The 106,686-nt window shown below is 38.0% G+C and carries 93 protein-coding genes, 1 tRNA gene, 1 riboswitch and 2 other annotated features (1 of these 97 running past the window's edge); of the genes, 61 read left to right on the forward strand and 33 right to left on the reverse strand.

Annotated elements, in window-relative coordinates; all coding sequences use genetic code 11:
- The 6 genes from D1839_RS00695 to D1839_RS00720 form a co-directional block, all read left to right on the forward strand.
- On the forward strand, positions 1-207 hold the end of the coding sequence (locus tag D1839_RS00695; protein WP_120377968.1) for a BCCT family transporter. Its footprint begins 1,341 nt before the window's first position; only the last 207 of its 1,548 coding nucleotides appear in the window; the start codon falls outside the window, past its left edge; the stop codon is at positions 205-207.
- A 345-nt stretch (positions 208-552) separates the two neighbouring features.
- Complete coding sequence (locus D1839_RS00700) at positions 553-2,130, forward strand: L-lactate permease (protein ID WP_120377969.1); 1,578 nt, start codon at positions 553-555, stop codon at positions 2,128-2,130.
- Between the two features lie 194 nt (positions 2,131-2,324).
- Positions 2,325-3,035, forward strand: a complete 711-nt coding sequence (locus tag D1839_RS00705; RefSeq protein WP_120377970.1) for a FadR/GntR family transcriptional regulator — start codon at positions 2,325-2,327, stop codon at positions 3,033-3,035.
- Positions 3,036-3,079: 44 nt separating this feature from the next.
- Complete coding sequence (locus D1839_RS00710) at positions 3,080-3,817, forward strand: (Fe-S)-binding protein (protein ID WP_120377971.1); 738 nt, start codon at positions 3,080-3,082, stop codon at positions 3,815-3,817.
- Positions 3,814-5,250 carry a LutB/LldF family L-lactate oxidation iron-sulfur protein gene (locus D1839_RS00715; RefSeq protein ID WP_120377972.1) on the forward strand — a complete coding sequence of 479 codons (1,437 nt, stop codon included), beginning with the start codon at positions 3,814-3,816 and terminating at the stop codon, positions 5,248-5,250. The genes D1839_RS00710 and D1839_RS00715 overlap by 4 nt, the downstream gene beginning before the upstream one ends.
- Positions 5,237-5,944, forward strand: a complete 708-nt coding sequence (locus D1839_RS00720) for a LutC/YkgG family protein (protein WP_120377973.1) — start codon at positions 5,237-5,239, stop codon at positions 5,942-5,944. The genes D1839_RS00715 and D1839_RS00720 overlap by 14 nt, the downstream gene beginning before the upstream one ends.
- 773 nt (positions 5,945-6,717) lie before the next feature.
- On the opposite strand, the gene D1839_RS20255 is transcribed toward D1839_RS00720, so the two are convergent.
- Entirely contained in the window at positions 6,718-7,269 is a 552-nt protein-coding gene (locus tag D1839_RS20255; RefSeq protein ID WP_199689872.1) for a hypothetical protein, read from the reverse strand.
- A gap of 532 nt (positions 7,270-7,801) precedes the next feature.
- On the opposite strand from D1839_RS20255, the gene D1839_RS00730 reads away from it, so the two are divergent.
- Together D1839_RS00730 and D1839_RS00735 are read left to right on the forward strand one after the other, a co-directional pair.
- Positions 7,802-9,271: an MDR family MFS transporter gene (locus tag D1839_RS00730; protein ID WP_120377974.1), complete on the forward strand. Its 1,470-nt coding sequence runs from the start codon at positions 7,802-7,804 to the stop codon at positions 9,269-9,271.
- 682 nt (positions 9,272-9,953) lie between these two features.
- A complete protein-coding gene (locus D1839_RS00735; RefSeq protein WP_120377975.1) occupies positions 9,954-10,682 on the forward strand; it encodes a MerR family transcriptional regulator in 729 nt (242 codons plus the stop codon).
- Positions 10,683-11,044: 362 nt separating this feature from the next.
- On the opposite strand, the gene thiE is transcribed toward D1839_RS00735, so the two are convergent.
- The 4 genes from thiE to thiW all read right to left on the reverse strand — a co-directional run bounded on the left by thiE (position 11,045) and on the right by thiW (position 13,997).
- Entirely contained in the window at positions 11,045-11,662 is a 618-nt protein-coding gene (gene thiE / locus D1839_RS00740) for a thiamine phosphate synthase (RefSeq protein WP_286164673.1), read from the reverse strand.
- Positions 11,663-11,839: 177 nt separating this feature from the next.
- Complete coding sequence (gene thiM, locus D1839_RS00745) at positions 11,840-12,610, reverse strand: hydroxyethylthiazole kinase (RefSeq protein ID WP_120377976.1); 771 nt, start codon at positions 12,608-12,610, stop codon at positions 11,840-11,842.
- Positions 12,607-13,413, reverse strand: a complete 807-nt coding sequence (gene thiD, locus D1839_RS00750) for a bifunctional hydroxymethylpyrimidine kinase/phosphomethylpyrimidine kinase (RefSeq protein ID WP_120377977.1) — start codon at positions 13,411-13,413, stop codon at positions 12,607-12,609. The genes thiM and thiD overlap by 4 nt, the downstream gene beginning before the upstream one ends.
- 89 nt (positions 13,414-13,502) lie before the next feature.
- Positions 13,503-13,997, reverse strand: a complete 495-nt coding sequence (gene thiW / locus D1839_RS00755; RefSeq protein ID WP_120377978.1) for an energy coupling factor transporter S component ThiW — start codon at positions 13,995-13,997, stop codon at positions 13,503-13,505.
- Positions 13,998-14,664: 667 nt separating this feature from the next.
- Positions 14,665-14,773, reverse strand: a riboswitch (TPP riboswitch).
- Positions 14,774-15,135: 362 nt separating this feature from the next.
- On the opposite strand from thiW, the gene D1839_RS00760 reads away from it, so the two are divergent.
- The 9 genes from D1839_RS00760 to D1839_RS00800 all read left to right on the forward strand — a co-directional run bounded on the left by D1839_RS00760 (position 15,136) and on the right by D1839_RS00800 (position 29,006).
- A complete protein-coding gene (locus D1839_RS00760) occupies positions 15,136-16,152 on the forward strand; it encodes an ABC transporter ATP-binding protein (protein ID WP_120377979.1) in 1,017 nt (338 codons plus the stop codon).
- A complete protein-coding gene (locus D1839_RS00765) occupies positions 16,127-17,098 on the forward strand; it encodes an ABC transporter ATP-binding protein (RefSeq protein WP_120377980.1) in 972 nt (323 codons plus the stop codon). The genes D1839_RS00760 and D1839_RS00765 overlap by 26 nt, the downstream gene beginning before the upstream one ends.
- A gap of 278 nt (positions 17,099-17,376) precedes the next feature.
- Positions 17,377-19,047, forward strand: coding sequence for an ABC transporter substrate-binding protein (locus tag D1839_RS00770; RefSeq protein ID WP_183030181.1), 1,671 nt, complete (start codon positions 17,377-17,379; stop codon positions 19,045-19,047).
- Between the two features lie 290 nt (positions 19,048-19,337).
- On the forward strand, positions 19,338-20,339 hold the full coding sequence (locus D1839_RS00775) for an ABC transporter permease (RefSeq protein WP_120377982.1): 1,002 nt from the start codon (positions 19,338-19,340) through the stop codon (positions 20,337-20,339).
- A gap of 11 nt (positions 20,340-20,350) precedes the next feature.
- Entirely contained in the window at positions 20,351-21,286 is a 936-nt protein-coding gene (gene nikC, locus D1839_RS00780; protein WP_120377983.1) for a nickel transporter permease, read from the forward strand.
- Positions 21,287-21,872: 586 nt separating this feature from the next.
- On the forward strand, positions 21,873-22,568 hold the full coding sequence (locus D1839_RS00785) for a response regulator transcription factor (RefSeq protein WP_120377984.1): 696 nt from the start codon (positions 21,873-21,875) through the stop codon (positions 22,566-22,568).
- A complete protein-coding gene (locus D1839_RS00790; RefSeq protein WP_120377985.1) occupies positions 22,561-23,652 on the forward strand; it encodes a sensor histidine kinase in 1,092 nt (363 codons plus the stop codon). The genes D1839_RS00785 and D1839_RS00790 overlap by 8 nt, the downstream gene beginning before the upstream one ends.
- A 222-nt stretch (positions 23,653-23,874) precedes the next feature.
- On the forward strand, positions 23,875-24,717 hold the full coding sequence (locus D1839_RS00795) for a M15 family metallopeptidase (RefSeq protein WP_120377986.1): 843 nt from the start codon (positions 23,875-23,877) through the stop codon (positions 24,715-24,717).
- Between the two features lie 446 nt (positions 24,718-25,163).
- Positions 25,164-29,006 (forward strand): 5'-nucleotidase C-terminal domain-containing protein, encoded by a 3,843-nt coding sequence (locus tag D1839_RS00800; RefSeq protein WP_120377987.1) that lies wholly within the window; start codon positions 25,164-25,166, stop codon positions 29,004-29,006.
- Positions 29,007-29,081: 75 nt separating this feature from the next.
- Here the strand turns inward: D1839_RS00800 and nadA are convergent, their stop codons facing one another.
- The gene (gene nadA, locus D1839_RS00805; RefSeq protein WP_120377988.1) at positions 29,082-30,188 is read right to left on the reverse strand and encodes a quinolinate synthase NadA; all 1,107 of its coding nucleotides are present in this window, start codon (positions 30,186-30,188) and stop codon (positions 29,082-29,084) included.
- A gap of 316 nt (positions 30,189-30,504) precedes the next feature.
- On the opposite strand from nadA, the gene D1839_RS00810 reads away from it, so the two are divergent.
- On the forward strand, positions 30,505-31,689 hold the full coding sequence (locus D1839_RS00810; protein WP_120377989.1) for an IS110 family transposase: 1,185 nt from the start codon (positions 30,505-30,507) through the stop codon (positions 31,687-31,689).
- A gap of 610 nt (positions 31,690-32,299) precedes the next feature.
- On the opposite strand, the gene nadC is transcribed toward D1839_RS00810, so the two are convergent.
- Together nadC and nadB are read right to left on the reverse strand one after the other, a co-directional pair.
- On the reverse strand, positions 32,300-33,136 hold the full coding sequence (gene nadC / locus D1839_RS00815; RefSeq protein ID WP_199689873.1) for a carboxylating nicotinate-nucleotide diphosphorylase: 837 nt from the start codon (positions 33,134-33,136) through the stop codon (positions 32,300-32,302).
- Positions 33,102-34,688, reverse strand: coding sequence for an L-aspartate oxidase (gene nadB / locus D1839_RS00820; protein WP_199689874.1), 1,587 nt, complete (start codon positions 34,686-34,688; stop codon positions 33,102-33,104). The genes nadC and nadB overlap by 35 nt, the downstream gene beginning before the upstream one ends.
- Positions 34,689-35,012: 324 nt before the next feature.
- Here nadB and D1839_RS00825 point away from each other — a divergent pair, with 324 nt between their 5' ends.
- From D1839_RS00825 to D1839_RS20660, 3 genes are read left to right on the forward strand one after another with little or no spacing between them, the layout of a single operon-like run.
- Positions 35,013-36,194, forward strand: a complete 1,182-nt coding sequence (locus D1839_RS00825) for a cysteine desulfurase family protein (protein WP_120377990.1) — start codon at positions 35,013-35,015, stop codon at positions 36,192-36,194.
- Positions 36,149-36,700, forward strand: a complete 552-nt coding sequence (locus D1839_RS00830; protein ID WP_120377991.1) for a transcription repressor NadR — start codon at positions 36,149-36,151, stop codon at positions 36,698-36,700. Before D1839_RS00825 ends, D1839_RS00830 begins: the two co-directional genes overlap by 46 nt.
- Before the next feature lie 8 nt (positions 36,701-36,708).
- Positions 36,709-36,834, forward strand: coding sequence for a hypothetical protein (locus D1839_RS20660; RefSeq protein ID WP_286164674.1), 126 nt, complete (start codon positions 36,709-36,711; stop codon positions 36,832-36,834).
- A 287-nt stretch (positions 36,835-37,121) separates the two neighbouring features.
- Here the strand turns inward: D1839_RS20660 and D1839_RS00835 are convergent, their stop codons facing one another.
- Entirely contained in the window at positions 37,122-37,934 is an 813-nt protein-coding gene (locus tag D1839_RS00835; protein ID WP_120377992.1) for a glycerophosphodiester phosphodiesterase, read from the reverse strand.
- 652 nt (positions 37,935-38,586) lie between these two features.
- Positions 38,587-38,659 (reverse strand) — tRNA-Ala (locus D1839_RS00840).
- A gap of 334 nt (positions 38,660-38,993) precedes the next feature.
- Between D1839_RS00840 and D1839_RS00845 the strand changes: the two genes are divergently transcribed.
- On the forward strand, positions 38,994-40,487 hold the full coding sequence (locus D1839_RS00845) for a peptide MFS transporter (RefSeq protein ID WP_120377993.1): 1,494 nt from the start codon (positions 38,994-38,996) through the stop codon (positions 40,485-40,487).
- Positions 40,488-40,785: 298 nt separating this feature from the next.
- Here D1839_RS00845 and D1839_RS00850 read toward each other — a convergent pair whose 3' ends face one another.
- Entirely contained in the window at positions 40,786-41,340 is a 555-nt protein-coding gene (locus tag D1839_RS00850; RefSeq protein ID WP_120377994.1) for a delta-aminolevulinic acid dehydratase, read from the reverse strand.
- A gap of 621 nt (positions 41,341-41,961) precedes the next feature.
- Between D1839_RS00850 and D1839_RS00855 the strand changes: the two genes are divergently transcribed.
- Together D1839_RS00855 and panF are read left to right on the forward strand one after the other, a co-directional pair.
- Positions 41,962-42,225, forward strand: coding sequence for a YhdT family protein (locus tag D1839_RS00855; RefSeq protein WP_120377995.1), 264 nt, complete (start codon positions 41,962-41,964; stop codon positions 42,223-42,225).
- The gene (panF, locus tag D1839_RS00860) at positions 42,222-43,661 is read left to right on the forward strand and encodes a sodium/pantothenate symporter (RefSeq protein ID WP_120377996.1); all 1,440 of its coding nucleotides are present in this window, start codon (positions 42,222-42,224) and stop codon (positions 43,659-43,661) included. The genes D1839_RS00855 and panF overlap by 4 nt, the downstream gene beginning before the upstream one ends.
- Positions 43,662-44,385: 724 nt before the next feature.
- On the opposite strand, the gene D1839_RS00865 is transcribed toward panF, so the two are convergent.
- Together D1839_RS00865 and D1839_RS00870 are read right to left on the reverse strand one after the other, a co-directional pair.
- Positions 44,386-46,371: an acetoacetate--CoA ligase gene (locus tag D1839_RS00865; protein ID WP_120377997.1), complete on the reverse strand. Its 1,986-nt coding sequence runs from the start codon at positions 46,369-46,371 to the stop codon at positions 44,386-44,388.
- 259 nt (positions 46,372-46,630) lie between these two features.
- Positions 46,631-47,155 carry a type 1 glutamine amidotransferase domain-containing protein gene (locus D1839_RS00870; RefSeq protein ID WP_120377998.1) on the reverse strand — a complete coding sequence of 175 codons (525 nt, stop codon included), beginning with the start codon at positions 47,153-47,155 and terminating at the stop codon, positions 46,631-46,633.
- Between the two features lie 382 nt (positions 47,156-47,537).
- On the opposite strand from D1839_RS00870, the gene D1839_RS00875 reads away from it, so the two are divergent.
- Positions 47,538-49,025 carry a BCCT family transporter gene (locus tag D1839_RS00875; protein WP_120377999.1) on the forward strand — a complete coding sequence of 496 codons (1,488 nt, stop codon included), beginning with the start codon at positions 47,538-47,540 and terminating at the stop codon, positions 49,023-49,025.
- A 497-nt stretch (positions 49,026-49,522) separates the two neighbouring features.
- Here the strand turns inward: D1839_RS00875 and D1839_RS00880 are convergent, their stop codons facing one another.
- Together D1839_RS00880 and D1839_RS00885 are read right to left on the reverse strand one after the other, a co-directional pair.
- Positions 49,523-49,975 (reverse strand): YueI family protein, encoded by a 453-nt coding sequence (locus D1839_RS00880; RefSeq protein ID WP_120378000.1) that lies wholly within the window; start codon positions 49,973-49,975, stop codon positions 49,523-49,525.
- Between the two features lie 558 nt (positions 49,976-50,533).
- A complete protein-coding gene (locus D1839_RS00885; RefSeq protein WP_120378001.1) occupies positions 50,534-50,704 on the reverse strand; it encodes a YfhD family protein in 171 nt (56 codons plus the stop codon).
- A 408-nt stretch (positions 50,705-51,112) separates the two neighbouring features.
- Between D1839_RS00885 and D1839_RS00890 the strand changes: the two genes are divergently transcribed.
- Positions 51,113-51,367 (forward strand): hypothetical protein, encoded by a 255-nt coding sequence (locus D1839_RS00890; protein WP_120378002.1) that lies wholly within the window; start codon positions 51,113-51,115, stop codon positions 51,365-51,367.
- Positions 51,368-51,370: 3 nt separating this feature from the next.
- Positions 51,371-52,723 (forward strand): tripartite tricarboxylate transporter permease, encoded by a 1,353-nt coding sequence (locus tag D1839_RS00895; protein WP_120378003.1) that lies wholly within the window; start codon positions 51,371-51,373, stop codon positions 52,721-52,723.
- Between the two features lie 421 nt (positions 52,724-53,144).
- Here D1839_RS00895 and D1839_RS00900 read toward each other — a convergent pair whose 3' ends face one another.
- Complete coding sequence (locus D1839_RS00900) at positions 53,145-53,429, reverse strand: DUF4183 domain-containing protein (protein WP_120378004.1); 285 nt, start codon at positions 53,427-53,429, stop codon at positions 53,145-53,147.
- A 371-nt stretch (positions 53,430-53,800) separates the two neighbouring features.
- Positions 53,801-54,232, reverse strand: a complete 432-nt coding sequence (locus D1839_RS00905) for a DUF4183 domain-containing protein (RefSeq protein WP_120378005.1) — start codon at positions 54,230-54,232, stop codon at positions 53,801-53,803.
- A 495-nt stretch (positions 54,233-54,727) separates the two neighbouring features.
- Here D1839_RS00905 and D1839_RS00910 point away from each other — a divergent pair, with 495 nt between their 5' ends.
- Entirely contained in the window at positions 54,728-55,678 is a 951-nt protein-coding gene (locus D1839_RS00910; protein ID WP_120378007.1) for an MBL fold metallo-hydrolase, read from the forward strand.
- An 88-nt stretch (positions 55,679-55,766) separates the two neighbouring features.
- Here D1839_RS00910 and D1839_RS00915 read toward each other — a convergent pair whose 3' ends face one another.
- The 3 genes from D1839_RS00915 to D1839_RS00925 all read right to left on the reverse strand — a co-directional run bounded on the left by D1839_RS00915 (position 55,767) and on the right by D1839_RS00925 (position 58,181).
- On the reverse strand, positions 55,767-56,057 hold the full coding sequence (locus tag D1839_RS00915; RefSeq protein WP_199689875.1) for a hypothetical protein: 291 nt from the start codon (positions 56,055-56,057) through the stop codon (positions 55,767-55,769).
- Positions 56,058-56,196: 139 nt separating this feature from the next.
- On the reverse strand, positions 56,197-56,946 hold the full coding sequence (locus D1839_RS00920; RefSeq protein ID WP_120378008.1) for a response regulator transcription factor: 750 nt from the start codon (positions 56,944-56,946) through the stop codon (positions 56,197-56,199).
- Entirely contained in the window at positions 56,943-58,181 is a 1,239-nt protein-coding gene (locus tag D1839_RS00925; RefSeq protein ID WP_158589574.1) for a sensor histidine kinase, read from the reverse strand. The genes D1839_RS00920 and D1839_RS00925 overlap by 4 nt, the downstream gene beginning before the upstream one ends.
- 284 nt (positions 58,182-58,465) lie before the next feature.
- Between D1839_RS00925 and eutM the strand changes: the two genes are divergently transcribed.
- The 15 genes from eutM to metK all read left to right on the forward strand — a co-directional run bounded on the left by eutM (position 58,466) and on the right by metK (position 75,710).
- On the forward strand, positions 58,466-58,759 hold the full coding sequence (gene eutM / locus D1839_RS00930; protein WP_050351411.1) for an ethanolamine utilization microcompartment protein EutM: 294 nt from the start codon (positions 58,466-58,468) through the stop codon (positions 58,757-58,759).
- 2 nt (positions 58,760-58,761) lie between these two features.
- Entirely contained in the window at positions 58,762-59,535 is a 774-nt protein-coding gene (gene pduB, locus D1839_RS00935; RefSeq protein WP_120378010.1) for a propanediol utilization microcompartment protein PduB, read from the forward strand.
- A 52-nt stretch (positions 59,536-59,587) separates the two neighbouring features.
- Positions 59,588-60,268, forward strand: coding sequence for a phosphate propanoyltransferase (pduL, locus tag D1839_RS00940; RefSeq protein ID WP_120378011.1), 681 nt, complete (start codon positions 59,588-59,590; stop codon positions 60,266-60,268).
- A gap of 10 nt (positions 60,269-60,278) precedes the next feature.
- A complete protein-coding gene (locus D1839_RS00945) occupies positions 60,279-61,013 on the forward strand; it encodes a flavoprotein (protein WP_158589575.1) in 735 nt (244 codons plus the stop codon).
- A gap of 2 nt (positions 61,014-61,015) precedes the next feature.
- A complete protein-coding gene (locus D1839_RS00950; protein ID WP_120378013.1) occupies positions 61,016-62,521 on the forward strand; it encodes an acetaldehyde dehydrogenase (acetylating) in 1,506 nt (501 codons plus the stop codon).
- Positions 62,522-62,558: 37 nt separating this feature from the next.
- Entirely contained in the window at positions 62,559-63,680 is a 1,122-nt protein-coding gene (locus tag D1839_RS00955; protein ID WP_050351407.1) for a 1-propanol dehydrogenase PduQ, read from the forward strand.
- A 21-nt stretch (positions 63,681-63,701) separates the two neighbouring features.
- Positions 63,702-64,523, forward strand: a complete 822-nt coding sequence (locus D1839_RS00960; RefSeq protein ID WP_120378014.1) for an MIP/aquaporin family protein — start codon at positions 63,702-63,704, stop codon at positions 64,521-64,523.
- A gap of 406 nt (positions 64,524-64,929) precedes the next feature.
- The gene (locus D1839_RS00965) at positions 64,930-67,458 is read left to right on the forward strand and encodes a glycyl radical protein (RefSeq protein ID WP_120378015.1); all 2,529 of its coding nucleotides are present in this window, start codon (positions 64,930-64,932) and stop codon (positions 67,456-67,458) included.
- Between the two features lie 508 nt (positions 67,459-67,966).
- The gene (locus D1839_RS00970; protein WP_120378016.1) at positions 67,967-68,881 is read left to right on the forward strand and encodes a glycyl-radical enzyme activating protein; all 915 of its coding nucleotides are present in this window, start codon (positions 67,967-67,969) and stop codon (positions 68,879-68,881) included.
- Between the two features lie 35 nt (positions 68,882-68,916).
- On the forward strand, positions 68,917-72,447 hold the full coding sequence (gene nifJ, locus D1839_RS00975; RefSeq protein ID WP_158589576.1) for a pyruvate:ferredoxin (flavodoxin) oxidoreductase: 3,531 nt from the start codon (positions 68,917-68,919) through the stop codon (positions 72,445-72,447).
- Between the two features lie 17 nt (positions 72,448-72,464).
- Complete coding sequence (locus D1839_RS00980; protein ID WP_120378018.1) at positions 72,465-73,067, forward strand: BMC domain-containing protein; 603 nt, start codon at positions 72,465-72,467, stop codon at positions 73,065-73,067.
- Positions 73,060-73,335 (forward strand): BMC domain-containing protein, encoded by a 276-nt coding sequence (locus D1839_RS00985; RefSeq protein ID WP_050351402.1) that lies wholly within the window; start codon positions 73,060-73,062, stop codon positions 73,333-73,335. Before D1839_RS00980 ends, D1839_RS00985 begins: the two co-directional genes overlap by 8 nt.
- Before the next feature lie 55 nt (positions 73,336-73,390).
- Positions 73,391-74,233, forward strand: a complete 843-nt coding sequence (eutJ, locus tag D1839_RS00990) for an ethanolamine utilization protein EutJ (protein ID WP_158589577.1) — start codon at positions 73,391-73,393, stop codon at positions 74,231-74,233.
- An 11-nt stretch (positions 74,234-74,244) separates the two neighbouring features.
- Positions 74,245-74,508 carry a EutN/CcmL family microcompartment protein gene (locus D1839_RS00995; RefSeq protein WP_120378020.1) on the forward strand — a complete coding sequence of 88 codons (264 nt, stop codon included), beginning with the start codon at positions 74,245-74,247 and terminating at the stop codon, positions 74,506-74,508.
- Positions 74,509-74,522: 14 nt separating this feature from the next.
- Positions 74,523-75,710 carry a methionine adenosyltransferase gene (metK, locus tag D1839_RS01000; RefSeq protein WP_120378021.1) on the forward strand — a complete coding sequence of 396 codons (1,188 nt, stop codon included), beginning with the start codon at positions 74,523-74,525 and terminating at the stop codon, positions 75,708-75,710.
- 305 nt (positions 75,711-76,015) lie between these two features.
- Here metK and D1839_RS01005 read toward each other — a convergent pair whose 3' ends face one another.
- The gene (locus D1839_RS01005; RefSeq protein ID WP_120378022.1) at positions 76,016-76,768 is read right to left on the reverse strand and encodes an exodeoxyribonuclease III; all 753 of its coding nucleotides are present in this window, start codon (positions 76,766-76,768) and stop codon (positions 76,016-76,018) included.
- A 545-nt stretch (positions 76,769-77,313) separates the two neighbouring features.
- Between D1839_RS01005 and D1839_RS01010 the strand changes: the two genes are divergently transcribed.
- From D1839_RS01010 to D1839_RS01025, 4 genes are read left to right on the forward strand one after another with little or no spacing between them, the layout of a single operon-like run.
- Positions 77,314-77,703, forward strand: coding sequence for a GntR family transcriptional regulator (locus tag D1839_RS01010; protein ID WP_120378023.1), 390 nt, complete (start codon positions 77,314-77,316; stop codon positions 77,701-77,703).
- Complete coding sequence (locus tag D1839_RS01015) at positions 77,700-78,389, forward strand: ATP-binding cassette domain-containing protein (RefSeq protein ID WP_120378024.1); 690 nt, start codon at positions 77,700-77,702, stop codon at positions 78,387-78,389. Before D1839_RS01010 ends, D1839_RS01015 begins: the two co-directional genes overlap by 4 nt.
- The gene (locus D1839_RS01020) at positions 78,386-79,219 is read left to right on the forward strand and encodes a hypothetical protein (protein WP_120378025.1); all 834 of its coding nucleotides are present in this window, start codon (positions 78,386-78,388) and stop codon (positions 79,217-79,219) included. The genes D1839_RS01015 and D1839_RS01020 overlap by 4 nt, the downstream gene beginning before the upstream one ends.
- Before the next feature lie 12 nt (positions 79,220-79,231).
- Complete coding sequence (locus D1839_RS01025) at positions 79,232-80,446, forward strand: hypothetical protein (RefSeq protein WP_120378026.1); 1,215 nt, start codon at positions 79,232-79,234, stop codon at positions 80,444-80,446.
- A gap of 104 nt (positions 80,447-80,550) precedes the next feature.
- Here D1839_RS01025 and D1839_RS01030 read toward each other — a convergent pair whose 3' ends face one another.
- Positions 80,551-80,898, reverse strand: a complete 348-nt coding sequence (locus D1839_RS01030; protein WP_120378027.1) for a thioredoxin family protein — start codon at positions 80,896-80,898, stop codon at positions 80,551-80,553.
- A gap of 156 nt (positions 80,899-81,054) precedes the next feature.
- Between D1839_RS01030 and D1839_RS01035 the strand changes: the two genes are divergently transcribed.
- Positions 81,055-81,225 (forward strand): hypothetical protein, encoded by a 171-nt coding sequence (locus D1839_RS01035; protein WP_166554428.1) that lies wholly within the window; start codon positions 81,055-81,057, stop codon positions 81,223-81,225.
- A gap of 159 nt (positions 81,226-81,384) precedes the next feature.
- On the opposite strand, the gene D1839_RS01040 is transcribed toward D1839_RS01035, so the two are convergent.
- On the reverse strand, positions 81,385-81,942 hold the full coding sequence (locus D1839_RS01040) for a CotY/CotZ family spore coat protein (RefSeq protein WP_120378028.1): 558 nt from the start codon (positions 81,940-81,942) through the stop codon (positions 81,385-81,387).
- 1,216 nt (positions 81,943-83,158) lie between these two features.
- On the opposite strand from D1839_RS01040, the gene D1839_RS01045 reads away from it, so the two are divergent.
- The gene (locus tag D1839_RS01045) at positions 83,159-83,482 is read left to right on the forward strand and encodes a hypothetical protein (protein WP_147358267.1); all 324 of its coding nucleotides are present in this window, start codon (positions 83,159-83,161) and stop codon (positions 83,480-83,482) included.
- A gap of 557 nt (positions 83,483-84,039) precedes the next feature.
- On the opposite strand, the gene trpA is transcribed toward D1839_RS01045, so the two are convergent.
- The 7 genes from trpA to trpE are packed head-to-tail and all read right to left on the reverse strand — an operon-like array spanning position 84,040 to position 90,509.
- Entirely contained in the window at positions 84,040-84,813 is a 774-nt protein-coding gene (trpA, locus tag D1839_RS01050; RefSeq protein ID WP_120378030.1) for a tryptophan synthase subunit alpha, read from the reverse strand.
- Positions 84,791-86,011, reverse strand: a complete 1,221-nt coding sequence (gene trpB, locus D1839_RS01055) for a tryptophan synthase subunit beta (RefSeq protein WP_120378031.1) — start codon at positions 86,009-86,011, stop codon at positions 84,791-84,793. Before trpB ends, trpA begins: the two co-directional genes overlap by 23 nt.
- Positions 85,989-86,630 (reverse strand): phosphoribosylanthranilate isomerase, encoded by a 642-nt coding sequence (locus D1839_RS01060; RefSeq protein ID WP_120378032.1) that lies wholly within the window; start codon positions 86,628-86,630, stop codon positions 85,989-85,991. The genes trpB and D1839_RS01060 overlap by 23 nt, the downstream gene beginning before the upstream one ends.
- The gene (gene trpC, locus D1839_RS01065; RefSeq protein ID WP_120378033.1) at positions 86,620-87,414 is read right to left on the reverse strand and encodes an indole-3-glycerol phosphate synthase TrpC; all 795 of its coding nucleotides are present in this window, start codon (positions 87,412-87,414) and stop codon (positions 86,620-86,622) included. Before trpC ends, D1839_RS01060 begins: the two co-directional genes overlap by 11 nt.
- On the reverse strand, positions 87,415-88,440 hold the full coding sequence (gene trpD, locus D1839_RS01070) for an anthranilate phosphoribosyltransferase (RefSeq protein WP_120378034.1): 1,026 nt from the start codon (positions 88,438-88,440) through the stop codon (positions 87,415-87,417).
- A gap of 34 nt (positions 88,441-88,474) precedes the next feature.
- A complete protein-coding gene (locus tag D1839_RS01075; protein WP_120378035.1) occupies positions 88,475-89,122 on the reverse strand; it encodes an anthranilate synthase component II in 648 nt (215 codons plus the stop codon).
- Complete coding sequence (gene trpE, locus D1839_RS01080; protein ID WP_120378036.1) at positions 89,106-90,509, reverse strand: anthranilate synthase component I; 1,404 nt, start codon at positions 90,507-90,509, stop codon at positions 89,106-89,108. Before trpE ends, D1839_RS01075 begins: the two co-directional genes overlap by 17 nt.
- A gap of 136 nt (positions 90,510-90,645) precedes the next feature.
- Positions 90,646-90,923: a binding site (T-box leader), on the reverse strand.
- Between the two features lie 254 nt (positions 90,924-91,177).
- Positions 91,178-91,426 (reverse strand) — a binding site (T-box leader).
- Positions 91,427-92,689: 1,263 nt separating this feature from the next.
- Here trpE and D1839_RS01085 point away from each other — a divergent pair.
- From D1839_RS01085 to pseI, 12 genes are all read left to right on the forward strand, one after another.
- Positions 92,690-93,694 (forward strand): SDR family NAD(P)-dependent oxidoreductase, encoded by a 1,005-nt coding sequence (locus tag D1839_RS01085; protein ID WP_120378037.1) that lies wholly within the window; start codon positions 92,690-92,692, stop codon positions 93,692-93,694.
- A 27-nt stretch (positions 93,695-93,721) separates the two neighbouring features.
- Positions 93,722-95,257 (forward strand): hypothetical protein, encoded by a 1,536-nt coding sequence (locus D1839_RS01090; RefSeq protein WP_120378038.1) that lies wholly within the window; start codon positions 93,722-93,724, stop codon positions 95,255-95,257.
- Positions 95,258-95,309: 52 nt separating this feature from the next.
- Complete coding sequence (locus D1839_RS01095) at positions 95,310-96,197, forward strand: aldo/keto reductase (protein ID WP_158589578.1); 888 nt, start codon at positions 95,310-95,312, stop codon at positions 96,195-96,197.
- 4 nt (positions 96,198-96,201) lie between these two features.
- Entirely contained in the window at positions 96,202-97,098 is an 897-nt protein-coding gene (locus D1839_RS01100) for a Gfo/Idh/MocA family oxidoreductase (protein WP_120378040.1), read from the forward strand.
- Positions 97,099-97,112: 14 nt separating this feature from the next.
- A complete protein-coding gene (locus D1839_RS01105; protein ID WP_120378041.1) occupies positions 97,113-97,820 on the forward strand; it encodes an acylneuraminate cytidylyltransferase family protein in 708 nt (235 codons plus the stop codon).
- A gap of 651 nt (positions 97,821-98,471) precedes the next feature.
- Positions 98,472-99,407, forward strand: coding sequence for a Gfo/Idh/MocA family protein (locus D1839_RS01110; RefSeq protein ID WP_120378042.1), 936 nt, complete (start codon positions 98,472-98,474; stop codon positions 99,405-99,407).
- Positions 99,408-99,695: 288 nt separating this feature from the next.
- Positions 99,696-100,640, forward strand: coding sequence for a dTDP-glucose 4,6-dehydratase (locus tag D1839_RS01115; RefSeq protein ID WP_120378043.1), 945 nt, complete (start codon positions 99,696-99,698; stop codon positions 100,638-100,640).
- Between the two features lie 16 nt (positions 100,641-100,656).
- Positions 100,657-101,859, forward strand: coding sequence for a UDP-4-amino-4,6-dideoxy-N-acetyl-beta-L-altrosamine transaminase (pseC, locus tag D1839_RS01120; RefSeq protein ID WP_120378044.1), 1,203 nt, complete (start codon positions 100,657-100,659; stop codon positions 101,857-101,859).
- Between the two features lie 9 nt (positions 101,860-101,868).
- Positions 101,869-102,600, forward strand: a complete 732-nt coding sequence (locus D1839_RS01125) for a cytidylyltransferase domain-containing protein (RefSeq protein WP_120378045.1) — start codon at positions 101,869-101,871, stop codon at positions 102,598-102,600.
- A gap of 14 nt (positions 102,601-102,614) precedes the next feature.
- Entirely contained in the window at positions 102,615-103,703 is a 1,089-nt protein-coding gene (pseG, locus tag D1839_RS01130) for a UDP-2,4-diacetamido-2,4,6-trideoxy-beta-L-altropyranose hydrolase (RefSeq protein WP_158589579.1), read from the forward strand.
- 1 nt (position 103,704) lies between these two features.
- Positions 103,705-104,277 carry a UDP-4-amino-4,6-dideoxy-N-acetyl-beta-L-altrosamine N-acetyltransferase gene (gene pseH / locus D1839_RS01135; RefSeq protein ID WP_120378047.1) on the forward strand — a complete coding sequence of 191 codons (573 nt, stop codon included), beginning with the start codon at positions 103,705-103,707 and terminating at the stop codon, positions 104,275-104,277.
- On the forward strand, positions 104,252-105,301 hold the full coding sequence (gene pseI / locus D1839_RS01140) for a pseudaminic acid synthase (protein ID WP_120378048.1): 1,050 nt from the start codon (positions 104,252-104,254) through the stop codon (positions 105,299-105,301). Before pseH ends, pseI begins: the two co-directional genes overlap by 26 nt.
- Before the next feature lie 360 nt (positions 105,302-105,661).
- Here pseI and D1839_RS20665 read toward each other — a convergent pair whose 3' ends face one another.
- The 3 genes from D1839_RS20665 to D1839_RS01150 all read right to left on the reverse strand — a co-directional run.
- The gene (locus tag D1839_RS20665) at positions 105,662-105,793 is read right to left on the reverse strand and encodes a hypothetical protein (RefSeq protein ID WP_286164679.1); all 132 of its coding nucleotides are present in this window, start codon (positions 105,791-105,793) and stop codon (positions 105,662-105,664) included.
- Between the two features lie 61 nt (positions 105,794-105,854).
- On the reverse strand, positions 105,855-106,268 hold the full coding sequence (locus D1839_RS01145; RefSeq protein WP_120378049.1) for a M67 family metallopeptidase: 414 nt from the start codon (positions 106,266-106,268) through the stop codon (positions 105,855-105,857).
- Between the two features lies 1 nt (position 106,269).
- Positions 106,270-106,686: hypothetical protein (locus tag D1839_RS01150; RefSeq protein ID WP_166554429.1), on the reverse strand; the 417-nt coding region annotated here is incomplete at its 5' end.

Here is a 106,686-nt window from a genome sequence, read left to right on the forward strand (position 1 = left end):
TTAATCTTTGGTGGAACTTCGGCAGCAATTTTAACAATAGGTGAGGATAGTGTGGCTTCGATCCAAAATTCTATCGTTATAACAGCCGTACCCGTTTCTATTTTGCTACTCCCTACGCTTTGGTGTGCGCCTAGAATTGCTAGGACAATGGCATTGGAGCAAGGACTGATTTGGCAAAGAGAATTGCTAAAGAAAGTAGATAAGTAAAAAACCTCTATCTGTTAGAAAGATTTTTTCTATCAGATAGAGGTTTTTAGTATTTGGGAGGTCTGTTTGGGAATAGAGAAAGGTAAGGGAAAGATCTTCCCATTTCGAAGGAAATAACTTAAGAAGCTATGGCAAAAGGATTTACAGGCCTGTGCATAAAGGGACGTTTTCCTCCCCCAAGGCAATGCAACAAAAGCAAGCGAAAGCTTACGCTCAATTGTACACAATTCAAAATCTTGAATTCAAATTGGAAAGTCAGTAAACTGATAGATAAGGTCATCAGATGACCTTATTAGGGGATGAGTGAAAACGCTTTAATTAAAAAGAGAGAAAAGAGGGGTTTCTATGTATCTAATTGTTGCGTTAAGTGCAATTATTGCACCATTTATTTTTTTAGTAGTTTTTCGACTGCCAGCTACAAAAGGGATGACGTGGAGTGCATTCATTGTTATCGGACTTGCAATGGCAATTTGGGGGGTGGAGGGAAAGTTAATAGTCTCTTCTGTATTGCAGGGAATACATAAAACACTAACCATACTTTGGATTTTATTCGGAGCCCTTTTGTTGTTAAACACACTTCGCAAAACAGGAGCAGTAGATCGAATTAACCAGGGGTTTCAAAACATTTCAACGGATATGCGCGTGCAAGTAATTATTGTTGCTTTTTTATTCGGATCGTTAATAGAAGGAGCTGCTGGCTTTGGGACTCCGGCAATGGTAACAGGTCCATTAATGATCGCGCTTGGGTTTCGTCCATTAGCTGCTGCAACGCTTGCTTTAATTGCAGATAGTACAGCAGTTGCTTTTGGAGCAGTGGGTACCCCGGTAGCAGTCGGTTTAAGTACGCTTCCGGAATCAGGTCCAGCATTTTTTCGAGAAATAGGGAAAGCGATTACAACCATTGATATATTTGCGGGAACATTTATACCCTTTACTTTAATCGTTATTATGACAGTATTCTTTGGAAAGGATAAAGGATTAAAGGATGCATGGCCAATGTTACCCTGGTCGCTATTAATTGGTATCGTTTACACTTCATCTGCATTCCTATATGCAGTGGTTTTTGGGCAAGAGTTTATTGCGATTTTAGCATCATTAACAGCGTTAATTGTTGCAACTATAACAGCAAAGAAAGGTTGGCTGCTACCGAAAAAAACATGGCAAGGTGCCTTGCAAGAAGATTTTCATCCAGAAAAGAAAAAATCCGATATGGGACTGTTTGCAGCGTGGTCGCCATATGTGATTGTTGTTGCGTTGTTATTAATGACGCGGATTATCCCTTGGCTGGCTCAATTTACAAAAACAGCAATTGATTTTTCATGGACAAATATTCTTGGCGTTGAAGGAATTACCTCTAATTGGGAGTTTCTATATTCACCAGGAACGATCCTGGCAGTTGCTGCAATGGTTTCGGTCTTTCTTCATCGAAAGAATTTTTCTGTATTTATCTCAGCAGTTAACCAGTCTTTTTCAACCATGAAAACGACTGCAATATCATTAATTGCTACATTAGCGATGGTGCATGTATTTACGAATTCAGGTATCAATGTTCATGACTTGGTGAGCATGCCTCAATATATTGCTGAATCACTGGCTAATTCTTTAGGTTCAGTTTGGTTTTTGGCAGCGCCCTTTTTAGGTGAGTTAGGTGCATTTATTACTGGCAGCGCTACTGTCTCTACATTAACATTTGCACCAATTCAATATAGTGTTGCAAACCAAGTTGGTATGGATGTAAATGCTGTTTTAGCAGCGCAAATTGTCGGAGCTGGTGCAGGTAATATGATTTGTGTCCATAATGTGGTAGCAGCCAGTGCTGTAGTAGGCTTGTCCGGGAAAGAAGGCGATATTATCCGAAAAACATTGTCACCAGCCATTTTATATGGTTTGGTTGTCGGTTTAGCTACTTATTTTATTTTTTAGTTTAGAGTGTTTAAACAATTTCTACGGTAAGTCACCATCGATGTACTTTAAACGAGCTACCGTCATTTAGTGCAGTGTTTGAAATAATATTTTTTTGCTCATCATCTATGATTTAAAGGCAATTCACTCCTCGATAGCTTTTCAAATATAGACGTATCAAGTAAAATGGGTTCAAATAAGGGGGAGTGGGAAGCATGAAATATAAGCGTATTCAACCTAAAAAAATATATGAACAAGTAGCTGATTCATTAATTGACATGATTAAATCCGGGCAGTTACAGCCTGGAGATAAATTAGATTCTGTTGAAAAATTAGCAGTTAATTTTGAAGTGGGGAGATCGGCAATTCGCGAGGCATTAAGTGGATTGCGCTCCATGGGGTTAGTGGAGACGCGTCAAGGGGAAGGAACGTACGTGAAAAGATTCGACCCGAAAAGATTCACTCTTCCTGTTAGTACCGCTTTTCTAATGAAACGAAATGACGTACAAGAACTCTATCAAGTTCGGAAAATATTAGAAGTCGGAACCGCGGGGTTAGCAGCGGAAAATTATCAGGCAGCTGATTTATTGGAAATGGAAAAAGCTTTAGTTGTGATGGAACATGCTAAAGGAAATGAGGCTTTAGCAGAACAAGCTGATACTGATTTCCATGTAGCCATTGCCCGAGCAACACATATAAACTTATTAAATCATTTAATGGAAAGTGTCGCTGCGCTGATGTCAGAAACAATAAGGGAAGCTAGGCAGATTTTATTGTATACGGAGGACCGTGCAGATACGTTGTTAAAAGAACATCAACTAATTTTTGAAGCGATCAAAAGCAGACGGGCGGACCAATCAAGAGAAGCAATGTACAATCACTTAGAGCAAGTAGAAAAATTAGTGTTTAAGCATCTTGATGTATAGCTTTTCTTCCTGTCCGCTTGAGTTAGGAAAATGGGGTGAGATTAATGAAAGTTTCATTATTTATTACATGTGTTAGTGACATGATTTTTGCCGATGTTGGTAAACATACAGTGGGAATTTTGGAGCGGGTTGGTTGTGAGGTTGATTTTCCTGTGGCGCAAACATGTTGCGGTCAGCCAGCTTATAATAGTGGGTATTTACAAGAAGCGAAGCAATCTATGAAACAAATAATGCTTTCGTTTAAAGATTCGGAGTATGTAGTTGGTCCCTCGGGTTCTTGTGTCGGCATGTTAAGAGAGTATCCAGCTATTTTCAAAGGGGACTCAGAATGGGAAGAAGCAGCGATAGACCTTGCTAATAAGAGCTATGAAATTACGCAATTCTTAGTTGATGTCTTAGGGGTAACGGACTTAGGCTCTACCTTTAAAGGCAAGGTTACCTATCACCCATCTTGTCATATGACGCGTATTCTTGGAGTGAAGGATGCTCCACAAACACTTTTACGTCATGTGAAAGGCATCGAGTTGATAGAATTGCCCATAAAAGAAGATTGCTGTGGATTTGGTGGGACGTTTGCTGTGAAAAATTCAGAAATATCACGGGAAATGGTAAAAGAAAAGTCACAGCATGTAGCAGAAACGAATGCAGAATATTTAGTAGGTGGAGATATGGGTTGCTTAATGAATATTGGCGGTAGAATGCGTCGAGAGGGGAAAAATATAAAAATCGTCCACATCACGGAAATTTTGAATACACATGAACAAGGTGGGGGAATTGCATGAGTATCAAACTGGGAGATCTGTCATACCAACAGCGAATTGAAAAAGGGATTGAGAATGACTTCATGAGAGAAGCTGTTTCCTCTGCGCAAGGGCGATTTAGAAATGGTCGCCTCACTCAAGCGGAGGAGCTTGGTGATTGGGAGGACTGGCGTCAGCTTGGATCCGAAATCCGTACGCATACATTAGAAAATATTGATTATTACTTGCAACAATTAAGTGAACAAGTATCCAAACGTGGCGGAAATGTATTTTTCGCCACTACAGCAGAGGAAGCTAATGCTTATATTGAAAAGGTCATTAAACAGAAAAACGGTAAGAAGATCGTTAAATCTAAATCGATGGTAACAGAAGAGATTGGCTTGAATCAACATTTGGAGAAACTGGGTGCAGAAGTTGTTGAGTCCGATTTAGGTGAATGGATTTTACAGCTTGATGAAGATCCTCCTTCCCATATCGTAACGCCTGCTCTACATAAAAATAAAGAGCAAATTCGCAAAACTTTTGCAGAAAAACGTGGCTATGATCAGTCCGATTCTCCTGAGGAGCTAGCGGCATTTGCCCGTGAACAGCTACGTAAAGACTTTCTTTCTGCTGATGTTGGGATTACCGGTTGTAATTTTGCAATTGCTGAATCAGGTGCGATTACATTAGTTACCAATGAAGGCAACGCTCGCATGGTAACAGCTCTACCAGAAACGCAAATAACGGTTATGGGAATGGAGCGTATTGCCCCAACGTGGGAAGATATGGAAGTATTAGTAAGTCTGCTAACACGAGCAGCTGTCGGCCAGAAGTTAACAAGCTATGTTACGTCTTATACAGGAGCTAGATTAGAAGGAGAAATTGATGGACCAGATGATTATCATTTAGTGATCGTGGATAATGGTCGTTCGAAAATATTAGGAACAGAATTTCAATCGGCTTTGCATTGTATCCGCTGTGCAGCTTGTATTAATGTATGTCCAGTATATCGACATGTCGGAGGTCATGCGTATAATTCTATTTATCCCGGTCCGATCGGCGCAGTTTTAACACCACTATTGGATGGCTATGACGATCATAAGGAGTTACCATATGCGTCTTCCCTTTGCGCAGCTTGTACAGAAGCATGCCCGGTCAAAATTCCATTACATGAGCAGCTGATCCGTCATCGTCAAATAATTGTAGAACAGGAGAAGAAATCCCCGATAATGGAGAAGATAATGATGAAGGGATTTGCACAATGGGCCTCTACTCCTGCTGCATACAAGCTAAGTACGAAGTTGGCAAGAACAGCCTTAAAGCCATGGACGAAAGATGAAACGATTAAAAATGGTCCTGGCCCCTTAAAAGGTTGGACAGACGTAAGAGATTTTCCGGCACCAGCGAAACAATCTTTTCGTGCGTGGTGGAAGGAACGGCAAAAAGGAGAGGTCCGTAATGGCAATTCATAATCAAGATGCATTTTTAAGTAATGTAGCAGCTCATTTAGGACGACCGCGTCGTATTTCTGGAGTAAAGCGTCCATCTTGGAGCGTTCGTCCGCAAGATCGTGTTTTTGCAGGCTATTCTAAAGAAGAACTGCTAGCGGTATTAAAAAAGCAGTGTCAAGCGATCCATACCGATGTTGTTGAAGTGCAGCAATCTGAATTGGCGGAAGCGTTAACAGATACAATTAAGCGATATAGAGGAAAAACAGTAGTTGTAGCCAATGATAAACGGAATGCACTATATGGGCTGGATCAATTCTATGAGCAACTTAACAAAGAGGTAGATGTGCATATTTGGGATGCGCAACTTGGAAAGGAAAATCAAACCATCGCTGAACGTGCCGATATTGGTATCTCTTTTAGCGATATCACTTTAGCTGAATCAGCTACTGTAACATTGTTTAATGATAAGCATCATGGACGTTCAATTAGCTTATTGCCCAAAAGCTTTATTGCTATTATCCCTAAGAGTACGATTGTCCCACGCTTAACACAAGCAGCACAGCAATTGCATGCGTCTGTGGAAAAAGGAGAGCGCGTTCCTTCTTGTGTCAGTTTTGTTTCTGGTCCGAGTAACAGCGCAGATATTGAAATGAATTTAATTGTGGGCGTACATGGACCTATTCAAGCAACGTATATTGTCGTGGGGGATAAGTAAAAATTGAAAAATAGAAAAAGCAGTGTACGCCATTGTTTTATTTAGATAGAATAACGTGAATTAAATTTACTTTTGAATATTCCATTTAAATAGAGCGGGAGATTATTTGAATCAAACCAATAATCCCCCATTTTTTATTCCTTTTCTCTCTCGTGGATAGCGTGCTGTAACTCGATTTAGGAGCTGATAACCCATTGACCAATTGTAATAAGACTAAGCGAGAGATCACAACACCTAAATACCCTTCGTAAAAAACTTTAGGTCGTACCATTACGTTACTAACCATTCAGTAGGAGAGCCCCACTGATTGCAGATTCACTATATCCTGCGCACAATAGTTCATTTTGTTTTTTAGGTAACGATTAGTGCAGAGTGAATAATCTTTTGGATGGTTAGGGTTTTTTCTAAGAGATAAGAAAGTATAAAAATTTTGGCATTGGGATAACGATATAACGGAATAGTCACGTCCGGCTTAGCGCCCAGCAACTAGACGACTTCACGAATCGCCCTCCGATAAGTCATCATTGGTTCGTGGTTAAGAGGAAGGCCGACTAAAAACGGGCTTGCCGCCCGACGTCGGCATACTCCTGTTGCAGGAGCATGGTTCCTAAAACTTTAGTTGCTTCGCTCCAGTCGCTACGTTGCTAACCGGGTGCTTGCGCCTTTGTTCCACTATAGGAAAGTATAAGATTTTTTTGGTTTATAGTATAAGAAAAACAAAGGCTTCCGCCATAAGACTTGGCGACAAGCCAAGTTTCTCTAATAGGAACGAACTAGAAACATTGGAAAGACTGAATGCGGTTAAGGTCAATACCAAAGTATACCCAGTTAAAACCAGTCCAACGGAAGCCAGCAATGGAATTTCTCCCTACAAACGTTGGATAAAACCAGAAGGCGTCTCTTCTTAACCATATATACGTATATCGAAATAAACAAGCTCGGATGCCACCTGGATCAATCGTGAAGGCCTGTACTTGCGATTTTTGTGGTGTAAAAGCAGGGGGTGGGGCACTTGGAGGCTGCCCCCCACCCCCAGATCCAGGAGCAGCTGGAAACCCTGGACTTACACCCCCAGATCCAGGAGCAGCTGGAAACCCTGGACTTACACCCCCAGATCCAGGAGCAGTTGGGAACCCTGGACTTACGCCCCCAGAACCAGGAAAGTTAGGTAGACCGCCGCTTCCTGGAACCGCTGGCGGTGGTCCTGGGAATCCAAATCCTTCGCCAGCTTGCCCTGGCCCAAAAGCGACATTTTCTAATGTAGAGAAAGGAAATACACGATGGTCATCCAAGCTTGGGTCATAATGATTGTTATAAGAATACATACATTCTCCTCCTGTAAAAATTCGTCTAGTTTACTATATGGGTTATCTGTCTCGCTTGTTATTAATTTCATCATAATGGGCGGATGTTTCTATGTTAAAAAAACGTAAAGTAGGATTTGTATCTTTATAGCTATTTCTAATCATATAAGGTTATATTTGTGAAAATAAAGGGCGACGTTATAGAACTAGTTCATATAGTAAATTTAATACGAAATTTACAATTTAAAATCTTGCTTGATAATAAAAATTATCGGTGATAGTATTATCTTACTACTTGAGGAGCGCTGTTTAGAAGCTGCTAAGTAAACGGCTTGAAACTGGCAACCATAAGGTAGCATCGAACATAGCTATCAGAAAAATGTGTAGCATCGGCGAGAGAATATGTATAGTTGTCAGAGTAGGTATGTACCATCGAGAAGCGCATTAAATCTGCATAATTATGCAATTTGCTATAATTTCTGGAAATCAACAGAATAGGCTACCCGACTATGGCACTTATTTACGGATACTACAAAGAGAAAGGAATTTCATAATGAGTAACTACCACACAAAGTATGAGTACTTAGCGGATGATCCACAATTTAAAGTGATGCCAATTATGCTGTCATTAATAATCGGGGCCTTCTTTGCGATTCTTAATGAAACATTACTTAATATTGCTTTAACTACGTTAATGAAGGAATTTAATGTATCACTGACGACCGTGCAGTGGATGGCAACCGGCTTTCTTCTTGTAATGGGAATAGTTATCCCTGCCTCTGCTATTATGTTGCAGTGGTTTACAACGAGGCAGTTATTTTTAGGAACGATGATTGTTTTTACCATTGGAGCAACGATTGCAGCGTCAGCACCTACCTTTCCGATATTGCTTCTGGGAAGGCTAATTCAAGCTGCTGGTACAGGTCTATTAATGCCAGTTATTTTCAATGTCTTTCTGCTTGTTTTTCCACCGCATCGGAGAGGGAAAGTAATGGGATTAGTAGGACTTGTAATTATGTTCGCACCCGCAATCGGACCAACTCTGTCAGGTGTGATTGTTGAATATTTAGGTTGGCGTTTTCTGTTTATTGTCGTTATTCCGTTTGCTTTGTTTTCCATCGCATTTGCTTATAAGTATTTAGTGAACGTTTCTGAAGTTACGAAACCAAAAATAGATATACTTTCACTTGTTTTTTCGACAATTGGATTTGGAACATTAATTTATGGGTTTAGCTCAGCTGGGGAAAAAGGATTCCTAAATCCAAATGTATATCTGTTTATTATTGTTGGTCTCATAGGGATCACTATTTTTTCAATGAGACAATTTAAGTTAAAGGTCCCTGTTTTGGATCTTCGGGTATTTAAATATCCTATGTTCACACATGGTATGCTGATGTTTTTAATTATTATTATGATGATGTTCTCATCAGAAATAATATTACCTATTTTTATGCAGGGAGCTTTAGCATTTTCCGCTGCTAAAGCGGGAATGATGTTACTTCCAGGGAGCATCATCAATGGATTAATGTCTCCAGTTATGGGGCATTTATTTGATAAATTTGGACCAAGAGTAATGATGATTCCTGCAACATTAATTTTAAGTACTATTATGTTTATGTTGAGTAGATTAAACGAAAACACAGAGGCTTGGATGATCATTATCGCATATATCATATTAATGCTGACTGTCTCTGCCATTATGATGCCAGCAGAAACAAATGGATTGAATCAATTGCCAAAACGACTCTATCCACATGGAACATCGGTTATGTCCACGTTACAGCCAGTAGCAGGAGCTGTCGGCGTGTCTGTCTTTATTAGTATTTTAAATGCGAGGCAAAACCATTACCTAAGTCAATCTCCTACTCCGAATGACCCTGCTACCATTAACGATGCGATGATCGTAGGGGTTGAATTCGTTTATTTTATCGCATTCGCTATGTCTATCATTGCTGTTATTTTAGCATTTTTAGTATACCGAGCTGTTCCTAGAGAGCATAATCAAGAAGATAGCCCGCAATAAAATGAATCTTCAGGGTAGAGGATCTATCCTCTACCCTAATTTATTCACTCCTCGATCCGAGAAAAAATTAACTACTAAAATGAATATAAGCAAAAATAGAAACATGCGATTTTTCTTACGTGCAATGGTTGCAGTTAGATTTTTATAAAGTCAATATTCCTTTGAAAACTTTGTGTGAATTGAGGTCAAGTAACCAGCAAAAAAATCCTTTTTTGTAGTTATTTCGTGGCTTAACAGAAATGGATTCTTTTTTACAAGATAAGAAAGTATAAAAATTTTGGCTTTGGGATACCGCTATAACGGGATACTCACGTCCGGCTTAAGCGCCCAGCAACTAGGCGACTTCACGAAATCGCCTTCCGATAAGTCATCATCGGTTCGTGGTTAAGAGGAAGGCCGACTAAATACGGGCTTGTCGCTCAGACGTCAGCAGACCCCTGGTTTTAGTGGCATGATTCCTAAAACTTTAGTTGTTTCGTTCCAGTTGCTACGTTGCTAAACGGGCGATCTGCGCCTTGGTTCTATCTATATCCACTTTGAAGTAAGTTATACAGCTTCTGACAATCGGGAGAAACGAATGCGTTTAAATGTTAGATAGAAGAATAACAGTAAAATTAAATATTCGTTCTTGACCCTAACGTAACGTTATCGTTTATGCTTGAAAAGCAGGGAGGGAAGCACGGTGCAAGTGAAAGAAGTAGCTGATTTAGTTGGTATTAGTATCCGTACGCTTCACCATTATGACGCTATTGGTTTGCTCAAACCGCAGCATACAACAAGAGCGGGTTACCGGATTTATACAGCTAGTGAGCTGGAACGGCTACAGCAAATCCTGTTTTTTAAAGAACTTGGATTTCCTCTGAAGAATATAAAGGAAATCTTAGATAATCCTTCCTTTGATCAAGTAGAAGCGTTAGAAAAGCATTACGAACGACTGCTTGCTAAACGAAGACAAATCGATACGATGCTGGAAACAATTCAAAAAACGATGAGACATACGAAAGGGGAAATTACAATGAGTAATCAAGAACGCTTTGCGGGATTTGATTTTAGCAGCAACCCATATGAACAAGAAGCTCGTGAACGTTGGGGAGATGAAGCTGTTGATAAAGCAAATGCCAACATAAACGATTTAAACAAAAGAGAGAATCTGGAACAAACCATCAACGAGTTGTACCACAGGCTTGCAGACATTCGTAAAGAGGACCCAGCTTCAGAAGTAGCGCAAAAGCGAATTGCTGAGTGGTTCCATTTATTGAATGAAATAGGGACTTATTCATTAGACGCTTTTAAAGGGCTAGGGCAAATATACGTAGATGACGAATGTTTCAGGAAAAACATTGACCAATTTGGTGAAGGACTAGCGATCTTTATGCGAGACGCAATGGCGATTTACGCAGATAGTAAATAAGGGGAACAGGAAAAGCATTTTTTCTACGTGCAGCCTAAGCGGCTTTTTTAGTGAAGCAACTTTCTATAGAGTTTGAATGACATTATCTAGTAATATGAACAACCTTTTAGGCAATAATGCAAGCAACTCCCTTTAGCTTAGAAAAACGAGACTTGAATAAACTATTTTTTTATGTAGATAATGCATTATTTTACCCCGAATATAAAGGTGCTGATCCAACTCCCGTTTCAGGAGTTGGATCAACTATATCAAGTCTAAGTGGAGGTAACAGCACCTAAATCCGCCCTTCCTTTAAGTTATACAATTACGGTACTAACAATCAGTGGGATTTTCATTTATCCCCCACTGAATGAAAATTCACTTTATAATTTTGCAACTGCTTCGTTAATATTTTTTGCCTTGGTAATGGCGGATATAATAGCCACCCCCTCAGTTCCTGCCTCCAAAACTGATGCTGCATTTTCGGTAGAGATTCCACCAATCCCAACAATTGGCATGTTTGGATAAAGCTGTTTTACTTGTTTAATCCAACCTGTACCAACTGCAGGTTTTGCATCCTCTTTAGTGGATGTGGAAAAAATTGGGCCGACACCAAGGTAATCAACAAGATCAAGTGGGCTTGATTGTAATTCTTGCATGTTGGATATAGAAAGACCGATCCATTTATTTGGGAAACGTTGTCGCAATTCTGAAGCATCTACATCATCCTGCCCGACATGGATTCCGTCCGCATCTAAAACTTGTGTTAACTCCACATCATCATTAACAAAAAATGGGATGTCATATTGCTTGCACATATTTCGTAATTCTTTTCCTAATATATACTTTTGAAATCCCGATAGAGATCCTTGTCCTTTTTCGCGATATTGAAAAGCAGTAATACCTGCTTGAATTGCTTCTTCCAAAATTTGTTTTGGACCTCGATCGCAATTTTGACTACCCATAATGAAGTATTTTCGTAAAGCTTGCTGTAAATTCAAGATGAACAAGCACTCCTTTCTTAAGTTATTGTTATCTCTTCTTTACCAAACCTATACCACACCTAAGTTTTTTTGAAACTTATTCATATAAGTTAAAAATGGAAGATAGAAAGGCTCCATCATCCATACTGATGAAGCCGGGAAAATGAAATCCTCGTGGTACTACATACATGAGGTCTAAGCGCCATTTAACTGATCCACACTGCGTGATAATGCATCAATAAACGCTGGTAGAAAGCTGCCCGATCCATGGACATGTCCTTGGGCCGCAGCATACTCTGCTGCTAATCCATAAAAATAGACAGCTGCAAATGCTTGATCCTCTATAGGTTCTTCTGTGGTTAAACAAGCGGTTAAAATAGAGCCTAACAAGCATCCTGCCCCAGTGATTTTTTCCAGATAGCGATGTCCAGTTGTATTCTCTATGACGTTACCTTCGCTGCAAATAAAGTCTGTTTCTCCTGTTACAACTGCTGTCGTTCGGTACATTTCGGATACTTTCGCTGCAATTTGTTTTCCATCTCCATCTCCAACAGATTCGACGCCTTTAACTTCCCAAGGAATATCAACAAGCTTCGCCATTTCCCCTGCATTCCCTTTAATGGCAGTGAATTGTACTTCTTGCGACAATCGTTTTACGACATCTTTACGGAAAGACGTTGCTCCAATCCCAACAGGATCCAGGACAACAGGGATGCCTTTTTGGTTGGCTGCTTTACCTGCAAGCTTCATTGCAGGAAGCTCCTTTAGTGTTGATGTTCCAATATTAATAAGTACTCCATCGGCGATGGATGCCATTTCGCTTGCTTCTTCTTCCGCTTTTGCCATGATTGGTGAACCACCAAAAGCTAATAGACCATTAGCGGTAAAGTTCATTACTACTTCATTCGTTAAATTATGAATAAGTGGATTCCTTGTTCTTACTTGTTGAATAACAGATTCGTTCATTGTTCCACCCTTTCTTCACGAATTCCCCAATGATTTGTAGGTCCATTTCCAGCCCCTAGGGGGAACGAGTGTTTTATAGCTGCTGTTACAAATTGCTTCGCTTTATTAACGGCTTCGTATAAAGGATACCCTTTGCTTAAATAGGCTGTAATGGCTGCTGAGTATGTGCAACCAGTGCCATGTGTACTTGTCGTATCAAAGCGTTTGGAATGAAAGGTGTGGATCGTATTTCCATCATACAAGTAATCAACCGCATCGCCTTCTAGATGTCCGCCTTTCACTAGTGCAGCTTGAGCACCGTGTTTTTCCACAATTTCGCTGGCAGCCGCTTTTAAATCGTTTATATCACGTATTTTTTGTCCGGTAATAAATTCTGCTTCCGGGATATTCGGCGTGACAACAGTAGCTAAAGGTAGCAGCTGTTGTTTTAAAAAGTCCCGTGCTTCTTCAACAATTAAAGGGTCACCGCTTGTAGCAACCATTACCGGATCCATTACATAATGGGCGTCTGTCTTAGACAATTGTTCTGCAATTACGCGCATCATGGATTCATTGGCGATCATCCCTGTCTTCAAACTGTGTACTGGCATATCAGAAAAGACGGAATGCAGTTGCTCTTTAATCATTTCAATTGACATATGGGAAATATTTTGTACACCAGTTGTATTTTGAGCAAGAACAGAAGTAATTACCGACATGCCATAAACGGTTAGCTCCTGAAAAGTTTTAAGATCAGCTTGAATACCTGCACCTCCCGTTGGGTCCGTTCCTGCAATCGTTAATGCACATGGAATTTGTTTCATCCTATTCGCTTCCCTTCCAATTTTATTCGTGTTCCTTTTTAAACTTTAAATATAGAAAAGATATTCCCTACTGCGTAGTGTTCGATGCCTTAGCTTTCTTGTAAACGAACGATTTGATCCGTTTTAACACGTAAAACGACGAACCAACCAAGAAACGCACCAGAAATACTACTTATTAAAAACGATGGCATAAAGAATAAAGCCCCTGCACTACTATCCATAAATAGCTTTGCAACCGGTACTGCAAGCAGGGAGCCAATAATTCCAGTGCCAATGCTCTCCCCAATTACCGCCCATACCTTTTTCTTAAACGTGCGATAAAGCACACCGGCTAACCATGCACCAACCATCGCTCCGGGAAATGCTAATATCGTTCCAAGCCCTAGCATATTTCGTAATAGCCCTATCATGAAAGCTACTACTACTGCAGGACTAGGGCCTAATGTAATTGCTGCCATCACATTAACGGCATGTTGGACAGGGTATGCTTTGGCAAACCCGGCTGGGAACCAAAGAAATTGTGCTCCCAGTGTTCCGATGGCAACAAAGACAGCCATTAGTGTTAATACATATGTTTTTTTCATTGCATCACCTTACTATTCATATTCTTCTGTGTAAGACGTTATCTTCGCAGAGGGAAAATTGCTTTGAAAGATAGGCAGAGAAGAAGTGTTTTCCAGTTAAATTTTTTGGAGGTTAGTAATTAATCGTCATCACAAAAAGAGAAATCAAATAGATAATAGATACGAAGTGAAAGGGAAGATAGATGGGTATACTTCGGAAACTATCATTTCATGCTTCACATGTTTCGTGCCGAAAACGATTGTTGGTCCTAACCATATATTAGAAAAACTTGGCTTGTCGCCAAATCTTATGGCGAAAGCCTTTGTTTTTCTTAAACTATAAGAAAGTATAAAATGAGCGGCTTGGAGATAACGAAATATCCGAATAGCCACGTCTGGCGTATGAGCCCAGCAACGATGCGACATTAGAAATGCGCCCTCTGATAAGGCCTCATCGGTTCGTCGCTAAGAGGAGGGCCGACTAAAAACGGGCTTGCCGTCAGTCGTCGACAGCCCCCTGTTTTTAGTGGCATGTTTCCTAAAAATTTAGTTGATTCGTTCATTCGCTACGTTGCTAACGGGTGCCCCGTGCCTTTGCTCTACTATAAGCTAAAAAACCCTTATACTTTCCTATAGTGTAAAAAAAGTCAGATCCATATTGGACCTGACTTGGAAGTTTTTAGGTAGAAAAATCTCTCTACTACTTCCCTCCGCTGGTCTTAACCAGATCAGGTCAATAAGAGTCAGAAGCTATTTGCTTCTTCTCAGCCCCTAATAGGGCCCCCCTAGTAGTTCTTAAATATATATGTAATTCTATCTAGCAATGCTAGTAATTTAAGGATAACAAATCAACGCGTGTTTGTCATGGAAAATGATAGTGTTTCAACTTATTCAAAATAACGAAGGATAGGGTGAAGATGAAATAATGAGTAATCAGCTAAAGTAATAGTTTTCTCGAATTGTAGCAGGAAATCTGTATAAAGAAAGATTAATAATTTTAAGCGGACATGAATAATAATAATAACATTACAAGATGGCTCTAAAATCCTATACATTTTAAAGCCAAAATAAAGATTCATATCTTGGATTTAAAACTATAGGACGTATGTCTTCATCTTATGATAAAAATATGCTTAATGAAAAAGAGGTGATAATAACGATGCTCGAAGTCATACTGGAATTACAGGATTTGCATACGCACTTTTATACAGATAAGGGGGAAATCCCCGCGGTAGATGGGGTTAGCTTATCCGTTCATAAAGGCGAGGTGGTTGGAATTGTTGGTGAATCGGGATGTGGAAAAAGCGTAACCTCCTTATCAGTAATGCAATTAATCCCCAGTCCGCCTGGAAAAATAGTAAGTGGCAATATTAAATTTAAAGGTGAAGAAATTGTATCCGCTTCCAATAAAAGGATGAAACAAATACGTGGTAATGAGATTTCCATGATCTTTCAGGAGCCAATGACTTCGTTAGACCCTTTGTTTACTATAGGCAATCAGATTATGGAAGGGATACAATTGCACGAAAAAATAAGCAAACAAGACGCTCGAAACAGAACTATGGCATTATTACGACTGGTAGGTATCCCAAGAGCAAATGAGATTGTGGATAGTTACCCTCATCAATTGTCAGGCGGAATGAGGCAACGTGTAATGATTGCCATGTCCATGGCTTGTAACCCAGATTTGTTAATTGCAGATGAACCTACAACAGCACTTGATGTTACTATTCAAGCACAAATATTAGATCTTATGCGCCAGTTAAATAAAGAAAAACAGACAGCGATCTTATTAATCACTCATGATTTAGGCATCGTGGCAGAAATATGCGATCGAGTTGTTGTCATGTATGCGGGGCAAGTAATTGAAGAAGGGACGACGAGAGAGATATTAAAATATCCAAATCATCCTTATACGAAAGGTCTAATTCGATCACTGCCAACTATGAATAAAAAAGAGCAACGTCTTTACTCCATTCCAGGAATTGTACCAAAGCCAAAAATGGGAAGAGTAGGCTGTCGTTTTGCACCACGCTGTGACCTTGCGTTTGAACGTTGTTTTCAAGAGACTCCTCCATTGTTTGAGTTAGGGAGAATTCGTAAAAGCAGGTGCTTTTTAAATGAACAAACGGAAGGAGGAAGAGCAGAAAATGACAAAACCACTGCTGGAAGTTAAGGGACTGAAAAAATATTTTGAGATAAGAGGAGGGGTGTTTGGTCGAAAAACTGGGGAAATAAAAGCCGTCGATGACGTCTCTTTTACAGTAAGAGAAGGAGAAATACTAGGCATTGTCGGAGAATCAGGCTGTGGGAAGTCCACGACTGGAAAATCGATTTTGCGCTTAATTGAACCTTCGGCTGGGGAAGTGACATTTGCGGGTAGAAAGATTACTCATTTGGATTCAGAAGAGCTGCGCAAACTACGTAAGAATATGCAGATTATTTTTCAGGATCCGTACGCTTCTTTAAATCCGCGGCACACGGTTGAAAAAATAATTGGTGAACCTCTGCTTGTCCATAAGACGATATCTGCGGAAGAACGAAAAAAGCGAGTGAAAGAATTATTAGAAGTAGTCGGACTTAGCAGCTATCATGCTTCAAGATACCCGCACCAGTTTAGTGGCGGACAACGACAGCGAATCGGAATTGCCCGAGCACTAGCGAACCATCCCAAATTAATTATCTGCGATGAACCAGTATCAGCATTAGATGTTTCCGTTCAGTCACAAATTCTAAATTTGATGCAAAAGCTGCGCGAAGAATTTCAGTTAACTTATGTGTTTATCGCTCACGATCTAAGCGTTGTAAAACATATAAGTGATCGGGTAGGCGTTATGTACTTGGGAGGCTTGATGGAATTAGCGGACAAGGACAAGTTGTATACAGGTCCCAAACATCCATATACACAAGCGTTATTGTCAGCAGTACCAACACCGGACCCTGACGATGTCAGAGAACGAATTATTTTAAAAGGCGATGTACCAAGTCCAGCTAACCCTCCGACAGGGTGTGTGTTTCACACAAGGTGTCCACAAGCAATGGACATTTGTAAAACAGTAAAACCAGTGTTTGAAGAGGTGGAAGATAACCATTTTGTCGCATGTCATTTGTTCGTTATGTAAGGTGCTGTAGGTTACCACTTACAAAGTTGAGTTGAATGCAAACAAATCTAAGGCAACCTATTAGTTCGGAGACTTTTAGGTCATACCCACGCGGTACTAACAATAAGGTGGAATATAATATCAATTAATTGAATATTAGATTTATTCATCTCTATTTGCATATTCTTGCGGTATAAACAATCAGTGGGATGAAAGATACCCCCCGCTGATGGAAGATTTACTTTATAGGTTTGATGAAACAGTATCAAATATATTCAAGTTTTAAAGGGGGAAGAATGATGAAGGGGAAATACGCATTTTGGTCCATCCTAATGCTTTTATTTATTTTATTATTAACAGCCTGCAGTGGGGATGGGGGAGCAGATCCCGGTGCTTCAGAAGAAGGGAACGAAGAGGGTACAAGTGAGCAAAAAGGTTCAAATGCTGCTGGAGACCAGGTGTTAGTTTATGCACGCGGTGGTGATTCTGTCAGCTTGGACTTTGCTAGTATTTCCGACGGAGAATCTTCTCGGGTTACGAAAAACATTTTTGAAAGCTTACTGGACTATGATAAAGAATCTTTTGAAGTAGTCCCCGGTTTAGCACACGACTGGGAAGTTTCAGATGATGGTTTAAGTTATACTTTTTTCTTAGAAGAAGATGTCACTTTTCATGATGGAACACCCTTTAACGCCGAAGCTGTAAAAATCAATTTCGAACGCTGGGCAGATCCGAAACATAAATACGCCTTTACCGACAAGGGGTATGCATATCCGCTGTATGGAACGATGTTCGGCGGCTATAAAGGTGACGACACACATAATATTAAAGAAATAAATGTGGTGAATGATTATGAAATTGAATTTGTATTACAAGCGCCCCAAGGACCATTCCTGCAAAATATGGCTATGCATTATTTTGCGATGACCTCTCCTGCGGCTTTAGAAAAATATGGTCCGGATATTGGAGAAAACCCTGTAGGGACAGGACCATTTAAATTTGTCAGCTGGAGTAAAAATGATCAAATTATTTTAGAAAAATTTGCAGATTACCGCAAAGAAGGGCTACCAAAGTTAGATCAAGTTATCTTTGAAGTTATTCCGGAGAATTCAGCGCGATTAATCGCTTTACGTTCTGGGGAAGTGGATATTATTGATGGGATTAACCCAGATGATGCTGCCGGGATTGAGTCAGAAGAAGGGCTTGAGTTATACGTTCGAGGAGAAAATAATGTAGGTTTTCTAGGCATGAATGTGGAAAAGGAGCCATTAAATGACAAATTAGTTCGTCAGGCCATCAATTATGCTGTTGATACAGAAGCTATTGTAGAAGCGTTGTATGCTGATTATGCAACAACGGCAATTAATTTAATTCCACCGAACTACCTTGGTTACAATGAAGAGATAAAAGCCTACGGGTATGATGTGGAGCGCGCACAAGAATTATTAGCAGAAGCAGGATATGATAACGGGTTTGAGTTGGATCTTTGGGTCATGCCTGTGTCCAGACCATACATGCCAGACCCTGAAACGGTAGCCGAAATCGTTCAAAGCAATTTGGAAGAAGTAGGTATCACAACCAACATTGTACGAGAAGAATGGGCGCCTTATCTAGAAAAAACCGGTAAAGGGGAACATGAGCTATACTTGCTCGGTTGGTCTGGATCTAATGGAGACCCAGATTACTTCTTTGATAGCTTATTGCATGGAGATAGTATTGGCGGGGAAAACCGTTCGTTTTATAAAAACAACGAGGTGGATGAATTAATTGATCAAGCTGGAGCTGAAATTGATCAAGACCAACGTGCAGAATTGTATAAGCAAGTGCAAGCGATCCTTCATGAAGAAGCTCCAGGAGTAAACATTGTACATTCAACACCTCTTGCTGCAGCTAAAAGTGAAGTGAAAAACTTCATTCCACATCCGTCTACAAGTGATCCATTGGAAGAAGTTGAGATTGCAACGGAATAAAGCTTAAATGGATATCTTCTAGAACCACAATAGAGTATCGCTTCGCTATCTTTGGGTGGTAATTGGAAATAGCCGATCGTTTGAAAACGCTTGTGTTTGCTGCTGAATTTTTCCTTATCCGATGAAATTTTTATATATCCGAATTTTGTTGAAAGTTAGGGTGGAGAGGTTTGGCAGCGAACTGTATCGAACAAAATAGGGGGAACTATTATAAAATATTATTTTAATATACATTTTGCTTACCTTCCCTATTTTGTTGAGCTAAATTGAAATAAGATTGGGGTGAAAAGGTGACTGCATATATCATACGCCGTTTGTTGCATCTGATTCCGGTATTAATCGGAATGACATTAATTACTTTTTCGATTGTGCATTTAATACCAGGTAATCCCGCGCAAACTATCCTAGGAGAAGCAGCTACACAAGAAGCTGTTAAAAATCTCGAAGAAAGTATGGGATTAAATGAACCATATATAAAGCAATATGGAATTTATGTAACGGATTTATTAAAAGGTGATTTAGGAACATCGTTACGAACAAAAGCTGCTATTACAAAAGAAATTTGGCCGCATATTGCAGCTACATTTGAATTAACTTTTTTTGCCATGCTATTTGCTATATTTATTGGTGTTAATGCAGGCATCATTAGTGCTTGGAAACAAAATTCCTGGTTTGATTTCTTAGCTATGCTATTCGCGCTTGTAGGAGTATCCATACCTGTCTTCTGGTTAGCTTTAATGGAACAATGGGTATTTGCTCAAGAGCTTGGGTGGTTTCCTGCTTATGGAAGGGAAAATAGCCGCGATCCAATTGCAGCCATTACACAATTTTATGTCCTTGATGCATTCATTCATTTGGATTTTCCAAGAATCTTCACTATTTTAAAGCATCTTCTATTACCTAGTATTGCACTCGGAACAATTCCGATGGCCATTATTGCAAGAATGACTCGTTCTAGTATGTTGGAGGTAATGCAGTCTGATTATATTCGAACTGTTCGAGCTAAAGGTGCAGGACAATTTCTGGTTATTTATAAACATGCTTTAAAAAATGCGACCATACCTATTCTAACTGTAATCGGTTTACAAACAGGTGTACTGTTAGGTGGGGCGATACTAACAGAGACGATTTTCAGTTGGCCAGGAATTGGCAGGTATGTATTTGAAGCAATTAATTATCGAGATTATCCAGTGATTCAATCAGGTGTTTTAGTGATTGCTTTTCTCTTTGTCATAATTAATTTAATTATCGACATTTTATATACGTATATTGATCCAAGGATTAAATATTAGGGGGTGATGGAATGAGTGCAGAAAAAAATAATAAGCAAGGACAGAAACTGCCGCTAACCAACCCTGCAACTCTGGATTCGCATAGCGATGAGGATGACATCGAAGAAACATCTCCGTGGAAAGATACATGTAAATACTTGCAGAAAAATCGCTTTGCTATTACTGGATGTTTAATTATCTTATTTTTTGTTTTATTCGGTTTTTTAGCGCCTTTATTGACATCTTATTCTTATCAAGGACAAGACTTAGCCAATCGCTTACAACCGCCCTCATCAGAGCATTGGTTTGGCACAGATGATGTAGGGAGAGATATTTTTACTCGTATCGCCTATGGTGCAAGAGTTTCTATGCAAGTTGGTTTTTTTGCCGTCACAGGGGCACTTGTATTTGGTACGTTACTAGGAATGATTGCCGGTTATTTTGGTCGTTGGATAGATACCATTATATCGAGAATTTTTGATATCGTATTAGCATTTCCGAGTATTTTGTTGGCAATTGCAATTGTTGCCATTTTAGGCGCTTCCTTGCAAAATGCATTAATAGCGATTGCCATTATTAATATACCAATCTTTGGGAGGATCGTTCGGTCGAAGGTTATTAGTTTACGGGAGGAAGAATTTATCATGGCCGCCAGAGCGCAAGGAATGAAAAACGGGCGCATCATCTTCCATCATATTCTGCCTAATAGTGCCGCACCAATTATTGTACAAGCTACACTAGGGTTTGGGACAGCTATATTAGACGCGGCCGCACTTGGGTTTTTAGGGTTGGGTGCACAACCCCCAACACCTGAATGGGGGGCCATGCTGGCAGCTTCGCGTGATTTTATCCAACTAGCCCCATGGACGCTGATTTTTCCTGGCATTTCGATCATGCTCGTTGTTTTAGGCTTTAACCTTATTGGTGATGGATTGCGAGATGCTTTAGATCCTAAAATGAAAAATTAAAGGATAGTTTGAATGAGGCAGACTCAAAATAGGATTTATCCGCGTATTTTGAGTCTGTCTTATTAAAAGATAAGAAAGTAAATTTTGTCGCTTTGGGATAAAGAAATGAACTAAATAAGCCACGTCCGGCGGCATTAGCCCAGCAACGATGTGACTTCACGAATCGCCCTACGATAAGTCATCATCGGTTTCGTGGTTAAGAGGAAGGCCGACTAACAACGGGCTTGCCGCTCAGGCGTCGGCATACTCCTGTTGCAGGAGCATGATTCCTAAAGCTTTAGTTGATTCGTTCCATTCGCTACGTTGCTAAACGGGCATCTTGCGCCTTTGTTCGTGTTTGCTTAAAAAAGCTGATAATCTAAAGCGAATGAATTAACTTCTATTAATTAATTGGCTATAGTTCGAGGATCAGCTGTCGAAAAAGTCACTCGTAACAGAGCGCACTCGTTTTAAATCAGAAAAGTGACTCGTATCATTACAAATTTACCTCTTAGCTTCTTTACTATAAATGATGACATCAAGTGTTTGCTTATTGTATGATCATACGTAGGATGATTATCCTGATAAGCCTATTGGAGTGAAAAAGATGTCACAAATAACGATACTAGTAGCTGATGATGAAAAGGAAATCGCTGATCTTATTTCTATTCATTTGAAAAAAGAAGGATATAATGTAATTACGGCAACAGATGGGGCGGAAGCCTTGCAGCTTGTTCAAGAGCAAGTTGTCCACTTAGTGATTTTAGATATTATGATGCCAAAAATGGATGGATATGAAGTGACTCAAAGGATACGGGAAAAATACCAAATGCCAATTATTTTTGTAAGTGCAAAAACATCTGACTTTGATAAAGTAAAAGGGCTAGTTATTGGTGCTGATGATTATATGACGAAACCGTTTACGCCAATGGAATTAGTAGCTCGTGTTAATGCACAATTAAGACGGTTTACGGTGTTAAATGGGAAGAAAGATGTCACAAATAATACCCTTGAATATGGTGAGCTATGCATAGATAAGGACCAACGGAGCGTAATCTTATATGAAGAAGAAATTGAGCTGACTCCGAAAGAGTTCGATATTTTATTCCTGCTGGCAAGTCACCCGAAGAAAGTGTTTGATGTCGAGACTATTTTTCAGCAGGTGTGGGGTGAGCTGTACTATGAAGGAGCGAATACTGTCATGGTACATATACGAACATTAAGGAAGAAGCTCAAGGAAGACCAGCGTAAGGATAAATGGATTAAAACGGTCTGGGGAGTGGGGTACAGCTTCCATGGGTAATAGGGTAAAAAATTTTCGTACCAAAATGGTTATGCTGTTTGGATTAAGTATGCTGTTTGCTGGTGTGGTGACATTTTTCATTTTTTTAGGGCTCCGTTTTTATTATCACAACTATGTGCAAGCAGAGGATCCTTTAGCTAATATTCGTAGCGTGATAGCAAGAGTAGGTGATTTCAACTTTTTTATCCTTCTATTTATTCCACTTTCCATCATGTTTTTCTATTTGTTAACGAAACGGTACTCCCTTTATTTTAAAGAAATTTCACAAGGAATTCACCAACTCGCGAATGGTAATTTTACACATCATGTGCAAATTGACACGAAGGATGAATTCCATGATATAGCTGAAGATATTAATACAGCGGCGAATAAGTTGCAGCAAGCTATTGAACGTGGTGATTTTGCTGAAAGTAGCAAAGATCAATTAATTGTCAATTTAGCTCATGACTTACGAACTCCCCTAACATCTGTCCTTGGTTATCTGGATGTAGTACTTAAAGATGAGCACTTAACGGATGAACAAAAGCGGCATTACTTATCCATTTCATATAAAAAGTCACAACGCTTAGAAGCTCTGATTAATGAGTTATTTGATATAACAAAAATGAACTATGGCATGCTGCAATTGGATAAAACGGAAATTAATCTTGGGGAGTTGCTCCAGCAATTGAATGAAGAGTTTTATCCGGTGCTTGAAAAAAATCATATCCGGACCCGGTTAGATATTCAATCTCGTTTAATGATTATTGCTGACGGTGAAAAGCTTGCTAGGGTATTTGAGAATTTGCTTACAAATGCTATTCGTTACGGATCTGACGGGAAATTTATTGATGTAAAAGCTTTTCAAGACGCAAATGACATCGTTGTACAAGTTATTAATTATGGTGATAGCATTCCGGAGGAGGTATTACCAAATGTTTTTGAGATGTTTTTTAAACAGGATCATTCGAGAACATATAAAGCGGGTAGCACAGGATTAGGATTATTTATTGCGAAAAATATTGTTGAACAGCATGGTGGGAGTATTAAAGCAGATAGCACAGTGATTCGAACTATATTTGAAGTTCGATTGCCAAAACTGTGATATTGGAAAATGAAGGGGGCTATTTTAGATTTGTTATTGCGCAAACTCAGGTTCTGCGTGTTTCAATGCCGCCCTCCAATATAGAAACTGCTATATTGGAGAGCGGCATTTGGAGCTTTAACGCGGTATTTTAATCCGGGTGTTTTAAGAAAAATTTAAGATTTACCATAGTGAAAATTTAAGTATTCCTTTCTATCATTTAAATGAAGGGAGGAAATGGAAATGAAAAAAAGTAGATTGTTTTTATATATAGTAATTATTGGCGTGATTGTTGGAATTATGTGGTTTGATAAAAATAATAAACCCATTGATTTTATCGAACCAATCCCTAAAGAAGTGGAAGAACCATTAAAAATTGATATAGAAGATATTTACAAAGGTGAGTTATTATTAGTAAATGAAGAGCATGGGATCAAGAAAAGTGCCAAATCGGACATCGTAAATTTATTTGAAAATAAGCACTTAATAGGCGATTATGGGTTAGTCGATCACAAAATAAAATTATCAAAAGAAATTACCACTTATTTTAATGAGATGATAGAGGCAGCTAAAAAAGATGGGGTGGATAATTTTCTAATCAGTAGCGGTTATCGTGAGTTTCAAGAGCAAACAAAGCTGTACCAAGAAATGGGGAAGAACTATGCGTTGCCGGCAGGTTACAGTGAGCATCAACTGGGCTTAGCACTTGATGTAGGTTCATCAGCAGGAACAATGGCAGAAGCAGAAGAAGGTGTGTGGGTTGCAGAAAATGCATGGCGGTTTGGGTTTGTTTTGCGCTACCCAGAGGAAAAGAAGGCGATTACGGGAATTGAATACGAGCCGTGGCATATTCGTTACGTAAGTAAACCACATAGTGCGATTATGTATGATAAAGACTTTGTTTTAGAGGAATACTTGGATTTCCTCAGGGACAAAAAACGAATTTCTACGACAGTGGATGGGAAAAATTATCATGTCCGTTACTACCCAGTATCCAAATCCATGACGGTAAATATACCAAAGGATTCTAAATATACAATTTCGGGTGACAATGTAGGAGGTGTTATTGTCACTGTGTATCATTAAAGCTACTTTTTTATGGTCTAGGAAATTATCAAATTTGGCAGCTGTGGATAAACTTACTAAGTTTTTAGCCACGTCCAGCTCCAGCACCCAGCAACTAGGCGACTTCACGAATCGCCCTACGATAAGTCATCATTGGTTCGTGGTTAAGAGGGAGGGCCGACTAAAACGGGCTTGCCACCCGACGTCGGCATACTCCTGTTGCAGGAGCATGATTCCTAAAACTTTAGTTAATTCGCTCCAGTTGCTACGTTGCTAAACGGGCGCTCTGCGCTTTTGTTCCTTCCGTTTTATACTAACTTTTAATTGCTCCATTCATCGTGATAATGAGTTCAAAATCATTTGGCACCATTTACAATAATTTAATGAAAAATATATAGCAACGAACACCTCTCTATGTCATAGTATAACTATACATTTATATGAATCTAGTAAATGGGAGGGTATGTATGGCTAACCAGATACGTTCTAAATGGATTTATGTTTTATGGATTGTGGCTCTGATCATGTTAAATGTTGCTCCGGTAGCTGTAATTGCTGCTGGAGAAACGGGCGCAGCGGAAGAACTAATTATATCAGAATACGTCGAAGGTAGCTCTCAAAATAAGGCGATTGAAATTTATAATGGCACGGGAGCTGATGTTAATCTCGCAAGCTATCAATTAAAGTTGTACAGTAATGGGAAAACTGAACCAAGCAACACAGAAAATTTGGAAGGAATGTTAAGCCATGGCGATGTTCTTGTACTTGCTCATGGCCAAGCAAATGAATCTATTAAGCAAGTAGCCGATATTACCTCGGCAGTTGTTAATTTTAATGGGAACGATGCAATTGCTTTAGAGAAGAACGGTGAAATAATTGATGTGTTGGGTGTAATAGGGTACGCGTCAGATTTTGCTAAGGATAAGACGTTAGTGAGAAATGCAAATGTGTCTACACCAACTTCAACCTATGACGCTAGCCAATGGACCGGTTATGGGAAAGACGTATTTACTTATTTAGGAAGCCATACGATGGATGGGAATGATGAGAATAATCCTGGTGAACCAACGGATCCAGACCCCAATCCAGAGCCAGACACACACACGATTGGCGAAGCAAGACAATTAGCAGATGGTTCTAGAGTCGTTGTGCAAGGGATTGTTACTGCTAATTCGGAAGCATTCAGCAATGGCAACCAGTTTAGTACATACATACAGGATGATTCAGCTGGAATAAATATATTTAACTTTGAACGAGGTGATTTACCTGAGGTCCAAAAAGGGGATCGTGTTAAAGTTACAGGAACATTGGCCTCTTATAAGGGACTAAAAGAAGTGGTTCCTGCTTCTATTGAAATAGTTGAACGAGGACAAGCACTACCAGAAGTACAACAGATAACATTGGCAGATTTGCAAAATAACGAGATAGCGGAGTCTTACGAAGGTGAGCTTGTACGTATAAATGGCTATATTAATTCCATACCTAGTTCTCCCGCTGGCGGCGGATACAATATAACGTTTATCGATCAAGACTATAACTCCGCATTATTACGAATGATGGAAAAAGCTGTTGATATTAGTCAAGTTGAAGAGAAGCAATGGTACGATATTACTGGAATTGTTAGTCAATACAATGATTATCAGCTGTTGCCTACTGAACAGGCTGATTTACAAGTAGCCGAGGAACAACCAGACCCTCCTTCAGCTGCAGGGGAATATGAAACCACCGTGGAAAAAATAACCGATGGGGATACTATTCGAATTGCTGATCCCGTGTTTGGAAGTAATCGTGTTCGGTTTGTAAATATGGATACTCCAGAAACATATGCAGCAAAAAATAAAGATCCAGAACGTCAAGCGATTAATGAAAATCAAAAATATCATGGTGATGAAGCGACAGCACATATCGGAACATATATTCAGCCAGGCGATAAAATTACGGTCAAAGTTGGAGAACATCCGACAGATGATTATGGACGTCTGCTAGCAGAAGTTATTACAGTTGACGGGAAAAATGTGAATCTCGAAATGGTACGTGATGGCTATGCTGTATCCTATTTCATTGCACCTATTGACGAAGAGGCATACCCGAAATATCAGCAAGCCGTTAAAGAAGCAAAAGATCAAGGGTTAGGTATTTGGGATGCGGATAATCCGCTGATGGAATTACCGTTTGCATTTCGTGCGAATGATGATCAAAAAGGCTTCTTGCGCTTTGTCGGTAATTCAGATACAAAAGAATACGTCATTCCAGATGATTGGGCAGATGTACCTGTAGAAAAGCGCGTGTTTTTCTCAAGCTCAGAGGAAGCAGAATCCTATGGTTATCAGCCAGCAGGTGGAGGAAATCCTATAGAGGATAACTTACTTGTGCAATTTTTAAGCATGAATGATTTACACGGGAAAATAGATCAACAATACAATTTAGATCCAGATGGAGATGGCTTATTCGATACGTATGGTCGCATGGATTTTGTTGCATCAGCTTTAAAGGAAAGAGAGCAGGACAATCCAAATACATTTATGGTGCACGCTGGTGATATGATCGGTGGAAGCTCGCCAATTTCTGGATTGCTTCAGGATGAGCCAACAGTCGAAATTCTTGAAGAAATTGGCTTCGATGTCGGTACGGTTGGGAACCATGAGTTTGACGAAGGTACGGAAGAATTGATGCGGATGGTAAATGGGGGAGAACATCCAGATGGAAAAGGCACAGAGGGTTATGATGGGATGAATTTCCCACAGCTTTGTGCTAATTGTGTGGACAAGAAAACGGGAGATACGATTTTGCCTCCATATCATATGGAAGAAGTTGATGGCGAAAAGATTGGTTTTGTAGGGGTAAACACGCAAGCATCTGCTAATATGGTAATATCTGAAGGGATCGCAGATATTACATTTACCGATGAAACAGCAGCCGTCAATAATGCAGTAGCCGAGTTACAGCAACAAGGCGTTGAAGCAATTGTTGTATTAGCACATATTCCTGCCGATCAAGCAGGCGATGGTGCAACCGGAGAAGCAGCTGATTTAGCAAGAGAAGTTAATGACGCGGTGGATATCATTTTTGCTGCTCATAACCACCAGGTGGTAGATGGTATCGTTGACGATAAATTAATCGTTCAAGCGTCTGAATATGGAAAAGCTTTTGCTGATGTAGATGTGGAAATTGATCGCACGACTGGCGATATTGTTAAGAAAGATGCCGACGTCGTGTTTGTAAAGCAAAGCGACTACGAAGTAGATCCTGCTGTCAACGATATTCTAGCGAAATATGAAAACCAAATTGCTCCAATTATGAATGAAGTAGTCGGGTATAATGCAACTGATTTAACGGGCGATTACACCAATGAAGGTGATCACGGGTTAGGAAATCTAATTGCAGATGGAATGAATTCAGTCATGGCTAGTGATTTCGCGATGATGAATGGCGGTGGTATTCGTGATAATTTGTTAGCTGGAAAAGTAACCTGGGGAGACTTGTATAATATTCAACCATTTGGAAACACATTAATGACCTTTGAAATTAAAGGGAAAGACCTGGCGCCGATTATTAATGCACAACTGTCGCCAATATACGGACCAGACTATAGCATTAGTGGCTTTCACTACACATGGAATCCGGAGACGAATCAAGTAGTAGATGTTACGTATCCAGATGGTACACCAATTGAAGCGGATAAGGCGTTCACCTTAACTGTAAATAATTATATGGGTACTTCGAAAAATCCGAAGCACAGCCCAATTAGTGAACTTGGTAAAAATCCGGTTATGGGACCGTCCGATCTTGATGCAACGGTTGAATTTGTCAAAAGTTTAAACACAACGGAGGATCATCCGTTCTTATTTGAAGCAGAAGGTAGAATTTCTGTTGCCAAAAATGAAGAGCCGCCACCAAACCCTGGAGGCGGTACAGGAGACCCAGGAACTGGTAATGGTGAAGGTCCCGGAAATAGCGAAAACGATGGTGATAACGGAAACAATGGTAACACTGACAATAACGTAAATATAAATCATGGTGGTAATCAAGGAACAAATGATGGCGGTACTATACCAGGAAAGGATAACGATGACCGTGACAATGGAAACAACGCTGATAACAGTTCGTCAGGTAACAACGCAAATGGAAGTTTAACTGGGAATACTGATCAAAACGTATCAGGAACACCAGGAAGTAAAAATAACGATACAGGCATATTGCCAAACACGGCAACAAACCTATATAACTTGTTATTCACTGGTTTAGCTCTTATTGTTCTCGGTGTAGCATTGTATATGAGAAAACGATTTGGAGCAAAAAAAGCAAGCTAAATATCCATCGAAAAAGGGGCACATGCAACGCATGAATCCCCTTTTTCTAATAAGATTAGAATATAAAACATGTTATTATGTTCTTTCCAACATGCGCTCAAGCGCAAGACGAGCACGGGAAGCAGTTTGTTTTTCTACAGTAATTTGATTAATCGGTAATCCTTGCTGAACTTTTTCTAAAGACCAGAGAAGGTGTGGTAGATCAATTCGATTCATTGTCAAACATGGGCACATATATGGATTTAGCGAAATGATATGCTTATCTGGATGTTGGTTCATTATTCGTTGGACGAGATTCATTTCCGTTCCAATCGCCCAAGAGGTACCTGCCTTTGCCTGTTCAATCGTTTCAATAATATATTTAGTGCTGCCATTATAATCAGATGCATCAACCACTTCCTTCTTGCATTCGGGATGGACAATAATTGTCATATTGGGGTGTTCTTTTCGTACATAGTCGACATTATTTAGAGTAAAGTTTTCGTGTACAGAGCAATGCCCCTTCCATAGAATCACTTTTATTTTCTGTACATCTCCAGTAAAAACGAGCTCATCTTGGATCGGATCCCATATAGCCATTTCTGTTTCATCGATACCAAGATCAGAAGCAGTGTTCCTCCCTAAATGCTGATCTGGCAAAAACAAAATCCTTTCTTTTTGTGTAAATGCCCATTCCACCATCTTGTGTGCATTCGATGAAGTAACAGTAGCTCCCCCATGTTCACCGACAAATGCTTTAATTGCCGCTGTCGAATTTACATACGTCAACGGTAAAATGGAATCATCAAATAGTTGCCTGAGCTTTTTCCAAGCGCGTTCAGTTTGATAGATGTCAGCCATATCTGCTAGAGAACATCCTGCTCTCCTATCAGGTAAGAGCACCATTTGTTCATTACTTGTTAACATATCGGCGGTCTCCGCCATAAAATGAACACCGCAAAATACAATGTAAGCTGCCTCTTTATTTTGTGCAGATACTTGGGCAAGCTGAAGAGAGTCGCCAACAGCGTCAGCAAATTGAATGACTTCGTCTTTTTGATAATGATGTCCGGGAATGAATAAGGCATTACCTAAATCAAGCTTTATATGTTTAACTCGCTCCTCCATTTCTTGTTGCGATAAGGCTAGATATTCTTTCGGAATGGATGTGGATGGTTGGGTTAACTCTTTAAGCAGATCCATATATATAACTCCTTGTATATTATATTTAAGGTTTTAGTCTTCCGACTGTAAAAAGGAAAACCCTATGAACCTAAGTAATTTCTTATTTGGTATTTCCTCAATTATTTGAGAAAATATATTTAATGGATTGAGAGGTGGATCGTTCACTCCTTGGGTGATAAAACTCGCTATCGAAAGACTGATCCCTCTCTCTGTTAAGCTGATTACGAATGAGTTAGATGTTGAAGGAGCCTACCCTTACTCCGTATTTAGCACAAGGTCGTGACGCTTTTCAGGTGAGTGGCATTCAATCCAAATAAGTAAAGAAGGTGAAGCTATGTTTTATCTAGGTATTGATATTGGCAAGCGTACACATGTTGCTTCTGTTATGGATGATACAGGAAAAGTATTATTAAAGGGTTTCTCTTTTTCGAACTCATTAGAAGGAGGTCACTCATTACTCACTCGTTTACGCACTATTTCAGATGATCCAACCCACTTCCTTGCGGGAATGGAAGCGACAGGACATTATTGGCTCGCTCTTTTTTCTTTCCTAGATGAAGCCGATTACTTCATCCATGTCATTAACCCTATTCAAACAGACGGGTGGAGAAAAGGTATTGAAATTCGAAAACGAAAGACTGATATTATTGATTCCGTCTTAATTGCTGATCTTATTCGTTACGGTTCATTTGAAGACACTACTTTAGCGAATGAAGAGATGTTCTCCTTACGTCAATTAACCCGCTATCGATCGTACTTAGTTGGAACAGCTGGTGATTTTAAACGTAAAATCATTGCCGTTATGGACCAAGTTTTTCCTGAGTATGATACGGTCTTTTCCAAAGTAGGTGTGTTTGGAAAGGCATCTAAAGCAGTGCTTATTGAATACTCTACACCAGATGCCTTTAACGAAATTTCTGCTGATGCTTTGGCCGAAACACTGCGTATGGCGAGTCGTAATCGTGTACGATTAATGAAAGCAGAATCATTAAAAACAGCTGCTTCAAATTCCTTTGGTATTCGATTTGCACAAGATGCATTCACTTTCCAACTACGCTCCATGATTGAACAACTAAACTTCTTAGAAACTCAAATCAAGCAAACAGAAGAAGAAATAAAACAGTTGATGGTCTCAATTAATTCCGTAATTGAAACGATTCCAGGTATCGGGCCAATTACTGGCGCAACCATATTAGGTGAAATAGGTGACATTCATAAGTTTTCTAATCCTAAAAAGTTAGTAGCTTATGCTGGTATTGATACTTCTGTATCACAATCTGGCCAATTTGATGCAACACGCAATGTCATGAGTAAACGGGGATCTCCTTATCTCAGGAAAGCGCTGTTTCAAGCTGCCTTGGTTGCTTCTCGTAGTGATCCTGTTTTAAAAGCATTTTATGAGAAAAAACGTTCAGAAGGGAAGCATCATCTAACAGCAATCGGTGCTGTCTCTCGAAAACTCTGTTACATCATTCATGCGATTTTAACTAAAAATGAACCTTACGAAATTCGTCAGTAAGTGAAAAAATATATTTTCTGATACTTATTTGGTATGCACTTATTTCATATATTTTCCTATGATTTATTTCATTTTTTCATTTGACTTTATATAGTTAGTCTTTCTAATAAAGTACAAAATGAGGTACTTTGGGATACCAAAATAACCGAATAGCCACGTCCGGTGCATGAGCCCAGCAACGATGCGACTCAGAAATACCCCCTACGCTAAGTCATCATCGGTTTCGTGGTTAAGAGGAAGGTCGACTAAAAACGGGCTTGCAGCTCAGGCGTCGGCATACTCCTGTTGCAGGAGTATGATTCCTAAAACTTTAGTTGCATCGTTCCAGTAGCTACGTTGCTAACCGGACGCCCTGCGCCTTTGTTCTCAATTAGCTATAGATAAAGTGAATCTTCCAGCAGGGGATTCATTCGTCCCCATGGCTTGTTTGTACCGCAATGGTAGACCTAAAGACTTCTTACGAAATAGGGTATGGAGGTGCTGTTATCTCCCACGTTGCAGACAGATTATCCAACTCCTGAAGTGGGAGTGCTTTAACAGCACCTTATCCACGGAGTAAACAGAAATTACATAATGAAATTATTTGTTCTGACTTTAAGTCATATTAGGTTCACATATAGACAGAAGCGCTTATATCTAGCGATGGTGCTGCATGTGTTAAATAACCTAATGAGATAAAATCAATCCCGCTTTTTGCATAATTCAGTAATTGCTCAAACTGGATACCGCCAGAAGCCTCAGTGATTATCGTTTTTGGAACATGGTGAATCCAATTCCTAATCCTTTCTGGAGAGCAATTATCAAACATAATAATATCGACTTCATTGGCAATCGCCTCTAATAATTGAGCTTCTGATTCAATTTCAACTTCTATTTTCACTGTATGACCAAGCCTGGACTTTATCCTTTGTACAGCATTAGTAATTGAGCCAGAAAAGGCAATATGATTATCTTTAATCATCACAGCGTCAGATAAACCGTATCGATGATTATATCCGCCTCCACACCGTACCGCCTGTTTTTCCAACATACGTAATCCAGGTGTCGTTTTTCTAGTATCACAAATTTTTACTTCTGTTTCTTTCACCATTTGTACAGCTTTTGAGGTTATTGTAGCAATTCCGCTCATTCGTTGGAGCAGATTTAAGATCACTCTTTCCACTTGTAATAGATGGATGATGGATCCTGATGCAGTAGCAATTACGTCACCAACTTCTAGTTGGTCTCCGTTTTCTTTATTTCTAATAAGCTGAATAGGAGTGTGGATCATTTGAAAACCCAAATCTATGATTTCAGCACCGCAAAAAATTCCTGGTTCTTTAGCATGAAATGTGATGGTTCCTTGCATATGTGTATCGAACAAATTTTGGCTCGTCATATCTCCATATCCAATATCTTCCAAGTAGAATTGATTAAGCATGGTGTTTAATTGTGTCAGGTTGATCATAAGTGACCTCCATTCTATTCGTCGTTTTAAAATGAATGATCCGTTTTTGTAGCCAATCCTCGTTATCTTTATTGGGAAAATCGGAACGAATATGGCAACCTCTTGTTTCTGTCCGGTGTAATGCTGCTTCTGTTATCAGACGAGCAGCAATCCACATAAAATATACTTGAATCGTGGAACGATCGCTTTGTTCGATCTGTTTAAAGGGATCAATCTGATAAGAGTCAAGCCATCTTAATTGTTTGGATAAACAATCATGATCACGAATAATTCCAACTGCTTGCATCATAGATTGCTGTAGTTCTTGTTTGGTAAATGGTAGTTTAGTAAGTTGTTTTCGACGTTGTTTCTTTGGTGTGAAATCAATCGGCTGTACATTGTCATGTTGTTGGATGATGTAATCTGCTAAACGTTTTCCATAAACAAGCCCCTCCAATAAAGAATTGCTGGCAAGACGATTTGCACCGTGAACACCACTTGCAGCAACTTCACCAATAGCATATAAGCCTTTCACTGAGGTAACGCCCCGATCGTCAATAACGACACCTCCGATCATAAAGTGTGCTCCAGGGATGACAGGAATTTTTCCTTTTTGAATGGAAACACCATGTTGCTTACACATGTTAGCTATTGCAGGAAATCTCGAGCTGAATTCTTTTACGGGTATAATGTCTAAATACACTTTTCTACCTGCTTTGATTTGTTGAAATAATTCATGGGCAACGATATGTCTCGGGGCTAAATCACCTAACGGATGAACATGTGTCATGAATGGCTCATTTAAATCATTTATTAAGGTCGCACCCGCCCCACGAACAGCCTCAGAAACAAGTCCTATACTTTTTCCATTTATATGGAGGAGGGTTGGATGAAATTGAAAAAATTCCATGTCGCTAAGCTTTGCTCCTACTCGATAAGCAAGAGCCACACCATCACCCGTAACGGCAGAAGTGTTAGACGTACTTGCATACAGTTCACCAGCTCCGCCGGTTGCGAGAATGATGTATGGAGCAACATAAGTATGACATGACCCATCTATATCTTTCGTTATAACGCCAATACATCTTTCTGCTTTGTTTTGCAATAAATCGATTACCATTTTGTTTTCCAGCCATTGGACACTCTTTGATAAATACAACTGGCGGAGAAGAAACTCTGTCATATATTTTCCAGTTTGATCTCCCCCACAGTGAGTAATGCGCGCTTTACTATGGGCTCCTTCTAAGCCTAAGGCTATTTTGCCGTCTGCATGCACATCAAACGGAGCAACCCCAACCCAATCCTTAATGATTTGCCTTCCTTCCATGACTAATGTATGAATGGCTGCGGCATTTCCATGTTGATCTGCAGCAGTAATAGTGTCCATGTAATGCTCATAGAGGCTATCGGTTGCGGAAATAGCAGCAGCAATTCCTCCTTGTGCGCGATAAGAATTACTATTTCTTAAACGATTTTTTGTGATAATCATCACATTAAACTGTTCTTTAAGTTGGCAAGCAAGTTGTAATGCGGCAATGCCACTACCAATAATGATTACGTCTGTTCCTTTCACTATAAACTCACCTTTTTTACATGTGTCTTGACACATATCATTACATATTATTAAACTAAATACAAGTGTTATATCATTATTATTTATAGACCATAAAAATCGGTTAAAAATAAAAAGCAAATTTGGACGAAAAAGTTTGTTGAAAATAAGGGCTGTGAAGAGGGGAAGAAGGAAAACTGTTGTCTGAAAAATATAATAAAGTATAAAACGCTAGGCTCTAAGTATAAGAATAACTACAGCTTTCACTAAAGGATTGCGTCAAGTAAAGTTCTAAGAGTAGGTAAGAAATATCTATCAGGATGATGGAAAGGAGATGAGAATAAAGTGATATATTTTGATTATGCCGCTACAACGCCAATAGATGAAGAAGTATTAGTCATCTATCAGCAGGTGGCTGCACATTATTGGGGAAACACAAGTAGCCTACACCATATAGGAGGAGAAGCAAAACAAGTACTGGAAAATAGTCGTAAAAGTTTAGCGACATTATTACATGTTCCACCAAGAGGGATTTATTTTACCTCAAGCGGCACAGAATCCAACCAGCTTGCAATTGTATCACTTGCCCTCAGTCAGTCGTATAAAGGCAAGCATATTATAACTTCACAAGCCGAACATTCTTCCGTTTTTTCAGCCTTATCGTATTTAGAAAATAAGGGGTTTGAAGTAACGAAAATCCCGTATACGAAAGATGGACAAGTAGATCTGCTTCAGTTAGAAAAAGCAATTCGTTCTGATACAATTATGACAACGATTGGATATGTTAACTCAGAAATCGGCTCTATTCAACCACTTGAGAAAATTCGCCAGCTATTGCATGCAGAAATAATTTTTCATACTGATGCTGTCCAAGCCTTTGGTAAAGTTGATCTATCAAATTTGCATAAGGTCGTCGACAGCTTTTCCATCTCATCACATAAACTATATGGTCCGAAAGGCGTAGGAGCGGTTTATATTCAACCAAGATTCGCCATTAAAGGTATATTTCCTTTACAAACTCATGAACACGGGATTCGGGGCGGAACAGTTAACACTCCTGGTATTGCAGCTTTTGCTGCCGCGGCATTAAAGTACGTTGGAGAAGAATGGGATAGCGCAATTAAATTAAGGCGGCTGTTCTTAGCAGCGTTAAAAAGAGAGCTAAAGTCGCAGCAACAGGTAATTGAATCATCTGTATCACAGTTACCTCATATTGTTGGACTTACACTTCCTAATTATGAAGGACAGTTAATTATGTTAGAATGTAATCGAAAAGGCTTTTGCATATCAACTGGAACTGCCTGTGGACGAGCATCATCGACAGCAGGAAAAACAATGGTAGCGATGGGATATTCAGAGGAGAGACAAAAGGAGTTTATCCGAATTTCTTTCGGCAAAGATACGAGCGAAAATGATATTGTTCAATTAGTACAAGTATTGAAGGAAATTGTTGTAGGAAATAAGGAAATAGGTGATAAAGATTGCGAGAAAAGAAAAAATTGTTCGGTGAAGAGCGAAGGAATTTAATTTTAAGTCTATTAAAAAATGCCAACACCCCAATTACTGGTGGAGAACTGGCAAAAAGGACCAATGTTAGCCGTCAGGTAATTGTTAATGATGTGACTTTGCTAAAAGCGAGGAAGGAACCGATTATTGCTACGAGTCAAGGATATATGTATTTGTCTCCCAAAGCCGATAGAAGCGTAGAAAAGACGATTGCCTGTCAGCATACACCTGATCAAGCAGAAGCGGAATTAATAATCCTTGTCGACCATGGAATAACGGTAAAGGATGTAACGATAGAGCATCTTGTTTATGGTGATTTGACAGCTTCGATTATGGTATCGAACCGAAAAGAAGTAGAGCAATTTATCCACAAAATCACATCCACTGGTGCAGCATATTTGTCCGAACTTACAGGTGGCGTCCATTTGCATACATTGCTTGCCGATAAAGAAGAACAATTAAACGAAGCAGAAATGGCTTTAAAGCAAGCGGGATTCTTAATGGAGACAAACGAAATGAGGGAATGATTCCATAGTTGGGTTATATTATCCCATCTCCACCAGCAATTTTTGGAGCAAAACAACGTTTAGAACGTGCCAAGCACGGATTTATTGTTTTACCTCGTTTCTTTGCAATTAACCAAGACTATTTGATGGTTTAAGAATGGTAGGAAGAACCTCTGAATCGTTGAGAAAATTTTCGCTTAAAGTTGGATGGTCGAGGTAAAAAAGTGCTTTGCATGGAAGAGGGGCTGGATATATTCTTCTGAAATAAACAGCTAATATACATCCAGCGGGAGCGTTTCTAACAAAAATAGTGAAAAGAACTAGATGGAGGGTGAGAATTGCTTAGCACTGGCAAATCTCGCCAATTCATTTTTGATTGACGAGATTTTTCTTTGAATCCAATTAGGCAGGGACCTTTGGCATATTCATATTCTGAAAGGTATTAAGGTATAATTACGTCTGTTTCAATCAGCCTCGGATGAATAGTTTTCGCTTTTTCATATGCTATAGCAGAGTTAACGGAGTATACATGGAGTTTCAGACCTGCTTTTTTAATTTTTTTGGCAGTTTTTTTATCTATATTGTTAATAGATGTTGTGTAAATGGCGTTATTATATTGCTTTAATTTTTCAATATCAGCATCTGCATTCTTCAATGCATTTCCAAGGAACGTAACAGTTGCTTCTGGGTACCATTCGTTAAATTGATTTCGAATAGCTTCTTTACTTAATACAAAGAATGAATGATTTAACACTTTTGCTTCCTTAGCTTCTTCCACAATACGGTCTACGAATTCTTTATCATCCCAGTCACCTTTTGAACCATCAAAGTTAATACCAATTTTGTATTTATGAGCTTCCTCTAATACTTCCTCAAGTGTTGGGACTTTATAATCGGTTACATTTCCCTCCTTATCTTCAATATCAAAACTTTGGATTTCTTCTAATGTTAGATCTTTTACCTCTCCAGAGCCTGTCGTAGTACGATCAATCGTTTTATCATGCATCAATATATATTGGTCGTCCTTGGTTTTTTGGACATCAATTTCAACAAAGCCATATCCTAATAGGCCAGCCTGAGTTATCGCTTCTAATGTATTCTCAGGCGCCGCCACTTGTGCACCACGATGAGCACTTAATTCTGTTTTATTGCTTTGTAACCAGTTGTCACTCGGTGCTGCATTTGCAGCACCTCCAAATAAAGATGTTGCTAATATAAATGGTACAGTTAACAACAAGGCTTTTTTCCTTTTCATTGTCCTTCACTTCCTCTTCTTTAGTATTGGGTACGCTTTAACAATACATAAACAGTGTAAAGAGCATATTAATTTATTATTATTTTTAAGATAATTTTGTTGTTTCTTACGCTAAAAAACAATGTGTGTAAATGGTTAACTATATGCTTCAATCTGCTATTGACCTGTACGTAACTTCTTCTCAAATATTAAAATGAATGATAGCGTCTTCCACAAGCGAGCTCAAGAATGGAGTAATAATGGATGCTTGAGCACCTTTATTAAAAGGTACAATGATGTTACGCAACCTTTAATGTGGTATACCAAAAGCAATAAAGGAACGTAATTTCTTGAGGACTATAAAAAATGTTAAATAAAATTTGATGTTATGTCATGAGTGATCAAAATCAGCGGTGTTATTGAGGGTAGGAAACTAATTATATTAACGCAAATAACGCATTATCCACGAATAAGGAACCCCATATTTTAAATAGGTATTTGCTAAACACTGGTCTCATCATATACAAAAACATGGGAAAGACATGGAAGAAGAGTACAATGCTTGAATAGGAAGATGCGCGAAAAGAAAGATTCATGCTTTGGGCATATTTTTATTTAAGCATACAAAAGGGAGTGCAGTGGCTAATGTCACTGCACTCCCCTTATTGTGTGATGGAGTCAAGGGGGATCGAACCCCTGACCTCTACGCTGCCAGCGTAGCGCTCTCCCAGCTGAGCTATGACCCCGTATAGACACAAATCTTATTATAATTAACTATGTACATTATTTCAAGTATTATGTAAAAATAAACAAGAGAAACCTCATTAAATGACATTTTTTTGAACTTTAACTATTCAAAAAGACTATTTTAGAACAAATAGTTACGTTTCTATTAAAAATATTAAACATGGCTAAATCATGCGTGCATCAAGGGGAACCCGATTGTCATTTATCTAAAGGTAATTAGTTTTCATTGTGAAAATATCACAATTTTTCGAAGTTTGACGTTTGAAATACAGAGGAGTACCATAAATACAACAAAAAATATAATTATCAGTTTATTCTGAAGGAGTTTGAATTATGTCAACACATAGTAAAGAAGAAATTGTACAGAGCGTTCCCCAGACAGGTTTTTTTGGACACCCGAGAGGTCTCTTTACACTTTTCTTCACAGAATTTTGGGAACGTTTCTCCTACTATGGAATGCGTGCGCTTTTACTTTATTATATGTATACCGAAGTTGCTAGTGGTGGCTTGGGTATCGACAATGATACGGCCAAATCCATTATGGCAATTTATGGATCGCTCGTGTATATGTCAGGAATTATCGGCGGGTGGATTGCCGATCGGTTATTAGGAACGCAACAGACCGTATTTTACGGTGGTGTACTGATTATGGCTGGTCATATAGTGTTAGCACTACCTGCAGGTGTAACAGGATTGTTTTTATCCATGTTTTTAATAGTCATGGGTACTGGTTTGTTAAAACCAAATGTATCCAGTGTAGTTGGAGATCTTTACCGTTTATCAGATGTAAGAAGAGATTCTGCATTTAGTATATTTTACATGGGAATTAATATGGGGGCACTTATTGCACCATTAATCGTTGGTACGTTAGGACAAGAATATAATTATCATTTAGGATTTGGTGTAGCGGCAGTAGGTATGTTATTAGGTTTGATCGTTTTTATAATTACCAAAAAAAAATATCTTGGTTTAGCAGGAACGTATGTACCGAATCCACTTGCCCAAGAAGAAAAGAAAAAAGTACTTGGTACAATAACTACAGGTATTATTATCATTATTTTATTAGGTGCCATCACTATGCAAACAGGATTGTTAACCATTAATCGGTTTACTTATTTTGTTAGTATATTAGGTATTATAATACCTACGCTTTATTTTATCGTTATGTATCGTAGTCCAAAAACAAATGCAGACGAAAAATCAAGATTGCTTGCCTATATTCCTTTGTTCATCGCTGCCATTATGTTTTGGGCGATACAGGAGCAGGGTTCTATTATTTTAGCCGAGTATGCGGACAAACGAACACAATTAGAATTTCTTGGTATAGATCTAAAATCATCTTGGTTTCAGTCGCTAAATCCATTATTTATCGTTGCCTTGGCTCCAGTATTTGCCGGGCTATGGATAAAATTAGGTGAACGGCAACCATCAACATCGAAAAAGTTTTCTCTCGGCTTGTTCTTTGCTGGCTTATCCTTTTTAGTTATGATTATCCCGGCTTCGATCAATGGAACGGATAGCTTAGTAAGTCCTGTATGGCTTGTCCTTAGCTTTTTACTCGTCGTTATTGGAGAACTATGCTTGTCTCCTGTAGGTTTATCCGCAACAACAAAGCTTGCTCCAGTAGCATTTTCTGCGCAAACAATGAGTCTCTGGTTTTTATCCAATGCTTCAGCACAGGCAATTAATGCGCAAATTGTGAAGCTTTATAAACCAGCAACGGAAATCATATATTTTGGCGTAATTGGAACAATTGCTATTTTTCTAGGTTTAGCATTATTCCTGTTATCTCCAATAATTCAACGTTTTATGAAGGGTATTCGCTGATTTCTGTTATGTTAGCCATGGAATATGTAGGATATACTACCTATTATGTCCACATGAACTTGGGGATGAGGTTTCCTACTAATGTCTATGGACCTTATCAATAATAAATCAGAAACAGCTTTCTGAACGGAAAGTTGTCCTGTCATTCACATTTTATTGATATGCTCCCAATATGGTATGCAGAGAAATAATAAAAATTCTCTACAACTGTATTGGGGGCATATCACATGAATAAAGGTGCTATTTTCATTTACTCTTCCGTTTACGTCAGGCAAACAAATCTCCAATTTTTAATTTCTTAAGCTGAATAAATTTTAAACATCGAGGTTTCTTGATCGATAGACTTTGCGATTTCAAATGCTTCTTGCTGGTTTTTTTTATTATTTATTATCTCATACATAAATCTGATGATGAACATTAAGTTAGCGTTACCATCTATATCATCATCAGGACCTAGATAAGAGTGACATCCACTTTTAAGGAAGGCTTTTGCCAATGATTCACTTCCTAACGTACAACCTGCTGCAATAATTTTTATACCTTCCAGTTTTGCAAATTGCAGTACGTCTGTAGCACAAAAAAACTCCCCTTTTGGCTCATTAGGTTCATAGATTTCCTCAGCTAATTCGTTGATATAAAATCTGCCTTCATCACCATGGAAATTTAATATTAAATAGTCCATTTTATCTTCGCGATCTTCACCAGATAGTATATTTACAAGATCATTTGGTCTTCCTATCCAATGCATAGTAACTCTCACCCCAAAGGATTCAAGTGTGGATCGTAATGCATAGGATTCCATAGCGCAATCAGGTCCGACAGCTAAACTTACATATAATTCAGGTTTACTCATTTCTATACCTCATTTCTATACCTACGTTATAAATTTTCATTTATTATATATCTTTATAGTTTAGAAGTCAGCTTTTAAGTGCCTTTGACTTTAAAAAAATAATTGCTTGCTACTTGATAGATCTATTAACACAATCTTGCAGGCTTGTGGTTAAATAAGAAACATCTTCATTAAACAATGGGTACCTACATTTAAAGCCAAAATTTTCATGAAGACATTGTTCTAAACTTCCATAAGGGTAACCTTTTATGCTCTCTATAGGAGTAGTATGTTTTCCACTTGTCGTGATAAGTTATTCACTATGTAACGGTTCGCAACACAATATCAGTTTGTTAATCTAAGTACAACGCATCATAGGTCTTTCCCTTTAGGAATTGGATAATTGAACTGTAATAAAGTCTAAGCAAGAGATAGCGGAACTTCACACCTTGAAATTATACCGGCTGTGGTATTAATAAACCACGTGAATATATGGAAACTATAACTGATGGGAGGATCATTTTTGGTGAATTAAGATTTTCCAAAAGTCGTTTTTCTACCCCATTCTTTACATTCATGAAATAATTGCGATATATTGTTGGTAATTAAAAAATGGTAGATTCGTAAAGGAGTGAAGTATCGATGAAAAAGCAAGATGTAAAAATTGCCAATCGGGAAGCGTGGATAGGCCTAGGTTTAGTTGTGTTTAATTTTGTATGGTGGTTTGCTTTCGCTTACGGATTAGGAAATAAACAGCCTGATGATTATACATATATTTTGGGGTTGCCGGCATGGTTTTTTTATAGTTGTGTGCTTGGATTTATCGTTATGGCAATTCTTGTTACGATCGTTGTGAAAAAGTTTTTCGTAGCTATTTCATTTGATGAGGAGAAGGACGCAGAATGAATTGGGAATCACTCGTACCATTAATTGTAATTTTAATCGTTATTTTTGGAGTGGGGGTTTGGGCAGGAGGATATTTAAAGGCATCGACAAATTTTGCTCAGGATTATTTTTTAGGCGGAAGAAGCCTTGGTGGATTTGTGCTTGCGATGACAATGACAGCCACGTACGGAAGTGCAAGCAGTTTTATAGGTGGTCCTGGAACAGCATATAATGAAGGACTCGGCTGGGTGCTACTTGCTATGTCACAAGTCGCTACAGGCTACTTCGTGTTAATGATTTTAGGGAAAAAATTTGCTGTTATAACGAGAAAGTATAAAGCACTGACAATGGTCGATTTTCTAAAAGAACGTTACCAGTCCAAATGGGTGGTTATTTTTTCAGCAGTTAGTATTATTGTTTTTTTATTTTCCGCGATGGCTGCTCAATGGATTGGTGGAGCGAGATTAATTGAATCATTGATGGGAATTAATTATACAAGTGCATTGTTCATTTTTGCTGTAGCTGTGTTAATCTATGTTACAGTTGGCGGTTTTCGAGCTGTTGCTCTTACAGATGCGATTCAAGGTAGTATCATGTTTGGTGGTACACTTATTCTGCTTATTGCGGTCATTATAGCAGGCGGAGGGGTACCAGCAATTATAGCTGATTTAAGTGCTGAAAACCCGAATTTGATTACCCCTTATGGTTCAGAAGGGCAATTAACACCTGCTTACGTTTCCTCTTTTTGGATCCTTGTTGGAGTCGGGGTTGTTGCTTTACCGCAAATAGCGGTACGAGCGATGTCTTATAAAAATTCTCAATCAATGCACCGTGCCATTATCATTGGAACAATTGTCGTTGGATTCATTATGCTGAATATGCATTTAATCGGTGTATTTGCAAGACCAATTTTACCTGGTATTGAAGTCGGGGATAAGGTGATGCCTTTAATCGCCTTAGAGGTAATGCCAAATTGGTTGGCGGGAATGGTGCTGGCAGCGCCTATGGCGGCCATTATGTCGACAGTAGATTCGTTATTATTGTTAGTTAGTTCAACAATAGTTAAGGATGTTTACTTAAATTACGTAAAACCAGACGCTTCACAACAGATAATTAAACGAATTAGCATTGGTATTACTGCATTGCTTGGTGTGATTATATTTTTGATGGCTTTAAACCCGCCTGATTTGATCATTTGGTTAAATCTGTTTGCCTTTGGTGGATTAGAGGCGGCATTTATCTGGCCAATCGTATTGGGATTATATTGGGAAAAAGGGAATAAATACGGTGCACTTGCTTCCATGATTGCTGGAGTCGGGCTATATATTTTATCAGATACCTTTTTTCCACAGCCGTTTGGTATCCATTCTGTCGTCATGCCTGTTGTCATTTCATTTTTCGTTTATGTTGTAGTAAGCCTACTTACACAAAAGCAGGTAGCAAAATTAAACGTATAAAAGTGAATCTTCAATCAGTGGAGGGTTTATTTATCTCCCACTGATTGAATTAGAGCTTTCTTGAAAAAGGTGGTTGACACTTACCGGATCAACGAATAGGGGATTTAGGTATCGTTAACCCTGCAATGCATCTAATCTGGTTCCCGAAGTGGGGTCGTACTGCACACCTGAGTTTTGGAATAGTTATGTTGGTGAAAGCTTAGGCAGATTTCATACTGCGTGTCTTTACAATGTCTAATTGCAAAAGTTTTCCCTATATAGGAATGATGGATATTGCATATAACCCGCTCTGGAAACATAATTCGTGCACTTTAGGGCGGCTGCAAATTTTCTAGTGCTAATGTACTGCAGGGATTCACTGATGTTTTCCCTCCCGCAGGAGTCGACAAGTATTTCTTGAGCATTACTCGCCTTTGGAGTTAATAGCATCATTTGTTCCAAAGATCAGAAAGTATAAACTTATGTGCTAGGGGATAACGAAATAACGGAATAGCCACGTCAGGCGCATGAGCTCAGCAACGATGCGACTTCACAAAAACGCCTTGGATAAGGCTTCATCGATTTTCCGCTAAGAGGAAGGCCGACTAAAAACGGCTTGCCACTCAGACGTCGGCATCCCCCAGTTTTAGTGGCATGATTCCTTATAGTTGCTTCGTTCCAGTCGCCACGTTGCTAAATGGGCGCCCTGCATCTTTGTGCCAAATTCTTCTGCGTGGAATTAGGTTCAGGTTTTTATTTTTTCGGCAAATTGGTAAAAGGCATCTAATGCTGTAGCGTTGTGTAATGAGCCTTTGTTAACAATTTGCTCCATCGGTTTCCCTTGTAATATTTTCTTCACTGGAATTTCCAGTTTCTTACCGTTTAACGTTCTTGGCAAATCTGGAACTTCGTAAATGCCAGTAGGAACGTGGCGAGGAGAGCAGTGTGCTCGAATATGCTGGTTAATCTGTTGTTTTAAATCGTCTGTTAACTGCCAACCGTCCTTCATCACAACAAACAATGGAACAAAGGAATCACTATCTGGTTGCGGAATATCGACAATTAAGCTGTCCGCAATTTCGGGGATGCGGTCCACAGCTCGATAAATTTCGCTTGTGCCAATGCGCACACCACCTCGGTTAATCGTTGCATCTGACCGTCCGTAAATGACGCATGTTTTTCGTTTGGTTATTTTTAAGTAATCCCCATGCCTCCATATACCCGGGAAAACATCAAAATAGCTTTCCTTTAAACGGGTGTCGTCCGGGTCATTCCAAAAATAGATCGGCATAGATGGGAACGGTTCAGTTAATACAAGTTCACCAACCTCTTCTATTACCGGCTCCCCATTGTCACTAAAAGATTCGATTTTAGCTCCTAAGCCGCGACATTGCAATTCTCCAGCATAAACTGGCAAAGTTGGGACTCCTAAAATAAATGCAGTACATACATCTGTTCCTCCACTGGCAGAAGCGATCCATAAATCCTTTTTTACATTTTCATAACACCATAAAAAACCTTCTGGTGGAAGCGGAGATCCAGTTGAGCTGATATTTTTCAACTGCCTCAAGTCATAATTCGCATACGGCTTTATATTGTCCTTCATGCAGGAAGTAATGTAACTCGCACTTGTTCCGAATACGGTCATTTTCGTTTCTTCTGCTAACTGCCACAATCTATCTTTAGAAGGATAAGCAGGATTTCCGTCATACAATATGATGGTACTTCCTGTTAGTAGGCCTCCAATAAGGAAATTCCACATCATCCATCCCGTTGTTGTAAACCAGAAGAAACGATCATCTTCTCCGAGATCGACATGAAACGTCAGTGCTTTTAAATGTTCCAACAAGATACCGCCTTGACTCTGAACAATAGGTTTTGGTTTTCCTGTTGTTCCAGAGGAGAAGAGTACCCATAGAGGATCGTTAAAAGCGACATACGTAAAGCTTAGTGGGCGAACGGGAGCTTCTTTCATTGCCGCTTCCCAATGAATAACATGCTGTAAAGAATTGAAAGTTGCTTGTTTTTCTAAATACGAAATCGTAATGGTTGCTTCTAATGTTGGTAAACTGGATTGAATCTCGGCAGCTACATCAGTTCGGTCAAAAGCTTTTCCGCCGTATAAATAGCCATCAATGGTAAAAAATAATTTTGGTTCGATTTGCTGAAAGCGGTCAATGACACTTTGTGTACCGAAATCAGGAGAAGCACTGGACCAGATTGCCCCAACACTTGCAGTAGCTAGAAACGCAACGACTGCCTCATAAATATTCGGCAAATAAGCAACAATGCGGTCTCCCTTCTGAATGCCTAGACGTTTTAATACTTGTTGCATAGCCGCTGTATCTTGATAGAGCTGCCTCCATGATACTGCCTTTATTTTTCTGTTTTCCGATGTGTGAATGATCGCGGATTGGTCGGAAGTCGCACGGTTTCGAAAGATATGTTCCGTATAGTTTACCGTTGCTTCTGGAAACCATTTTGCCCCTGGCATTTGGTGGGAGGACAAAATAGTTTGATAGCCTTCTTCTGTCTGAAGATCAAAATAATCCCAAATACTAGCCCAAAATGCCTCTATTTCATGAACCGACCAATCCCATAAAGCATGATAATCTTGGAAATGCATGTTTTTATGTTCACTTAGCCACTTGATATAACTGTTAATTTTAGCGGTTGTTTTTCTTTCTTCACTTGGCTCCCAAAGCAATGTCCCTTCCTTTACTTGCTTCATTTTGCCCCTCCTTATTATCAGATGATTCCTTCTTTTCATTATATGGAAACGATTTCTTTATGTAAAGGATAGCTACTGTAAATGAATAAGTCTCCGCCAAATCGTATTTCATTTGTTGGAGACTTATTTTGGGCTTTGTACGGTGGAGCTTCTACTTCCTCAGAAAAATGCATGAATTTTATCATGATTCTTTTTACGTTCTGCTAAGTTATTATTTTGTAGCACACAAGTTGCGGCAGGCTAGTAGGATAACTAGATGTTATTCGTTTGCTAATACATCACAAAAGGCTTTCATATAAGCTGGCAGATCAGGCGGTCTGCGGCTTGAAATAAGATGTCCATCAACTACGACTGGGGCGTCTATCCAAGTTGCCCCAGCATTTGTCATATCATCTTTTATTCCTGGTGTACTGGTAACTTTTTTACCTGTTAAAATTTTAGCGGAGATTAATACCCAACCCGCATGGCAAATTTGTCCGATCGGTTTTCTATGTTCATTCATTTTCTGAACGAGTTGAATGACTTCGGCATAACGACGAAGCTTATCCGGAGCCCAACCACCTGGAACTAAAATAGCATCGTATTCAGTAGCATTCACTTCAGAAAACGCGTAATCAGATGTTGCTGGTACGCCATACTTGCCTTGATACGTTTTCTTAGCTTTATCCCCTACCAAATGAACTGTAGCACCATCTTCTTGCAGACGAAGGACAGGGTACCAAAGTTCCAAGTCTTCAAATTCATTCTCTATAAGTGCAATCACCTTTTTATCCTTTAATGGCATTGTATCCCTCCATGTTTTCGTATAATACGATTGTATCAAATTGTTTCTTTCATAGGGAAGATAGAAGCACCACGAATAAATTCAAAACGAGGAAAATTGCTACAGTCATCACTAGGATCTTTCCAGATTGCCAGTTTACATGCTTGTTCTGCTCTTTTCAGTAGCAGATAAAGGGAAGTCCTACTAAGAGTTGGATAGTAATAACTAGTTTATTAACTGCGGGGTACCTTTTGTTGGAGCTGAGTTTAATAGAAATTATCCCCTAACTAAAATCTTTATAATTATACGACCACGGATAATTGTTGTTTCAATCGACGTTAAATGGGGTATAAACTAAGCTAGTGAAAGTTATAAGCTCGTAAATAGTTGAAGAGGTGAGTGAATGAAAGGCGTCACGAGTGTGTTTTGGTATTCTTTAGTAGTATGCATTGGAGTAGTAGCTTGGGGGTCAATAGCTCCGGTTGGTCTTGAAAACTTCACCGCAAATGCAACGGTCTCCATCTCTGATTATTTTGGCTGGTACTATTTATTGGCTGTTATGGTCATATTAGTTTTTTGCATTTATCTCATTTTTTCTCGGTATGGGAATATTAAGCTTGGGAATGACAAAGATGGCCCTGAATTTAGCTTACTATCTTGGTTCGCCATGTTGTTTAGTGCTGGAATGGGGATTGGTCTTGTGTTTTGGACAACTGCAGAGCCTATCTCCCATGCGTTTAAAAGTACTCCTAGTGCAGCACCGGGGTCAGATGAAGCGATTAGAGAAAGTTTAAAGTACACATTTTTCCATTGGGGAATTCATGCGTGGGCTGTATATGGCATTGTTGCTCTAGTATTAGCTTACTTTAAGTTTCACAGGGATCAACCAGGTCTTATCAGTGCAACCTTAATACCGATTTTTGGAGAAAAAAGCATGCATGGCTGGTTTGGTAAATTGATTGATGTGTTATCTGTTTTTGCTACAGTAATTGGTGTTGCTGCAACATTAGGGTTTGGTTCGGCACAAATTAACGGAGGGATGGCATTTTTATTTGATATTCCGGACACTTTTTGGATGCAATTAATCATTATAGGAGTAGCAACCGTATTGTTTATTGCTTCCTCATGGTCAGGAATTGGAAGAGGAATAAAGTACTTAAGTAATGCAAATATGGGAATAGCGGTTATATTATTATTAATGTTATTTTTTGCTGGTCCCACGCTTGACATTTTGAATATGTTTACACATACATTAGGAAGTTATGTGTCTGACTTTTTTGATATGAGTTTGCGCTTGGCACCTCATGATGAAAACAAACGAGAATGGATTGATAACTGGACGATTTTTTACTGGGCTTGGTGGATTTCATGGGCTCCATTTGTCGGCATTTTTATTGCCCGAATTTCTAAAGGAAGAACAGTAAAAGAATTTATGATAGGTGTATTAGCAGTACCGTCCATTATTTGTTTCATATTTTTTGCAGTTTTTGGGGTTTCGGCATTAAACTTAGAACAAAATGGAATTGCAAAGATTTCCGAGTTCTCCCTTGAAACGTCTACTTTTGGGGTGTTAGCAGAATACCCACTAGGTTTTGTAATGTCGATCATTACGCTTTTTGTGGTGGCGATATTCTTTATTACTTCTGCTGATTCGGCCACCTTTGTGTTAGGGATGTTAAGCACCAATGGGACGTTGAATCCGCATCATTCGGTGAAAGTTATGTGGGGTGTGATGCAGGCAGCTTTGGCAACGATTATTGTTTATTTTGGCGGTACACAAGGATTGCAAAATATGCTTATTATTGCAGCATTACCTTTTTCTATTGTTATATTATTAATGGCTGCTTCCTTTTACAAAGCAGTTCGTACGGAACGTAGAGCGGGAAAATAACATAGTGTCAGGACGTGGGTGAAACTTAACTACACCAACGGTACAAAAAAACGACGACCATTTGGACACACTGTAGTGTAGAGAAAACGATGAAGGTTTCTGCGCGAACAGCACGAGCTGAAGATAGCGCAGGCTTTTGTCTTTCGAGAAAGCTAAGGATGCTTGCGGAAAGTGAAGTATTTTGAGATAAAAAAATTGAGCTTGAGTGATACAAATAGTCGGGACAACCCATTTATTCCTTATGTAAGGTGCTAAGACTCCTACTTCAAAATCTTAATTAGTTACAAAAGGTCTAATTGGGAGAAAACGGCACCTAAATGCCTGATTCGTTTAAGGACCTGTAGGACATACCCTGCTGGTACTAACATGCAGTAGGAGATAGAAGAAAACTCCTACTGCATGAAGTTTCACTTTATCATTGTTTGGCTTTTGTTTTATCGTATTTGCTTATGTCCAAATCTCTTTCTAAACGCTGAAATGCACACGAATGTGGATCATTAATCAAACCAATTTTTTATTCTAGAGAAGAAAGATGCATCCGCTGTTTCTGTTTCTTGTTTATCATCAGACTGTTCTGGTTCTTCTTTAATAAATATTTCTTCTTTATCAATTGCATGGTCATACGTTAAAACTGCTCCAATGTCCGTATCTCCTGCTTCCTCATTGGTAATAGTGGAATGTGGGATATTGTATTTATCCGCAATTTTTTTCTCTTCTTTTAAGAAGCGGTAGGAAACATGCCCGTTAATAATTAATCTAGCCTCAGGATGCTCTTTCATCGCTTCTTCAAGTTGCTCTAATCCCTTATTGGACATCACTTGACCCTTGGTAAGTGCTAGGACAATTCGTTCACGTAGTGTACCTAAAAATTGTTTTCGTTCATGATCTTTAGGAAGTTTTGTTCCATACATTCCTTCTGTGAGATAATCGTCGACATTTTTCTTGCTCATGATTTGTATTCCTCACTTTATGTTATGATAATTCTATTGTACAAAGGCATGGCTTTATAAGCAATTAAAGTGGGTATGTAGGCGCATTCATTCGTCGATTGGTAGGCGTAAATGTCTATGTGTACATGTTCGCCTTTTCAAAATATAGTTTAAATGAAATTATCTGAATGTTTTTTATCAGTCCTATAAAGCAAATAAAGTGAACCCCTTTGTCAACGAGGGTGCTCCCAGGGGGGAAAAAGCTACAATTTAGGAAATTGAATTTTTGCGTTTCACTAAATTGGCTTCCTACGCTCTTGAAAAAGAATACTTTTTTAAGAAGCGATGCATTGCTTTTAAAAGCTTCCCTTGTCCTGTCGTAACACCTTGCTGCGTTCAATTTCCTATTCACTTAGAGGGTGATAAGTGTACCGTGATTGCCCCACTTAGATTCTTTGATGGCTCACACGACATTGAAGTGGGGATGTTAAGGCACCCTTAACTTACTGAAAACTGCTAGGAGTCGAAGTTTGATAACACATTTAACGAAATTTACCTGTTTTAATACTTGTTCCATAATCACTTTTGTTTGGCTCGTTTGTCAGCTTGTCTGGCACGTTCTTGAGCTTCTAAATCAGCATGATCTGCAGCCTCTTGTGCAAATTCCACATCGATCCCATCTAACTTTTGATGTGCTGGTGTCTGTCCCATAAAGCTGTTTTTAGATTTTCGATGTTCATTTCGTCCCATTGTTTCACCTCCACTTCAAATTAGGGTGGCTGTTGTTTTTCTGCGCCCCCATTATGCTACTTAAAGCATTGCCACATGCAACTGAACTTGTAATCACTTCTGAACTAAGTGGCATTAGTTATGTTTCCCTAAAAAGGTTATAACTATTTAAAAAGTATTTGGAAACATGATTTATTCCTCATATAAAATGCTGTAAAGTTATTTTGTACATTAGGACAATATTGAAATTCATAGTTATAAAGGGAGACTTGTGTTTGGTTTGTTTTGTTCTAACGGCTTTGGTATGGACGAACACCAAACTACCTCATTTGAACTTCGATTATCCCTTTTATATGCAACTTTAAGTATTGGGCTGTACATTGTATAATTAAAGTCCAGATATCATGTTTAATCAAAAGGGGAAACGATATGGAACAAAGATATGATCACAAAGAGAAAGAGGAAAACATTGAGGTTTGGGAAGACTTGGTACATATTAAAGATCTCGTTCTAGCGATTATTATTTCAACTATTACAACGCTAGGTGCTTATTTGATAGCGCCTAATGACCCACCAAAACCGCTCATTTTTGGGTTGATTGGTGCTGTAGTTGCATTTGTTATTTGTAGTTTGCTGATTAACCCTAAACGAAGTTTTCGTTATGTTGATGAGGAGGGAGAATAGGAGATGGATCCTGTATTAATTTTACAATTGATAGCTGCTTCCGTTATTGGTGCTATTTTGTATACGATTATTGGTATCGCCCCCGGAACAGATGAAACTGCTGTCTTAGCGCCGGTTACGCTAGTACTGGTACTATCGGCTTTTGAACCTATAGTTGTTTTAGCTTTTTTTATATCAGCAATTGTTGCTAAAAAACTTACCGACTCTATCCCTGTTGCGATCGCAGGAATACCCGGGGGGGTCATGTCTGCTCCAATGGTTGAGCATGCGATGATCCTTAAAAAACATGGTATGCCGGAAATCAGTATTCGGAAGATGGCTTCTGGTTCAGTCATTGGTACGATTATTGCTGTACCGATGAGTTTATTAATGGCTAATTTAATTGCTCCTTTATCAGATGAAATTACGCAATATGCCAGCCAAATTTTCTTTGGTGGTGCTATTTTTTTAGCACTTATGACAAAGAACCGCTGGATTGCGTTGCTTTCCATTGTGCCATTTGCGTTTCTTATTCAAGGCTTGCGCATGTTTTATTGGGAGACAGGAATTGTTCCTGAAGATCAAACGGTGTTTACGTCGTTCTTTTTAGGAATTACAATTGGACCAGTGATTTTAAAGTTGGCAGAATTGCTTAATGGCAGAATCAGGCGTAGCCTTCCCCGCTATGGTAAAAAGGATATTGTGATGCGACGGACTGCAAAAACAAAGGGGTTCCCGAATCCATTTAAGATCCTTAATCGAAAAGAAATTGGCACTACTTCCCTCTCATCAGTGTTAGGGGTACTAACCTTTTTTATGAGTCCAGTCGGAATGACGATTTTTCTTGGGGAAACATTAACAAGTCGAATCAAAGATCCAGTAAAGAAGGCCGCTCGGGCGATTTCCAGTATGGATGGATTGACGAATGCAGCTTACTTATCAGGGACGCTTATACCGCTTATTGCTATCGGTTTACCTCTATCACCTACAGCCATTGGTCCAGCGGGGCCACTATTTAACGCTCCGCCAGTATTTACAGAAGAAAACAATATTCATCATCTGCTTTCCATGTCTGACTTCATTGTCGCGACGCTAATTGGTTCGGTTATTGCCATTAGCATAACGTTCTACATTACGATTAAGTATGCACAGCAAATATGTGCGTTTGTTTTTCGGTTTATACCGCATGAAGCTATGCTTGGGGTGTTCTTTGGTCTTGTCGTCATGCTTGCATATATGGATGCTGGTATTGTTAATATTGTCGGAGTAATCGTTGTGGCAATCGTTGCTGGTTTCTTGCACCGTAAAGGAGTGAATTATGGCGTACAGTTTATGACCTTGTATGCAGCGCCTTGGCTTGTGTCGTTATTTTTATAAGCGGTGCTACGAACAAAGGAGAGATTTATTACAATATATAAGGTGCTGTAAGAAAAGGGGAAGCTGATCTCATCTATGAAGCAGCTGCTGAGGCTGAGTTGTTGATTCTAGGGCAGATGAATCACGTATTAAAAGACGCTCCAGAGATAGCGAGCAGAATTTTGCTATGTAGATGAATCCATATTTACTTCTATCCACGGGATTGCTGGAGGGAATCATTGATCTCATAGCCCAAAATGGATTTGTTGAATAGCTGTACAGCTTTTTTTATTCTATCTATAAATTTGTTGGATATTTGCTTTGTAGTTGGTTCTCCTTATATCTCGTAGAATGGAAATGGAGGTCTCGCTGCCTATATAGGGCGATAAATTTCATACATTGAGACTGCCCCATATGGAACAGTCTCGTTAACAACAAGAAGTTAGTTTACTACGCACTCAATAATTACTGGAACGCCAGGATTAAGTGTATCTCCATCTGGAATGGTTACTTCAGTCGTAGTAAGCGCTGAAGTATCAGCTGTTTGAAGTACGCCATTAAGGTACAGGTTGTAGTATGCAGGTGCAGTTGGAAATGCTGTAGCAGCTGCTCCAGTATCATCAGTAAAAGCTGTTGCGAGAATAGTAAATGTTGCACCAGTACCTGTCCCATCTCCGATTGTTGCAGTAAACCTTTCAGCATCCATAAATTGTTTAACAATTGCCATTTATATTCCTCCTATTATTATATTAGGGAGTATCTTTTTTAACGTTGATTAACGAAGCAAATAAAGACTATCGAAGTGACTCCCTGATACATACAGTATTCTTTTGCATTTTTTTTGAAGCGACGTTAAACCAAAATGAAGGATTCTTATTAAAATAGTCTTCTATAAGTTATCCCGGAACTGGGAGGATCTCACACTTCTGGAGTTGGATATTTATAATGCAACAAGTTTAAGTGGGGGATAACAGCGGCTTCGATACCCTATTTCGTAAGCGACCATAAGTCATATTATTAAAGTACTAACAATCAGCGGAGGATGGATGAAAACCTAGACTGATTGAAGAAGATTCACTTTATAGCATTCTTCATTAGCTAGTTTGCAAGTATTTTAATGAATTGCAAAATAATAGGGACACCATTTCTTGGGATGTTGATCTGATCGACAAGAAGTTGTAGACTTCCTGGTTGAACATTATAGATGGTAGCAGGCTGTAAAATTCCATTGATAAACAAATTGATATAAGATACATCGTTAGGATTTAAAATATCTGAAGTGCTGTATGCTGGTACCTTATCCTGGTTTGTATATACTGTCTTTATTCCATCCGATATGGCTGTATATTGGGAGGTCTCCGCTTTCAGAACGTTTGTCGGTGGAGGCGGAGCAGGAGGACAGTAACAAAAATTATTGTTGATTTCAATATTGCGTGTACAGCAATTGAGAGTTGGCGGCTTTTTCCTACAACATTTACAGTCATCATAATGATACTTAGAAGAATAGCTACGTCTTTTTTTTATTATCATGAATATACCCCCCTTGTTTACAGACGTAGTTTTTATAATTAACTTTATTCAAGATAGGGAAGAACGGAACGGCATCTACCTTGTAAAATTATACTTAACAACACTTAAATTCCCTTAGTTAGATTTGATTTATTTGTAAACGTTTGCTTATTCGTAGCATTTCAAATCACTTTACAGGACAATAACGGGTGAATGGAATGAAAAATATTATTAATTATAAACGCTACATGAAGGCATGCGGAAATAATGGAGTTAAAAACCCCCAAATCTCTCTAAAGTATACTGCACTATTCTCCATGCTGCCCTTAGATGCTTTTTCCCATTTCTCAACTGGGTTTATGTCCTTTCATGCCTTCGTTACGCCTATCCAAGGAGTTGAGAGCGGTTTTGCTAAACTGAATTTGCTTTATCATAAAATCTTGTTTTTAATAGCTATGTAGTTATTCATCCTGTGCTATGATGGAGAAAATCATTATTTCTTAAGGGGGCTATGAAATGCAGACGAAAAATCCGATCCGACTCGACCAGCGCATTCATCTGATTGATGGCTTTGATTTTGAAATTCCTAACCGTACAGGGGCGTATGTTCTTGATGAAGAGCAGTTAACGATTATTGAGCCAGGGCCAAGTCCATCGATTAAACATATCAAAAAAGGGATAGAACAATTGGGGTTTTCATTGGAAGTAGTTAAATACATTATCGTTACCCATGTTCACCTTGATCATGCTGGTGGCGCTGGATTATTGTTGAAATCTTGTCCAAATGCTAAAATAGTTGTCCATCCTCGAGGGAAACGTCATTTAGCTGACCCGCGTAAACTAGCTGCTGGAGCACGCGCTGTATATGGAGATAGCTTTTCTGATTTATATGACCCGATTGTTCCGATACCAGAAGAACGACTTATTACAAAAGAGGATGGAGACATGTTGGAAATTGGAGAGGACTGTAAGCTGCAATTTTTTAACACACCAGGACATGCAAAACATCATTTCAGTATTTACGATCCGGTTAGTAACGGATTGTTTACTGGAGATACAGCAGGCGTGCGCTATCAATTATTAATAGATCAGGGTGTCTCCTTCTTTTTACCGTCAACATCACCAAACCAATTTGATCCAAATGAGTTACGTTATTCATGGGGACGTTTCCATGATTTACAGGTAGATCGGATATATTATGGGCATTTTGGAATGACCGATCAACCGAAAGCTGCATTACAGCAAGTTTCTAGATGGCTTGATGTATTTATGGATATTGCTGAAAAAGCATATACAGAAGGCCTTGGCTATGATAAACTAGCTGAACGACTGTTAACTGCGATTAAAGTCGATCTACGGGCAAAAGGGATTCCGGATGACCATGAGATTTACGTGATTTTAAATGTCGATATGCAAATATGTGCGTTAGGTATGGTTGATTATTTACAAAAAAGGAAAGAAGAATGAGCCTGTTTACTAGCGAATAGGCTCTATTCTTTTTATAACTCATCTTCCGTTTTCAAAAAGGTCAAAAAGAGAAAAGTAGCAAAGCTGATTAATAAAATAGAACCTCCGGCAATAAAAGAGATGTCGTTATCGTTTTGTATAGGTTGAAGGGACGCAAATAATAGCTCCACATGCCTGTTGTTAACCCAATGGCGCCAATAATTGCTGTCCAAATATGAAGTGCAGCAAGTTTTTTATTCGTAGGTGTAAATACTTTATAATAGACAGCCCAAGCAAATAAAGTGAGCCATCCTACCACAAGAATATGTGCATGAACCGTACGGAATTCAACCTGCCTGCACCCGCCATATGGGAGCCGATAAATGCTCCTTTTAAGCAAAAATAGCTGAAAAGCGCAACAATGTTTTACTGTACGTATTCACTTTAAACAACGAGAATATGTTTAGCTTTGAATATAGATAGAATGCTGTTTATTGATAATGGAGCGGTTAATATTACTATCCGCTCCATTATCAATATTATTTCCTATTCGCTGTCCTTGTTCGAAATTTATGTGGGCTCATTTTTTTGTAATGCACAAACACTTTACAAAAATAGGAAGCATCTGAGAAACCAACTTCATTTGCTATTCGATAAATTGGATAGTCAGAATTTAATAGTAAATCTATTGCTTTTTCGAGTCTAATAGAGGTTAAAAATTCACTATAACTAGCATTCATGGTTCGTTTAAAGAGCCTGCTCAAATATTGAGGATTTAAATGAACATTATCAGCAATCCAATCAAGTCGAATATCTTTCATATAGTTTTTTTTAATTAATGCTATGGCCTGTTGGATAATTGGATTTTCAGGAAGTTGTTCAGGAAATATATCACAGGGGATGCATTTCTTTTCCCCGATATTCATAAGAGCATTATGAATAGAATTAACTAGTGTAGAAGGACGAACTGGTTTTAACAAATAATCGTTCACATGACTCGATATTGCTTCCTGAGCATATGTGAAACTGGAATAAGCCGTTATAATAATAGTTTGAATGGAAGGGAGGAACTTAATGATATTTTTTTGAACTGCTAAACCATTCATTTCTGGAATACCGATATCTAAAAGCATCATATCAGGTTTATATATTTTAGCAAACTCAATTGCTTGGTTACCATTCTCTGCTTCAGCTATAATATCTATGGTTTGAAAATTTCTGGAGATAATTGTTTTCAAAGCCTTTCTTTCCAAAGATTCATCTTCTACAATCATGATTTTATAAGTCATATGATCACCTTATTTTTATAATGATTATAATCAGTGAAAGCAGGGAAGAAAATTTTTATAACTGTACTAAATGTTTCATCGTTTAAAATTTGCAATCCGTAATTTTCTCCAAAGTAATCCCGTAAACGTAAATGTGAGTTTAGGAAACCTATACCGTCAGAAGAACCATCTTTTCCTTCTAGGATTTTCAAAGCCTGTTGCTTTTTAAAGCCCACCCCTGTATTTTTTACAAGGATAGAGATGTCTTCTTCGTTTCTGCTCACTGAGATGTAAACACTCCCTCCTTTGGCGAGGGGCTCTATTCCATGTATGATTGCATTTTCAACTATTGGTTGCAAAATCATATACGGAATACAAAAATCTTCTAAATGATTTGGAAGGTTTATTTGATAATTTAACCGATCCCCATAACGCACCTTTTGTATAGATAGGTACCGTCTAATATTTTTTATTTCGTTTTTCAATAAAGGAAATTCTTCTGTTTGTTTTAAATTATACCTTATGAGATCAGAAAGATTATAGATCATTTCTTCTGTTAAGGGAGCATTTTCAGACATTGCAACTCTGGAAATAGAATTTAATGTGTTAAATAGAAAATGTGGATTTATTTGAGCTTCTACTGTTTTTAATTCAGCATATTTTAATCGTCTTTCATAATCCAGTTTTTCCTGCGTTTCTTTTAATAGTTGTTGTTGGAAAAGTGACTTTATTCCCATCTCTGTAAAGTAATTTGCTAAAACCTCATAGAAATCAACACAGTCTTGCAAATATTCGGGTTCTACCACGGCTAGGTTATCAATAGCTACTGCTAATTCGGATTCCTCTAAATCTAGCTCTTTAGCTAGTTTCGGGATATCAAATTTGCTTTTAGGATTTTCTTGATCATCGACTAGCACCTGCCCGCCTAAAACGCCACCTAACAATTTATTATTTACAATTATTGGAACACAACAATCTTTTAAACCCAAGTGACAATCACTTATAGTTGGTTTTCCAGTTGCAAAAGCCTTTTGCTCAGCCTGAGCATCACATTCGATACATTTTTTCGCCCCTATTTTTGAAGACCGAATCAATTGACAAAACGGAGAGAAATTATTGAATCTACCAAGCGGATTGCCATTCGCATCAGCTGTTACTACTGAGATACCGACTAAATCGGCTAATTTGCTTTGTACATTAGATAATGTGTCTATATCAACGACATCTGTTAAAGTTAAATCATTTGTATTAAGCAAAATTATCATATCCTTTTGTCTATGAGATGAAATATTCCATGCGAAAAAATTCCAACAATTAACTTTAAAAATTAATATTTGTAACCGCCTTCTACCATTTATTGTACTTGTTTCAAACAAAAATTTCTATATAAATGTGAAGAATGTAACAAAATTACTTAATGTCAAAAAAGTTATACAAAAGACATCAATTTATTTATATAGAAGGTGCTGTAAATCACATAAATGGAAACGTTTAAATTGTATATTGTTTATGAGGTTAAATTAATAGGAGGTGCTTTCTCGTGGGACAAGAAGCGTTAGGAATGGTAGAAACGAGAGGATTGGTAGCTTTAATTGAGGCTGCTGATGCGATGGTAAAAGCGGCAAATGTTCAATTGGTTGGTTATGAAAAGATTGGATCTGGATTAGTAACAGTTATGGTTCGAGGAGACGTAGGAGCAGTAAAAGCCTCTGTAGATGCAGGAGCGTCCTCAGCTAAAAATATAGGAGAAGTTGTATCTGTTCACGTAATCCCTCGTCCACACACAGATATTGAAAAAGTAATGATTAATTCATTAACAAATGGAGGTGAATAAAAGTGAATGAAGAGATTTTAGAAAAAGTATTAGGAGAAACACAAAGTAGAGTGAATGGAACTTCTAAGGAATCGTCAGCGCCACACCGACATGTTACTGAATTTGTGGGAACTGCTATGGGGGATACGGTTGGTTTAGTAATTGCCAATTTAGATCCCCAATTACATGAATATATGAAATTAGATAAAAAATATCGTTCCATTGGTTTTTTAAGCGCCCGAACTGGTGGAGCTCCTCATGTTATGGCTGCTGATGAAGCTGTAAAGGCTACAAATACTGAAGTTGTTTCCATTGAAATGGCCAGAGATACAAAAGGTGGAGCAGGGCATGGTGCAACGATCATTTTTGCAGCTGAAGATGTATCAGATGCACGTCGTGCAGTTGAAATTACTCTGGAAGCTGTTGAAAAAAATTTTGGCAATGTGTACAGCTCTGACGCAGGGCATATTGAACTTCACTATACTGCTAGAGCAAGTATGGCTTTAGAAAAAGGATTTAATGCATTAGTAGGAAAATCATTTGGAATAATTGTTGGCGCTCCAGCTGCGATTGGGCTGGTAATGGCTGATACAGCAGTAAAAACAGCCAATGTGGATGTAGTTACTTACGCAAGCCCAAATAACGGAACAGCCCGGTCCAACGAAATTATTATTTCTATTACAGGAGATTCTGGTGCTGTTAAACAATCACTCTTAGCTGCCCAGGAGGTTGGTTTAAGTGTGCTTAGTTCCATGGGTGAGATTCCGAGGTCAGGGTCAACTCCGACACTAATATAAAAAATTTCGCTACATGCTGTTAACTATACTGGATAGGAGGGATAAGAAAGCAATGCAGCTCAAAGGTTTATCAGATGAAAAGATTACTATAATTGCAGAGCATATTTTAAAAAGATTAAACTACCAGGATACTCATACAACAGAAGATACTTGCAATATAAAACAAATACCAATCGGTATATCCAACCGTCATATTCATCTCTGCCAAGAAGACGTGGAAAGACTATTTGGAAAAGGTTATGAATTAACACCGCTAAAGAAGTTAAGTCAACCTGGACAATTTGCTGCTCAAGAGGTTGTGACAATTGTTGGTAGAAGAGGAAGTATTGAAAAAGTTAGAGTGTTAGGACCTGTACGTACAAGAACTCAAGTTGAAATATCTAAGACAGATTCTTTTAAAATCGGTGTTCAAGCTCCTGTACAAGAATCTGGAGATTTAACAGAAGCAGGCTCCGTATTCGTCATTGGACCAAAAGGAGTCATTGAAGCAAAACAAAGCGTCATTATAGCAAAAAGACATATCCATATGCACCCAGACGATGCAGAAAAATTAGGTGTAAAGGATCAACAAGTTGTCTCCATTAAAACGGTGGGAGATAGACGTACTATTTTTGGGGAAACGGTCGTACGAGTGAAAAATAATTTTCGGTTAGAATGTCATTTGGATACAGATGAAGCAAACGCAGCCGGTCTAAAACCAAATGATTATGTGGAGTTGATAAAAGAATGTTGAGGTGAACTCTTTGGATGAAAAACAAATAAAAGAGTTACTGAGCAAGTTAATTTCATATAAAGAAAGCAAAAAAAATGTATTGTTGATTTTTACTGGAGCGGATCATTATTCGAAGGAAGTAGAAGAACTATTTATTCACTATCAAGATAAATGTAACTACTTGTTAATTTTTTCTGATGCATGTAAAAGAAATTTTGATACGGATACGTGGAAAAGTATGGGGAGTGAAATAGTCGATTTTACTCAATTTCGAAAGATTATTGATCAGATAGATATGGTCCTTCTCCCATTTTTAACGAGAAACTCTTTAGCAAAAATCGCATTAGGTATTGCGGATACTCTTCCGTTATTAGCTACTCAACATTGTATATTATCGGGGGAAAATATAATAGCCTTTGAAAATTCCTGGGATGTTAATAATGAAATTGGCAAGATACAGGGATTAAATAAAAATGCAACCTATATAAAGATGCTAAACCAGTATAAAAAGCAACTCACAGAATTTGGTGTTATTTCCGTACCACTTTCCGAGGCAAAGCAGAAAATAGATCAAAAATTATTTAATCTAATTGAGGAACAAGAAACCAATCAATTGCGGGATAAATATGTTGTTAAGGAAGCTATGAACAAAAACATTCTTACATTAAAAGATGTAATAGATAATCCATCCATTGACATAAGTTCAGAAGTTAAAATGACCGATTTAGCAAGAGATTATTTAAGAGATAAAAGAAAGGAATCTTAAAAATGCCAGAATTTGATAAGGACCTTCAATCAATCCAAGAAGCTAGATTACTAATTGCAACTGCGCAAAAAGCACAAGCTGAATTGGCTGAAATGAGTCAAAAGGATATTGATCAGATAGTTGAGCATATGGCTAAAGCAGCTTTTGCTAATGCTGAAAAGTTAGCAATGTTAGCACATGAAGAAACTGGATTTGGTAATGTTGAAGATAAAATTATTAAAAATAAATTTGCTAGTGAGAAAGTCTATGAAAGCATCAAAAATATGAAAACTGTGGGTATTTTAAATGATAACGAGAAGCAAAAGGTGATGGAAGTTGCTGTTCCGCTTGGTGTGATAGCGGGGGTAATTCCTTCTACAAATCCCACATCAACTGTTATCTACAAGGCACTAATTGCAATTAAAGCAAGAAATGCAATTGTATTTTCTCCACATCCTGGAGCAAAACAATGCATTTTGGAAACGGTAAAGATTTTAAACAAGGCGGCAATAGAAGCTGGTGCTCCAGCAGGCGCTATTGGAACGTTAACCATCTTAAGTATGCAGGGAACATCTGAATTAATGAAACATAAGGATGTTGCTTTAATTCTTGCAACAGGAGGCGGAGCAATGGTTCGGGCGGCTTATAGCTCTGGTAATCCAGCAATTGGCGTCGGACCAGGAAACGGTCCTGCCTTTATTGAAAGAACCGCTGATATTGAAAAGGCCGTAGCTCGTATTATTTCCAGTAAAACCTTTGATAATGGAGTTATCTGTGCTTCAGAGCAATCTGTTGTAGTTGAACAAATTAGTGAAAGTAAAGTTATCCAAGAGTTTAAACGACAAGGTGCATATTTCCTAAATGAGAAAGAAAGCCAATTATTATCGAAATTTATTTTAAGATCTAACGGGACAATGAATCCAAAGATTGTTGGTAAAACGGCTTACAGCATTGCTCAAATGGCAGATATTGCTGTTCCTGATAATACAACGGTTTTAATATCTAGACAAACGGAAGTATCAAAAGTAAATCCATATGCTCGTGAAAAATTATGTCCCATATTAGCATTTTATACAGAAAATGATTGGATAAGTGCATGCGATCGCTGTATTGAATTATTAAATGTTGAAGGCATAGGACATACTTTGTGTATTCATTCGACCGATGAAGCGGTGATTCGTGAATTTTCACTTCGGAAACCTGTGTCCAGATTTTTAGTTAATACACCAGGGGCTTTAGGCGGTATTGGAGCTACTACAAACCTATCTCCTGCATTAACATTAGGCTGTGGAACTGTTGGAGGAAGTTCAACGTCTGATAATATCACCCCTTTAAATCTGCTGAACATTCGTCGTGCATCTTATGGAATAAGAGAAAAAGAAGATATACGATTCACATTGAATCAAGATATAACATTCAATGGGCAAAATAATATAGATTTAAATTCCTTAAATAAGGAAATTTCAAAAAAAGAGATTGCACAGTTAATTGAAGTTGCACTTCAAAAATTAGCAAAAGAGGAAGCATAGGTAAAAGCGGTAGAAAATAATAAAAAGGTGATAATATATGAATTCTTTTTTTGTTAAACCTAAGATGCTATTTGATGTTAAGACACAAGATTTTCTTAGAACGTGTCAAGGAAATAGATATTTTATTATATCAGACCCGATGATGAAAGAACTGGGATTTATCGAAATCATTAAAAATGAAATTTTGCAACAAAATAATTCATGCAAAGTTTTCGATAAGATCACACCAGATCCGCAACTTAGTACAGTTGCAGAAGGGTTACATGAAATGATGACGTTTAAACCAGATGTGCTAATTGCTATTGGCGGGGGATCAGCCATTGATGCTGCAAAGGGAATGATCCTGTCTTTTAGTAAAATAGACAGGGATGCAAAAAGACCATTGTTTATAGCCATTCCATCTACAAGTGGAACTGGAAGTGAAGTGACTTCCTTTGCCGTTATTACGAATGGGTTAGAAAAAAAGCCCATTATAAATGAAGTAATGATTCCAGATATTGCCTTATTGGATGTGGATTTAGTGAAAACAGTTCCGCCAAAAGTTACGGCTGATACTGGTATGGACGTACTTACCCACGCAATCGAAGCTTATGTATCGACGAAAGCGACTGAATTTACTGATGCGCTTGCTGAAAAAGCAATTAAGCTAGTATTTGAAAGTTTGATAGAAGTATTTAGAGATGGAAGTAAGATAGAACACCGCAATAAAATGCATAAGGCCTCTTCATTAGCTGGGATAGCTTTTACGAATGCATCTCTCGGAATTAGTCATAGTATTGCCCATGCCATTGGTGGTATTTTCCATATTTCTCATGGGAGGATCAATGCTTTAATACTTCCACATGTAATAGCTTACAATGCAGGATGTGATGGCAAACTCACGCCAACGGCAAATAAATATCAAGAAATATCCCAATTCCTCAACTTACCAGCAGCTACACCAGAGGAAGGCACAAAGAGTCTTATTTCCGCTATAAACTTTTTAAATGAAGCATTAACCATTGAAAAAGGTTTCTCAGAATTAGCGATTGAAAAAGACAACTATTATGAGTATAAACATCTCATTGCTGATTTTGCGCTACAGGATGATTGTACTACTACAAATCCAAGAGTGCCAACAAGAGAAGAATTGGCCGGTCTTTATTTATCATTATACTAAGGAAGGGGATAAAAAAAGCTTATGAAAAAGAATTTATTTAATGAATGTATTGCTGAGGCAATTGGTACGTTCTTATTCGTCTTTCTTGGTATAGGGTCCGTTGCTGTGCTTATTATGATGGACATAGGTATTACTTACTGGGAAATGGCCATGGTTTGGGGAATTAGTGTTGCTTTAGCTATCTATTGTACTGCGCATATATCGGGTGGACATATAAATCCAGCTGTTACCATTTCAATGGCGATATGGAATAAGTTTCCTTTTCGTAAAGTAATTCCATATATTTTAGCACAAATTATAGGAGCTTTTTTTGCTGCTGTTTGTAATTACGGGCTCTATCATTCCATTATTGCAAACTATGAGAAAACGGAATCCATTGTTCGTAATACAAGCTCAGGGGCGATGACAGCGAATATATTTGTGACTTTTCCTGCAGAAAATATTAATTTACTAACAGCATTTGGAATTGAATTCCTTATTACGATGATTTTAATGTTAGTCATATTTGTTGTAATTAATAATACGAATGTTCAATCCAGTGGACTTGGAGCAACAATAATTGGTTTAACCATAGCGGTGTGTGGGCTAGCCTTTGGACCTTTAACAGGCTTTGCTATGAATCCAGCAAGAGATTTGGGTCCAAGAATTTTCACTTTCATCAGTGGCTGGGGAGAAGTCGCACTAGGTCCGAATTATTATGGTTTAATTATACCGATTCTCGCACCAATATTAGGAGCTATTTTCGCAGGAGTCGTGTACTTTAAAGTTCTTGTGCCAACTATGGAAAACAAAACAAAAGTAAAAGAAATGAGAGTAGAAGATGAGAAGCCAAAGTATATTTAAAGAGGTTGTTCAAAATGTGCACTAAACATGACACATCGATATTTTTAGTCGGCTTGTTTCTCCGTTCCTTGTAAAAGGTCCTACGTGAAAATGTGTTTCGAGGAAGCTTCACTTGTGCTCATATATCTGTAAGCATATGTATCTTCTGTTAAAACTGCCCACGCTGTGGGCAACATAGAAGCCAGTACACCCTATTACAAGCATACATCTCGAAACTTCGTCCTTCGAACTCAGTCGCTCAAAACGTGCTAGTGTCGTAACAGGACAAGAAAAGCTACGACAGCAATACATCTCACATAGAAAAATGTTTCTTTTTCAAGGACGCCTGAGACCTTGGCCAACCTCGATCCTTTTTACATTCTTTTTGAACACGTACTTAAATGAAAACCCGAGAGGAGAAGTAGACATGATAAGAACAGCTTCACGTATTGAACAATTAATGGACCATCTCTATGATCATGATCCAATTGTTGAATCAGAACGAGCTTTATTAGTAACAGAATCTTATCAGCAAACAGAAAATCAGCCCATGATAATTCGAAGAGCTAAAGCGTTAGAAAATATCTTAGGTAAGATGAAAGTGGTTATTCGCCCGAATGAATTAATTGTAGGGAATCTAGCAACGTCACCACGTGGAACGCAAATTTTCCCGGAATTTTCAAACGATTGGCTAGAGGATGAATTTGATCGTATTGAAAAAAGGGCTGGGGATAAATTTATAGTTCCTGAACAAGTAAAACAAGATTTATCAGAGGCATTTAAATATTGGAAAGGAAGAACTACAAATGAGCTTGCTACGGAATTAATGTCTCCTGAAACGAAGAATGCCATGAATGCTGGAGTATTTACGGTTGGGAACTACTATTTTAATGGTGTGGGCCATATTTCTGTCGATTACAAACTTGTGTTGGAAAAAGGCTTGAAAGGAATTAAAGAAGAGGTATGTACTGCTTTGAAAAGTCTGGATTACGGGGATCCTGAAATAGTTAAAAAGTCTCTCACATTAAAAGCTATGAGTATCTCATTAGATGCTGTCATGAATTATGCCCGACGATTAGCAGATGAAGCAAAATTAGAAGCGGATAGAGAGACAGATTCGAACAGGAAATCAGAATTATTACAGATTGCCGCAAACTGTGCACGTGTTCCAGCAAATCCAGCAACATCATTTTATGAAGCACTTCAATCTTTTTGGATTATCCAGGCAGTTATTCAAATTGAATCAAATGGTCATTCGATTTCGCCGATGCGTTTTGATCAATATATGTATCCATTTTATAAGAAAGATGTAGAAAATGGTCGACTAGACGAGGCAGAAGCGCAAAAATTATTAGACGTATTATGGGTGAAATTCAATGATGTAAATAAAATCCGCGATGAAGCATCAACGAAGGCATTTGGTGGATATCCAATGTTCCAAAACTTAATCGTAGGTGGACAAGATAAAGAGGGAATGGATGCAACAAACCCATTATCGTATGCTTGCTTACAAGCTACTGCCAATACTAGATTACCACAACCATCCATTTCTATTCGTATATGGAATAAGACCCCTGAATCTTTAATTCATAAAGCTGGGGAGGTATCACGTTTGGGATTAGGAATGCCTGCTTATTATAGTGATGAAGTTATTATTCCGTCATTAGTTAACCGAGGTATCTCACTTACTGACGCAAGAGATTATGGCATTATTGGTTGTGTTGAACCACAAGTTGGTGGGAAAACAGAGGGATGGCATGATGCTGCATTCTTTAATATCCCTAAGGTTCTGGAGATTACTTTAAATAATGGCTATGCGAATGGTGAAAAAATAGGCTTATCCACGGGTGATTTTTCATCATTTACAACCTTTGATCAATTAAAAAGTGCATTTGAGGAGCAAATGAAATACTTTGTGAAGCTATTGGTCAATGCCGATAATTCTGTAGACGTTGCGCACGGAGAGCGTGCACCTTTACCATTTTTATCCTCTATGGTAGAAGGTTGTATCGAGAAAGGTTTGTCTTTACAAGAAGGTGGAGCAAAATATAATTTTACTGGACCACAAGGTGTAGGGATAGCGAATGCTGGAGATGCATTAATGGCGATTAAAAAATTGATCTACGAGGATAACAAGCTCTCTATTCATGAGTTAAAAAATGCATTAGATACCAATTTTGGTAAAGAGCAAAACCAAGCAATCACAAATAGCGAACCTGTTGGAACGAACAAAGATTTATCTCAACTCTCGACCGATGAATTAGTAGAGATGTTAAAAGATCTACTTAATGACAACGATACGAACATCAAGAAAAAAGATACCAATGCAAGTCAATCCATGAATGAAAAGGATGGAGAATATATACGTCAATTATTAATTAACGGTGCACCGAAATACGGTAATGATATCGACGTGGTGGATCAAATGGTGAGAAAGGTTGCACTTATCTATTGTAAAGAAGTACAAAAATATTTAAACCCACGTGGAGGAACTTTCCAACCAGGGTTATATCCAGTATCAGCCAATGTTTCTTGTGGCTTAGAAACGAAAGCCTCAGCAGATGGACGCTTTGCAGGTGAGCCATTAGCAGATGGTGTTTCACCTGTATCTGGAAGTGACCAAAATGGTCCTACAGCAGCATTAAACTCTGTAGCTAAATTGGATCATCATATTGCTTCTAATGGAACATTGCTAAATCAAAAATTCCATCCATCAGCCTTAGCTGGGAAAGAAGGTTTAAGAAACTTATCAGCATTAGTCCGTAGTTATTTTGAGCAAAAAGGAATGCATGTCCAATTTAATGTGGTTAGTAAGGAAACATTATTAGATGCGCAAAAGAATCCAGAAAAATACAAGAATCTTGTAGTCCGTGTAGCAGGATATAGTGCCCATTTTGTTTCTCTGGATAAAAGTATTCAACAAGATATCATAGCACGTACAGAACAACAATTTTAACCGAACATGCTGCTTAAAGAGAGTGTTCAAAAAAAGGTATATTGAAAAGCTTATAGGTTATGGATGTGCGAAGACAAGCTTTTACTTTTGTATTAGTGGTTTTTTGAACATTCTCTTAAAATATTTACGAGGAATTAACAGTTGTTTACTTAACAAATAATTGATATATTGCTCTTCATCCAATTAAAACATCCCTCCAAATCAGTTATTGGAGGAATAAGTAAACATAAAAGAAATCTTTTTTAACATCATTAAATTATCTCTAATGTAAAGTACTGTAAGACTACTTTATGGTGCTTAAGTCAGAACAACAAAGTTTATGGAAGGCAACAAATCCCCGTTTCCTTTGTGGCAAACAAGGTGTTTACCTGAGGAGTTTTGACAAACAGAAATCAAGTTTTTCTTTTTCAAGGACGCCTTTGATTATAACCTTTATTTTTACTACTTTAATTGGATGAAGGAAAACCCCCACTGATTGAATTCACTTTATAGAGGGAGGGTAAAGAGAATGATAAAGAATAAAACAGGAACTATTTTTGACTTACAACGCTTTTCAGTTCATGATGGTCCTGGAATAAGGACGATTGTATTCTTTAAAGGATGTCCCTTAAGGTGTGAATGGTGCTGTAACCCAGAGAGTCAACATTTTAAACGCCAATTAATGGTTCTTACTGAAAATTGCATTGATTGCAGACTATGTGAGCCCGTTTGTCCAGTAGGAGCTATTTCCTTTACACCTGGAGTAACCATTGATCGTGATAAATGCATAGATTGTGGGAAGTGTGCCAATGTATGTTTTAGCGGAGCTTTAACCATGACTGGGAAAGAAATGACCGTAGAGGAACTCATAAGAGAACTTAGAAAAGACGAAATACATTACCGCAAATCAAATGGAGGTATTACGTTATCTGGTGGAGAAGCATTGGCCCAGCCTGATTTCGCCGCGGAGTTATTACAAGCGTGTCAACGAGAAGGGTGGCATACCGCGATTGAAACAGCTGCCTTTTCAAGTAAAGAGGCGTTAGAGAAAGTTCTTCCCCATCTTGATTTAGTGTTACTGGATATAAAACATGCAAATAGTGTGAAACACTATAAACATATTGGACAACCGAATGATCTTATTCTAAAGAATGCACAAATAATTGCTAACTACCCTAATGTAGAATTATCCATTCGAGTTCCAGTAATCCCAAAATTTAATGATACACCTGAGGAAATAGCGGAGATTGCTATGATCGCAAAAAAATTAGGTGATATAAAGATGGTTCATTTACTTCCTTATCATGGTTATGGTGCGAATAAATACGCTTCTCTGGATAATGATTATAAGATGGAAAACATGGAGCCGCCATCAGATAAAAAAATGAACATATTAAAGGAATTGGTAGAAGGAATGGAACTGAGCTGTAAAATTGGCGGATAAACGAATGGACTGATTACTTCTAGGAGATGGGAAAAATGAAGAAAATAATGAATGGGAATCATGCCGCAGCCTATATTTCTTATGCTTTTACTGATGTAGCCGCCTTATTCCCAATAACCCCCTCTTCTCCTATGGCTGAACAAATAGAAAAGTGGTCTGCAGAGAGGAAGAACAATATATTTCATTATCCTGTCCATACCATTTCTATGCAATCAGAAATTGGGGTTGCAGGGGCAATGCATGGGATGTTGAAATCAGGTGCACTGGCAACTGCCTATACTTGCTCCCAAGGATTATTATTAATGCTTCCTACCCTTTATAAATTAGTAGGGGAACTTTTGCCAGCAGTTATTCATGTCTCCGCTCGTTCTATCGCTACGAGCGCTTTAAGTATTTATGGAGACCATAGTGACGTAATGGCGGCAAGACAAACAGGAGTTGTAATGCTTGCTTCAGGTAATGTACAAGAAGTTGCATTATTTAGTACAGTGGCTCATCTAGCTGCAATAAAAGGAAGACTGCCAATTCTTCATTTCTTTGACGGGTTTCAAACAAGCCATGAAATTAGAAAAATTGAAGTACCTAGCTATAACATATTATACAAATATGTAGATGATGAAATGCTAGATGCTTTTAGAAATAATAGCCTGTCCAATTTTGCTCCTAAAGTATATGGTGCTTCAGAAACACCAGATATCTTTTTTCAGCAACGTGAGGCTAGTAACATTATTCACCTGAACATGGAGTCTGTCATCAAGCAAATAATTCGCAAATTAAATCCGTTGTTTGGTACTCAATGTTCGCTTGTAGATTATAAAGGTGCAGAAAATGCTGAATATGTCATTATTGCTATGGGTTCTGTTCAGGAGACGATTAAGCAAGTAGTTTGTGAACAAAATGCATTAGGCAAAAAATATGGTTTGCTGGCAGTTCATCTTTATCGACCATTCCCTACGGATACCTTTTTAAACTTAATTCCCAAAAGTATACGAAAGATTGCAGTTTTAGATCGAACGAAAGAACCTGGGTCCACTGGAGAACCTTTACTTTTAGATGTACAGAGTGCTTGTAACAGTTTGGACATTCCGCCAAAAATAATTGGTGGGAGGTATGGCATAGGTTCAAAAGAAGTGACTCCCGATCAGATCCGTTCTATTTTTATCGAACTTGAAAAAAAACATCCTAAAAGAAGGTTTACTATCGGTATAGATGATAATGTGACAGGTCTATCCTTGGAAAGATATGGGGAGGAAGATTTGACTGATTGGAGAACTTTTCAGGCGAAAATATGGGGATTTGGTTCGGATGGCGCAGTAACTGGTGCAGAACATTTTATTGAAATAATTGGCGAGGAAACAGAAAAGGATGTTCAAGGACAATTCTATTATAGCCCAAATAAAACGAGAAATATGACATTATCTCATCTACGTATAGCCGATGAAAAGATCCAATCGTCCTATTTTGTGAAGAGAAGCAATATGGTAGTTTGCTATAAAGAGCAGTACTTGAAACAATATGATGTTCTAGACGGGCTACAGGAAGAGGGAACCTTTCTATTAAACACTTCTATGGGGGAAGATGCAATAGATAAAAGGCTACCTCACCATGTGAAAAAATATTTGATAGAGCGCAAGATAAACTTCTATATAATTAATGCCAACAGACTTGCACGTAAATATGAGTTAGGTCCCATCTTGAATACAATTATGATGACAGCGATGCTTGGTCTTACTAACTTTTTGGAATTTCAAAAAGCGAAGGAAACATATCGAGAAATTCTAGATAGAGGTAAGTTATCCAAGCACCCTGCTTATAAGAAAAACATGTATGCAGCGATGGGCGAAACTATTTATTGGATAAAAAAAGTAAAGTTGAAAGAAATGGGTGATGAAGTTCTGGAAGAGGATTCGGAGCCTATCCACGTAAAAAATTTATTTACAGAAAAAATTATTCTCCCAATGAAAAATTTAAATGGAGCCAGCATTACAACAGAAGATATCATTGACTCAGGAATGATCGACGGAAGTCTGCCCTTAGGAACAAGTTGGAAACAACATCACGGTTATGCGGATAAAATTCCTGAATGGAACAGTGAGAGTTGTATACAATGCAACCTTTGTTCTGTTATTTGTCCTCATGCTACTATTCGTCCATTTGTTTTGAATGAAGAGGAGAATGCAAACAAACCAACTACAATGAGCACTTCTATTGAAAAAAAGAATAAAAACCGACACTTTAGAATTCAGGTAAACCCAAACTTTTGTACAGGATGCTCATTATGTGAATCCATATGTCCGGCCAAAAATAAAGCGATTAAAATGGTGCTGGCAAAGGAAAACCATGTCCAGCGTGAAGTGCAAAATTGGGATTTCATAATGTTTAGAAAAAATGACTGCTGGAAAACAAATGCAAGACATACGGTTTATGAAAACCAGTTCAGACAGCCATTGTTTGAGTTTGTAAATGCATGTGCTGGATGTGGCGAAACACCCTATATAAAACTGCTCACACAATTATTTGGTGAACGTTTATCTATTGCTAATGCAACAGGATGCTCTTCTATTTGGGGAGGATCGACACCATTTGTACCTTATACCCTAAATCAAGACAAGGAAGGACCAACATGGGCGAATTCCCTGTTTGAAAATAATGCCGCATTTGGAATGGGTATGCGAATTGGGAATCAGGTAATTAAAAACCAAGTAAAGATGTTAATAAAGAAAGAAACAGTGAACCCATTACAAATGGATCACGTAAAGGATGTTTTCAATCAATGGTTGGTAGGTACTTCTGATAAACAAAAACAGTTTGAGCTAACAAAAAAACTCATCTCTATCATAGATAAAGAAAGAGCGAACTCAGATATATTGGAAAGTATTTATCAAAAAAGGCATTATGTAATCGAGAAATCTCAATGGCTCATTGGCGGTGATGGCTGGGCTTATGATATTGATTTTGCAGGCATTGACCATGTGCTGTCAAAAGGCGAAGATGTAAATATTTTGATTTTGGATAATGAAGGATACGCGAACACGGGTGGGCAAGCTTCTAAAGCTTCACCGAAAGGAGCTAATCTAAAGTTAGCATCAGGCGGCAAAAGGGAAGCAAAGAAAGACATTGGAATATTTGCCATGAACTATGAACATGTTTATGTTGCACAAGTATGTTTACCTGCAAATCCTCAGCAAACCACTCGAGCTCTAACGGAGGCGGAGGAGTTTCCAGGTCCATCCATCATTATAGCTTATAGTCCATGCATATTAAACGGTAACAAAGATAATATGCTGCTAGAAGGGAAAAAAGCAACAGAATGTGGCTACTGGCCATTGTATCGTTTTAATCCCAGCTTAATCTTACAAGGTAAAAACCCAATGAAGTTCGATTCAAAACAACCAAATTGGGGAGCCTTCCGTGGATTTCTTTTAACTCAAAAGCGGTTTGCAACAAGTGAAAATTTGAATGCTCATGAAGCTGACCAACTACTTCAAGAAAATGAAGCAGATGCGCGTAAAAGGTATAATCGCTATCAAATGATTCAAGAAATGTACAAGTGTGCTAAAAATTAATGTGAGAAGGTGAGCGGATGCGGGACGCACTAGGAATCATAGAAGTAAGGGGACTTGTTTCCTCCATCGAAGTTTCTGATGCGATGCTAAAAGCAGCTGATGTTCAATTAACAAAGTTAAACATCACCAGGGGAATTGGATGGATGATGATTGCTGTAAATGGAAAGGTAGGAGCAGTTAATGCTGCGATAGAGGCAGGGGAAAAAGTTGCTGCTTTTAAAAATTCTCTTGTCTCTTCTAAAGTTATTCCAAGACCAATCGATGATATTTTTCAAAGTGCAGATCATGGAAATGAGCTGCACAAAAATGTTTTTAACCAAAAAAAGGCATCACGTACCCGGAAAAAGGTTGTGAATAAAACTTCTGATCTTGAAGAATTAGCCAAGGGGAATAAAAAACAATCCAAAAAGACGGAAGAAAAAGAAATAAATGATAGAAAAGAGGAAACGAAATCTAAATCGCCACAAAAAGCGACCGAGGCTAACAATGATCTAAATAAAACGAAGCCCAAATCGTCTAAACGAGTGAGTGCAACTAGTAAGAGAACAACGACTACAAAATCAAACACGCGTCCCCAGAAAAATAAAAGTGAAACAATAGGAGGAAAAGAAAATGAATGATGCTTTAGGAATGATAGAGACTAAAGGATTTATTGGAGCCATTGAAGCCGCAGATGCGATGGTTAAATCAGCTAATGTTCAAATTATCGGCTATAAACAAATTGGAGCGGGTTTGGTTACCGTGCTAGTAAGAGGGGATGTAGGAGCAGTAAAATCTGCTGTTGATGCAGGCATTATGGCCGCAAAAAATGTGGGAGAAGTAATTTCTACACATGTTATTCCAAGACCCCACTCCGACGTTGAAAAAATAATACCTATGACAAAGTAACGATTAGCGTATAATGGCGTTATTTTTTGCTGTGATTTTTTTGAGGAGAAAAAGTATGAAGAAGAATGTGTACAGGACAAATACGATATTGAAACAGGTTAGCAAAATGGCTAATTGTTCTACAAATGTCATCATTGAAGATAACACAAAAATAAAAGTAGGAATAGATCTAGGGACGTCATCAATTGTTTTAGTAGTAGTAGATGAAAGTGATCATCCAGTATTTGTTGCTTCTGAGGATGCGAGTGTTGTGACAGATGGTCTAGTAGTTCATTTTATGGAAGCAATATCCATTGTAAAACACTTGAAGAATAAAGCAGAAAATCAGCTTCAAAGGCCGGTGACTTTGGCAGCAGGCGCTGTGCCACCTGGAACCGTTGGCAACAATAAAAAAATCATTGAAAATGTCATTCATGGTGCAGGTATGGAGGTTACGGAAATTTTCGATGAACCAACAGCTGCTGCAGCTGTTTTAAATATACAGGATGGAGCAGTGGTTGATATTGGAGGGGGTACTACCGGGATAAGTATATTCAACAATGGAAAAGTTGCATATTCGGGAGACGAAGCAACTGGTGGTACCCATATGACGTTAGTTTTAGCTGGACATTACGGGCTAACCTTAGAAGAAGGAGAAATATTAAAGAGAGATAGTACGAAATATGATGAGAATTTTTTAATTATGCAACCAGTCGCAGAGAAAATGGCAAGTATTACGAAAAAATTCCTTAATGATTATGGAAAAAAAGTTAAAACGATACATTTAGTTGGTGGGATGATGATGTATCCGCAGTTCACGAGGATATTTAAGGTTGTTACGCAGTTACAAGTTATTCAGGCTGACCACCCTAAATATGTTACCCCGTTAGGAATTGCACTTAAAAGTACGGCGTTTTAGGAGGGAAAATGATGCAAATTGGAAAAGTTGCAGGAAATGTAGTGTCTACCAAAAAGGTAGATAGTTTAACAGGATATAAATTAATGATTGTCGATTTGATTCGCATTCCTTCAAAAAAAGTTTATCAAGAGGTAATAGCAATTGATAAGGTGGGCGCCGGCAAGGGTGAATATGTCTTAGTGACACTCGGAAGTGCAGCTAGAAATATTACCAAAAGTTCAGATGCAATCGTCGACGCTGCCATTGTAGGAATTATTGATACCTTTGATGAATAAAAGGGGTGAAAAAAATGGAAACATCCCAAATCACTTCTGAATCAGTAACAGAAGGGCATCCAGATAAATTATGTGATCAAATATCAGATCATATTTTGGATGAATACTTACGTCAAGACCCTGATTCAAGAGTTGCAATTGAGTGTATGATTTCTAGGAATTTGCTAGTTATTGCTGGAGAAGTAAAAAGTAAAGCGATCGTTCCAATTGAAGAAATAGCTAGAAATACGATAGTGTCTGTTGGTTATGATAATGCTGTAAAGGGAATGAATGGGCATCAGTGCATCATTGTTAAGAATATCAACGAGCAGTCTGCTGATATTAATCAAGGTGTCGATATAGAGTCTCGTTTTTGTAAGAAAATAGGAGCAGGGGATCAAGGGATCATGTATGGATTTGCTTGTAATGAGACGGCTAGTTACTTACCTTTGACCGTTGATTTAGCCCATAAACTTGCAAAACGGTTAAGTGAAGTAAGAAAAAATGGTACTTTATCTTATTTGAACCCAGATGGAAAAACACAAGTAACTGTTGAATATGATGAATATAATCGTCCAATAGGGATTAAAAATATTACTATATCTGCGCAACACAAGGATGGTATAGACCAACATAAACTTATTGAGGGTATCGTGCAAAATGTGATAAAGCCTGTTATTCCTAAAGGACTCTTAAAGCAGAGTACCAGTTTACTCATTAATCCAACAGGACGCTTTGTAATTGGCGGTCCTTTAGGTGATACAGGATTGACGGGCAGAAAGATTATGGTAGACACATATGGTGGAATTATTCCTCATGGAGGGGGCGCCTTTTCTGGAAAAGATGCTTCTAAAGTGGATAGGACAGGTGCTTACATGTGTCGCTACGTAGCTAAAAATATTGTAGCAGCAGGGTTAGCGGATCGTTGTAATATTTCCCTTACTTATACCATTGGAGTTGAAAACCCTACTTCTATTTATTTAAATACTTTCGACACGGAGAAAGTAAATAAGAAATTACTTTATGCAATGATCAAATATATATTTGATTTTTCTGTTAAGGGTATGATTGAGTCATTAAATTTGAAAGAGCCTATCTTCTCTAAGACTTCTGTATATGGACATTTTAAAGATAATCCTAATCTACCATGGGAAAGGGCAGATAAAGCAAATTTATTAAAAGCATATGTTTCTCAGCTTTATGAGAAGATCGGAAGTGCTTAAGAATTCAAAACGAAAGTAATGGCTGATATTAGTGTTTATCGATTAAGTCGTATAAAACATTAACAAACTTTGCTTCCACTCAAAGAATCTCGTATATGCGTCATTATTTTTTAGGATGGTAGTGGAACTAGCCCACATGTACTTTAGTGGGCTAGTTGAATATGAAATTAGCCAAATTGATGTACAATAGTCAGTTTTAATTTTTTCACTACTTTTGGGATTTTTCGTTGACTGCTGATATATAAGGTTTTAAGGGGTGCCTCCTTTAACATTCATTAGGGGATAACCCAAAATTTCACTTTCATTTATTTTAACTCCAGTCTGATTGGACAATGATCGCTTCCTAACACATCGAGGTCTACATCTGCATGTAATAAACATTCCTTTAACCGGTTGGAAACAATAAAATAGTCAATCCGCCAGCCAATGTTTCTTTCGCGTACGGTTTTCATATACGACCACCATGTATATAAGCCGTCTGTATGAGGATGAAAATAACGCAATGTATCGGTAAATCCATTGTTTAGCAATCGGCTCATTTTTTCCCGCTCTTCTATTGTAAAGCCGGAGTTACCATAATTGGTTTTGTAATTGCGAATATCAATTTCTTGATGGGCAACGTTTAAGTCCCCACAATAAATGACTGGCTTTTTCTCATCCAGTTCGACTAAGTAAGTATAGATTTGATCTTCCCATTGCAGACGGTGATCAAGTCGAGAGAGATCCCGCTTGGCATTAGGGGTATATATATTAACTAGATAATAGTTTTCAAATTCTAAAGTGATAATTCGTCCTTCTTCTTCAGTAACTGCTTCGCCGACTCCGTAGGAGACAGCTAGTGGTTTATGCTTTGTGAAAATAGCTGTACCAGAATAGCCTTTTTTGACGGCATAGTTCCAATATTGGTGGTAGCCTTCTAATGGTAAATGGAGTTGCCCTGCTTGCAATTTTATTTCTTGAAGGCAAAAAATGTCTGCATTTACTGTATTAAAATAATCAAGAAAACCTTTACGAATACAGGCACGTAGACCGTTGACATTCCAAGATACGAGTTTCATAGATGAGTTAGTTCCTTTCTTGACGGTTCTTTTTCTATTAGAAATGAATCCAAATAATCCAGCTTGAAATGAAGTGATTGGGTCCTTCTTCATTTTACTTTCGTAATATTGGAGTTAAGTTTTCTTGGTTTCTGCTCTTCTTTAAAAAAAGCAGCTAGTGTTGAAAATATGGTTGCGGTTCCAGAAATATTACATGAGGGACGATGTAATTATCTTCATTTTAGCATAGGTAAAGAAGTTTCATTGCATGATATGCCTAGCTGATATGTCTAAATATAACATTTAAAAAAATAAGTTTTATGGAAGAGATGGATGGATTACTTGTTTTAATTTTTACTGTGAAAGAAACCATTGACAAAGAAGTGTATGAGGCCTATAATACAGTTTGAATAGTGTATTAAGTGTTTCATACACTTGAGTTGTTATTTTTTTAAATGCTGTCCTTTGATATCAATTTGGATAATTGACGTTAATTCAACATATTTTTTTACGTGAAGTGTATTAAATGATTAATACACACAAAGTTAAATATAGGAGCTGTTGCTATGAAAATAAATTTTAATCGCAGGGAGCCTGTTTATGTGCAAGTGATTCGTTATTTTAAGCAGCAGATTGCGACGAACATGTTCGAACCAGGACAGGAAATCCCTTCCCGTCGAGAATTAGCAGGGGAAATAAAGATTAATCCGAATACGGTACAACGCGCGTATAAAGAAATGGAGGAACAGGGCTTGATTTATACGGAAGGAAATTTGCCTAGTAAAATTACGCAAGATGAGCAAGTGCTTAAAGCGGTACGTGAGGAACTTATCATGGATGCAGTAGACGAGTTTGTAGCAACGGTTCAACCTGTACATGCGCCATTTGAGGAAATTATAACGCTTTTACAAGAAAAATATGAGCAAGCAATAGAGGGTAAGGGGGATGAGCAATGATTGAAGTCAAGGATATCACCAAAAAATTTGGTCGGAAACAGGTGTTAAAAGGAGTAACTTTTACAGCGGAAAAAGGGGAAATTACTTGTCTAATAGGTATTAATGGTGTTGGAAAAACAACCATATTGAATGCAATCATGGCTTTAACCCCGATCAAGACAGGAGAAATTTTAATTGATGGTGAAAAATTAAAGCCCGCAACGTTTAATCATATTACGTTTATTCCTGATGCGATTACTGTATTACCACAAATGACAATCGAAGAATCCATGCAATTTATGAAAGACTATTACGGAACATGGAATGATGATCGTGCTCAAGAGTTATTATCGTTTTTTAAATTAAAGCCAGAAGAGAAAATTTCTAGCCTATCCAAAGGAAATACGGCGAAAGCCAACTTATTACTGGGGCTTGCCCTTGACGTGGACTATATTCTTATGGATGAACCTTTCTCAGGCATTGATATGTTTAGCAGGGAACAAATTGCCGATGTATTTACAAGTCATCTAATTGAAGATCGTGGGGTTATTATTACGACCCATGAGATTGGTGATATTGAACATTTAATTGACAAAGTCGTTTTACTTGATGACGGTGTTGTTAAAAAGCAGTTTTATACTGAAGAAATCCGTGCAGCAGAAGGAAAGTCGGTCATTGATGTAATGAGAGAGGAGTACAAGTCATGAAAAGCTATTTACGATTAACGGAATTTGAATTAGGCAGATTTTTCAAGTTTTATTTTGTGTTAATTGGCTTAACGATTGTTTCCCAATTAATTGGTGTTGTCGTGGTTTCAAAGGGATATATGAGTGAAGCAAATAAAGCCATTTTTCAAGAGGGAATGTCAAAACAGACCTTTATTGAACAGACAGGACCTATAAGTTTGCTTGGTTGGATGAACTCGATTTGGTTTTTAGGACCGATTGCGTTTTGCATTGCTTCATTACTCATATATATGTTTCTAATTTGGTATCGCGATTGGTTAGGGAAAAACACCTTTATTTATCGTTTATTGATGTTACCAACTCAAAGAATCAATCTGTTTTTTGCTAAGGCAACTGCCATTTTCGCTATGGTTCTCGGTTTGGTCGCTTTACAAGTGTTGCTTATATTTATAGCAGGAATTGTGCTGGAATGGATGGTTCCAAATGAATTTATGTCAGTGATGAGTATCACTGATCTAAGTATAGCTTTTCCATATTTACATACGATATTGCCAGCTACATTTACTGAATTTGTTCTATACTATAGTACTGGTTTGATGGCTGTTTTTGTCTTTTTTACGGCAATTCTTATTGAGCGTAGTTATCGTTGGAAAGGCTTGATATTTGCAATCGGATATGTAGCGCTAGCAACGATATTTTTTATGTCGCCATTTATTGTAAGTATGATATCGGAAGAAGTGTCTTTATATCCACTTGAGTGGCTTACGGTTCAAATCATTTTAGGCTTAATTGTAGTGGTAGCTTCAGTAGTAGTAAGTCGTTATTTATTGGCAAAGAAAATTACGGTGTAAGGAGGAAGTGCTGTGGAGCGATACTGGAAATTGATTTTTATCTCATGTCTGCTTGTGTTCGGAATTGGATTTTTTTACTTGCATCATACATTTGCAGAGAAAGAGGTTCCCAAGTATACATGGGAAAAACAAGCAGGAAATGATGAGGCGTTAGAAGATGTGTTGATGGAGGGATATGTACAAGGAGAAAACTATTTTTCTGAAGAAATACAACTGGCTGGGGAAGATAGAATTTATGCAAGCCAACTTTCTTTTTTTGAGAAGCTAAACGGGGTGATAAAGAACCCGAAAATCAAGGAATTGCAACAGGAATATCGTGGTTTTATGCGTGGGAAAGCAGAGAATACTGAAATCTATTTTGAGAATGAGAACATTCTCGCATACGCAGATGTGAAATCGGAATCGGACAGCAGCCAGTTTGGACAAGGGAACTTTGAATTAGAAGTGGAGGCATTGTATAAAAAGGAAGATAAAACCACTTCCTTTTCTATCAAAATTCCGAATCAAAATGACTATGATTATATGGCCGTACAAGATGTGATGGCTATAAATGGCAAGCTTTACGTCGTTACCCAAAATGACATATATGAAGGGGAAGATGAATATTACACCGAATGGCGTCTATATACATTACATCTTAAGGAAGAAAAATTAATTAGTGAAGCAAAACTATTTTCAAACAAGGGAGAAGATGACTCGGAAAATGAAGGGGGGTACTTATTACAAGACCCTGACCAGCTAAGTGCGAGTAAATATATTGCTATTGAGGTCACAAAAGTAGTCGATGGTGTATCCATGGTGGATATTCATCTGTTTGATTTGGAAACACAGGAAAAATTACCAGTCGATGTTCCAAAAGAACTGCTGGAACAAGAAGTAATCGCACATATGGACGCTAAAAAGCTATACTTTATTCATGAACAGGAAGGGAAGATAAAAATAACACCTTACCAATTTGTTAAACAAAAAGTGGAGGAACCATTTGAAATTCCGATATCAGAATCCATTAATTCATCTATGACGAAATATACAAAGTTTATTAATGATAAGCTATATATTCTATATGATATGAATAGTGAAATGGATGGGAAAAATAGGTTGCCGTTAATGTACGTGATTGATTTAAAAGAAAAAAAATTATTCTATCAAGGTAAATTAAAGGCGGACAACAAGGAAGCAGAAAACAAATATTTAAGTATTTACATGATGTATGAGAATGAAAGGTAGGTAGTTAGAACGAAGAAATGAATGTTTTGGCAGCAGAAGTTATTTCTTGTTAGACGGGTCTATGTCAGGGGATACATGTTTTACACCATAGCAGTGGTTGGCGCTTACTTAGCTCCAACCACATGACTATAAATCTGATCTAATTTTTCGTGGAATAAATCCATATGCACAATTCTAGCTTCACGTAAATATTCTTTGCCATCTACGAAAAGCAGCAGTACAGGGACGGTGAACACGAAAAAGCGCCCAGCGATTTCTTCAACCTGATCTGCCGTTATATGTGCTGTGGCAATTTTGGGGAATTTTTCCATCAGTTCTTCGACTTGTGGGAATAACCCATGGCATACACTGCATGCTTCACGGGAAATATATAGGAAAGCAAGCTCATTTTGTTCAATAAATGCTTCTATATCATCTAAGTTTGATAACATAGTAAAATGATTTTCTGTCATTTGTTTTCCCTCCTACCATTAGAATAACATATGGGGGATTAGACATCTTGTTTAAAGTTTAGTTAGCATAAAAATCGGTTATACACTCTATATAAATTATTCGTTAGAAGCTTCATTCACTATTTTAAAATTGAGCCAAGCATGGAGTGATGGTAGATGAGCAAATCGTATAAAAAAAGAAAAGACATACAAGAAGATCGGACCAAATTGGATAAGTTCACTGAACAACAGCATGTGGATGATATTCCACTCGAAGATTTACGTGACGAAATGAAGGAAGAAAAGCAAAAAGGAAAATCAAAAGATTCTTCGCAAAGTGAGGAATAGGAAGTGGTATATTCTTTCAAAGGCCTTGATAAATCTGATCTGTGTAGGATGATTTCATTTAACAACCAGTGGGGATTAAAATATATCCACACTGGTTGTGCTTTTATTGTTTCCAACTCTTAAATGTTCGTTAGTTTTATCGGGAGATAAAGAAAATATTTAGTTAGCTAAGAAGCAGTCTGGTGAGAGTGGAGTTATTGGATCAAGACAGGTTATGCCAATGAAGTGATCAAGATCAACTGTTAAGCAAACACCACTAGCCACAAAGTTATTTATCAGTTTATCTTTATACCTATCATCACAAACGTAGGTAGCAAAATCTTGAGGTGATTTTTCATTTTTAATAGGTATTAAAAGCTCTAGATTAACACAGCATTTGCTCCCCACTATTTTTTTAGCTCGGAAAAATGGTGACTCGATTTCTTCAAAAATTTTGTCATGATAATGGTGACTATATTTTTTACAAAATCCTTTTCCAATAAATGGCTTGCAATTACCAATACAATAAAGCAGAAATGGAATGGTTGTATGCTTATTTAAAGGTTTTTGGCGTTTTTGTTTTAATTGTTGAATCGATGAGAAGCAGCTACTATCGCAGCAAGCGCGCTTTATTTGATCCTGTGCCTCAATAATTTTTCGTACTACCTTACATACACAATGTTCTGGATGACAATGGTCTTTCATTTTGCATGATTTTTTTGGCTTACAGTAATCCAAAACGTTTCACCTCTTTACGAAAAGTATAAGCTGCCATAAGATTTTTAGTAGTTTAAGAATAGAAGAAAAGTGTTGCACACTACTTAAATGGTTGTATGCATGGATATAGTGCCGGATATTTTTATTCGTGTGCCAACTGGATGTCCAACATTTCTTTTCTATTGTGTTATTCAAGTTATTTACGTTCACTTTGTTTATACTGCTGAAAGTTAATGGGTGGTTCTTATGACATGACAAAAGATGCGTTTAAATTAGTGTATGTATTTGTTAGTAATTGGCTTGTACGAATTGTATATTTTTAAAAAATAGTTATTTATCTATCATGTTTAATCTCTATGATGAAGATATTCTCATATAGACTAGCAAGATAAATAAAAAACCTATGGCTCCCATAATCAAAAAGCCAATTCTAAAATGTACGATAAGCATATAATAATGTAAATCGTACAAGATTGTATTGATTTGCCCATGAAACATTCTCCTTTTACAGGTGCCGACTAATGTCGGTGCCTTTTTCTTTTCGGACAACGCTCATGGCGATTCCAAAATGGATGCTGGAAGGAGTTTTCAACCGCCGTATGCAACAGGGAAAAGCGAAACCACTTTTACTACATGAGGAATAGTTTTACCCATTTTTTACAGAAATATTTATTCTCAATAGATAACGTAAATATTTAAAAGTTAACTAGTTATCTTTTCAAACTGAAAAATTTTACGGATAAGTTAAAAGGGAATCTTCTTAGTTTGAGGAGAACCTATGTGATGGTTTTAGGAAGAGTTTGAAGAGGGGATTTTTTTGTTGGCTAGGAAATTATAAAATTTTGCAGCTGTGGATAAACTTACTAAGTTATTTAGCTACGTCCGGAGCGAGCGCCCAACAACTAGGCGACTTCACGAATCGCCCTATGATAAAGTCATCATTGGTTCATGCAACACCGTCTCACCATGATTCCTAAAACTTTAGTTGCTTCGTCCCACTCGCTACGTTGCTAAACGGGCGCTCTGCGCCTTTGTTGCAACGTAATTGTTTCGAAGAAAAGTACTGAATAACCATTTCGATAAAGAAGGGTAGTCCCTTTTATCAATTTCATCCTAAAGTGATGGATACCCTTCCATAATAGCTCCAAAAACATATATTGCTAGTGTAAATAAAGAAAGGAGAGATGGAAAAATGAGTTGTTACTCAAGACATTGTGACTTTGAAAGGGAGAAAGAAATGAAACGTTTAGAGGTGATTTTAAAAGATATCTTATTCCAACTGCAGCAGCAAGGTCAAGCACAGGGGCAAGAACAAGGTCAAGCACAGGGGCAAGAGCAAGGGCAAGCGCAAGGCCAAACTCAGAACGATCGTACTAAATTCGAAAATAATGGAAATCCAAATGTAATCGTAAAGAATGAAGCTAACGCTTTGTCAATTGCTGCCATCGTCATTGTCTTATTATTTTTAAAAGAAGACGGATATAAAAAAGGTAAGATGAATAAAGAATCTTTTGGAGAAATTGTTAATATGCTTAAAGAGTTTAACAATTCCTCCGAATAAGATAGTTGATTAATAAATCAGGGACTTCATTGTCCCTGATTTAATTTGCTTACTGTATTATATACAGTGGCAATTTATTTGTGCGTGTACACATCAAAACGTAGTATTAACATTAAAGATGACGTTTTGTTACACAATAGGTGTAGAAACGTTATCTACGAGATCAAACGCATTTAACGACATGGCAGGTGGGGAAAATGTTATGTTATATCCAACGGGATCATTAGGAAAAACAACATCATAAATGTTTGGTGATATAACTAATCCCCAGGTTTGGCGCCATGAAAGAGATTATTATACAATTGGATATTGGCCGGAATCGACGTTGAAAATCCTAGTGTATACGTATAATCTACACAAACAGACAGATTACTAGATACAGAAAAGGATCTATACTTTCAATTGGCGGATTAGGATTGTAAATTGATCATTTTTAACCAGAACGTTCTTATAGTTGAAAAATATAAGGCCAAATGTAATCGCCGATCCTGGTGAATTAACCTACGATTAGAAACATAGATGGATATAAATCTCGATCTTTCTCCACCTGGAGGGAGTTATAAACTTTCGCCAATAAGCTTCTTTATTTCATCTGTTTGATGTTCGTTGAATAGCTCTACGATTTTGCTTCCAACAACAACGCCATCACAGCAGGAGGCTAACGCTTGTGCCTGTTCACTTGTGGATACACCAAAGCCAGCTAATACAGGGACATCACTTTGCTCCTTTAGCTTTTGTAAATAGGTGTTTACTTCGTTTTCATAAGATATTCTTGAGCCTGTTGTTCCTTTGACGGTAACTGCATACAGAAAGCCTTCCGATCTACGAATCAATGCATCGACTCTTTCTTTAGGACTGGTTAAGGCAACCAGACGAATACATGCAATATCATATTTTGTTAGCATATTTGTCAATAAATCTTCTTCTTCTAGAGGTAAATCGGGAACAATTACCCCATCAACACCAGCTTGAGAACAAGTTCTGGCGAATTTCTCCATGCCATAGGCGTAAACGGGATTTAAGTAAGTCATTACTATAATTGGGACTTGCCGCTTATCTTTAAATGAGGCAAGTGTGTCTAAAACAGCAGCCAATGTTGTATTTCGTTTAAGTGATCGTTTACCTGCATTTTGAATCGTTGACCCGTCAGCCACTGGATCGGAAAATGGAATGCCAACTTCGATTGCGGCAACTCCGCAATCCTGTAAAAAGAGAATACGTTCCTTTAGTTTATCCAGTCCGCCATCTCCAGCCATGATATAGGGGACAAACAAATTTTTATCCTTTGCTTGTAGTTGCTGTAAATAATCAGTGAGTTTTCGTTTTCCCATCTGCTTTCTCCTCCAGTATTTGCTTAATTTGTTCCACATCTTTATCACCGCGACCAGATAGACAGACAACAATGGATTGATGTTTATCCATTTCTTGTGCCAGCTTTTTCACATAGGCTATTGCATGCGCACTTTCAAGCGCTGGAATAATCCCTTCTGTTAGTGATAATTGTTGAAAAGCATGAATTGCTTCTATATCCGTTACAGCCGCATAATTTACGCGCTTGGTAGCATGTAAATGACTGTGCTCAGGTCCTACGCCGGGATAATCTAAACCGGCAGAAATAGAATATGCTTCTTGGATTTGTCCATGCTCATCTTGGAGCAGGTTTGTTAATGTCCCATGTAAAACACCAGGTTTCGGCTGATGAAATACAGATGCATGCTGATTTGTATTTAATCCAGCACCACCCGCTTCAATGCCATAAAGTTTCACTTGCGCTTCCTCAATAAAAGGATAGAACATTCCCATGGCATTACTGCCGCCCCCAACACACGCAACTACAGCATCTGGTAAATATCCATATTGTTTCAACATTTGTTGTTTCGTTTCATTACCAATGACAGCTTGAAAATCACGGACTATTTTTGGAAACGGATGTGGACCTACAACAGAACCAAGGATGTAATGCGTATCCTCAACATGAGTAACCCAATATCTTAAAGCTTCATTAACTGCATCCTTTAACGTTGCACTTCCATTCGATACGCTGCGAACCTCCGTTCCTAATAACTCCATGCGGAAGACGTTGAGCTTTTGTCTGCGTATATCTTCTGCACCCATAAAGACAACGCATTTTAAACCGAGCAGAGCACAAACGGTAGCTGTAGCTACACCATGCTGTCCAGCACCAGTTTCTGCTACAATTTTTCTTTTTCCCATTCGAAGTGCAAGGAATGCCTGCCCGATGGTATTGTTAATCTTATGGGCGCCTGTATGATTCAAATCTTCACGTTTTAAATAAATTTTCGGCCCCCCGAAAGCTTGTGTTAAGTTTTTGGCAAAGTAGAGCGGAGTTTCTCTGCCAACATAGTGATGTAAATAGCTGGTTATGTTTGTGATAAATTCAGGGTCTTTGACCGCCTGCTCATAGGCAGTTTCTAATTCTAATAGTGCAGGCATTAATGTTTCTGGTACAAATCTCCCTCCAAAATTTCCGAATTTTCCATTATGATCAGGCCCCGTATACGTTGTCATCGCTTTTATCCATTCCTTTCGCTTTTGTAATAAACTGAATTATTTTTTTCGGATCTTTTTCACCATTTGTTTCCACACCGCTTGATACATCCACTCCGAAAGGCTTTAACGTTTTAACCGCCAGTTTTACATTTGTCGGTGTAAGTCCTCCGGCAATGATTAACTTTTCTTGAGGAAAGCGATTCGTTTTTAGCCGGCCCCAATCAAAGGGAAGTCCGCTTCCACCAGCATATTGTTTTGTCGGACTATCAATTAATACATAATCGCAAGGATATGCCTCAAGGCTTATTTGCTCCAGCTTCTCTAGTTTATCAATGGAGTAAGCCTTAATGATCGGAACATTTACTTGAAAAGCTACACTAGCTGGCTCTTGCCCGTGTAATTGGATGTAATCAAGTGGTACTTGTGCTTTGATTGCATTCATTGTGTCTATTTTTTCATTTACAAACACGCCAACTACTTTTACAGAACTTGGAATTGTTTTAGCAATTAACCTCGCTTGTTCAGGGGTTACTGTCCGTTTGCTAGGTGCAAAGACAAAGCCAATTAGATCTGCTCCAGCTAACACAGCAGCTTTTGCAGCTTCTACAGACTGAATTCCACATATTTTAACGAACATGCAGCGGCCTCCTCTTTTGTTTGTTTACTTGTAATTGCTGGAATGTCTCGGGAATGTCTGTTGAACACATAAGCGTTTCTCCGACAAGCAAAGCCTCTGCCCCAGCATTGCTCGCTGTTATGGCATCCTCCATAGAGCGAATTCCGCTCTCGCTAAGGATTAAAATATCTTTATTTTTCACATGTTTTGCGAGTTTTTCAGTTGTTTGCATCGTAACCGTAAACGTTTTTAAATTACGGTTATTGATCCCGATAATTTCCGGATTTAATTCAAGTGCTGCCTCCAGTTCATACTGATCATGCACCTCACAAATAACTTCCAAATTATTTTCAATTGCATAATCATATAAATTCTGTAGCTGCTGTTTTGATAAAGCAGCTACAATTAATAGAATAATGGAAGCGCCGGCTGCTCTGGCTTGATCAATTTGAATTGGATGGATAATAAAGTCCTTACATAGCACAGGTAGATGTACCGCGTTTGCTACATCAGATAAATCTTGCATGGACCCTTTAAAGAAAGTCTTATCTGTAAGTACGGAAATGGCGGTAGCACCGCAAGCTTCATATTGTTTAGCTTGTTCTACAGGATTAACTTCTGTACAGATATCCCCTTTGGAAGGAGAAGCCCGTTTGATTTCTGCAATAATCTGTAAGTTTTTAGCTGCGGTTACACGGCTTTTAAAGGGAACTGGCTGCTGAGTCGTAATAAATGTCGGTTTTTCTTGTAAAAGAGATGCTACTTCCTGCTTCTTTTTAGCAATAATCGTTTCTAATATTGTCATTTAAACCACCTCATTTGTATATTTTTTGCTCATGGAGATTAAACCGTTTAGCTTTGCTAATGCCTTACCTGACAGAATACTTTCTCTTGCCATTTCAATTCCTGATTGAATCGTTGTAGCAGTACCGTGAGCATAAAGACCGATCCCCGCATTTAACAGAACCGTATCCATATAAGCGCCAGGTTCTCCTTTGAGTACGCTTCGAGTAATCAAGGCATTTTCTTTGGCATTTCCTCCTTTAATAGCCTTCAGCGGATAAACGGGTAAGCCTACTTCTTCAGGATGGAGTGTAAATGGAGTTAAATTTTCATTTTCGAGTAAAATAAAATGATTTTTCCCTGCAAGTGATGCTTCATCTATTCCGCCGGCTCCGGTAACAACAATTGCCCGTTTTCTTCCCATATTTTTTAAGGCTTGTGCAACAACTTCCAGTTTTTCCTTTTGATACACCCCAATAATTTGCGAGTCTAACTCCACAGGATTTGTTAATGGACCGATAATATTGAAGATAGTTGGCAAGCCAAGATCTTTTCGCACCTTTACAAACGGTTTTAAAGCATGGTGTACATGTGGAGCAAATAGAAAGGCAATATTATTTTCAGCTAACGCTTCTTCGATTTGTTCTTTGGTAAAAAATAAAGAAATCCCTAAGCGTTCTAAAACATCGGCACTACCTGTTTTACTTGAAACACGGCGATTTCCGTGTTTTGCAACAGTCACCCCACAACCAGCGATAACAAAAGCGGATGTCGTACTAATATTAAAACTTCCTGACATATCACCCCCAGTTCCACAGGTATCAAGAACGGATTTTTCTGGTTTGATCTGAAAGGATGATTGAGAACGAATCATTTCGACAAATCCGCTGACCTCATCAGCAGTTTCCCCTTTTGCTTGTAAAGCAGTTAATAGTGCAGCAATTTGTGATTCCGTAACGGTTTTATTAAGGCAGGAAAAGGCAGCATCTTTCATTTCATCAGCAGTTAAATTTTTCCCTTGGATTAACTTCTTCAAATAAACGTTCATACTTAATCTCCTCTCTTTTTGGAAATGTAGCTTTCTATTTTTTAGGGGAAAATTCCCCGTCATATGGAGTGAAGCTAGCCTTCACTCGAGTATGGTAGGAAATTTTCCTAGTAGTTACATCATCCGCAAAATTACGAATCATTTTTTTTCCGACGGTTGTACCTACTGATTCTGGATGAAATTGCAGACCATACACCGGATAAATTTGGTGTTGAATAGCCATTATTTCATGATCATCCATAGATGTTGCCATAATCTCCAACTGTGGCGGGCAAGAAGCTGGTTCGATCGTGTAGGAGTGATAACGCATGACTTTAAGCGGTTGTGATAAATATTGAAAAATCCCAAGTCCTTTGTGAGTTACGAACGATGTTTTACCATGCATAATTTGCTTTGCCTGTCGTAATTTTCCGCCCAGTGCTTCACCAATAATTTGATGGCCTAAACAAATACCAAGAATAGGCAACGTTGTATAAAAGGTTTTAACGATATCAAGGCAAGCACCGGATTGCTGTGGCAGCCCTGGTCCTGGAGAAATAATAATGGCTTCTGGACAGAGCTCGTTGACCTCGTTAACAGAAATGCGATTATTGCGGACTACATGTACATCATAGCCGGTTTCCGCAACATATTGATAAATGTTAAAGGTGAAAGAATCAAAATTATCAATCAATAAAATCATTGGTTCGCACCTCCGTAAGCGACTTTGCTTTGAATAATGTTTCTTCATATTCCTTTTCCGGATCGGAATCAAAGACAACTCCAGCCCCTGTTTGTAAATACGCATGGTCTTCTTTAATGACGAGTGATCGGATCAGAAGGGCGATACTAATGTCATGATTATAATTAATAAAACCTATCCCTCCCCCATATACCCCCCGTTCAAAGTCTTCCAAATCATTAATAATTTGCATTGCTCTTATTTTTGGTGCCCCAGAAACCGTTCCTGCGGGAAGACAGGAACGGAGTGCGTCAAATGGGGTTCTGTCATTTCTTAACCTGCCTTGCACTTTAGATACAATGTGCATAACATGTTCGTATTTTTCGATCGCCATGTATGTGGGGATAGTGATACTGCCAATTTCGCAAACTCTCCCAAGATCATTTCTGCTTAAGTCAACTAACATTCGATGTTCGGCAATTTCCTTTGGATCATTTAACAGCTCCTTCATCCTCTCCTCATCTTCATCTCTTGTTTTACCGCGTGGTCTAGTACCGGCAATGGGATTGGTTATAACCGACTTTCCGTTTGTCTGAATGAGGCTTTCTGGTGAAGTACCAAGTAAGCAATAATCGAAAAAATCGATATAAAACATATAAGGGGACGGATTTACTTTTCGCAATTGGCGATAAAACGAGAATGGATCCGTATTTAAATGTGCTTTCATCCGCTGTGAAAGAACAACTTGAAATATTTCCCCTTGATCAATAAATTTTTTTGCCTGCTTTACTTTTTCGATGAATCTATCTTTTTCTATTTCTGGTTGAAAGCGTAAATTCGTTGTTGATTGTTTCAAGGGACGTTGCTTTAATAATTGCTCTTTGAGATCGCTTAATTGCTTATCCAAATCGCTGTCTTCGTTATCAGGCAAACATATTGCTATAAGGTAGACCGTCTCCGTAGTATGATCGAAAACAATGAGATTTTGGACTAACATAAAGTGAAAGTCAGGCATAGCTAAATCATTCGTTAATCTCTCGCCGATGTATTCCATAGAACGAATAGCATCATAGCTTATATAGCCGACCGCACCACCGTAAAAGGGGACTGGTAAATCAAGATTGATTTTTGGGAGCTCTTGCTCCAAATAAGACAGTGCATGCTGCTTCATAGCGGTCGTTTTATTTGTTCGATAATTAAATACTGTTGTCTGTTCTCCAATGCCAATTACCTCCTCATAAGGATCACAGCCAATAAAGGAATACGTTCCTTTCGTTTCATGTTCAAACGTGTTTTCCAATAGAAATTTCTTCTTTGCGGTTAAGCGCATATAAATTTGAATTGGTGTTAACGTATCAGCGTTTAACTTTAACAATCGATATGGAGCTTTTTTAAACGAATGTTTCATTTTTTCACTCCTTTTTTTGGATTGGTGTAGAGTAATTGAATAGGGTTTTATTGATTTTAACGTTGGTTGATAACTTTATATGGATGGAACTAGCCCAGACAATAAAAAAACCTCTAATAACACATGATTCATGTTATTAGAGGACGATAGATGACCGCGGTGCCACCTCTTTTAAAAAGCATATCGCTTTTCATCTTTTCAGATACGGGAATTTAGAAAAGTAACAAAAATGATATCACCTTTTCATTCCGATATCCTATCCGTATAACGGCGGAACTCCGTGCTTCCCTACTATATAGTTCAGGAAGCCTCTTGTAAGTCCATTCAGCTTGATTCCACGTACTAGCATCCCACCATCACTAGTTCTCTAAAAACGCTTCATTCAAGCTTACTCCTCTTACGCATCGATTTTTTTAATTTAAGTTTAAAAAACTAGAAGTAACAGCTTTTTCAAAAAATGACCTACCATGTATAAATCTATTCTTGCATAAAAACTGGAAGCGCCTTGATCATCCCCGACCAAGCAGCCTCACAAGAAGGCTGATCGCTTGGTAGAAGGAGTGAAGCTACCTCCAGGGGCGAGCGCTGGAGCTGTATGGATAAATGCAATACAAAAATGATTATCCTATCCACCAGGTTTCTAGACAATTAAAAAGGTCCCTCGTCACGAAAAGGACGGGGGACCGTGGTACCACCTTTATTAACTGCAATGCAGTTCACTCTGGCAATAGCAAAAAGAAGTAACATTTGCTATTTGTCTCAGGTAACGATGAGACGAATTCGCCAAAGCCTACTACAAAATGGTTCGGTTTGGAAGTTCGGAAGTCCATTCATCTAATGCTATCACACTGATTTTCACCTGCCATCAGCTCTCTAAAGTGTAACGCTAGATTACTACTCTTCGTCATTACTTAAATATTTTAATTTGTTGAAACAATGGTAATAGAGATTTATGAAAAAGTCAACCCTTTTTTTTATTTTTTTACGCCGTCAATAGCCTGCTCAAATAAATAGCGTAATCATCAAAACAGGGGAACACAAAACGGATGGCGCTTTAATTATGTTATGGATAGGCAGTGATTTATGTCGCTTCAAGGTGAAAAAAGCTAATGAGTTTTTCTTTGCACTATAGGAAAGTATAAGATTTTTTTGGTTTATAGTATAAGAAAAACAAAGGCTTCCCCGTAAGACTTGGCGACATACCAAGTTTTTCTAATTATTCTTCATGTTTTGCAAGGCTTTTGGATCTCTTATATAAAACATTTCCTCATTATCAATAGTCCACAATGTACAAGGGCTACAATTCCTCTGTTAATTGCCTACCTTTTCTGTTCGTGCCACTTCTAATCAAAAATATATATAGATTTAAAAGATAAAAAATGTGAAAAATAACTAGGTGTCTTTATATACCTTGAATAATGCAAAATATCTTTGCTTTTACTACATAGGCGTGGACTTGAAATGTAAAGCAAAAATGGTAGTTTGAAGCTCCACCATGAACTCTTGAATGCCAAACTTTTAAATAACTCTGTCCTCCTTTGGAACTATTCTCAACAACCCTTTATTTTTATCCGTTGTTCTAAAAAAGATCCGTTATATTTACAAAAGTGGTTTTTGAATTTGCAGATGTTTTTAATAGTTAGCCCATCTGCAATGGCAATTGCTATTCCAAATCCAATAAATGATAAAACAATTATTTTTTAAAATAAATGTCGTTCATGCTGTTTTTTGCTTGAAAGATAAGAAAAGAATAAAAATTGTTGCCTTTGGGCATACAGACTTAACGGAATAGCTACATCCGGCGCATGCGTCCAGCAACTAGGAGACTTCACGAAGGCGCCTTCCGATAAGTCATCATTGGTTTCGTGGTTAAGAGGAAGGCCGCCTTAGAGCGGGCTTGGTGTCAGGCGTCGGCATACTCCTGTTGCAGGAGCATGATTCCTAAAACTTTCGTTGCTTCGTTCCAGTTGCTACGTTGCTAACCGGGCGCTTGCGCCTTTGTTCGTGATGGGGGTCTAATGACGATAAGTAACGAGTGGTAAAACAATAATATGGAAAATGTTTTCGTTCATAGGTCATTGTCGTTAACTGAAAACTGTTTAGAAAATATACATATATAGAAATGTGAAAAACCTACAGGATTAATTTGGTATATGGATATTAGAAAGAGGGATTCTAATATGTTTTTTAGAGATAAACAAGTATTGGTTATTGGAGGAACCGGGACGATTGGAAGGCGTATTGTTCAATCGGTGCTCATTGAGAATCCACGCATGATTAAAGTATTAAGTCGGGATGAATATAAGCAATACCAGATGCAACATGAGATGGAAAATAAAGATAATTTACGCTTTATGATTGGTGATGTCCGTGATTACGATCGTTTAGTTGCTGCAATGCAAGATATCGACTATGTATTTCATTTAGCATCCATGAAGCATGTTAGTTTATGTGAAGCCAATCCGTTTGAAGCAGTACAATCAAATGTTCAAGGAACGAATAATGTAATTAAAGCAGCACTTGCGCAAAACGTAAAAAAGGTCGTTTTTACTAGTACGGATAAAGCTATTGCGCCTACAAACGCATATGGAGCAACCAAATTAATCGCTGAAAGATTGTTCGCTTCTGTAGAGCAGAGCGGAAAAAAGGGAACTACCGTATTTTCTTGCGTCCGATTTGGAAATGTTATGGGCTCAAGAGGATCAGTGATCCCTCTTTTTAAGGAGCAAATTGAAAAAAATAAGCGGGTACAAATTACCGACAGAGAAATGACACGTTTTATGATGACATTGAGTCAAGCAGCAAATCTAACGATACAGGCTTTAAAAGAAGCAAAAGGTGGAGAGATTTTTGTTTTAAAAATGCCGGTTGTGAAACTAGCTGATCTGGTAACTATTTTAATTGAGGAGACATGTAAAAAGTTGAAGATAGCAAAAGATGCGGTGACTGTAGATATAGTTGGGTCAAGGTCAGGAGAGAAAATGTATGAGGAACTAATGACGGAGGACGAATCGAAACAGGCCTTCGAGCTATCCGATATGTATATGATACCTGGGAAATTTTCCAATGTTAATAAATACAAAAACGCAAAAAAGGCAATAGTGGACACATATAGCTCTCAACTACAACAGCCAATAACGTTGGAACAGCTACGAGCATTATTAATCAAAGAAGGATTAGTTTAGAAAGCATTGAGAACGAAGGAGGGTATTATGAATACGTATATACACAATTATTGGTCTTTATATCTTGACTTTCTTAATGACTTTAAAGCGTTAACGTACCAAGGCATTTCTATTCCATATCTGTGCTCGTATCATACGTTAGTTCATTCCAAAGAAACGATGAGAAATGAATTATACAGTAAAAAATTTAGTGATCATTTAACTAGCAAGATTACAGAACGAAAAGAGATTCAAGATGTATTTAGTCAATTCTTACAAGAGCATAAAAAGCCAATAATTAACCCTAAGCAAGGAAAAGTAGCGCTTATTATGGATAAGTTACTTCGTTTTCCAAATGTAGTGTTATCTCAATATTTTAATTCAGGAAATACAGTAATTATTAATCCCGGTAGTAATAAGGTTCCTCATTCTAGGGTAATCTCCAAAGCTGGAAAAAGAAAGGCAAGAGCAGTAACGAACACAATAAGCATTAAAAAGTTTACTAGGAGTCCATCGGTTAAACCAACATTAATGCATAAATCCACGTTCATTAATTTAGCTGATTATAAACCAGAGATACAAACATCCGTTGCTCAATTACAAGGTAAGGCTAAAAAAATAGTTAACACCTTTAAAAATCATCCGTTATATAGTAGCGCTTTGTTTCAACAAAAATTGCTACAACAAATAGAAGAAGTTATTCTTCGGATCGAACAGTCGCAACGAGTTTTAAACGATGTCAATCTTTCTTGTATCATCGTTTCCTCTACGCAGGCTACCGTAAATCGTATTTTTGCAGTCGTCGCTTCTCAAAAAGGGATACCATCTATTTGCATGCAGCATGGGATCATTTCCAGTGAGTTTGGCTATATGCCGAAGATAGCAGAAATAGATGCTGTTTATGGTTATTTTGAAAAAGATTGGTATGTAAACTTAGGTGCGCCTACGGATTCTGTTGAAATTATTGGTCATCCAAGATTTGATCTTAAACTTTCTAGCAGTATGACACGGGAAAGCTTTGCAGCTAAGTTAGGCTTGGATAACCGTAAAAAAGCACTTTTAGTTATTGTTCGAGAAAATTACGATATAGAAAAATGGAAAGAACTTGTTCAAACGATATTAAAATCTAATAAATTGAACGTTTTAGTGAGGGATTATCCAACCAAAGAAACAAACATATTACTGCAAGAATTTCCATCATTATACTCTACAAAAAACTTCCAACTGTATGACATTTTAACTAATGTTGATGCTGTTGTTGCCTATCCCTCGACGGTTGGATTGGAAGCAATGTTAATAGATAAGCCCGTCTTTATTTTAAATCAGAAATTTGCAGAAACCGATATAATTACAGAAAGATCAATTGTTCATATGCCTGATTACTCTGGATATTTTGATTCACTTGGGGAAATGGTTCAACAGGATCCAGGAAAACTTGGAAAATTAATCATTAAATATATGTCTGATTCAGCGGCGGTTCATGCGACCAAAAAGAAAAGAGAAGAATTTCTTTCCTATGTTTATCCGCAATCGAAACCTTCAGCAGAAAGACTGAAAGATTTAATCAATCGGCTTACTCATTAGTAACACATGAATGAAAAAGGGGGAGACATCTTTTCCGTGGAGGTGTTTATCCATGATAAATGATATATCAAACATCATTCTAGGTACTGCTCAATTTGGGATGGACTACGGTATTACAAATAGAAAAGGGCGGGTGGCAGAAAAGGAAGCGACAGAAATTTTAGCGTATTGTAAACGATTTAATATTCAGACGATTGATGCGGCAGCTAATTATGGAAAAGCTGAGAAAATACTAGGCAGATTAGCTGCTAAAGATCATTTTGCTATTTATTCAAAAACACTTCCTTTACATGTTGCTACCATTACCCGTCAAGAACTGGAAAGTGTTGAAACCGCTTTTTTTCGCTCTTTAGGGAATTTAAAAGCAAGTCACGTAGAGGGAGTGTACGTGCATCATGCTAATGATCTGCTTGTTAAGGACAGTGATAAATTGTATCATTTAATGCTAGCTTGGAAACAAGCAGGATTAACTAAAAAAATTGGTGTTTCCATTTATGATCAAATTCAGTTACAGTCTATTATTGCTAATTATGATATAGATGTCATTCAACTCCCCCTCAATATTTATGATCAACGGCTACTAACCTCTGGCGCACTCGATGAGCTGAAAAAAAGAAACATTGAGATACATGCTAGGTCGATTTTTCTTCAAGGTCTTCTACTGTCGGAAGCTGAACAATTACCTAGCGCATTTAGCTCCCTTATTCCTAGACAACGAAAGCTAGAATTATTTTTTAATGCGCATCAATTAACGAAGCTGGAAGGCGCCTTACAGTTTATTGTTCAAATAAAACAACTTGATGCCATGTTAGTGGGTGTAGACAGTATCAACCATATGAAAGAAATTATCCATGCCTTTTACAATCAGAAAAAAATATATATCGATTTTCAAGTTTTTCAAATAGATGATGTTAATATAATTGATCCAAGGAGGTGGTAGGAACATGGTGAAGTTGGGGATCATTGGTATGAGTGAAGGGAATGGTCATCCCTATTCATGGTCAGCAATATGTAATGGTTATAATCCTACGTATATGAAGGATTGCCCTTTTCTTGCCATCCCCGATTATTTGCGTCAAAAAAAATTCCCTCAAGATACAATTAAGGATGCCGCAGTTACTCATATTTGGACACAGGATAGCCAATTATCGCAACATATTGCTATTGCTTCCAATATAAAAAATATTGTTATGAATCCTGAAGATATGATTGGTGAGGTCGATGCAATTCTATTAGCGCGGGATGACTATGAGCAGCACTTAACTCACAGCGAACCGTTTATTCAGGCAGGTATGCCTATCTATATTGATAAACCAATTGCGGTAAAAGTGGCAGATGCCTTATCCATTCTCCATAAAGAGAGAGGCAAGGGACAGATATTTTCATGTACCCCTTTACGCTATGCAAAAGAATTTTCTGTGACAAGAGAGCAGCTGGAAAGCTTGGGAGAAATAAAAAGCATTCAAGCCACCATCATGAAATCATGGGATAAGTACGCTATTCACGTACTTGAGCCTATATTAAATATCATTGGTTTTCAGCAAAAAATAAAAAACGTAAAAAAAGTAGCAAGTAATGGTGCGGTACACGTTATGTATCTTACAGAAGAAGAAATGACGATAAATATTACTGTTATAGAAGCAGCAACTTATTTACCATTTAAGATTACCTTTTTTGGAACCAATGATCTGCTGGAACTGGAAGTAGTAGATATATTTAATGCTTTTAAAGCTTCTTTGGAAACATTTATTCGGGTTGTTCAAAATGTAGAGCAATCCATTCCTTCTAAAGAGATAATAAAAACGGTTGAGTTCATTGAGGCAGGTTTAAACATTTATTGAGGCTGGTGTGTTTTATGAAAAATGAATCAATCTGTGTTATTCCGGCTAGAGGTGGTTCTAAACGAATCCCCAATAAAAATGTTATTGACTTAAACGGAAAACCGATGATTGCTTACACCATTGAAGCAGCCAAAGCATCCAGACTATTTAAACGAATCATTGTAAGTACAGATGATAGAGAAATAGCCAATATTTCCAAGCGTTACGGTGCTGAAGTTCCATTTTTAAGAAAATCTTATCATGATGATCATTCCCCTGTTAGTTTGGCAACTTTATATACGTTGGAACAAGCAGAAGAATATTACGAGGAGCGATATGATCATCTCATTCAATTGTTACCATCATGCCCATTTCGAGATAGTGATGTCATTGTTCAAGCATACCAACATTTTATAAACACACAGAATAAACTGCAAATCAGTGTTTTTAAATTTGGTTGGATGAATCCTTGGTGGGCTTTAAAAATAGAAGAAAACGGAGAACCGACACCGTTTTTTACTGAAGCGGTAAAAGCTAGATCTCAGGATCTCATTGATTTATACTGTCCTACTGGAGCCGTTTGGATTGCTAATATACCGGATCTTAAAAAGGAAAAAACGTTTTATGGGAGCGGTTATCGAGTTTATGAAATAAATTGGATGAAAGCAATTGATATTGATACAGAAGAGGATTTGAATATGGCGAAGGCGTTGCTTCAGGTAAAGAATCAATTTCAAGAGTAGCATTGTATAAGAATAGCACTTTACGTAATGAAGACTTGTGGTATGTAAGCTTCCGCGCGAGTCAAATTTTTTAAGAGATAAGAAAAAATTTTGGCATTGGGATAACGATATAACAGAATAGCCACGTCCGGTTTAAGCGCCCAGCAACTAGGCCACTTCACGAATCGACCTACGATAAGTCATCATCGGTTCGTGGTTAGGAGGAAGGCCGACTAAAAAACGGGCTTGCCGCCCGAAGTCGGCATACTCCTGTTTTAGTAGCATGATTCCTAAAACTTTAGTTGCTTCGTTCCAGTCGCTACGGTGCTAACCGGGCGCTCTGCGCCTTTCTTCCACTATAGGAAAGTATAAGATTTTTATGGTTTATAGTATAAGAAAAACAAAGGCTCCCGCCATAAGACTTGGCGATAAGCCAAATTTTTCTAATTATTTCTCATTATTTTGTTGATAAATTTACCAAACTGATACTCCATTATAGATGCTTTTTTGAATCTGCAGCATAGCATAAGAAGAAAAAATGCATCAATTTTAAACGACGCTCAAAAAGGCAAACGTAGAACGTCAACATTTTAGTGCTGAAATTTAATAACATAAAAAATACTTATTATTCAAATTTTTTAACGGGTGGGCGTTTAAGAGAGGGGAGACACAATGAAAATATGCTTTATAGGATTAGGTTCTATTGGAAAAATGCATTTAATTAATTTAACAAAAATAATGAGACAACTACAGGAGGATATGGAAGTACATGCATTTAGAAATACCAATAGACGGTTGGATGCTAATGTAGAACAGCTTATTGATAAAGAGATCTATTTGGAAGAAAATTTGCATGATGATTATGATATTGCATTTATTACCAATCCAACATTTCTTCATTTTCATAGTATTAAATTAATGGCAACGAAAGCGAATCATCTGTTTATAGAAAAGCCGATTTTTGAAGATTGTCATTATCGGATAGAGGAACTGGGACTAACGGAAAATGGCGTGTATCATGTAGCAGCACCACTTCGGTTTACAAAAGTAATTGAAAAATTAATCGAACTTTTAGCAGGCGAAAAAATTTACAGTATAAGAGCTATTTGTTCCAGTTACTTACCTGAATGGCGCCCAAGGTCAGATTATCGAAAGAGCTATAGTGCTAAACAGTCTGAAGGAGGGGGAGTGGCTCTTGATTTAATCCATGAGTGGGACTACTTGACCTATTTATTTGGCTTTCCAAAGGAAGTATATTATCTAAGTGGTAAATATTCGCATTTAGACATCGATAGTGATGATTTATCGGTGTATCTAGCCGTATATCCGGATAAACTATTGGAGCTCCACTTGGATTATTTTGGCAAATACAAGCAGCGGAAGATCGAAGTCATTACAAAAGAGAGAAGAATTGTTGGCGATTTTTTACATCATGCAATCACATGGAGTAATGGAAAAAAACACGTTCAAATAGATGGTTTAAAAAACGATATGTACGTGGCAGAAATGGAATATTTTTTAAAGAACGTATGGACGAATAACACATCAGGAAATAATGTGGATTACGCATATGAAGTGTTAAAGCTTGCCTTAGGTGGTGAAAAATAGCAGGTCTAACCCACGGCATAAGGAACAATTATTTTTTACTCTTTGGTGAAAACTAGTCGGATAAGAAATAATCTAGTTGCAAGTAAATGTCCGATTTTGTTCAGAGGTCTATAGACCAGTTACAACAATTCATAGCCATGAAAATCCGACTGCTTCCTTTTTCTGTTTTCAGTTTATTAGTAAAAATATCTTAACAGCTTGTTTAGGCACATGTTTTGTTTGTCTGATGAATATATATGGAAGACAGAAAGGGAGTGGCTGTAAACAATAGAAGAGAGGAGAATTTTCTTGAATGTTTTAGTTACTGGTGGAGTTGGTTTTATAGGCAGGTGGGTCGTTGATTACTTGTTAAGGGATGGACACAACGTATGGATTTTAGATGATCTATCCAATGGAAAAACAGTTAACATTCAACGAATGCTGAGAGATAAAGGAAAAATGGTGCACTTTATAAAAGGAGATATAAAAGATTTACGTATCGTTCATCATTTATTTGCTAATTCATTCGATATTTGCTTTCACTTAGCTGCAAGTATTAATGTACAGGACAGCATTGACAGACCGCGGGTTACGTTTGAAAATGATGTGATTGGAACCTTTAATATTTTGGAACTATGCAAGAAAAACCAGGTTAAATTTGTGTTTATGAGTACATGTATGGTGTATGAGCAAGCATGGAATGAGGAAGGTATTCGTGAAACGAACCCAGTGAAACCTGCCTCTCCATATGCAGGGTCAAAGTTAGCTGCAGAAAATATGGTTCTATCTTATCATTATGCATATGGATTACCAGCAACGATTCTTCGACCATTCAACACTTATGGTCCATATCAGAAAACAGGCGGTGAGGGGGGAGTAGTTGCTATTTTTTTAAAGAATAAATTAGCAGGGAGACCACTCAAAATTTATGGGGATGGAACACAAACACGTGATTTACTTTATGTAGAGGATTGCGCCAGGTTTGTAGTAGAAGCTGGGTATTCAGACAAAGTGAATGGAGAAATCATTCATGCGGGGTCAGGTAAGGACATTTCGATCCATGATCTAGCTAACCTCATGGTGGATGAATCACAAATAAAACATGTTCCACATATCCATCCGCAAAGTGAAGTCCCTAAGCTGTTATGTGATTATAGTAAAGCGAAAGAAATATTAAATTGGAAGCCTAACTACACATTGGAGGAAGGGATAACCAAGACGGAAGAATGGATGAAGTCTACTACATTAATGTAAAGGAATGGAAAACATCATGCCTGACAACAAGAAACTGGCAATTCATGGAGGGAAGCCAGTACGAGATGTTTATTTACCTTATGGAAAACAATGGATCGATGATGATGATATAAAGGCAGTTAAAAATGCATTAAACCAGGATTTAATTACAACCGGACCAACGATAGCACAGTTTGAAAATACGATTAAAGATTTCGTTGGTGCAACGTATGCAGTTGCTTTTGCAAACGGGACAGCCGCTTTGCACGCTGCTTGTTATGCAGCTGGGATTAAGGAAAATGATGAAGTGATTACAACCCCGCTAACCTTTGCGGCAAGTGCCAATACTATTTTATACGTTGGCGGGAAACCTGTATTTGCCGATATTGACCCAAAAACATACAACATCTCTTCTGAATCTATCAAACGCTTGATTAACGAAAGAACAAAAGCAATTATAACCGTTGACTTTACCGGACAACCAGTTCAATATGAAAAAATTTTATCCTTGGCAGAGGATTATGGCATTGCCGTAATTGCTGATGCTGCTCATGCTTTAGGGGCTCGGTATAAAAAGGACTATGTTGGATCAATTGCAGATATGACGATGTTTAGTTTTCATCCCGTCAAGCATATTACCACTGGAGAAGGTGGCATCATTACGACTGACGATGAAGATTATGATCGACAACTACGACTATTTAGAAGTCATGGAATCACTCGTGAACCAAGGATGCTTCGTAAACTTGAGGGGGCGTGGTATTATGAAATGCAAGATTTGGGTTATAACTATCGAATGACTGATCTGCAGGCAGCTCTTGGATTAAGTCAATGTAACAAATTAAAAACGTTCTTAACAAGAAGAAGACAGATTGCCGAAAAATATAATGTCAGTTTTAAGGAAATAGCGGAGATTACGATCCCGTTTCAGCAGCAGGGCTGTTATTCCAGCTGGCATTTATATATTATCCGACTACATTTAGAAAAATTAAAAGTGGATCGTAATACGATATTTGATGCTTTAAAAGCGGAAAATATTGGTGTGAACGTTCATTATATTCCAGTTTATTTACATCCGTATTACCAGCAATTGGGATATAAAAAAGGTTTGTGCCTACAAGCCGAGCAATTTTATCATGATTGTATAACACTTCCGTTATTTCCGAAAATGTCAGATCAAGATGTGGATGATGTTGTAGCTGGCGTGAAAAAAGTTATTTCTTATTATGCTAATCATTGAGGTGACAGGATGAAGGTAGTAGCTATTATTCAAGCACGAACGGGTGCTTCTAGGCTACCTGGGAAGGTTCTTAAAGAAGTGTTGGGAAAGCCTTTATTAGCTTACCAACTGGAGCGTGTTCGGAACTGTTCTAACATAGACCAAATATTAGTAGCCACAACGAAGCAGAAGGCAGATGACAGAATTGTCTCTCTTTGTGAAGAAATGGACATCTATCCTTACAGAGGTTCTGAGTCCGATGTATTAGGTCGGTATTATGAGGCTGCCAATCATATGCAAGCAGATATCATTGTCAGACTCACTGCCGATTGCCCACTAATTGACCCGTCACAAGTTGATTATGTTATACAAAACTACTTTCCTAATCAACATTCGCTTCAATATGTTTCTAATACGTTAAAACGAACTTTTCCTCGAGGAATGGACACAGAGGTATTTTCTTTTGCAGCCTTGAAAGAAACACATGTTATGGCGAAGTCTACCGTAGACAGAGAACATGTAACGAGGTATATGGTGAACCACCCGGAAACATTTACATTAAAGAATGTTACCTACCACGAAGATCAAAGTCAGCACCGATGGACAGTTGATACGATAGAGGATTTTTGGTTAATAAAACGAATCATTGAAACGCTTTATCCGAAAAAGCCTCATTTTAATTTAGAGGATATATTGCACCTATTTGCTCAGTTTCCAGATTGGAGGTTCATAAATAGCCATATTCACCAAAAATATGAATGAAAAGTGGGAAGGTCATGAATGTTGTGATCAGAACAGATGCATCAATAAATATAGGAAGCGGTCATGTAAGGCGCTGTCTAGTACTGGCGGAAGATTTGCGGCAAAAAAATGTTAATGTAATTTTTGTCTGTCGACCATTATCAGGTGATTTAATCGACTTTATTAAAAATCAATCTTTTCCTGTCATTTCCTTAACTCCGTTTATAAGTACAGATTCTGAGCGCTCGAACGAAATGAATTATGAGTACTGGCTAACTGTAAATTGGCGTATCGATGTCCTTGAAACGATGCAAGCAGTTCAATTTCTATCATCGATTAATTGGCTAATCATTGATCATTACAATATTGATTATCAGTGGGAACAAGCGATAAAACCATTTGTTGAAAAAATAATGGTAATTGATGATTTAGCAAATCGAGCACATGATTGTGATCTATTATTAGATCACAATCTAGTAAAAGAAGCAGATAAAAGATATGTAAAACTAGTTCCTGAACATACGAAGCTATTATTAGGAACAAAATACCTATTACTGCGACAAGAATTTAGAGACTTCAACGAGCAAATAAATAGAACCGGTTTTATAAAGCGGATAATGATCTCATTTGGTGGGAGTGATCCTACCAACGAAACATTAAAAGCAATCTATGCCGTTCATATGCTACACGATAACGATATCATAGCAGATGTAGTTATCGGCGCCTCAACTAGAAGCTATTCATTGATTAAACAAATGTGTCAAGCACATTCTAATTTAATATTTCACTATAACATCCAGAATATATCCCGCTTGATGGCAGAGGCTGATTTAGCAGTTGGCGCAGGGGGGAGCTCGACGTGGGAAAGATGTTTTTTTGGTTTACCAACGATCACTATCGAAACCGCTAATAACCAATCTGAGATTTTGCAATATTTAGCTGAGCTGGGTGCTGTACATCACTTAGGTGTCAGTAAAAAAGTAACTGTTGAAACGATTGCACAAGCTTTACAATGGTTAATATCTTCTCGTCATGAGGTGAAAAAGATGGGGACAAGAGCGTGCTCTACCATGAAAAACTACCAACATGGTTTAGTTGCTGAGCAATTATGTAAAGGAGAGTAGGATGACTAATATCCATCATTTTCAACTAAGACCCTTATGTCAGGGCGATTTGCAAACCGTACTAAAGTGGCGTAATTCAGACAGAGTCAAAGCGTTTATGTATACAGATCATACCATTACTTGGGAAGAACATTGCCGTTGGTATAAAGACATAGCAAACGATCCCTATCGAAAAGTATTTATCCTGGATTATAAGAAGGATCGGTTAGGTCTTGTTCAATTTTCAAATATTGATAAAGGAAATTCCCGTTGTTATTGGGGTTTTTATATTGGGGAAGCACAAGCACCTAAAGGTGCAGGAACAATAATGGCGATATTAGCGTTAGATAAAATATTCAATAATGTTGGCATGAGGAAAGTATGCTCAGAAATTATTCATACGAATAGTGTGAGTATCCGTTATCATGAAAAATTAGGATTTGTACCAGAGGGAAGATTGCTAAATCATATTCGAAAGGATGATCGTTACTTTGATGTCATTGTAATGGCCTTGTTTTTAGATAAATGGAAGCAGGTGAGAGTTAGTCTTATGAAAAAGGAGGAGAAGAGTGAAAGAAATTGTAATCGGAAATAAACATGTCGGTCGAGCCCATCCCCCCTTGATTATTGCTGAAATGTCAGGAAACCATAATCAATCTTTAGACCGAGCGTTAGAAATGGTTGACATGGCGGCTCGAGGTGGAGCAGATGCGATAAAGATACAAACATATACCGCAGATACGATGACGATAAATAAATCAGGCAGTGAATTTACCATTCGCGATGAAAAAAGTATTTGGAAAGATAAAACATTATATGAACTATATGAGGAAGCACATACACCATGGGATTGGCACCAGCCGATTTTTGAACGGTGCCGTCAATTAGGGGTACTTGGATTCAGCTCACCATTTGATGAAACCGCCGTGGATTTCTTAGAGGACTTGCATGTCCCTTGTTATAAAATTGCTTCTTTTGAAAGTGTTGATTTACCATTAATTCGCAAGGTAGCCCAAACGAAAAAACCAATGATTATTTCCACAGGCTTATGTGCGGCAGGCGAGATAGAAGAGGCTGTAAATACTGCAAGAAAAGAAGGTTGTGAAGATATTATCCTGCTTAAATGTACGAGTACGTATCCAGCATCTCCAGTGAATAGTAATCTAAACACTATTCCTCATATGCGGGATCTATTTCAATGCCAGGTCGGCTTGTCAGATCATACTATGGGAAATGGTGTAGCAGTAGCAAGCATTGCTTTAGGAGCTGTCACTATTGAAAAACATGTTACCTTATCACGGACAGATGGGGGAGTAGATGCGAGTTTTTCGCTAGAGCCTTATGAGTTAGAAGCCTTGGTAGTGGAGACAAAACGGGCATGGGAATCCCTTGGCAAGATACATTATGGATATACGGATGCTGAAGAAGCTTCCTTAAAGTTTCGACGGTCACTGTATATAACAAAAGATATGAAAGCAGGTGATGTGATTACAAAAGAGAATTTAAAAGTCATCCGTCCCGGTTATGGACTGCCGCCAAAATATTATGATATCTTGATCGGAAAAACAGTAAAACGTACTATTCCAAGTGGAACCCCAGTCGCCTGGGATATTATTTAGCGAGGACAATTGAATCTACCAAAGTTCTTTAATAATGAAAAGGCGACTTGAAAGTCTAGCAACAGGATAAAGTGGCTTTTTAAATAATTACCATGATCGAACCCTATAATGGAATTCATTTGTGCCGTAAGTTTTTCCTTTGCTAATTTAAAAAGGATTTCTTACGGCACTGTTACTGTGTCAAATAGACTTGATAAAGCACCATTACATGCTTTTAAACTCTTAGAAGCCAAGTGATAAAAAGGAATGTTACTAACCTATAGGCGAAAATTAGATTTCTATACTAGGGAATAACAGTGTGAAATTGCTTTTGCTGTTTTTCTTACGCAAAGAAAAACCCCCATGTATGGAAGTTTTACTTTACCACTCTTTTCCGCAGCACCCGCCTTTTTTAAAAGGTATTTTTTTAATGGAAGAAGATTTCAGAACAATTGGTTTCGTTTCTTTAGGATAGTTCGTAGTAGTTGATTTTTTAATTTCTTTTGCTTTCAAAAGTACCAACTCCTTAAGTTTTATACTATATTATAGTTAATTTATTTAGCTATGGTTGCGGCTATTGTAATGGTTCTATATAGAAAAGGCATTCTTCATAATTATTTTTATAAATTTGGTAGCATTTTGCTAAAGGCGGTGTACTTTTATAGGAAATGATAACCATTTTTACATGTTCAGTTGGATGATGAATCAGATCGTACCGTGAAGGTATTGGTGACGTTGTAGGATGAGTGTGATATATTGCGAGAACTTCTTCATTGCGCTGACGAATTTTTTCAATGACTTCTCCCACTTTGGCTTTGCTTACAAAGAACCGCCTGTCGGACAGCTGTTCGTTTTCCAACCGCCAAATGGATTTGGTATGCATGTTATTTCCGGCCAATAACCCACAAGATTCGAATGGTATACCTTGTTCTCCATGCTCAATCATTTTCTTGTGGATCGATTGAGGAATAATGAGTTCCTTTTCCATCTTAGTTCTTTCGGAAAAAGGAGAAAAAGGGAGTCAATTCGGATTTTTTCTTTGGCTCGTTTTGCTGCTGTGCAGCCTTTTGGGAGATTTTTGTTTTATGGCTGCCTGATTTGGTGTTTTTTTCCAAGGTTTTTTCTCCTACCTGTATGCTTTTTTCTGGTTGCTTATCTATGGCTTGATTTGCCTCTTTTTCTATTTTGGTTGCATTTCCTTCTCCACCTTTATAGTTTTGATCTTTAACATTCGTTTGCTGTGGTTCAGCATTTAAATTTTGGTTGTTAGCTGTTGCATGGGTTTGCTGTGGTTCAGCATTTAAATTTTGGTTGTTAGCTGTTGCATTCGTTTGCTGTGGTTCAGCATTTAAATTTTGGTTGTTAGCTGTTACATGGGTTTGCTGTGGTTCAGCATTTAAATTTTG

Source organism: Roseburia sp. 1XD42-34, assembly GCF_009917385.1.
GTDB lineage: Bacteria > Bacillota > Bacilli > Bacillales > Amphibacillaceae > Virgibacillus.

Bases quoted from the DNA above. Each gene is read 5' to 3' on its own strand.
- D1839_RS00700 (WP_120377969.1), top strand. From the start codon at position 553: ATGTATCTAATTGTTGCGTTAAGTGCAATTATTGCACCATTTATTTTT.
- D1839_RS00705 (WP_120377970.1), top strand. From the start codon at position 2,325: ATGAAATATAAGCGTATTCAACCTAAAAAAATATATGAACAAGTAGCT.
- D1839_RS00710 (WP_120377971.1), top strand. From the start codon at position 3,080: ATGAAAGTTTCATTATTTATTACATGTGTTAGTGACATGATTTTTGCC.
- D1839_RS00715 (WP_120377972.1), top strand. From the start codon at position 3,814: ATGAGTATCAAACTGGGAGATCTGTCATACCAACAGCGAATTGAAAAA.
- D1839_RS00720 (WP_120377973.1), top strand. From the start codon at position 5,237: ATGGCAATTCATAATCAAGATGCATTTTTAAGTAATGTAGCAGCTCAT.
- D1839_RS20255 (WP_199689872.1), bottom strand. From the start codon at position 7,269: ATGTATTCTTATAACAATCATTATGACCCAAGCTTGGATGACCATCGT.
- D1839_RS00730 (WP_120377974.1), top strand. From the start codon at position 7,802: ATGAGTAACTACCACACAAAGTATGAGTACTTAGCGGATGATCCACAA.
- thiM (WP_120377976.1), bottom strand. From the start codon at position 12,610: ATGAACGAATCTGTTATTCAACAAGTAAGAACAAGGAATCCACTTATT.
- thiD (WP_120377977.1), bottom strand. From the start codon at position 13,413: ATGAAACAAATTCCATGTGCATTAACGATTGCAGGAACGGACCCAACG.
- thiW (WP_120377978.1), bottom strand. From the start codon at position 13,997: ATGAAAAAAACATATGTATTAACACTAATGGCTGTCTTTGTTGCCATC.
- D1839_RS00760 (WP_120377979.1), top strand. From the start codon at position 15,136: ATGCTCGAAGTCATACTGGAATTACAGGATTTGCATACGCACTTTTAT.
- D1839_RS00765 (WP_120377980.1), top strand. From the start codon at position 16,127: ATGACAAAACCACTGCTGGAAGTTAAGGGACTGAAAAAATATTTTGAG.
- D1839_RS00770 (WP_183030181.1), top strand. From the start codon at position 17,377: ATGAAGGGGAAATACGCATTTTGGTCCATCCTAATGCTTTTATTTATT.
- nikC (WP_120377983.1), top strand. From the start codon at position 20,351: ATGAGTGCAGAAAAAAATAATAAGCAAGGACAGAAACTGCCGCTAACC.
- D1839_RS00785 (WP_120377984.1), top strand. From the start codon at position 21,873: ATGTCACAAATAACGATACTAGTAGCTGATGATGAAAAGGAAATCGCT.
- D1839_RS00790 (WP_120377985.1), top strand. From the start codon at position 22,561: ATGGGTAATAGGGTAAAAAATTTTCGTACCAAAATGGTTATGCTGTTT.
- D1839_RS00795 (WP_120377986.1), top strand. From the start codon at position 23,875: ATGAAAAAAAGTAGATTGTTTTTATATATAGTAATTATTGGCGTGATT.
- D1839_RS00800 (WP_120377987.1), top strand. From the start codon at position 25,164: ATGGCTAACCAGATACGTTCTAAATGGATTTATGTTTTATGGATTGTG.
- nadA (WP_120377988.1), bottom strand. From the start codon at position 30,188: ATGGATCTGCTTAAAGAGTTAACCCAACCATCCACATCCATTCCGAAA.
- D1839_RS00810 (WP_120377989.1), top strand. From the start codon at position 30,505: ATGTTTTATCTAGGTATTGATATTGGCAAGCGTACACATGTTGCTTCT.
- nadC (WP_199689873.1), bottom strand. From the start codon at position 33,136: ATGATCAACCTGACACAATTAAACACCATGCTTAATCAATTCTACTTG.
- D1839_RS00835 (WP_120377992.1), bottom strand. From the start codon at position 37,934: ATGAAAAGGAAAAAAGCCTTGTTGTTAACTGTACCATTTATATTAGCA.
- D1839_RS00845 (WP_120377993.1), top strand. From the start codon at position 38,994: ATGTCAACACATAGTAAAGAAGAAATTGTACAGAGCGTTCCCCAGACA.
- D1839_RS00850 (WP_120377994.1), bottom strand. From the start codon at position 41,340: ATGAGTAAACCTGAATTATATGTAAGTTTAGCTGTCGGACCTGATTGC.
- D1839_RS00855 (WP_120377995.1), top strand. From the start codon at position 41,962: ATGAAAAAGCAAGATGTAAAAATTGCCAATCGGGAAGCGTGGATAGGC.
- panF (WP_120377996.1), top strand. From the start codon at position 42,222: ATGAATTGGGAATCACTCGTACCATTAATTGTAATTTTAATCGTTATT.
- D1839_RS00865 (WP_120377997.1), bottom strand. From the start codon at position 46,371: ATGAAGCAAGTAAAGGAAGGGACATTGCTTTGGGAGCCAAGTGAAGAA.
- D1839_RS00870 (WP_120377998.1), bottom strand. From the start codon at position 47,155: ATGCCATTAAAGGATAAAAAGGTGATTGCACTTATAGAGAATGAATTT.
- D1839_RS00875 (WP_120377999.1), top strand. From the start codon at position 47,538: ATGAAAGGCGTCACGAGTGTGTTTTGGTATTCTTTAGTAGTATGCATT.
- D1839_RS00880 (WP_120378000.1), bottom strand. From the start codon at position 49,975: ATGAGCAAGAAAAATGTCGACGATTATCTCACAGAAGGAATGTATGGA.
- D1839_RS00885 (WP_120378001.1), bottom strand. From the start codon at position 50,704: ATGGGACGAAATGAACATCGAAAATCTAAAAACAGCTTTATGGGACAG.
- D1839_RS00890 (WP_120378002.1), top strand. From the start codon at position 51,113: ATGGAACAAAGATATGATCACAAAGAGAAAGAGGAAAACATTGAGGTT.
- D1839_RS00895 (WP_120378003.1), top strand. From the start codon at position 51,371: ATGGATCCTGTATTAATTTTACAATTGATAGCTGCTTCCGTTATTGGT.
- D1839_RS00900 (WP_120378004.1), bottom strand. From the start codon at position 53,429: ATGGCAATTGTTAAACAATTTATGGATGCTGAAAGGTTTACTGCAACA.
- D1839_RS00905 (WP_120378005.1), bottom strand. From the start codon at position 54,232: ATGATAATAAAAAAAAGACGTAGCTATTCTTCTAAGTATCATTATGAT.
- D1839_RS00910 (WP_120378007.1), top strand. From the start codon at position 54,728: ATGCAGACGAAAAATCCGATCCGACTCGACCAGCGCATTCATCTGATT.
- D1839_RS00920 (WP_120378008.1), bottom strand. From the start codon at position 56,946: ATGACTTATAAAATCATGATTGTAGAAGATGAATCTTTGGAAAGAAAG.
- pduL (WP_120378011.1), top strand. From the start codon at position 59,588: ATGCAGCTCAAAGGTTTATCAGATGAAAAGATTACTATAATTGCAGAG.
- D1839_RS00950 (WP_120378013.1), top strand. From the start codon at position 61,016: ATGCCAGAATTTGATAAGGACCTTCAATCAATCCAAGAAGCTAGATTA.
- D1839_RS00955 (WP_050351407.1), top strand. From the start codon at position 62,559: ATGAATTCTTTTTTTGTTAAACCTAAGATGCTATTTGATGTTAAGACA.
- D1839_RS00960 (WP_120378014.1), top strand. From the start codon at position 63,702: ATGAAAAAGAATTTATTTAATGAATGTATTGCTGAGGCAATTGGTACG.
- D1839_RS00965 (WP_120378015.1), top strand. From the start codon at position 64,930: ATGATAAGAACAGCTTCACGTATTGAACAATTAATGGACCATCTCTAT.
- D1839_RS00970 (WP_120378016.1), top strand. From the start codon at position 67,967: ATGATAAAGAATAAAACAGGAACTATTTTTGACTTACAACGCTTTTCA.
- nifJ (WP_158589576.1), top strand. From the start codon at position 68,917: ATGAAGAAAATAATGAATGGGAATCATGCCGCAGCCTATATTTCTTAT.
- D1839_RS00980 (WP_120378018.1), top strand. From the start codon at position 72,465: ATGCGGGACGCACTAGGAATCATAGAAGTAAGGGGACTTGTTTCCTCC.
- D1839_RS00985 (WP_050351402.1), top strand. From the start codon at position 73,060: ATGAATGATGCTTTAGGAATGATAGAGACTAAAGGATTTATTGGAGCC.
- eutJ (WP_158589577.1), top strand. From the start codon at position 73,391: ATGAAGAAGAATGTGTACAGGACAAATACGATATTGAAACAGGTTAGC.
- D1839_RS00995 (WP_120378020.1), top strand. From the start codon at position 74,245: ATGCAAATTGGAAAAGTTGCAGGAAATGTAGTGTCTACCAAAAAGGTA.
- metK (WP_120378021.1), top strand. From the start codon at position 74,523: ATGGAAACATCCCAAATCACTTCTGAATCAGTAACAGAAGGGCATCCA.
- D1839_RS01005 (WP_120378022.1), bottom strand. From the start codon at position 76,768: ATGAAACTCGTATCTTGGAATGTCAACGGTCTACGTGCCTGTATTCGT.
- D1839_RS01010 (WP_120378023.1), top strand. From the start codon at position 77,314: ATGAAAATAAATTTTAATCGCAGGGAGCCTGTTTATGTGCAAGTGATT.
- D1839_RS01015 (WP_120378024.1), top strand. From the start codon at position 77,700: ATGATTGAAGTCAAGGATATCACCAAAAAATTTGGTCGGAAACAGGTG.
- D1839_RS01020 (WP_120378025.1), top strand. From the start codon at position 78,386: ATGAAAAGCTATTTACGATTAACGGAATTTGAATTAGGCAGATTTTTC.
- D1839_RS01030 (WP_120378027.1), bottom strand. From the start codon at position 80,898: ATGACAGAAAATCATTTTACTATGTTATCAAACTTAGATGATATAGAA.
- D1839_RS01035 (WP_166554428.1), top strand. From the start codon at position 81,055: ATGAGCAAATCGTATAAAAAAAGAAAAGACATACAAGAAGATCGGACC.
- D1839_RS01045 (WP_147358267.1), top strand. From the start codon at position 83,159: ATGAAACGTTTAGAGGTGATTTTAAAAGATATCTTATTCCAACTGCAG.
- trpA (WP_120378030.1), bottom strand. From the start codon at position 84,813: ATGGGAAAACGAAAACTCACTGATTATTTACAGCAACTACAAGCAAAG.
- trpB (WP_120378031.1), bottom strand. From the start codon at position 86,011: ATGACAACGTATACGGGGCCTGATCATAATGGAAAATTCGGAAATTTT.
- D1839_RS01060 (WP_120378032.1), bottom strand. From the start codon at position 86,630: ATGTTCGTTAAAATATGTGGAATTCAGTCTGTAGAAGCTGCAAAAGCT.
- trpC (WP_120378033.1), bottom strand. From the start codon at position 87,414: ATGACAATATTAGAAACGATTATTGCTAAAAAGAAGCAGGAAGTAGCA.
- trpD (WP_120378034.1), bottom strand. From the start codon at position 88,440: ATGAACGTTTATTTGAAGAAGTTAATCCAAGGGAAAAATTTAACTGCT.
- D1839_RS01075 (WP_120378035.1), bottom strand. From the start codon at position 89,122: ATGATTTTATTGATTGATAATTTTGATTCTTTCACCTTTAACATTTAT.
- trpE (WP_120378036.1), bottom strand. From the start codon at position 90,509: ATGAAACATTCGTTTAAAAAAGCTCCATATCGATTGTTAAAGTTAAAC.
- D1839_RS01085 (WP_120378037.1), top strand. From the start codon at position 92,690: ATGTTTTTTAGAGATAAACAAGTATTGGTTATTGGAGGAACCGGGACG.
- D1839_RS01090 (WP_120378038.1), top strand. From the start codon at position 93,722: ATGAATACGTATATACACAATTATTGGTCTTTATATCTTGACTTTCTT.
- D1839_RS01095 (WP_158589578.1), top strand. From the start codon at position 95,310: ATGATAAATGATATATCAAACATCATTCTAGGTACTGCTCAATTTGGG.
- D1839_RS01100 (WP_120378040.1), top strand. From the start codon at position 96,202: ATGGTGAAGTTGGGGATCATTGGTATGAGTGAAGGGAATGGTCATCCC.
- D1839_RS01105 (WP_120378041.1), top strand. From the start codon at position 97,113: ATGAAAAATGAATCAATCTGTGTTATTCCGGCTAGAGGTGGTTCTAAA.
- D1839_RS01110 (WP_120378042.1), top strand. From the start codon at position 98,472: ATGAAAATATGCTTTATAGGATTAGGTTCTATTGGAAAAATGCATTTA.
- pseC (WP_120378044.1), top strand. From the start codon at position 100,657: ATGCCTGACAACAAGAAACTGGCAATTCATGGAGGGAAGCCAGTACGA.
- D1839_RS01125 (WP_120378045.1), top strand. From the start codon at position 101,869: ATGAAGGTAGTAGCTATTATTCAAGCACGAACGGGTGCTTCTAGGCTA.
- pseG (WP_158589579.1), top strand. From the start codon at position 102,615: ATGAATGTTGTGATCAGAACAGATGCATCAATAAATATAGGAAGCGGT.
- pseH (WP_120378047.1), top strand. From the start codon at position 103,705: ATGACTAATATCCATCATTTTCAACTAAGACCCTTATGTCAGGGCGAT.
- D1839_RS01145 (WP_120378049.1), bottom strand. From the start codon at position 106,268: ATGGAAAAGGAACTCATTATTCCTCAATCGATCCACAAGAAAATGATT.